We start from the raw sequence: 115343 nt of genomic DNA on the forward strand, positions 1-115343 counted from the left end.
CAAGGCGTTCGTGCTGCACGGCGAGAAAGACCAGAAGGATCGCAAACTGGCGATCGATCGACTGAAACAGGGCGGCGTAAAGATCCTCGTCGCGACTGACGTTGCGGCCCGCGGTCTGGACGTCGACGGTCTGGACCTGGTGATCAACTTCGACATGCCACGCAGCGGCGACGAGTACGTGCACCGCATCGGTCGTACCGGCCGCGCCGGCAACGATGGTCTGGCGATCTCGCTGATCTGCCACGGCGACTGGAACCTGATGTCGAGCATCGAGCGCTACCTGAAGCAAAGCTTCGAGCGCCGCACCATCAAGGAAGTCAAAGGCACCTACGGCGGGCCGAAAAAGGTCAAGGCCTCAGGCAAAGCCGTCGGCGTGAAAAAGAAAAAGACCGACGCCAAGGGCGACAAGAAGAAAACCGCCGCCAAGACGCCGACCAAGCGCAAGAGCGTCAACCGTCCAAAGCCGGATTCTCTGGTGAGCAGCGACGGCATGGCCCCGCTCAAGCGTCGCAAGCCAGCAGAACCTGCGGCTGAGTAAGCTTTAGAACGCGCATAAAAAAACCGGACAATGTCCGGTTTTTTTTTCGTCCTCAACTGTCGGCTTTTTTCTCCGCCGATCCCAGTTCCTTCAAACGCTGATCGATCAACTGGCACTTGTCCGGCAGATCGGCGCTGGCCGTGCCCAGATCCATTTTTTGCAGCTCGGCGTTAATCTCCTTGGCTTTTTCCGGATTCTGCTCGGTGAGCTTTGAGACTTCCTTGGCCAGTTGTTCGCGTTTGATCGTCGCCTCTTCCGGCGTGCAAGCCCAGACGGGCAGGGCGCAGGCGAGAGTGGCGGCGAGGGAGAGCTTGATCAGGATTTTCATGGGCAGGCCTCAGTTCCGGTTAAGGCGGGTTAACCGGTTGAGGGCTGAAGCGTGGCAAAAGTTCAGAAACTGTGGAGACACGGTTGCGCTCAATCGGCATGGCAGCAGCCTGACATCGTCGCACCGTCATACCGATCATGATGTCGCACCCATTCCATGATCTCGTCTTCATTCCTGCCCTTGGGCGTCAGATCAAGGTAGTGGTAAGCGCCGACCAGCATGTCCAGACCGCGTGCGTACGTTGAATAGGTGTGAAAAATCTCGCCTTCGTCATTGCGATAAAACACGCTCAGCCCCGGCATTTCTTCCTCGGCGCTGTCGGTTTTTTCGTAATTGTAGGTAGCCTTGCCCCCGGCGACGTCTTCAGCCCGGGCGCAGACGCCGAAGTCGTAATTGAAATCGCAACCTTCTGACGAAACCCAGTCGAACTTCCAGCCCATCCGCTTTTTGAAATCCTGAAACTCGTTGAACGGCGCATGGGAAACTGCAACCACCGCGACGTCGTGATGGGCCAGGTGCTGGTTGGCGCCATCAATGTGGTCACTGAGGAACGAGCAGCCCTGGCAGCCCTGCTCCCAGCCTTTGGCAAACATGAAATGGTAGATGATCAACTGGCTGTTGTTGCCAAACAGGTCGTTGAGCTTGAGCTCGCCGTTCGGCCCTTGAAAATGATAGTCCTTGTCGACTTTCACCCACGGCAGGGCGCGGCGCTCGGCGCTGAGGCGATCGCGTTCCCGGGTGAAGGCTTTTTCGTGGGCCAGATGCTGCTGGCGGGCAGCGAGCCATTCTTCGCGTGATACCACCGGATGGTTTGCAACGTTCATGACCATGTCTCCTGCGGGTTGAACCGGCTGTTTCAGACTAGTCGTTTAACCAGCGAGAGAATCGACAGACCGCCGGTCGGTCGCCGCGAAGATATGCGGCTGAACGGCTGCGCAGCGCTTGGGTCACAACCTTTGAAAGCGGCACAAATCACCCGCACCGGAGGTTGAACCAGGATGACAACTTATAACTGGGATTTGATTGAACGTTTGCTGCATGAAGTGCAGAACAGCGCTGGACAGAGCTTCGCTCCCCGCGCTTATGCCGAAGCCTACGCGGCCGAGAAAGCCAGCGCCGGCGAGCCGATCGAGAATCTCGACCATTTGAAAACGCTGGCCTGTGAGTATGAAAGTCTGCTGCTTGACCGTGGTTATATCGAGCCGCGTCCGGATCATGAAGGCAGTACCGGCAACAATTTCATTCTGACGCAGCGCGGCTCCAGCCTGCTGAGCCTGATCGACAGCAGCATCCCCGGCAACGACCACCCGCGTCAGGTGCTGGATGAGCAGGAGGATGCGCTGGATGAGGTGACATTTGATGAAGTCGCTTCAAAGGCTCAAATCGCCTGAGCCAGCGAAATCTCCCTGTGGGAGCGAGCCTGCTCGCGAATACGGTTTGTCAGTGACATTGAACTGTCTGATACACCGCTTTCGCGAGCAGGCTCGCTCCCACATTGGATTTCAGTAATCTCAAGGTTTCTGAGCGGCCTTCAGGCATTTCAGGTCATTGAAGTCCTTGCGCACTCTCTCGATTTTCTTCAACAAGCGCTCACGCTGTTGCGGTGTGCTCTGCGCCATCAGATCGACAAACAGCGAGCGTGCCTGGGCTTCAGTGTTGGCGTAGGCCTTGCGGTAATCTGCTGTCCATAAGCGCTCGCGGTTGACCAGAAGCGTCTCGATGCGTTGTGGGAATTCGGGGCTTTGGCGTTGCGCAACGGCGGCACTGAACTGTTGCTGCCAGTGCGCGCGGTTGGCGATCCATTGGGTGTTCTGGTCGCCCAAGGCATTGGTCCAGGCCACGACGCGTTGTTTCTGTGAATCACTGAGCGGTCCTAGCCAATCGTTCAGGCGTTTTTCCATGCGCTCGCCGCGTTCCTTGATCTGTTGGGCCAACGGCGGTTTCACGTATTCCTGCTGACGTTTGCGCAAATCCTTGGCAAACGCGTCGTTCATTTCTGCCACCTGTCTATCGTCCAGACCTTGTAGCAACTCGATGGCCGAAGGGGTGATTTCCCGGGCGGTTTCGGCAATGGCCTGCTTGGCTTCGGCGGTGCGCTCCTGCAGGGCGGCGTCGCTGACCTGATTGCTCTCGACCATGGCCTGCAATCGGTCCAGCCAGTCGAGGTAACCCGGTAACTGCGTGGTGCAGTGCCAGCTCAGGTGTTCTTTGAGCCGGTCGTTGAACCAGTCTTTCTGCTCGCCGTTCATGTCCACGTAGTCACTTAGCGACCATGGAATAATCACGTCGAGGTTGCGGTAGGCAAGGCCCACGCGGCTGCAAGCGCCGAGGGCGAGAGTGAAGATGAGCAGGGCGGCAATCTGTTTGAACCAGCGAGACATGGGCAAATCCTTGCGAGAGCCTGGCGTCGGAAATCTGATTCTTATGTGATGCAGGATGCGCGCGGCAGTTCAGCCGATCAATAGAACGTGCGTACAGCCTTGAGGGTGACGAGGCCGTCGCACTCGCTGTTGTGCCCGGAATAGGCCGAGCAATCGCTGCCGCTGAGGCTGGAATTGCTGTAGATCAGATCGAGATCGACACCCATGAATGGTCGCGACAGCTTCACCGACCAATCGCTGAAACTGCTGATGTAACCGCCGTCCACCGCCACCGGTGTGTTCAATTGGTGCATGGTGTATTTCATGCTCACGCCGATGCCGAACGGCTGATTGCCAGTGAGGTCGGCAAACAAGGTGTTGTTCTGTTTATCCGGGTCGTTGCTCAGGGCAATGCCGAAGCGACTGCCGAGCAGAGTCAGGCCACCAAACAGCTCCTGGCTGTCGAGGGTGTCCACGCGGGGATAGCTGTAATGGATCATCCCGACTTCATAGCCGAGCACCTGATCGAACGGCTGCTTGAAGCCGACGTAGGAATCGATCTCGAGGTTCTTGCCCGGGCTGATGCCCATGCTCGGCGCGTACTGACCGACATACACGCCGCTGTCGTGGCTCAGATCAAGGCCACCGTGGAACGAGCCGACCGCCGCCGGCTTGACCAGGCCCTGGGCCATGCTGCGGCTGGGCGTGGTGCCGAGCTTGAGATCGAAGTCGCCCAGTTCACCCTGAAAAACCTGCGCGTGCGCGGTCGCGCCGGACAGCAGGCTGACGAACAATAAACAGGAAAATGGGCGCATGCGTCACTCCATGAACCGCGAGCGCAGGGCGAAGGCCTGCTGAAACGCTTGATCTAGACGCGTGCAAGGATACCGGCGAATAACCGGCATTGATGGCCGTTCGTCGATTTTTGAGGATTATTGTTTAAAGCGAAGGGGTATTGCGCGGTGCCAGTCCAGGCGCTTCGAAGCTCAAAGCGCCTCTGGACGGGGTAAAACCGGTGTTACTTCTTGCCCAGGCTGATCTGCTTGGACGGGCCGAATGTCTGGCCACTGACGCCTTTGGCAATTTGCTGGATCTCGCCGCCGGACTTGAGGAATGCTGCGATCTGATCGTTGATCGATTCGCTGGTTTCAACGGCTGGAGCTGGCTTTGCTTTGCTGGTGGATGCTTTTACACGCATGGCGGCCATTAACCTTTAGAAAAGTAACTCGGCCAGGCATCGTACAGGAATAACTTGACAATAGCTTGGTAAATATCCCCCGGAATAACCAAGCCCAGCGCTGCATTATTGCCTGATCGACACTGTTAATTTTTAGCTAACTCCCTGTTTTAAATAAGAACATCGAATCGGCGTGAGGCAATTGTGCGCAGCCGTAAGCCGCCCGGCCGGACTGACGAGCGGCACCTCACCGGGCAGTGATCAAGCAAAATCAACAGGTTGACGCAGATTTTCCGCTGCGAGGATCTGTCGCCCGACGTTTGCGGCAAAAACGGGTAGAATGCCGCCCACGTATTGAGGGTTTCGGAAATGGCTTTAGTCGGGCGTTACAACAGTTTGCAAGTGGTTAAACACACTAACTTCGGTTTATATCTGGACGGCGGTGCCGACGGCGAAATTCTTTTGCCCAACCGTTATATCCCCAAAGATATTCCCAGCGAAGATGAAGACTGGCTCAACGTATTCATCTATCTGGACAGCGAAGACAAACTTCTCGCCACCACGGAAAAACCCAAAGTTCAGGTCGGCGAGTTTGCCAGCCTGAAAGTGGTTGAAGTCAACAGCATCGGCGTGTTCCTCGACTGGGGCTTGCCGAAGGATCTGTTGCTGCCGTACTCGGAAGAAAAGCGCCAGATGACCGCTGGCGAATACTGCGTGGTGCACGTCTACCTCGACAAACACACGCGCCGCATCACCGCCACCGCGCGCCTCGATCGTTACCTGGACAAGACCCCGGCCACCTACAGCCCGGGCCAGGAAGTTGATCTGTTGGTAGCCGAAGCCACCGACATGGGCTTCAAGGCGATCATCAACAACAAGCACTGGGGCCTGATCCACAAGAACGAGATCTTCAAGTTCATGCGTTCGGGCATGCGCGAGAAAGGCTTCATCAAGGAAGTGCGCGCCGACGGCAAGATCAGCCTGAGCCTGCAACCGGTTGGCCAGGAAGCGGCGAGCAGCCTGAGTTCGAAGATCCTCGGCAAGTTGCGCGAAAACGACGGCACCCTGGCGGTCAGTGACAAGAGTGATCCGGCGTTGATCAGCAGCCTGTTCGGCGTCAGCAAGGGCAACTTCAAGAAAGCCATCGGCTCGCTGTACAAGGAAGGCAAGATCGTCATTCACGCCGATCGCATTGAACTAACCTGACTCACCGCAGGCCCATGTAGAAGCTGCCGAAGGCTGCGATCTTTTGATCTTGATCTTGAAAGTCGGCGGCTCCCACATCTAAAGGGGTGAGCCAATGAAAAAGGCGCTGATCGCATACGTCTCGACGCTACTGACGTTTCTGCTGCTCGATGGCATCTGGCTCGGGCTGCTGATGGCGCCGACCTATCGCGAACTTCTCGGTTCGCTGATGCTGGATAAACCGCTGCTGTTGCCCGCAGCGGTTTTTTATTGCCTGTACGTTATTGGCTGCGTGGTATTCGTGGTCTTGCCGGCGCTGAGCTGGCAGCGAGCGGCGAAGCTGGGTGCGCTGTTGGGGCTGGTGGCGTACGGCACTTATGACCTGACCAATTGGGCGACATTGCGCGACTGGTCGGTGCAGGTGAGTTTGATGGACTGGGCGTGGGGGACAGTGGCGACGGCGGTTGCCTGCACGGTGGGTTATCTGGTGGCGAAGCGGTTTGCCTGAGTTGATCCGGCAGTTGTGTTGGCAATGCTGCCTCTTCGCGAGCAGGCTCGCTCCCACATGTTCACCGAACCCTCTGTGGGAGCGGGCTTGCCCGCGAATGACGGCGCAGCCGTCAACCATTCAGCGCTGACGCCACTGACCAAATAAAGGTCTTTTCCAGACGGCTTTTTCCGCGCATCTGATTGATAATCCCCGACACTGTTTTCTGACCATTGGATGGCCTGCCATGTTGTGTGTGTTCGAGGTGTTGCGGTGAGTGCCGAGCGGCGCAATGCCGACGGTTTTGCCCTGCAAGTGATGATCGGCCTGTGCCTGATCTGGGGTGTGCAGCAAGTCCTGATCAAATGGGCGGCGACTGACATCGCGCCGGTCATGCAAGCGGCAGGGCGTTCAGGAATCTCGGCTTTGTTGGTCGGTTTGCTGATCTGCTGGAAGGGCGGTTGGGATCAGGTCGGCAGCACCTGGCGCGGCGGTTTGCTGGCCGGTGCGCTGTTTGGTCTGGAATTCCTGTTCATCGCCGAAGGCCTGCAACTGACCACCGCCGCGCATATGTCGGTGTTCCTCTATACCGCGCCGATCTTCACCGCACTCGGCGTGCATTTCCTGCTGGCCAGCGAGCGTTTGCGCCCGTTGCAATGGCTGGGGATTCTGCTGGCGTTCATCGGCATCGCGATTGCCTTCGCCGGCGGTGTGTCGTGGGACAACCTTGATCGGCGCATGCTGCTGGGCGATGCCTTCGGCGTATTGGCCGGCGCCTGTTGGGGCGCGACCACCGTGGTGGTGCGCGCCTCGCGACTGTCGGAAGCGCCGGTGACATTGACCCTGTTTTATCAGCTGATGGTCGGTTTCATCGGTCTGCTGTTGATCGCGTTGTTCAGCGGCCAGATCACCCACGTCAGCCTGACTACCGTGGCGGTGGCCAGTGTGCTGTTCCAGGGCCTGGTGGTGTCGTTCTTCAGTTACCTGGTGTGGTTCTGGCTGTTGCGCCGTTATCTGGCGGCCAACCTTGCGGTGTTTTCGTTCATGACGCCGTTGTTCGGCGTGACCTTCGGCGTGCTGCTGCTCGGCGAACAGTTGAGCCTGAACTTCGTCATCGGCGCCGTGCTGGTGTTGCTCGGCATCACTTTCGTCAGCGCCGAGCAGTGGCTGCGTCGGCGTTTGCGCAAGGCGCTGGGCCAGTAGCCTTGGCCTGCATCGCCAGCGCGCCGGCCAGCAACAGGCCGGCACCGGCGATCAGCAGCGCCGGCTGCAAACCGCCGCTGAAATGGCTGCTCAGCGCCGCCAGCAGCGGGCCGCTCAGCTGGCCGACGGCGAAGCACGCCGTGAGCATCCCGGCGTTGCGCTGAGTGGCGTGGGGCGCCAGCTCTCGCGAGCGCTGCATGACCAATTGCATGCAGGCCAGAAACGGCGTGCCGCAGAGGATCACCCCCAACGCCAGGCCGAGGCCGCTGCCCAGCAGACAGGCGAACACTCCGGCCGCTTGCAGCCACAACGTCGCCATCAGCCAGTGCCGCGTGGTCTCGGGATCATGTCGGCGCAGACTCACTAACCACACACCGATTGCCGCGCCGAGGCCAAAGCACGGCCAGAACAGATCCGCCTGCCACTGGCCATGAAACTGCGCGTTGGCCATTTGCGCCAAAAACGTCGCCGGAATGATGTAGCCGATACCGTACAGCGCATACACCAGTGCCAGTCGGCCAATGCCTCGATTCGCTGTTTTCACATGCATTGTCGCTGGCCTCGCTGCCGCCGTGGGCTGCGGTAACAACCGCCAGACGCCGAGCATCATCAGCAGCGCAGCCGCCGCGTAAATCAGCCACAGGGTTGCCGATGTCTGCTGCAATCGATGTGAGACCAGCGCCAGCAAGCCTGTGAGAAAAATCCCCAGACCCGGCCCGGCAAAAACCAGAGCACCCCAGCGCGGGCGACCCGCTGCCGCCGCCAGCGGTTGACTGAGCGAAGTAATCATCACCAGCACCCAGGCACTCGCCACTCCGGTACCAAAGCGCAACAGCAAGTGCGACCAGAAACCGTTGGCCCAGAACGACGCCAGGGTCAGCAGCACGCACAGCCATAGCCCGCCATGCAGGCGACGCTGCACCTGCTGCGGCCGCTGGGCGAACATCGCATCCACGGCACCGAGCAGATAGCCGAAGTAGTTGGCCGCCGCGATCAGCCCGGCGGCGGTGAGGTCGATCTGCCCTTCGCTGAGCAGGTGCGGCATCTGAGGTGTCAGGGCGAAACGGCCAATGCCCATGGCCATCATCAGGGCAACGAAACAGGCGGATAAACGTATCAGCGGCGACATGGTCGGGCTTCCTTCAAGGCAGCAATGACCGTCAGGCTAGGATCGATTGACTTTCTTTAAAATTGAATAATAGTGAGTAACTTGTTCTGTTCAGGAGAAGATTGTGGAATTCAGCCAGCTGCGGATATTTCAGGCGGTCGCCGAGGAAGGCTCGATCACCCGCGCCGCCGAGCGCTTGCATCGTGTGCCGTCGAATCTGTCGACGCGCCTGAAACAGCTCGAGGAGCAGCTGGGTGTCGAATTGTTCGTGCGCGAACGGCAGCGTTTGCAGTTGTCGCCGGCGGGCAAGGTGCTGCTCGACTACACCGGCAAACTCTTCGCTCTGCGCGATCAGGCCAGTGCGGCGGTGATGGGCGGGCAACCGGCCGGGGATTTCGTGCTGGGCACCATGTACAGCACGGCGGCGATCCATCTGCCGGCGCTGCTGGCGCGTTATCACAAGCAATACCCGACGGTGAATTTGCAGGTGCAATCGGCGCCGACCGGCGAACTGCTCGAAGGTTTGCTCACCGGCCGCCTCGACGCGGCATTGGTCGACGGACCGCTGCAACTGGCCGGGCTCGATGGCGTGCCGCTGTGCGAGGAACGCCTGGTGCTGATCACCGAAATCGACCATCCACCGGTACGCACCGCGCGGGACGTGGAAGGGCGCTCGGTGTTCACTTTTCGCCAGGGTTGTTCATATCGCATGCGCCTGGAGGCATGGTTCTCTCACTACCATGCAGCAATGGGCCGGCCGATGGAGATCGAGTCGTATCAGGGCATGCTCGCCTGTGTGATTGCCGGCAGCGGTGTGGCGTTGATGGCCGAGTCGATGTTGGCCAGCCTGCCGGGTCGCGAAAGCGTCGCCGTGCATCCGTTGGCCGAGCCGTTCGCGGGTGCGACAACGTGGCTCATGTGGCGCAAGGGTATGGCCGGGGCCAACCTGAATGCCTGGATCGACGTGCAGCAAGCGGTCTATCCCGTGGCTTTGCATGAAGTGCGGGAAACCGCGTGAACCAATCGCAACAGATTCTGTTCAATTCAGTAACAGATCATTGCGGATTTGGCCGAGCATTGCGTAGGACTTCGGACTATTATCAGTGCGAAGCGGCCTCAGAATTCCGGCCGCTCAGCACCACCCTGAAGGGGGCATGACGATGAAAGAGAAAATCCAGAACTGGCTGCACGATTTGGGAGTTGCCCTCGGTTTGATCGAACCGCCTCTGCAACCGGTACCGATTCGCACGGACGACGAACAGCGTCGGCGCCAGCCACGTCGCCGTTAATACCTCCGATCAGAGATTTCAGGATCGCAGCCGTCGGCAGTTTCTACAAATGGTAGGAGCTGCCGAAGGCTGCGATCTTTTGCTTTTCGCCAAGCGAAAAAAACGGGTGTGGCTACCGACGCCACACCCGCTGAAGAAAACATCACCTCGTTACAGTCGATTCACACCGCAGTGGCCACGGTCGCCGGGCGCGGCGAGAACAGGCTCACCAGTACGAAGCTCACCAGGCTGACACCCAGGCTGTAATAGATCGGCGTGTTCGCGTCCATGCCGTCCTTGACCATGAACACCAGCGCAGTGACAAAGCCCAGCGTCATGGCGCTGATCGCCCCGGCAGTAGTCGCACGCTTCCAGAAAATCGCGCCCATCAGCGGAATCAGCATGCCACCGACCAAGAGGTTGTAAGCCAAGGTCAACGCGCTGATCACGTCATTGACGACCAGAGCAATGCCCAACACCGCGATCCCCGTCAGCAGAGTAAACAGACGGCTGACCGCGACATTGGACTGTTTGCCACCGCGCAGTTTCGGCAGCAGGTCTTCGGTCAGGGTGGTGGACGCGGCGAGCAGGCCGGCGCTGGCGGTGGACATCATCGCCGCCAGTGCGGCAGCGATCACCAGGCCACGGATGCCGTCGGGCAGCGAGACTTTGACGATGGCGGCGAACGCGTTGTTGACGTTGTCCAGATCCGGAATCAGCACATGCGCAGCCATGCCGATCAAGGCGCAGACCAGACCGTAAATGATGCAGTAGATCCCGGCCGAGGTGCCGGCGTACTTGGCGACCTTTTCGCTTTTGGCGGTGAACACCCGCTGCCAGATGTCCTGGCCGATCAGGATGCCGAAGAAGTAGATCATGAAGTAGGTAATGATCGTGTCCCAGCCGATGCTGGTGAAGTTGAAGCTGGCCGCCGGCAGTTGCGCGACCAGTTGATCCCAGCCGCCTACGCGGTACAGGCAGATCGGCAGCAGCAGGAACATCAGGCCCACCGTCTGGATGCCGAACTGGACGATGTCCGTCAAGGTCAGCGACCACATGCCGCCAATTGTTGAGTAAATCACCACGATACCGCCGCCCAGCAGTACGGAAATCCAGAAGGGCAGACCGAACAACACTTGCAGCACGGTGCCGATCGCCAGAATCGAGGTCACGCCGATCATCAGCGCGTAAGCGAGCATGATCGTCGCACTGGCGGTGCGCGCCATCGGGTTGTAGCGCTTCTCCAGGACCTGGGTGACGGTGAATACCTTGAGTTTCAGCAAGGGTTTGGCGAGGAACAGGTTCAGCGCGACGATGCCGCAGCCCAGTGCCGCGCACAGCCAGAAACCGGAAATGCCATGCACGTAGCCCAGACGGACCGTGCCGACGGTGGACGCGCCGCCGAGTACGGTTGCTGCCATGGTGCCCATGTACAGCGACGGCCCCAGGTTACGCCCGGCAACCAGATAGTCTTCGTGGGTCTTGGCCTTGCGCATGCCGTAGTAGCCGAGAATCAGCATCGCAGCGGCATAAATGAGTACGACGAATAAATCCAAAGCCATGATGGCGTGTCTCCGATTGTCTTTTTTATGGTCAAGCAAATGGGGTCTGCAAGGCTTCCTGTGGGAGCGAGCCTGCTCGCGAAGGCGGTCTGTCAGTCACACCAATGTTGGATGTGCCGAAGTCTTCGCGAGCAGGCTCGCTCCCACAGGGGATTCGTGTCAGGCGGCGTGACGTAGTTCGGGTTTTATGGCGGCTTCGCTGCGCACATCCTTTGGCCCAAACACTTCCCTAGGTTCGGGGAACAGGCGCAGCAGCGTCAGATACACCACCGACGCCAGGCCCAATGTCACCGGCAAACTGATGTCGATGCCACCGGCCAGTTCGCCCAGCGGGCCGACGAACTGCCCCGGCAGGTTGACGAAGCACAGGCCGACCAGCGCACTCGGAATCCACGCCCCCAGACCGCGCCAGTTCCAGCCGTGGTTGAACCAGTAGCGTCCGCCCTGTTCACCGCGGGTGAACACTTGCAGGTCATCCGGGCAGTAGAAGCCGCGCCGTACCAGCAGGCCGATGATCATGATCACCATCCATGGGGTGGTGCAGGTGATGATCAGCACGGCGAAGGTCGACACGCTTTGCACCAGGTTCGCCGCAAACCGGCCGATGAAGATGAAGGCGATCGACAGCACGCCGATCAGCAAGGTCGCCTTGACCCTGGAGAGCACGCGCGGGAACACGCTCGACATGTCCAGCCCGGTGCCATACAGCGACGTGGTGCCGGTGGACATGCCGCCAATCACCGCAATCAGGCACACCGGCAGGAAGAACCAGCTCGGCGACACGGCCAGCAAGCCGCCGACATAGTTGTTCGCGGCGATGTAGTCCGGCGCCTTGATCGCGACGATGGTGGCGGTGGCAAGGCCGAACAGGAATGGGATCAACGTCGCCAGTTGCGCGGCGATCACCGCCAGCATGATCCGGCCCTTCGGCGTCTCACGCGGGATGTAGCGCGACCAGTCGCCGAGGAACGCACCGAAGGAAATCGGGTTACTCATCGCCACCAGCGCCGCGCCGATGAATGCCGCCCAGAACCCGGCCTGACCCAGTGCCACGCTGCCGGCGTACTGGCTGTCGAAAGCAGGGGCGAAGGCGAAGATGCCGAGCAGGAACAACAGGCTCGCGGCCCACACCGCGATGCGGTTGACCCACAGCATGATGCGGAAACCGTAGATGCACACGGTCAGCACCAGCAGCGCGAACAGACCGTAGGCCAGGCCCAGGGTCAGGTCGGTTTCCGGCAAATCGACGAGGCGTTTGGCGCCGCCGACCAGCGCGTCACCTGAGCTCCACACTGACAGCGAGAAGAACGCGATTGCCGTCAGCAACGATAGGAATGACCCGACAATCCGCCCGTGCACGCCGAAGTGCGCACCGGAAGACACGGCGTTATTGGTACCGTTGAGCGGGCCGAACAGGCCCATCGGTGCGAGGATCAGCGCACCGACCACCACACCCAGGACAATCGCCCAGACACCCGCCTGAAACGACAGGCCGAAGAGCACCGGGAAACTGCCGAGCACAGCGGTGGCAAACGTATTGGCGCCGCCGAAGATCAAGCGAAACAGGTCGCTGGGTCGGGCGTCGCGCTCATGATCCGGGATCTGTTCGACCCCGTTTGTTTCGATGCTGCTAAGGCTTTTTTCGTTGTTGTTGTTATTCATGATCTGCTCCGATCATCAGGCGCGCTCATCGTGCGTGAGCGTCACCATTGGCTAAGGGGGTGGCAGCCCTTCCGGCATTGCGGACAAATGTTCGTGACAGGCCAGCCATAGGCCTTGTTGTTCTACGCTCGACGCTTGTCTTCTGAAAACAATCGTCTCGCGCTCCTGGCTGAAATGTTGCTCCCCTTGCATGCGCAGCTCGGTGGCCACGTCATGGATGAAAACCGCCACGTCACCCTGCAGGCTGACAAAGGCGTTGCTCGAGGTGCACGACAGCACCTCGAAACCATCCTCGGCACGCCAGCGGTCCCACAACGCCTGATAGGCATCGCGCGACAGCAATGGCTGGTCGAGGGTGTAGAAGACGAAGCTGGCATCGGCGCTGAACGCCCCGAAGTAAGCTTCGCGATCGTTACGCGCAAACGCGGCGACCAACTCGGCGGCCGCGTGCAAAACCTGATCACGTGCGTGCATGACCGACCCTCAGCGATGAACCACGCCAGGCAGTACGCAGAGCATTTCGTACAGCAGGTTGGCGGCCAGCAGCGAGGTGTTGCCGGTGGTGTCGTAAGCGGGCGAGACTTCTACCAGATCACAGCCAATCAGGTCGAGGCCCTGGCAGCCACGGACGATTTCAATCGCCTGAATGGTGGTCAGGCCGCCGATTTCCGGGGTGCCGGTGCCGGGCGCCCAGGCCGGGTCGATGCCGTCGATGTCGAAACTCAGATACACCGGACCGCCACCGACCTTCTCGCGCACTTCCGCCATCAACGGCGCCAGCGACTTGTGCCAGCACTCTTCGGCTTGAACGACGCGGAAGCCCTGATCGCGGCTCCAGTTGAAGTCGTCAGCGGTGTAACCCTGGGCACGCAAACCGATCTGCACCACGCGATCGCAATCGAGCAGACCTTCTTCGACGGCACGACGGAACGTGGTGCCATGGGCGATCTTCTCGCCGAACATGTGATCGTTGACGTCAGCGTGGGCATCGATGTGTACCAGGCCAACCTTGCCGTGCTTTTTATGAATCGCACGCAGGATCGGCAGGGTGATGGTGTGGTCGCCACCCAGGGTCATCGGGATGACGTTGTGCTCGAGGATGTTGTCGTAGGCTTCTTCGATGATGCGCACGGCGTCGAGCAGGTTGAAGGTGTTGATCGCCACGTCACCGATGTCGGCCACCGACAGCGAGTCGAATGGCGCGGCACCGGTGGCCATGTTGTACGGGCGGATCATCACCGATTCGGTGCGGATGTCGCGCGGCCCGAAGCGGGTGCCGGGGCGCAGCGAAGTGCCGATGTCCAGCGGCACGCCCACAAAGGCAGCGTCGAGGCCGGCAGCGGTCGGTACATGGGGAAGTCGGAGCATGGTGGCGATGCCGCCGAAGCGCGGCATTTCGTTGCCGCCCAGTGGTTGGTGAAGAATCTTGTCCACGGGTAGGGCCTCATCGTCTTTGTTTTATTTATGCCGGCGCGCCGTTGAGCACAGGTTCGGACGCCGCTGTGGGGCCGATCATGCGAAATGTAGTGACGGGGAAGAATCGCTACGGGCAAAAACTTAGTTCAGATTTTTCTAAACTAATGGGAGAGGTGGGATTAGACTTTGGTGGGTTCGAATGAAGTGTAGGGCTGAAGATTGTTGCCCTCACCCCATCCCTCTCCCAGAGGGAGAGGGGGCCGACCGAGTTGTTGGCGGAATCTGCATCGACCTGAAAAATCGAGTCGAACTCAGGATTTGAAAGCCATGGAGATCGGCTCCCTCTCCCTCGGGGAGAGGGCTGGGGTGAGGGGCTTTTCCCACATACACACAGTTGCAAAGCCCGGAGTAGACATGGCCAACGCTTTACCCGACCTGAAACTCCTGCGCATCTTCGTCAGCGTCGTGCGCCATCAGGGTTTTGCCAACGCGCAGCAGGAACTCAACCTGTCGACCTCGGCGATCAGCACTTATATGAGCCAGCTCGAAGCCGCGCTCGGTCTGGTGCTGTGCCATCGCGGGCGCGGTGGCTTCAGCCTGACCAGCAAGGGCGAGCTGTTCCATCAGGAAACCCTGCGCCTGCTCGCCGAGCTTGAAGGGTTCGAGCAATACGCCGCCGCGCTGAAGGGCGAACTGCGCGGCACGCTCAACCTTGGCGTGATCGATTCCACGGTCAGCGACAAGGCCCTGCCGTTTGCCGAAGCCATCGGCGCCTACAGTCAGGAACACCCGGCGGTGCATCTGCACCTGTCGGTGATGAGCCCTTACGAATTGCAGCTCGGCGTGCAGGACAATCGCCTCGATCTGGCCATCGGTGCGTTTTCCACGCGCATGAGCGGTCTGGTCTACATGCCGCTGTACCGCGAGCAGCACTGGCTGTATTGCAGCAGTCGTCACCCGTTGTTCAACGAGCGGCGCATCCCCGAGCAGGTCATCACCCAGCAACGGATGGTCGGGCGCGGTTACTGGAGTCAGGCGGAACTGGCCCGCCACGGTTTCAAACACAGTGCCGCGACCGTGGAAAGTATGGAAGCGCAGCTGATTCTGGTGCTCTCCGGCGCCTACATCGGTTATCTGCCGGAGCACTACGCGCAGGCCTGGGCCGACAAGGGTGATCTGCGCGTTCTGCTGCCAGCGACCTTCGGTTATCAGGCGCCGTTTTCGATGATCATGCGCAGGGGCCGCAGCCGCGAGCCGCTGATCCAGACCTTCCGCGATTTGCTCAAAGCGCAGCTCAATCAGGCTTGAGAAAAAAATGTCCCGACCACAATGCCCGCGCTGCCTGCGCCCCCAGACCCATTGCCTGTGCCCATTGATTCCGCACCTCGATAGCCGCACCCGGGTGTTGCTGCTGCAGCATCCGAGCGAGGTCAGTCACGCGCTCAATACCGCGCGGCTGGCGGCGCTGGGACTGAGCAATGCCGAGCTGATTGTCGGCGAGGTATTCGAAGATTTGCCGAAACTGTTGAACCAGCCGGGTTATCAGGCGCGCTTGCTGTTCCCGGCTGACGATGCGCAGTCGTTGCAGGTTTACGCGCCAAATGATCAGCCAATGTTGCTGGTCGTCCCGGACGGCACCTGGCGCAAAGCGCGCAAGATGCTGCACCTCAACCCGCTGCTGGCAGCACTGCCACGGGTGACCCTGGCCGAGGGCGGCGTGTCGCGCTATCGCCTGCGCAAGGCGCCGGGGCCGGGAGCGCTATCGACGATCGAGGCGATCGTCCAGGCGCTGGAAACCCTCGAAGCACCGACGACGTTTGCGCCGTTACTGAAACCGTTTGAAGCGCTGATCGAAGGGCAGATTGCGGCGATGGGGGAGGAGACCTTTCAGCGTAACCATGGCGACAGATGATCATTGTCTGTGCGGGCCTCTTCGCGAGCAGGCTCGCTCCCACAGGGGAATGCATTCCAATTGTGGGAGCGAGCCTGCTCGCGAAAGCGCCAGATCAATCACCGCAATTCAAAGATCACTAGCGCTCACGCATCGCCTCGGTCCGCGCTTTCAGCACCGGTTTGAGCAGGTAATCCAAAACGCTTTTCTCGCCGGTAATGATGTCCACCGTCGCCACCATCCCCGGGATGATCAGCAGCGGTTTCACGTCGCCGCCCAGGTGATTCTTGTCGGTGCGCACCTGAATCAGATAGAAGCTGTTGCCCTTATCATCGGTGATCGTATCGGCGCCGATCAGCTCGAGTTTGGCGCTCAGCCCGCCGTAAATCGTGTAGTCGTAGGCACTGAACTTGACCATGGCTTTCTGGCCCGGATGCAGGAACGCGACGTCTTGCGGGCGGACCTTGGCTTCGATCAGCAGGTTGTCTTCCAGCGGCACGATTTCGACCATGTCGCTGCCCGGCTGGACCACGCCGCCGATGGTGTTGACCTTCATCTGCTTGATCACGCCACGCACCGGCGACGTCACCGTGGTACGGCTGACGCGATCGTCAATGGCGATGCTCGAGGCGGTGATTTTCGACAGGTCGGTGCGTTTCTCATTCAGCTCTTTGGCGGCCTCGGAGCGGAAGGTCTGCTCGGATTCGTCGATCTTGCTGCGAATTTCGGCAATCGCCGATTCGGCGCGGGGAATCGCCAGCGTGGTGGCGTTCAGCGAACCACGGATCTCCACGGCGCTGCGCCTGAGCCGGAGGATTTCCACTGGTGACACGGCGCCGGTTTTCACCAGCGGTTCGGACATGTTCATCTCTTGCTGCAACAACGCCAGGCTCGAGCTGAACTGGCCTTGCTTGGAGCGAAACTCCGCCAGTTCCTGGGTTTTCTGCCGCAGTTGTTCACTGAGGGTGCGCTGTTCGCTGGCCAGGCGCCGTTGGCGTTGCTCGTACAGCGAGCGCTCGTCCTCGGCGACTTGCGGCGCCTTGGCGATGACTTCAGCGGAGAGTTTGAAGGGGCGTCCCTCGGCCTCCGCTGACAGCCGTTCAACCTGTGCGGTCAGCGCGTAACGGTCGGCCTCGCTTTCGCCCTTGTTCGAGCGAAAGCGCGTGTCATCCAGACGCAGCAGGGTGTCGCCCTTGCCGACCATCTGGCCCTCGCGAACGAATATCTCGGTGACGATGCCGCCCTCGAGATTCTGGATCACCTGGACCTTGCTCGACGGAATCGCTTTGCCTTCGCCCATGGTGACTTCTTCGAGCACGGCGAATTTGGCCCAGACCAGGGCGGCGATCAGCAGCGCTGCCGCCAGCCACACGGTGATCCGCGATTTGCGCGGCGAATCCTGCAACGCCGCGCCGGCGGTTTCCGGCATGAACTCGGCTTCGGCGCTTTTGCCGAAGCTGTCGAAGTAGCCGCGCTTGTTGCTATCGGAAGAAGCAGGCATGGCGTAACTCCTAGACCGCCGCCGAGCCGACACGGCCCTTGCGCAGCGCTTCGATGACCGCTTCTTTCGGGCCGTCAGCGACGACCCGGCCGTTGTCCAGCACCAGCAACCGGTCCACCAGGCTCAGCATTGAGGTGCGGTGGGTGACCAGCAGCAGGGTTTTGCCTTGCACCCAGCCATGCAGTTTCTGCCGCAGCGCATCTTCGCTGCTGTTGTCCATGGCGCTGGTGGGTTCGTCGAGCAGCATGATCGGCGGATCGAGCAGTAACGCACGCGCCAGCAACACCGCCTGGCGTTGGCCGCCAGATAGCAGTTGCCCGCGTTCGCCCACCGGTCGGTCGAAGCCTTGCGGGTGTTGCCGGGCCAGTTCGGTGACGCCAGTCAGTTCGGCGACTTCGAGCATGCGTGAATCGCTGATGTAGCGCGCGCCCAGGGTCAGGTTGTCGCGCAGGCTGCCAGCCAGCAGCGGCAGGTCGTGGGCGACATAACCTATCTGCTGGCGCAGGTCAGCCACGTCCAGTTGGCGCAGGTCGAGGCCGTCGAGCAGCAGTTGGCCTTGCTCCGCTTCATAAAAGCCCATGACCAGCCGCGCCAACGTGCTTTTGCCCGAACCGCTGCGGCCGATGATGCCGACCCGCTCGCCGGCTTTCAGGCTGAAGCTGACTTCGCTCAGCGCCGGCGCATTCTGGCCGTTGTACTGGAATGTCACGCCGCTGACGTCGAGGGCACCTTGCAGCTGCGTACGTTCCAGTGGTCGTTGTTTGCCGTCGCGCTCCTGCGGCAGGGCCATCAGCGCGTCGGTGCTTTTCATCGTCAGTTGCGCTTGCTGGTAGCGGGTGATCAGCCCGGCGATCTGGCCGAGCGGGGCGAGCACGCGGCTGCCGAGCATGTAAGTGGCAACCAGCGCGCCGACGCTGAGGTTGCCGGCAATGATGCTGTAGACCCCGGCAACAATCGTCGCCATCCCGGAAAACTGCTGGATGAACAGCGTGCCGTTGGTGGCCAGCGCCGACAGGTTGCGCGCATGACTGTCGAGGCGGGTGAGGGCGCCGTGGGTGCTTTCCCATTTGTGCTGACGCTCGCTTTCGGCGCCGCAGGCCTTGAGGGTTTCCAGGCCTCCGAGGGTTTCGATCAGCACCGCCTGACGCTCCGCGCCGAGGCTCAGGCTTTTTTGCACGGTGTCACGCAGGCGCACCTGAATCACCATGGCGAAAATGATCGTGATCGGAAACGCCAACAGTGGAATCACCACCAGCCAGCCGCCGAGCAGGCCGATCACCACCAGCATCAACACCACAAAGGGCAAGTCGATCAGGCTGGTCAGGGTCACGGCAGTGAGAAATTCACGCAGGCCCTGGAAATCGTGAATGCTCTGGGCAAAGCCGCCGATGGTCGCCGGCCGCGCTTTCATCGACATCCCGGTGATGCGCTCGAACAACGTCGCCGAGAGGATCACGTCGGTTTTCTTGCCGGCGGTGTCGAGCAGATGCGCACGGACCACGCGCAGCACCAGTTCAAAACCGGTGCCGATCAGCAAACCGATCGACAGCACCCACAGCGTCGAGGTCGCCTGATTGGGCACCACGCGATCGTAGGTCTGCATGACGAACAGCGGCACCATCAGGCCGAGCAAATTGATCAGGAAACTGGCGAGGATCGCATCGCTGTACAGCCATTTCGACAGCTTCAGTGTGTCGCGAAACCACGCATTTACCCGTGGCACCAGCGGCGCGCGCAGGTCTTCGAGTTCATGGCGCGGGCGGGCGAACAAGGCCTGGCCGCTGTAGTGCTCGTTGAGTTCTTCGCGGCTGACCCATTGCTCGCCGCCGTCGGCTTCGCTGGGCAGCAGCAGGGCTTTGCCATCCTCGCCAAACCGCCGCAGCACAGCGGTGCGGCCGTCGTTGAGCAGCAGCAGGATCGGCAGGTTCAGCGGTGAAATGTCTTTCAATTCACGGCGCAACAAGCGCGCCTGTAATCCGGCCCGTGCTGCTGCACGGGGCAGCAGATCGAGGCTCAGGCGTTGTTTGTTCAGGGGCAGCCCGGCACTCAGGCTGGCACGACTGACCGTGGCGCCATGCAATTTGCAGAGGATCAGCAGACCGTCGAGTAACGGATCGTCGAAGCTCAGGCGCGGATCGACCCCGGTGGCGCCGGGTTCCATGCTGGTCATAGTGATTGCCTCTGTTGAACGGGCTCGGTTATCGGATCGTTCCCACGCTCTGCGTGGGAATGCAGCCCGTGACGCTCCGCGTCACTGGACGCGGAGCGTCCCTTGAGGCATCCCCACGCAGAGCGTGGGAACGATCAGGGCAAAGTCAGTTCCTGCACCGTTTATTTCAGTTCCGGCAGGCGCGCCTGGTTTTTCACTTCGGTCGTGGCAATCGCATCAGCCGGCAGCACCACGCGTTGCTTGCTCAGCAACTGGCCCATGTTCGCCAGCACGCGGTACATCGAGTATTCCTCGGTGTAGCGGATTTCGGTGTAGCGACGGTTGGCGTTGTACAGCTCGTTTTCGCTGTCGAGCAGGTCGAGCAGGGTGCGTTGGCCGAGGCCGAACTGGTCCTGATAAGCGGCGCGCACGCGTTTGGTGGTTTCGGCGTATTCGCGGGCCGTCGGCGTCTGCTTCTTGGCGTTCTCCATGGCGTTCCAGGCCAGGCGAATGTTCTCGTTGAGCTGACGCAGGGCGTTGTTGCGGATGTCCATCGCCTGGTTGATGTCGTGGGCATTCGCGGCCAGACGTGCCTTGTCGCTGCCGCCACGGAACAGGTTGTAGTTCATCACCACACCGACACGCCATTCGTTGTCGTGGCCTTCGTCGCCCTGCACGTTGTTGTTCGCGCCCACTGCCGCTTCCGCGTCGAAGCGCGGGTAGAACGGCGACTTGGCCACTTCGTACTGGCTCTCGGCGGACTGCACGTCAGCCTGGGCCGATTTCAGGTACGGGTTGTTGTCGACCATGCTTTGCTGCGCTTCACGCAGGTCCGGTGGCATCTCACCGCGAGTCGAGGCCGGGGTTTCCAGCTCATCGGGCATGCGTCCGACCACGCTGTAGAAATTCGATTCGGCGTCAGCCAGATCGACTTCGGCGGTGTCGAGGTTGTTCTGCGCCAGTGCACGACGGGCAACCGATTGATCCGAGTCTGCAGTGCTGCCGATGCCGCGCTCGGTGCGCAGGCCGATCTGATCGTTGACGCGCAAGTGCGCCTGCAAATTGTTCTTGGCCAGCGTCACCAGTTCCCGACGCTTGAGCACTTCGAGGTAGACCTCGATGGTGCGCAGGGCCAGATCCTGCGCGGTGCCTTGCGCGTAGTAGGCGCGCGAGTTGGACACGCCCTTGGTGCGCTCGACCTCGTTGGCGGTGTTGAAGCCGTCGAAGATCATCTGCCGCAAGCGCAGCTCCGACTGGGTGTAATTGAGGATTTCGGTGTTGTGGTTACCGAAAGCGCGGGTATTGGTGTTGTCGCTGTAACCGCGACCGTAGGCAGCGTTCAGATCGACCGACGGATAAAACCCGCCCTTGGCCACTTTCACTTGTTCATCCGCTGACAGGCGGGCGTCCACGCGCGACGCCAGTTCCGGGTGAGTGGCGATGGTGCTTTGAATCGCCTCGGTGAGGTTCATCGCCTGGGCTTGGGAAGTGCAAGCCATGGCCAGCAAAACCGCGCTGCAGAGGGGGGTTAAAACGCGCATGGGTGCATCTCCCTGGATCTCAATGTTGTGTTACCGTCGCCAAATATTTGACGTAAATTTTGGGTATAAGCGTTTCACTCTTGTAACAACAGAGCTAAGAACATCCTAGAGCGTAGCTAAGAAAAAATTTTCATAAGGTTTATTCCAAAAAAAACTTATGCGGTTTTTCAAAAGCAGCACATTGTTCAGCTCGAAAGCCTTTGTTTTATGCGCTTTAGGGAGCTCGAAAAGGCTTGAGGAAAGTTCCATTCACTTTGCGAGACACTGCGAAGTACTGCTGAAGGGGAGGGACGCGTAACGGCGAATGAGCGACAGATTTTTGTCACTCGGGTGATTCACCACCGTTACGTAGCGCTAGTGGGTCGGCGGATTGAACAGGGTTGGCAAGTGCTTGATAGCGCTGACAATTCACCTCAAACCGGGCCTGCGAAACGAACTGTCGAGGGTGCGAGCGTCGCCCCCGGCAACCCGATTGAGCCATGGGCTGCTTCGCGAACCTGTGCCGACGGTGGTCGGCAGCGGAGGATTTCACATGGCAGCGCTCATCGGTACGGTCACAAAAGTCATTGGTCAGGTGTTCGCTCAAGCGAGCGACGGCATCAAGCGTCCGTTGTTCGAAGGCGATCGTTTGTACGCCGGCGATCAACTGATCACCGGCGCGGAAGGCGCGGTGGCAGTGAAACTGCAAAACGGCGAGGAATTGACCCTCGGTCGGGGCAGCAGCATCACCATGACCGGGCAATTGCTGGCCGACCAGGCTGTGCCGGTGAACGTCGACGAAGCGCAGACCCCGAGCCAGGCGCAACTGACCGATGTCGAGCAGATCCAGAAAGCCATTGCCGCCGGTGAAGACCCAAGCAAAACTGCCGAAGCCACTGCGGCCGGCCCCAACGCACCCACCGGCAATACCGGTGAACTGGGCGGCGGGCACAGTTTCGTTCTACTGACCGAAGTCGGCGGCCGGGTCGATCCGATCATCGGTTTCCCCACTGCCGGTTTCAATGGCATTCCCGAATTTCCCGAGTATCGTCGCGACGCGGACATCGACAATGGCGACGACACGCCAGCGCCGGTCGTGGTGCCACCGCCACCGGTGAACAACCCGGTCATCCTGAACGGCCTCGACGCGGCGGGCGGCGAGCTGAACCTCAATGAAGCCAATCTGCCTGACGGTACAGCGGCCAATCCAGGCGCGCTGACGCAAAGTGGCAACTTCACGGTCTCGGCAGCGGATGGTTTGAACAGCCTGAGCATCGGCGGCATCAACGTGATTGTTGGCGGCGTGCCGATTGGCTTTCCCCAGTCGATCACCACGCAACTGGGCAACACCCTGACCATTACCGGTTACAATGCGGCCACTGGCACAGTCAGCTACAGCTACACCCTCAACGGCAACGAGACCCACGCGGCCGGCGACGGCGTGAACAACCTCAGCGAACAGTTCACCGTGATCGCCACCGACAGCAATGGCGACAGCGCCACCGGCACGCTGGACGTGAATATCACCGACGACGTGCCCAAAGCGTTTGATGACGCCAACGGCGTTGCCTCGGAAACCTTGCTGACCCTGACCGGCAATGTCCTCACCAATGACATACAAGGCGCCGACCGCGTACCCACCGGTCCAGTCACGCCCGGTACATTCACCGGTACCTACGGCACCTTGGTTCTGAACGCCGACGGCACCTACACCTACACGCTCAATACCAGCGATGCCGATTTCAAAGCCTTGACCGGTGGCGGCAACGGCACAGAGACCTTCGCATACACCATCACTGATGCCGACGGCGATTCCAGCACTGCCAATCTGGTTCTGCAGATCCACAACAACGACGATCCAGTCACCATCGACGGCCTGAACGTCGCTGGCGGCGAGCTCACGGTTTACGAAAAAAACCTCAGCGACGGCAGCGCCCCGGACACTGGCGCGCTGACGCAAAACGGCACGTTCACCATCACCGCACTGGACGGCGTCACCACGCTGACCGTCGGCGGCATCGCCGTGGTGACCAACGGCGTCGCCGCAGGCTTCCCGCAATCGATCACCACACCACTGGGCAGCACGCTGACCATCACTGGTTTCAACGCTGCAACCGGCGTGGTCAGTTACAGCTATTCCCTGGCCGACAATGAAGCGCATCCGAACGCCAACGGCGCGAATAATCTGCCTGAGCAGTTCGCAGTCACGGTGGTCGATGACAACGGCACGACGGCCACCGGCACCCTCGACGTAAACATCGTCGACGACCTGCCGAAAGCCAACGACGACAGCAACGGTACCGCCTCGGAAAGCCAACTGACCCTGACCGGCAACGTCCTGACCAACGACGTGCAAGGTGCCGACCGCGTACCGACAGGCCCGGTTACGCCCGGCACGTTCACCGGTACTTACGGCACCTTGGTTCTGAACGCCGACGGCACTTACACCTACACCCTGAATACCAGCGATGCCGATTTCAAAGCCTTGACCGGTGGCGGCAACGGCACAGAGACCTTCGCCTACACCATCACTGATGCCGACGGCGATTCCAGCACTGCCAATCTGGTTCTGCAGATCCACAACAACGACGATCCAGTCACCATCGACGGCCTGAACGTCGCCGGTGGCGAGCTGACGATCTACGAAAAAAACCTCAGCGACGGCAGCGCCCCTGACGCTGGCGCACTGACGCAAAACGGCACGTTCACCATCACTGCACTGGACGGCGTCACCACGCTGACCGTCGGCGGCATCGCCGTGGTCACCAATGGCGTCGCCGCAGGCTTCCCGCAATCGATCACCACGCCACTGGGCAGCACGCTGACCATCACCGGTTTCAACGCTGCAACCGGCGTGGTCAGTTACAGCTACACCCTGGCTGACAATGAAGCGCATCCGAACGCCAACGGCGCGAATAATCTGCCTGAGCAGTTCGCAGTCACGGTGGTCGACGACAACGGCACGACGGCCACCGGCACCCTCGACGTCAACATCGTCGACGACCTGCCGAAAGCCAACGATGACAGCAATGGCACTGCCTCAGAAAGCCAACTGACGCTGACTGGCAATGTCCTCACCAACGACATACAAGGCGCCGATCGCGTACCGACCGGCCCAGTCACGCCGGGTACTTTCACCGGTACTTATGGCACGTTGATGCTGAACGCCGACGGCACCTACACCTACACGCTGAACACCAGCGACGCCGACTTCAAAGCCTTGACCGGCGGCGGTAACGGCACGGAAACCTTCGCCTACACCATCACCGATGCCGACGGCGATACCAGCACTGCCAACCTCGTTCTGCAGATTCACAACAACGATGATCCGGTGCTGCTCAATGGCCTCGACGTCAACGGTGGCGAACTCACCGTCTACGAAAAAAATCTCAGCGACGGCACCAGCCCCAACACCCCAGCGCTGACCCAGAACGGCACTTTCACCGTCAGTGCTCTCGATGGTCTGCAGACCCTCACGGTTGGCGGCATCGCGGTGATCACCAACGGCGTGGCCGCAGGTTTCCCGCAATCGGTGATCACACCCCTGGGCAGCACGTTGACTATCACCGGTTATGACCCGGCAACCGGTGTAGTCAGTTACAGCTACAGCCTGGCCGACAACGAAGCTCATCCAACCGCTAACGGCGCCAACAGCCTCACCGAGAACTTCGACGTGGTGGCGACTGACACCGATGGCAGTACCGCCAGCGGCCAGATCAACGTCAATATCGTCGATGATTTGCCGACCGCGCATGCGGACGCGGCTTCGGTGGCGGAGGGCGGCACCGTCAGCGGCAATGTGCTGGATAACGATGTCGGCGGCGCGGATGGCCCGGCGATTACCGGCGCAGTCGTCGGCGTGCGTGCCGGTGCCGACACCTCGACTTCGGCCATCGGCGGACTCAATTCGCAGATCAACGGCACCTACGGCTACCTCACGCTTGATGCCAACGGTAACGCCGTTTATCACAGCAATCCCAACGCGGTGAACGGTCCGGGTGCGGTGGATGTGTTCACCTACACCGTGCGCGATTCCGATGGTGATGAAAGCACCACGACGATCACCATCGACGTCTATAACAGCTGCCTGAAAGCGGTCAGCGACACTGACGTCACCGTCTACGAAAAATCCCTCGACCTGAACAAGGATGGCCAGGATCTGGCGGCGGGCAGTGTGGTCGGCAGCGATCCGAACAGCACTGGCGAAACCGCTTCCGGCACCCTGGTCGGCTCGGTCACTGGTGCGGTCGGCGCGATCAGCTATGCACTGATCGGCAGCGCCACCGGTAATTACGGGCAGATCGTCCTCAATGCCAATGGCACTTACACCTACACCCTGACTTCGCCAGCGACCACCACGCCGCATGCTGACGACGGCGCCAACAGCCTGAGCGAAACCTTCACCTATCAGGCCACCGATTCGCTGGGCAATGTCGTCACCAGCACGATCGTTGTGAGCATCGTCGATGACGTGCCGAAGGCGCTGAATGACAGCAATGCCGACAACGCGACCGAAGCCCAGGTGACCCTGACCGGCAACGTCCTCGACAACGATGTGCAAGGCGCCGACCGCGTCGCCAGCGGCCCGGTGACCGCCGGTACTTTCACCGGCACTTACGGCACCCTGGTGCTCAACGCCAACGGCACTTACACCTACACGCTGGACGCCAATGACGCCGACTTCAAAAACCTCCACGGCGGCGGCAACGGCACGGAAACCTTCGCCTACACCATCACCGATGCCGACGGCGACACCAGCACCGCCAACCTGGTGCTGAACATCCATAACAACGACGATCCGGTGTGCCTCGACGGCCTCGATGTGAAGGGCGGCGAAATCACTGTTTACGAGAAAAACCTCAGCGACGGCAGCAACCCCGACACCTCGGCGCTGACCCGGAGCGGCAGCTTCACCGTGACCGCCCTTGATGGCCTGCAAACCCTCACGGTCGGCGGCATTGCGGTGATCAGCAATGGCGTCGCCGCCGGTTTGCCGCAATCGGTGGTCTCGCCACTGGGCAGCACCTTCACCGTCACCGGTTATGATCCGGCCACCGGCGTGGTCAGTTACAGCTACACCCTGGTCGACAACGAAGCTCATCCGAACGCCAATGGCGCCAACAGCCTCAGCGAGAGCTTTGACGTGGTCGCCACTGATACCGATGGCAGTTCGGCTAGCGGTCAGATCAACGTCAATATCGTCGACGATTTGCCGACTGCCAACGCCGATACCGGCTCGGTGGCGGAGGGCGGCACGGTCAATGTCAGTGTGCTCGGCAATGACAGCAGCGGCGCCGATGGTGCCGCCACGGTGGTCGGCGTGCGCGCCGGCAGCAACACCGCGACATCAGCCAGCGGCGGGCTCAACAGCAACATCAACGGCAACTACGGCTACCTGACCCTCGACGCGGCGGGCAATGCGGTTTACCACAGCAACCCGAACTCGGTGAGCCCGCCGGGCGCGACCGACACGTTCACCTACACCATCCGTGACAGCGATGGCGATGAAAGCACCACGACGCTGACCATCAACGTCGCCGACAGCAAACTGGTCGCCTCGGTCGATCAGGATGTGACGGTCTATGAAAAAGCCCTCGACCTGAACAAGGATGGCCAGGATCTCGCCCCCGGCACAGTCACCGGCAGCGAACCGGGCAATACCGGTGAAACCGCCAGCGGCACGCTGGTCGGTTCGGTCAGTGGCGGCAGCGGCGCGATCACTTACACCCTGGTCGGCAACGCCACCGGTAGCTACGGGCAACTGCTGCTCAACGCTGACGGCACCTACACCTACACGCTGACCTCGGCGCCGAAAACCGCGCCGAACGCCAACGACGGGCCGAACACCCTCAGCGAAACGTTCACCTACAAAGCCACCGATGCACTGGGCAACAGCACCACCAGCACCCTCGTGGTCAACATCGTCGACGACATACCGAAAGCCGTTGCCTCGGATCGCTCGGTAACCGCAGTGGAGATCGATTCGAACATTCTCATCGTCCTCGACATCTCCGGCAGTATGGCTGATGCCTCCGGCGTGCCGGGCCTGTCGCGGCTGGCACTGGCCAAGCAGGCCATTGGTGCCTTGCTCGACAAGTACGATGATCTGGGCGATGTGAAAGTGCAGCTGGTGACGTTCAGCAGCAATGCCGCCGACCGCACCACCGTGTGGGTGGATGTCGCCACCGCCAAGATACTCCTCGCCGGTCTCAACGCTGGCGGCGGCACCAACTACGATGCTGCCGTAGCAGTGATGCAGACCGCGTTCAACACCTCCGGCAAACTCACCGGGGCACAGAACGTCGGCTACTTCTTCTCTGACGGCAAGCCCAACGAGGGCGACATCGGCACGGCTGACGAAGCCGCGCTGAAAAACTTCCTCGACGCCAACAACATCAAGAACTACGCCATTGGTCTGGGCAGTGGCGTGAGCAACGCCAACCTCGATCCGCTGGCCTACGATGGCATCAACCACACCAATACCAATGCGGTGGTGGTCACCGATCTCAATCAGCTCAACTCGGTATTGTCCGGCACCGTGCAGGGCGCGCCGGTCACCGGTTCGCTGCTGGGCGAGGGCGGTTCGTTCGGCGCCGATGGCGGTTTCATCAAGTCGATCGTGGTCGACGGCACCACCTACACCTACGATCCGAAAGCCCTCAGTGGCCAGGGTTCGTTGACCGCGAGCGGCGGCGCCAATCACGGCACCTTCAATACCGCCAACAACAGCGTCAGCATTGCCACCAACAACAGCGGCACGCTGGTGGTCAATCTTGATACCGGCGAATACAGCTACACCTCGCAGAAAACCACCGCCGTGGTGATCACCGAAAACATCGGCTTCACCGTCAGCGACAACGACGGCGATCTGGCCAGCTCCACCCTGACGGTGAAAGTGATCCCCAACGCGCCACCGATAGCGATGGACGACCACGTCATCACCAACGTGCTGTCAGGCAACATCGTGGTGCCGGGCGAGCTGTTGCTGGCCAATGACACCGATCCGAACGGCGACACCCTCAACGCCACACCCACCAGTTTCAATACCGGTTGGGTGTCGAAAGCGGCGGACTTCACCGGCAGCGGCCTGATCGGCTTCACTGGGCAGACCAATAACGCAGCCAACCAGAATCTGGCCAATGTGCGCAGCGCCTTCAGCGCCAATGCCGCGACCATGACCGCCGTGCTGGTGGTCAGCGGTTATCTGGGCATGGTGAGCAACAGCAATGCCAACGATGAAGACCGCATTACCGTCAATCTGCGTCAGGGCGAAACCCTCAATCTGGATCACAATCTGGGTGCCGGTAAGATCAGCATGGAGTATTCGCTCAATGGCGGTGCCTGGATGGCGCTGGCGGATGGCCAGACCCTCAGCGCCTCGGCGGACGGCGTCTACCAGATTCACATCACCAACATTGGTAATGGTGGCGGCAACCCGAATGCGGCGGAGAACTACCAGCTGACCATGACCCTCAACTACGCCGCGGCCCACGACATCACGCCGGACTACCACGGCACTTACGCCGCCAACGACAACCACGGCGGCAGCGACACGGCCAACGTCAGCATCAGCTATCAGGACGGCCACACCCTGACCGGCACTGCTGGCGACGATGTGTTGGTGGCGGGCAGCGGCAACAACGTGATCAATGCCGGCGACGGCAACGACGTACTCACGGCAGGCTCCGGCAATAACGAAATGCACGGCGACGCTGGCAACGACTTGCTCTACAGCGGCGCGGGCAACGATCTGCTCGACGGCGGCACTGGCAGCGACACCGCCAGCTACGCCCACGCCACGGCCGCCGTCACCGTCAATCTCGGCCTGCTCGGTGCGCAGAACACCCTCGGCGCCGGTACTGACACGTTGACCGGCATCGAAAACCTGCTCGGCTCGAACTTCAACGACAGCCTCACCGGCGACGGCAACAACAACGTGATCAACGGTGGCCTCGGCAACGACTTCCTCAATGGCGGCGCTGGCGATGACTTGCTGATCGGTGGCATGGGCAACAATACGCTGACGGGCGGGGCAGGGGCGGACACCTTCCAGTGGCTCAAGGGCAACAGCGGCCATGACCTGATTACCGATTTCACCCCCGGTACCGACAGGCTCGATCTGTCGCAACTGCTGCAAGGCGAAAACGCCAGTACCGCGTCGCTGGACGACTATCTGCACTTCACCGTCAGCGGCAGCGGCGCCTCGGTGATGACCAGCATCGACGTCAGCGCCATGGCCGGCGCCGCGCCGAGCCAGACCATCGACCTGGCCGGCGTCAACCTCGCTAGCCACTACGGCGTGACACCGGGCGCAGGCGGCATGATTGCCAACGGTCACGACACAGCGACGATCATCAGCGGCATGCTCAATGATCATTCGTTGAAGGTGGATACGGTTTGAGCTGAGGTCTGAAATGACAAAACCCGCCGCCCCGGTTGATTCGGGACGGTGGGTTTTGTCTGTCTGTAGAGACGTGTTGTCTTTAAGTCAGCCTTCGCGAGCAGGCTCGCTCCCACAGGGGAGAGCGGTGAAACTGTGGGAGCGAGCCTGCTCGCGAAGAGGCCGGTTTATCCGTAAATGGGATAGATACACCATGGAGCCCATCGGGCGTTCAGGTCCGAATGGCAATAAATTCCGCCGTTGGCATGTCCATATATCGCTCGCAGGTTGCCAGGACAACCGCTTTCATCACACATCCTGTAGATCCCTCCAGCGGCTATTGGCCAATAAGGATCGGGACCATATACAACTTGCATGGCGTGCAGTGCTCTGCTCATCGGTTCTGCGCCCGGAATGCTGTATCGCCAGTTGAGCGCCTCTTGGTGTGTCATGCCGTAGCCGCCGATAGCCAACTGATAAACATTCGTCACACTGACGTAATAAGAAAATGAGCTGAATCGGTCCTGTACGGTAATGTACGTATTGCCGTTACGTATGCCCGTGACTTTCCCGTTGCCGTCGACATAAGCCACGTTCGGATTACTGCTTCTGTAGGTGATCGGGTGGACGCCTGTAGACGGGACGGCGGCGCGGATTTGGGTATTGTTTGGAAAATCTGCACTGTGAGTGTGGCGCCATGCATAAACTCTCAGTCCTGACAGGGCCATGGCGCTGTTGTTGACTTGCAGCGCTTTGCGCAGCGTGAACGAGCGTAAAGGAGAGAGAAGACCGTCGCCATAGAGTGCTCGAATCTGCACGACTGTCAGTACATCGACAACGAGCCCCTTCAATAGCGTCGAAAACTTCCCGTCCTTGTCTGTGGTCAATGTCTCTATCGACTCGCCATTCACCAGAACTTCAACCTGCTGTTCTACGCTCGCAGTTCCCTCGATCGTGACATTCGGATCAACCGTCAGGTCGCTATGCGGAATCTCCCTGTTCTGCGAGTCCTTAATCAGTGTGATGACCGGCTGCAACTCAACCAGAGATTCGATCTGATAGGTCTGGTGGGGAAATTCCACTGGATTGCCGCGCAACCCCAGGCGCACGGAAAATATCAATGTCGCCGTACTGCCGCTTTTGAGATTTTTCAACACTTCCAGCGTCGGCGTTGACAGTTCCCGTATCAGCCCGGCGCTGGTGACGCTCGCCTCCGCGTTCATGATGACGTGGCGAACAGGGTTGTCTTTGCTGTCGATGCCGATCAGCACCAGCGTCATGCTCTGGCCCGGCCGTTGTCCGTGCCAGAGGTTGACCGCCAATTTGTCTGCGCTGGTCAGTTTTTTTACGTCCAGGATTGCGTTATCAATGCCAATGATTCGCGGTCTCGGAAACCTGGGATCCTGATCAGCGATCAGTTTGAAAGAAATCTCAGTTTCCGGAGAAGATCCGATTTTCTTGCCGTCCTGATTCAGGTTGAATTTGAATCGCACGGTTTCACCGTGAAGCGCCACAATGAGGCGCCTGTCGAACGTAAAGCGGGCTTGTTTGGCCGAATCCAGATCTACCAGCGGGAAGCGATCAAATCCCAAGGGCAGTGGTGTGCACACCAGGCGAACCTTCTCGGTCTTGGCATCGAGATATTCCACCAGCATGCTCGGCAGCGCTGCCAAGGGATCAAGCGGATTAGTGAAAGGCGATACCAGTGAGGGCGGCGTGAGGACAAGCTCCTTGGGATCGCCGATCTTCAACTGCGCGATATCGGAAAAGACTTCACTTTCGCCGGGATTGGTGATGGTGGCCTGCACGGCCAGTCTCGCGCTGGCGTAGGGCTTGATGTACTCGTTCTCGGCCTCGAAAACGATGGGCTTTGAAGGATCCGTTACAAGCTGTCCCCAAGTAAACCGTACCAACTTGCCGTTGATGTCTGTGGTCTGCCAATGCAGCTTGACCTCTGCCCCTTGTTTCAAGGGCCAGAAACTGGCGACATTTATAAAGGCTTTGGCAGTGTCGACTGCCAGCTCACCTTCCACCAGTGGGGTGACCTCCGGTGCTCCCAGTGGCAAGGATTTACCCGCAACGGTGACGTCAGCAGGTTTGGAAAGTTTGGACTGACCTGCTCTGGTCAGAATATAAGTTGCCCGTAAACTTCCACCTATCACATTTTGAATGCGGAAATTTTCCACGGGAAAGTTCAGTGTCTTGCTGTCTACGGTCACCGTTAAAGAATAGGTATGAGTGACTGGCACGTTGTTTCGGGTGAATCCTTCCAGTGTCAGGGCGATCACATCGTTGATCGCAAAACTGCCCGTCAGGAGAATGTTCGTCGGGCCGCCTGCAAGCCAGTCATGGTGTATTACGTCGTCGGCATCGGACTGCTCGAAAATCGGCGCGGTCAGCAGGGTTATTACGGGCTTGAACGGCAGAATGAGCGGTTCCGAAAAACCACTGGAGTTCTCGACAACGTCATAAACGCTCCAGCGCACCACCAGATTGCTGGTTTGTTGCAATTTGCCGAGCAAGTCAGGCGTCAGCTTGAAAACGATGTCGGCCGAGTCGTCGGTCACGACGAAGTCCAGCCGCAGCGAACCAAATGTCAGCACGACCGTATCGCCGATCTGCTGATTGAAGTAATGCTTGACCGTGACTTCCATGCCCTCTTTGATGACGTTCTGATCGACGATACTTTCCGATGCGATTGGCAGCTTGAGGCCCTGATTGGAAGGCTTGCCGCCGTCAATGTCCGCTTCGCCCGGAGCGGGATGTTTGAACCAGAGTTGTGAGTGTGGCGATTCCCCCGGGTTGCCGCTCAGTCTCGTGACTTTAATCCAGCAATCCAGCCTGACGTCGGTAAACGGCAGGAATTTCTCCTCGAGGGTTTCAGCTGTAATGTCAAAAAGTACGGTTTTAGGGGTCTTTCCATCGGCCTCAAAATCGTCCTCTGTAAGGGCGAAATCAATCACGGACGAAGGGGTGGTGACATCGGGTCTATCGAGGAAGACTTCGATACGGTCACCGAGGGCTTGAGACAGATATGCCGGGAGACTGAAGCCCAATCCGTTAATGTTCTGAGCAATCATGGCGATGTTGATACCGTAGCTCTGGTCAGTTTGCAGCTTGTACAGGAGTGGTTGCGGCGGATAGAGGGCCAGCACACCGATACCGGAACGCGGCGCAGGAGGGAATATCAGGTATTGTGAGCTGGTCATGAATTTTCGCCTTCCATACGGGGCGCTTACCTGGGCTGTCAGCGCCGATACGGAAGAATTAAGCATGCGACGTTAAAGCGCGCACCTGTCAACTCTGACAGGTGCGGACTGATATCGGATGAACGGTTGTGCCGCCGACGGTGGAGCAATCAGCGTTTTTTCAAGGTCTTCTGCCGCACAATATAAACCGTCACCAACACCGCACTGGTCAGCATGAACCCACGCGCCCAAACCAACGGCACCAGATAACACGAGAACAGAATGCTCACCCACATCAGGCCGATCGCGTAGACCTTGCCTTTGAGCGGGATGCCGTTGCCTTCGAGGTAGTCGCGAATCCATGGCCCCAGCCGTGGATGTTCGACCAGCCAGCGATAGAAGCGCGGAGAGCTGCGCGCGAAGCAGGCCGCGGCGAGCAGGAGGAAGGGGGTGGTGGGCAGGACCGGCAGGAAGATGCCGATCACCCCCAATGCGACGCTGAGCCAGCCGATGGCCAGCAGGACGTAGCGCAACATCAGGGGGCGGTTGCCTATGGGGTTGTCCATAGGCCGGGTCTTAGTGATGACGGGGCTTGAGGATCGCCGGTTTTTCTTCGGGGGCCTGGCACAGCAGGTACAGCGCGGTCAGGGCTTCCGGGATCTGAACGATCATGTCGTCCATCAGGTTGGCGTCCTTGGCGATGTCTTCGAACTCAGGCTGCTCGTCGAACAGGCCGGAACCGACCATGATCGGCAGGAGCATTTCGCTGACTTCCTCTTCGGAGGCTTCGAACCAGGCCGCTTCGCGCAGGAACACGCCTTCCATGAAACCGATGCACCAGCCGCGCAATTCGGAATCGTCCGGCTCTTCGCCCAGATCCAGTTCGCACGGCAATTCGAATTCTTCATCCGAGGCCAGTTGGCGAGCGATGTGTGCTTTGAGGCCGATCAGTGTGGCTTCGATTTCGGCACGCTGGGCTTCGTCGGCGTAATGCGGCTCTTCGGCGAACAGCGCGTCGATCCACTCGCGCTCCGGAACGTCTTCGGAGCAGATAGACAGCGCGGTCAGGTAACCGTGGGCGGCGACGTAATCCAGCGCCTCGTCGTGCAGCTCGTCGGCATCGAGGAAGACTTGCAGGCGGGTCAGTTGCTCAGCGAAGGACATTACGGGGCTACCTTGGGGAATAAACAATGCGGGAATTCTAGGCTTTCTTGCGCGCTCTAGCCAGCCGCTTGGCAGATTTGCCCGAATTACCGGCCTCACTGGAAAGATGAATAACCCTGTGGGAGCGAGCCTGCTCGCGAAGGCGGTGTATCAGGCACTTTTGCATCGACTGACAGGTCGCTTTCGCGAGCAGGCTCGCTCCCACAGGGTTTTGTGTGTGGCAGGTTTATCAGGTGTCTTCTCAGCGGCACCCTGTGCGGCGAAGGCCTCGGGTATACTGCCGCGTTTTGCGATCCCTGCTGGCGCTGCGCTGGTCATGCAATGTGTTCTTACGTTTTGTTTAAGCAGCCGAAGCTGCTCTGAACCAGCCTGAGCAGGGATGTATCGGTAGATTTTTGGAGTTTTTATGCTCGAACAGGCTCAACGCGTCCTCAAGGACATCTTCGGCTACGACAGTTTCCGTGGCCGTCAGGGTGCGATCATTGAGCGCGTGGCCAGCGGCGGTGATGCGCTGGTGCTGATGCCTACCGGTGGCGGCAAGTCGTTGTGCTTCCAGGTGCCGGCACTGTTGCGCGAGGGCCTGGCGGTGGTCGTTTCGCCGTTGATCGCGCTGATGGACGATCAGGTCGCCACCCTTGAAGAACTGGGCGTCGCCGCCGCTGCGCTGAACTCCACGCTGAGTGCCGAGCAGCAGCGTGATCTCGCCCTGCGGATCAAGCGCGGCGAAGTGAAAATGCTCTATCTCGCGCCCGAGCGTCTGGTGCAGCCACGCATGCTGGCGTTCCTGCAAAGCCTGGAAATCGCCCTGTTCGCCATCGACGAAGCGCATTGCGTGTCGCAATGGGGTCACGATTTCCGCCGCGAATACCTGCAACTGGGTCAATTGGCCGAGCTGTTCCCCAACGTTCCGCGCATTGCCCTCACCGCGACCGCCGACAAGCGCACCCGCGAAGAAATTGTCGATCGCCTGCACCTGCAGAACGCCGAGCGCTTTCTGTCGAGTTTCGACCGCCCGAACATCTTCTATCGCATCGTGCCCAAGGAGCAGCCGCGCAAACAGTTGCTGGCGTTCCTCGCCGAACGGCGCAGCGACGCCGGCATCGTTTACTGCCTGTCGCGCAAGAAGGTCGAAGAAGTTGCGGCGTTCCTCAGCGAGCAGGGCTTCCCGGCGCTGCCGTATCACGCCGGTCTGCCCAACGATCTGCGCGCCTATCACCAGAAGCGCTTCCTCAACGAGGAAGGCCTGATCATGGTCGCCACCGTGGCGTTCGGCATGGGCATCGACAAGCCCAACGTACGTTTTGTCGCGCACCTCGATCTGCCGAAATCCCTTGAGGCGTATTACCAGGAAACCGGACGCGGCGGCCGTGACGGGCTGCCAGCGGATGCGTGGATGGCCTACGGTCTGCAAGACGTGGTGATGCTCAAGCAGATGCTGCAGAACTCCGAAGGCGACGAGCGGCACAAGCGTCTGGAGCAGCACAAGCTCGACGCCATGCTCTCGCTGTGCGAAGAAACCCGCTGCCGCCGGCAGGCGTTGCTGGCCTATTTCGATGAAGACATGCCAGAACCGTGCGGGCACTGCGACAACTGTGTCGACGGCGTGCAGACCTGGGACGCCACCGAGCCTGCTCGTCAGGCCTTGTCGGCGATTTTCCGCACCGGCCAGCGCTATGGCGTCGGTCATCTGGTCGACGTGTTGCTGGGCAAGGACAACGAAAAGGTGCGCAGCTTCGGCCACCAGCATTTGTCGGTGTTTGGCGTTGGCAAAGCGTTGAGCGAGAGCGAGTGGCGCTCGCTGTTCCGCCAGTTGGTGGCGCGTGGGTTGGCCGATGTCGATCACGAGGGTTATGGCGGTCTGCGTCTTAATGACAGTTGCCGGCCGCTGCTCAAAGGCGAAGTGAAGCTGGAACTGCGCCGCGACCTGAAACCGCAAGTCACCGCGAAAACGGGCAGCAAGAGCCAGGCCAGCCAACTGGTGCGCGGCGAGGAACGCGAACAGTGGGAAGCCTTGCGCGCACTGCGGCGCAAATTGGCCGAAGAACACGGCGTGCCGCCGTACGTCATCTTCCCCGACTCGACGTTGTTGGAAATGCTCCGCAGCCAGCCGACCTCGCTGGCGGAAATGGCCCGGGTCAGCGGCGTCGGCGCACGCAAGCTGGAGCGTTATGGCGAAGCCTTCCTTGAAGTCCTCGGCGGCGAGGCGGAGGCGCCGAAGGTGGTCGCCGATGTCCGTCACGAGCTGATCACCCTGGCCCGCGCCGGCATGACCCCGCTGCAGATCGCCGGGCAGTTGCAGTGCTCGGAGAAGAACGTCTACGCCATGCTCGCCGAAGCCATCGGCAAGCAGCAGTTGTCGCTGGAGCAGGCGCTGGATTTGCCAGAAGAGCTGATGGGTGAAGTGCAGGACGCGTTTCTCGATGGCGAGGGCGAGTTGCCGTCCGTCGCCGAAGTCGCCGAATTGTTCGCCGGGCGTGTTCCTGAAGGCGTGCTTTATTGTGTGCGGGCGGCGTTGCAGTCTGAATTCGAGATGTGAAACGACGTATGCGCCAAGCCCCGTGCAGTTGTAACGATTCAGTACAGAGCCACTCTTGCCTATAACTGCCGCCCATGCTTAGCTGACTAATAATTAGATTTTCCGTATTTTCAGTCTAACCGTGAGTGTTTTATGCCGTTAACCGATCAACATCGCTTTGGTATGCAACTGGCCCAGATGTCCCGTGGCTGGCGTGCCGAACTGGATCGTCGCCTCGCCGGGCTGGGCCTGTCGCAGGCGCGCTGGCTGGTGCTGCTGCATCTGGCGCGTTTTGAAGAGGCGCCGACCCAACGCGAACTGGCGCAGAGTGTCGGCGTCGAAGGCCCGACCCTGGCGCGCTTGCTCGATAGTCTGGAGAACCAGGGACTGGTGCAACGCCAGTCCGTGATGGAAGACCGCCGGGCGAAAAAAATCGTGCTCTGCGCACCTGCCTTGCCCCTGATCGAACAAATCGAAACCATTGCCACGCAACTGCGTCACGAACTGTTCGAAGGTGTCGACGAGGCGGATCTGAAGGTGTGCATGCGCGTGCACGGGCACATTCTGGCCAACCTGGAAAAATCTTGAGGCACATCCCGGTGGCGATTTTTTGAGAGATCGCGCTGAGCCGACTATAAGAACTACTGGGCAATATCGTGTTCGTACCGGATGTGCGAACGCATAGAAACCGGTTTTGCTTATTTAAGGGATGCTCATGCTCGCAAGTCGGCAGGTGCTGCGCGGGGGCGCCAAATGGCTGCTGCTCGCTGGCGTATTCAGCTATTCGACCTGGTCGATGGCGTTGGGGTTGGGCGAAATCACTGTTCACTCAGCCCTCAATCAGCCGTTCAAGGCCGACATCGCGCTGGTCGATGTCGGTACGTTGACGCAAAACGATCTCTCGGCCAGCCTGGCTTCGGCGGATGAATTTGGCCGGGCCGGCGTCGAGCGGGTGTTCTTTCTCAACGATCTCAAGTTCACTCCGATCCTGCGCGGCAGCCGCCAGATGATCCGGGTGACGTCCGGCAAACCGGTCAACGAACCTTTCCTGAATTTCCTCGTGCAGCTGGATCAACCCAACGGCCGTCTGCTGCGCGAGTACACGGTGTTGATCGATCCACCGGGTTCGCCGGGCATCGTGCCCGCTACTGACGAACCGGATCCGCGCCCGCAATCCTCCGAATTTCCAGCTGTCGAACCGGTTACCGCGCCGCCCCAGGCGGCCCAAGGCAAACGCCCTGCGGCGCCTGTGCCGCCAACGCCGGCGCAGCCTGCCAACGATGCGCAGGCCGAGCAACTGGCCGCCAGCGTGCTGCTGACCCAGCAACTGCAAAAGACCCTCGACGAACAGAACCTCAGGCTGCAAGAGCAGCAAGTGCAAATAGCCGACGGCAAGAAGCAGATCGAGGAGTTGCAAACCCGCTTGGCCGAAGTGCAGAAAGCGCCGCCGCCACCCGTGGTCGCGCCGGCTCCGGCCGCTGTTTCAGCCCCGGTCGAGGCGGCAGACGATGGCGTGAACTGGCTTCTGCTTGGCGGACTTCTATTGCTGCTGGGCGTGCTGGCTGCGTTGCTCATACGTCGCCGTCAGCAACGTTTGACAGCAGATGGCACGCCGATGCCGCTATTGCCTGTTAGCGCCGAAGACGACGTTGATGAGCCCGAGCTTGAACAATCTGTCGGTGCGCACGCGGCCGCCGATCATCGCGACGAACCCGGTGCCGGCGACGTGCTGGAGGCGGTGGGCATCTATCTGGCCTACGGCCGCCTCAGCGAAGCGGCCGGGCTGCTGCGGGATGCCTTGCACAAGGAGCCAGAACGCACCGATCTCGGTTTGCAGTTGCTGGAGGTTCTTGGGCGCCAGGGTGACAGCGCCGCTTACGAACAGCAGGAAAACCGCCTGCGTGCGCTTGGCGTTGATGAGCGCGAACTGATTGAAACCCGCGCTCGCCATCCCAAACTGGCAGGCGCCGCACCGGCGGTATTTGCGGCAACGCCAATCGCGCCCGAACTGCCCGTGGCTACGGCAGCGGCTGCAGCCGCGCCGCTTGCATCGTCGCCCAGCGCTCTCGAGGATGATTTCGAATTGAATCTGGGCGAGCTATCGATGGATTCAAATTGGGATCTGGACGACAGTCGCACCGATTCCGCCGCACCGCCAATCGATGATCCGGAGCTGGGCACCAGCCTGTCGGTGCTGCCTGTCGATTTTGACCTGCCACAGGCTGCATCTGGCGAAGAGGCCGAACTTGAATGGATCCCCGAACCCGACGCTCAGCCGCTCGACGATGACTTTCTCAATGAGTTCGGCGATCCCGAGCCGTCGCTGGTGCTGGAACCTTTGGATCTGCAACCACCCGAGTCCACCGAGACCGACACCGAGGCCGCCGGCAAGCTCGAACAGGCACAAACCTGCATCGACGATGGCGACATCGACAGCGCGATCGCGCTGCTCAATGAATTGCTCAGGGAAGGGGATGAGCCGTTGAAGCAGACGGCAAGGACGTTGCTGGCGGGGATTCGCTGAGCGCCAACGGATTTTTGGGTTCACCCGAGACCGCCTTCGCGAGCAGGCTCGCTCCCACAGGATAGAGCGCATTCCATTGTGGGAGCGAGCCTGCTCGCGAAGGCGTCAGAACGTCTGCCCCAGATTCAGATAAACCGCCTGCTCATCCGCATCATTCAACCCATACGTGAAGTTCAACGGCCCCAGCGGCGTGTCGAAGCCGATAAACACACTCGCGGCGTTGATGTAGCCGCTGTCGAACTCATTGTCATTGTTCCACGCCCGACCGCGCTCTAGCGAGGCGCCGGCGTACAGCGGGAAGTCCAGCGGCAGGTACGAGCGCGGCGTCAGGCGGCGGTAGTACACGGCGCGCATCAGGCTGACATTCTGCCCGGACAGCGCATCCTCACGGAATCCTGACAACTGCCGCGCGCCGCCGAGCAGGAAGCTCGATGTCACCACATTGGCATCGTCCAGCGTCCGGCCGTAGCGCCCGCCGAGTATCAGCGTATCCGGCCCGTGGCTCATGGCCTTGTCGAAATTCAATTCCCACTGGCGATAGCGATTGTCTGAACCCAGGCCCGGTTCGAACTGGGCAAACGTCAGGCTGACGTCCTTGCCCTCGTGCGGAAAGTAGACGTTGTCCAGCGAGTCGTAGGAATACTTCACGGTATAGAAGCCTTCGTTGAAACTCTCGCTCGGCAGATCCTGATCGCCGATGCGTACGTCAGCCTTGCCCCAGGCCTGGCCGACGCCGAGTCGCACTTCACCGTTGTTGCCGATCTGCCGGCCGAGGTTGAGGCCGAAGCCGTAACGCTCGACCCGATACTGCGCGATCGGATCGTTATCCAGCACCGAGTCAACGTTCTGCGCCTCGAACGACCCGTAGGGCGCGACGAAGTAACGCGAGCCGACGTCCAGCGGCTGATAGAACTCGCTGTACAGCTCCTGCTTGTCGCCGATCTGCGCGCGGGTCAGCCATTCCGCACCGAGGCGGTTGATGCCGTTGACGCGATAACTGGCACCAAGGTTGAAAGCACTGTCGCCGCGCATGTCGTCCGACAGATTGAGGCCTACCCGCAAGTAATCGGTGCCGCTGCGCTTGCCGCTGGCACTGATGACCAAGGTGTGATCCTGGCCTTTGTGCACCACGCGGTAACGTACTTGATCGAAGTAATCGAGGCCGTACAGCGTGCCCATGTCCGAATGCAGGCGGCCCAGGTCCAGCGGCGCGCCGATCGGTTGGCGGATGTAATAGCGAATCACGTCATCGTCGACTTTCGAGTCATTTTCGACGCGGATCGCGGTAATGATCGGCGTGCGCTGTCCCGGCTGACGGGCGGCGTTCAGTTCCGCGTCCTGGGTTTGAGTCGGCTTGAGTTGCGCCAGCCGCGCATCGAGGATCCGCGTGGCGCGGTAACCGGCGTCGATCATCTCCTGAGCCTTGCCGAAATCGGTCACGCCGAACGCGGCCAGCGCAGGCTGGATCAACACGTCATTGGCATGCAGAGTCGCCAGTTGTTCCTCGGAATTGCGCCGGGTCATCAGAGTGATCGACTGATTGAGCACATCGACCACCGTGGTCAGTTGCTTGCGATTGCGCAGCGGCGTGCCGATGTCGACGACGATGGCGATGTCGACGCCCATTTCCCGCGCAACATCCAGCGGGATGTTGTCGGTCATGCCACCGTCCACCAGCAGGCGCCCATCGAGCTCGACCGGGGCGAACACCGCCGGGATCGACATGCTCGCGCGGATCACTTGCGGCAGGTGGCCTTTGCGAAACACCACTTTTTCGCCATTGGCGATGTCGGTGGTCACGGCCCGAAACGGGATCGGCAGTTTGTCGAAGTCGCGGGTGTCGCTGGTGTGCGCCAACAGGCTTTCCAGCAACAGTGCGAGGTTCTGGCCCTGAATTACCCCCAATGGCAGGCCGAGACTGCCGTCGTCGCGGAAGCTGAGTTTCTGCTTCACCAGAAAATCGCGGTCGTCCTGCTTGCGTCGAAATGGCACGTCCTCACGCGGCGGCGCGTCGGACAGCGCCGCTTGCCAGTCGATGCTCAGGGCGAGTTTTTCCAGCTCGTCGATCTTATAGCCCGAGGCGTACAGGCCGCCGACTACCGCGCCCATGCTGGTGCCAGCAATCGCGTCGATCCTGATGCCTTGTTCTTCCAGCGCCTTGAGCACGCCGATGTGCGCCAGCCCGCGCGCAGCGCCGCCGGACAGCACCAGGCCGACTTTCGGTCGTGGCGCTTCACTGGCGTGAACCAGCAGGGGAAGGAAACCAAGCAGCAGGCAGAACAGCAAACGGCGCATTGTGAGTCTCGGGGCAAGCGGTAAAGCCGGCTATTATAGCGGCGCCCTCTGTCTCAGGAGTTTCAGCGATCATGACCGTCGCCAAAGCCGAAGTTGTCATCACTTATTGCACTCAATGCCAGTGGCTGCTGCGCGCGGCGTGGCTGGCCCAGGAACTGCTCAGCACCTTCGCTGACGACCTGGGCAAAGTGTCGTTGGTGCCGGGCACCGGTGGGGTGTTTCACATCACTTGCGCGGGTGTGCAGATCTGGGAGCGCAAGACCGACGGTGGTTTCCCTGAGGCCAAGGTATTGAAGCAGCGAGTGCGCGATCAGATCGATCCTGACCGCGACCTCGGCCACAACGACCGCACTCAGTGAGAGGCGGCCTCGGCGGCGACGGTTGTCTTGTCGCTGCCGCCTGACATCCGCGCCGACACCACAATCGCGACGATGATCAACGCGCCACCGATGAGCATCCGCAGGGTCGGGGTTTCACTGAACAGCAGCCAGGCGAGGGTGATGCCGTAGACCGGTTCCATGGCGAACACCACCGCCGCCGTGCGCGCCTTGATCACCGCCAGACTGGCGACGAACAGGCTGTGGGCGACGCCGGTACAGAACACCCCGAGCAGGGCGATCCACAACCAGTCCAGCGCTTGAACCTGACTCAACTGCGGCGCTGCGACCGGCAACAGACACAAAGCCACGACGACGTTCTGGCACAACGCCGCCTGCACCGCCGGAATGCGCCCGGAGCTGGCGCGGTTGGTCAGCGACAGCAGGGAAAACAGCAGGCCGGACAACACTGCCCATAGCAAGCCGACGGTCGCGCCACTGCCCAGATCGAATGCGGGCGTCACCAGCACCAGACCGATGCTGACCAATACCACCAGGACGATTTCATTGGCACGGATGCGTTCGCGGAAGATCAGTCCTTCGAGAATTACCGTGAACGCCGGGAAACTGGCAAAGCCCAAGGTGGCGATGGCCACCCCGGCGATCTTCACCGATACGAAAAAACTCACCCAGTGGCCAGCCAGTAACACGCCGCTGAGGGCGAGGCGCCGCCAGTCCACGGCCTGAAGTTTCTGCCAACCATGCTGGCTGGCGAAACGGGCGAAAAATGCCAGGGCGAGCACGGCGAAAGCCGCACGTCCAAATACGATCACAGCAGGGGATGCGGCAGCGAGTTTGCCGAATACACCAGTCAGGCCAAACATCAAAGCGCCGATATGCAGGGCGCCGAGGGCGGTACGCGGAGTCATTGCATTCCTTTTTTCAGGTTCAACTTTATGGGGCCATTGAACCGCGTCTCGGCCTGCAAGTCTGTCGGCAGGCTATCGTCTTTTGTCGCAGGAATCGCGCCGAAGATGTCCGGGCGATGAGCCGAACTCTCGCAGGACTGCGGCTGAGAACGCACTTTGCGAGCTGTAACCGACGCGACTGGCTACTTCACCAATCGGCAATGCAGTGTCGCGCAGCAGTTGCACCGCGAGATGCAGGCGTCGACTGCGGATGTAATCCATCGGCGTCTGCCCGCATTCGGCCATGAACCGAGCGTGCAGGCGCGCAATGGACAACCCGGCCACGCGCGCCAGGTCGGCCACTTGCAGCGGATAGGCGGCGTATTGCTCGATGTGCGCATCCAGCGCGGCGTAGGGCAAGCGACGCGCGCGCAGTTCGGCAGGTTGCGCGTGATTGAGACTGGCCAGCAGCAACACTGCGCCTTGCTGCGCGATCAACGGATCGCTGACCGGACTGTTCGCCAGCCAGCTGACCAATTGGCTCTGCCCCGAGTCCAGCGACAGCCGCCCCGGATGATCGAGCAAGCGGCGACTGGCCTCGGCATGCGCGCCCAGCGAATCCTGCACCCATTGCCCTTCAGGGATGTCGAGCACCAGGCAGCTGCTGCCTTGGGGACTGTCGCAGGCATGATGAGCGCCGGACGGAACCACCACGACACTCTGCTGACGCACTTGGCTGCCACAGCCCTCGACCTCGAAATCCAGCGCACCGGACAGCCCGAACACCAACTGCGGGTGCTCGTGGCTGTGCACAATCAAGTCGTGGGTGTACTGACGCAAGGTGAGGATCGGTCGCATGGCAGGTTGTCTCCGAAGTGGCCCTCAGTCTACACCGCCGTACGCCGGATGCGTTGTCACACGACTGACTCACGCTTGTCACGGTCGATTAACCCGGCGCGCGCAAGCTGGCGAAAACATCGCAGAGGGTTGCCCATGACCAGCGCCGAGCTCGCCCGACCCAGTCGCAAACAACGGGTGCGAACCCTGTGGATCTCCGATGTGCACCTGGGCACCCGGGATTGCCAGGCCGAGCACTTGTCGCAATTTCTCAAGGGCTACCACGCCGACAAGGTCTATCTGGTCGGTGACATCATCGACGGCTGGAAACTGCGCAGCGGCATGTACTGGCCGCAAGCCCACACCAACGTCATCCGCCGCCTGCTGACCATGAGCAAGCGCGGCACCGAGGTGATCTATGTCACCGGCAACCATGACGAATTCCTGCGGCGCTATTCGAAACTGATTCTGGGCAATATCCAGTTGGTCGACGAAGTGGTGCATGTCACCGCCGATGGCCGGCATTTGCTGGTGATTCACGGCGATCAGTTCGACGTGATCACCCGCTATCACCGCTGGCTGGCGTTTCTCGGCGACTCCGCCTACGAATTCACCCTGACCCTCAACCGCTGGCTCAATCACTGGCGTGCCCGTTATGGCTACGGTTACTGGTCGCTGTCGGCGTACCTGAAACACAAGGTCAAGACAGCGGTGAGTTTCATCAGCGACTTTGAAGAAGCCATCGCCCACGAATGCGTGAAGCGCGAACTGCATGGCGTGGTTTGCGGGCATATTCACCATGCCGAGATTCGCAAGGTTGGCGGGGTGGACTATCTCAACTGCGGCGATTGGGTCGAGTCGTGCACGGCGCTGATCGAGCATTGGGACGGCACGATCGAGTTGTATCGGCTGGCGGATGCCCAGGCGCGGGAGGCGCAATTGAAAGCTGCCAAAGTTGCCGAGCTCGCCTGAGCGAAAGATCACCCTGTGGGAGCGAGCCTGCTCGCGAAGGCGTAGTGTCAGACAAAGCTTATGTGCCTGATACAGCGCTTTCGCGAGCAGGCTCGCTCCCACATGTGTTCTCAGGCCGGGCTGTGTTCTTGCATCGCAGCCTTGTAAATCGAGTTCTTCGGCTGCGCAAACAGCCTTTCCATCATTGGCTCGAAGAAACTCAGCGGCAGCGTGTCATACGCCGGATCAAACGCCGCCGCGTCGTATTTGGCGCAGAACTCGGCCGTGGCCTGGAACTGCGGATGGTCCTTGAACTGCTCGCGCAAGTGCCGGTCCATGCCCAGATGATGAAAGAAGTAATAGCCCTGAAAGATGCCGTGCTTCTCCACCATCCACAGATTTTCCGCACTCACGAACGGCTTGAGAATCGCTGCGGCGATGTCCGGATGGTTGTACGAACCGAGGGTGTCGCCAATGTCGTGCAACAGCGCGCAGACCACGTATTCTTCGTCACGCCCGTCGCGAAAGGCGCGGGTCGCGGTTTGCAACGAGTGGGTCAGGCGATCCACCGGGAAACCGCCGAAGTCGCCCTCAAGCAGCTTCAGATGCGCAAGAATCCGCGATGGCAGTTGCCTGGCATAGGCACTGAAGTCCGCGGCGATGATCGCCCAGTCTTCCTCGGTGCCGTCCTTCATATGGGTGAAGCGAGCATGGGCATTCATGGGCAGACCCTCATTCAGAACGCCACGCGACCGAGAATCATGTCGCGGTACATGACGAAATCGCCGAGCAGGCTGTACAGCGGATGCTGAAACGTCGCCGGACGGTTTTTCTCGAAAAAGAAATGGCCGATCCAGGCAAAGCTGTAACCGGCCACAGGCAATGCCAGCAACAACAACCAGGCGCTCTTGGCGATGCTCAGGGCGAGAATGAAGATGACCAGAGAAGTGCCGATGAAATGCAGACGACGGCAGGTGCTGTTGCTGTGCTCGGCGAGGTAAAAGGGGTAGAACTCGGCGAAGCTGTTGAACTGCTTGATGTTTTCCACGACCGCGCTCTCTGTGGTGATTGTTCTGGCGACAAGTTTTTCGGCGGGGAGCTTATTTGAGTCTAGAGTGATCATTGGCGTGGGCCAGTGACAATCGGCGCCACTTTAGTATCCTTCGCAAATAGGGCGGTTATCTGCAGCCCGTCATGTAAAAGAATAACAACCATGAGCGAACGAACGACTTCTGCAAGCTGGGCGATGGGGATTGTCAAAGCACTGGAGATGGACGGCCTGGATTGCCGGGTACTGTTCAGGCAGCTGGGGCTGGATTTCAGCGCCCTGGAAGATCCGGATGCGCGTTTCCCGCAGGACTCCATGACCCGGCTCTGGCAGCGCGCGGTCGAGGTGTCCGGCAACCCGGCGATCGGCCTGAACATGGGCAAAGTGGTGCGCCCGGCCTCGTTTCATGTCGCCGGCTACGCGCTGATGTCGAGCAACACGCTGGCCGAAGGTTTCCAGCGTCTGGTGCGCTATCAACGCATCATTGCCGAAAGCGCCGACTTGAGTTTTCGCCTGCTCGATGAAGGTTACGCGCTGATTCTCACCGTGCACGGCGATCATCTGCCGCCGACCCGGCAGAGCGCCGAAGCGTCACTCGCCTGTGCACTGGCGCTGTGCGGCTGGCTGACCGGGCGCCCGCTGCACCCGGTCAAAGTGTTGATTCAGGGCGATCAGCCGACAAACCTGCAACCTTATAAAGAAGCCTTTCACGCACCGCTGGTGTTCAACGCGCCATACGACGCGTTGATCTTCGAACGGGCCGATATGGAGGCGCCGCTGCCGACAGCCAACGAAGCCATGGCGCTGTTGCATGACCGTTTTGCCGGGGAATATCTGGCGCGGTTTTCCGAGAGTCGCGTGACGCACCGGGCACGCCAGGTGCTGTGTCGTTTGCTGCCCCAAGGCGAGCCCAAGCGCGACACCGTGGCGCAGACGCTGCACCTGTCGCAACGCACCTTGCAGCGGCGCTTGCAGGAGGAGGGCACCAGTTTTCAGCAGTTGCTCGACGACACCCGCCGTGAACTGGCCGAACAATATCTGGCGCAACCGAGCATGACCTTGCTGGAAATCGCCTATCTGCTGGGCTTTGCCGACCCGAGCAACTTCTTCCGCGCGTTTCGCCGCTGGTTCGACACCACGCCCGGCGAGTACCGCTTGCGCCTGACGCAGGTGCCTGACGCGGTCAATGACGCCAGAACGCCGGAATACACAGCACAAACACCGTAATGATCTCCAGTCGGCCGAGCAGCATGCCGAACGACAGAATCCACTTCGCAGCATCCGGCAGGGTCGCGAAGTTGCCGGCCGGACCGATGGTTTCGCCCAGACCCGGGCCGACGCCGGACACGGTGCTGGCGGCACCGGTCAGTGCGGTCATCCAGTCGACTCCGAGCAGCGACAGCAGCAGCGCGATCACGCAGATGGTGATGGCGAAGAAGAACGAGAAAGTCAGGATCGAACGGACAATTTCTTCGTCGAGGCGGTGACCGTTGTACTTCTGTTTGATCACCGCGCGCGGGTGGATCAGCTGATTAAGGTTGGCCTTGAGCAGGATGTAGGCGACCTGGAAACGGAAAATCTTGATCCCGCCCGCCGTTGAGCCGGAGCAACCGCCGACAAAGCCCAGATAGAAAAACAGCATCAGCGAGAAGTTGCCCCATAGGCTGTAGTCACCTAGGGCGAAACCGGTGGTGGTGACCACCGAGGTCACGTTCAGCGCCACATGCCGCAGCGCTTCCAGCCAATGCAGCTTGGTGGTCCACCAGTACCAGGTGCCGAGCACCAGCCAGGTCACCAGCAACATCGCCAGCAAACCCTGCACCTGTTGATCCCTGATCAACGCACGGCGGTTGCCGCGCAGCGTCGCCACGTAGAGGGTGAACGGCAGGCTGCCGAGGATCATGATGACAATCGCCACCCAATGAACTGCCGGTTGCGTCCACTTCGCCAGCGACTGGTCGGAAGTCGAGAAACCACCGGTGGAAATCGCCGACATCGCGTGGTTGATCGCATCGAACGGGCTCATCCCGGCCCACCAGAACGCCAGGCTGCCGAGAATGGTGATGCCGACGTAGGCCGCCACAATCAACCGCGCCACCATGTGCGAACGCGGCATGACCTTCTCCGAACGGTCGGAGGATTCGGTCTGGAACAGGCGCATGCCACCGATGCGCAGCAGCGGCAGAATCGCCACCGCCATGCCGATAAAGCCGATGCCGCCGATCCAGTGCAGCAGCGACCGCCACATCAGAATCCCCGGCGACATGTTGTCCAGGCCGTTGAGCACGGTGGAACCGGTGGCGGTGATGCCGGACATGCTTTCGAAGAACGAGTCGGTGTAGCTGATGTGCTGGGTCAGCAGAAACGGCAGCGCGGCGAAAATGCACACTACCAGCCAGCTGCTGACCGTCAGCAGATACATGTCGCGCGGGCGCAGGTGAATGTGTTCCGGTCTGCCGGGTATCACCAGAGCGAGGCCGGCGACAAAGGTGATCATGCTCGCCCAGAGGAACGACGGCAGATCGCTGGTGCGCTCGAAAATCACCAGCGTGGCCATCGGCACGACCATGGCCACAGCCAGGGTTATCAGGAAGATGCCGATGATAAAACCAATGATCCGTAAGGTCGGCAACGCCATGAAATCCGCTCGGGCTGATTGAACAAGGGCGCCATTCTACCTGCGGGGCAAGGCATGTAAACCGGCAGGCGCTGCGCAGTTGCAGCTAGAATAGCTGCACATTTTTCAAAGGAGGTGGCCGATGCAGGCTCTCGACGCGTTGCTCAACCGTGTTTCCGTTCCCCGCCTGGTCGAACCGGCCCCTACTGCCGAGCAGCGCGAAGCCCTGTTCGGCGCGGCCTTGCGTGCCCCGGATCACGGGCACTTGCAGCCGTACCGCTTTTTGACAGTCGAAGGCGCAGCGCGTGAGCAAATGGGCGAGTTGCTGGCCGAGGCGGCCCGCCAGCAGGGCGGTGAAGTCACCGACGCGATGATCGACAAGGCGCGCAACGGCCCACTGCGCGCGCCGCTGGTGGTTGTGGTCATCGCGAAATTGCAGGAACACGTGAAATACCCGAAGGCCGAGCAACTGCTCACGGCCGGCTGTGCGGCCCACGGGATTTTGCTCGCGGCGTATGCGCAGGGGATTGGCGCGGTGTGGCGCACCGGGGATCTGGCGTACTCCAAGCATGTGGCCGAAGGCCTGGGGCTGGTGGAAGGCGAGGAGGTGATCGCGTTCCTCTATCTCGGCACGCCGCAGAAAGAGCCGCGCGTGGCGGAGAAGGTTGATCTGGCTGAATTCGTCAGCGCCTGGCCAGGTAAGGTCTGAAGATCAAAAGCCCCTCACCCTAACCCTCTCCCAGAGGGAGAGGGGACTGATTGGGGGATGCTTTGGAATTACACCGACCTGAGCGTCCTTCGCTGAATCCAGCGTCGGGATACCGGACGTCTGGTTTCTGCGAATCCATAAGGTCGATGCACAACGGCAGACAACTCGGTCGGCCCCCTCTCCCTCCGGGAGAGGGTTGGGGTGAGGGGCTTTTTCAGGGCTGGACCACGACTCCCGGTACCAGCGGCAATTCCAGACTCGCCACAAAGCCGCCCTGCGGATGATTGGCCAGCGTCAGCGTGCCGCCATGCCGTTCTGCCGCGCGTTTGGCGATCGCCAGCCCCAGGCCATGCCCGGCAGCGGTCTGCCCCGGGGCCCGGTAGAACGGCTCGCCCAACTGACTCAGATGTTCGGTCTGCACCCCCGGCCCATGGTCGCGCACGCTGATGACAATCCGCTCTCCCTGCCGCGCAGCCTGCAATTCGATCGGCTGATCGCTCGGGTTGAAGCGCTGGGCGTTGCGCAGCAGATTATCCACGGCGCGCTCGATCATCGTCGGCCAGCCTTTGAGATTCAGTTGTGACTCAGCTTGCAGGCGCACGGTCTGCTCGGGGGAGCTGAGCTGCGCATCCTTTTGCAGCGTGGCGAGCAACGCATTCAGGTCCACTTCTTCAGCGCTGGCGTTGTCGGCATCGACTCGCGCCAGCACCAGAATTTCACTGATCAAGGCCTCCAGCCGATCGCATTCGCGGGTCAGGCGTGGCCACAGTTTTTCGCGCTCTTCAGGGTTGGCGCGCTCGGCCAAAGCCAACGCGATGCGCAGGCGCGCCAGTGGTGAGCGCAGTTCATGGGAGACATCGCGCAGCAACTGGCGCTGACTGCCGATCAGGCTTTGCAGGCGCGCGCCCATCCGGTTGAAATCGGTGGCCAGCACGCCGAATTCGTCGCGGCGGTTGGCGAGTTTCGCCAGACTGTTCTGCTGATAAGTCGTCTGCCCCAGATCATGCACCGCGCCGCGCAAGCGACTGAGCGGGCGGGTGATGGAGAAAGTCACGAGCAAACTGAACAGGGTCAGCACCACCAGCGCAATACCCAGCGCACTCAGTGGCCAGAGCAGACTTTCGCGGTGCCAGGCGTCGAGTTCCGGGTGCGGGATGCGGTAGATGAACAGGTAGGTGTCACCGGTTTTTTCGCTGGTGATTTCGTCGGTCAGGCGCCGCCACGGCAGGCGGCGATCGTCGTTGTTCTGCCGCGCCTCGAATGCTGCGGCGCGGCGCGGGAAGGTGCCACGCACCACCGGATCGCCGGTTTCGTTGAGCACCTGAACGTCGATGTGATACTGGCGTTTACGTTGTTCGAGGATGTCCTGGGCGGCTTCTTCGCCTTGGGTTTCGTAAGTCTGCGTCCATTCCGCCGCCAGCGTGTTGAGGCCGGGATGGCGGCTGAGAATCCATGCGTCCTGATTGAGCATGTGCCCGAGCAGAATCGACAGCCCGGCTACCAGAGCGATGGCCAGCCAGAAGCTCGCAAGAATCCGCCAGAACAGTGAACGCACAGAAAATCCTCAAAAAACACACCGTTCAAATGTGGGAGCGAGCCTGCTCGCGAAGGCGTAGTGTCAGTCAATCCATCGCTGGCTGATACACCGCCTTCGCGAGCAGGCTCGCTCCCACATTCGATTTGAATGGAACAGGCCCGACGAGGTTAGTCGTCGGGCCCAGGGTCAAGCCATTATTGCGCCTTTGGTGCCTGCTGCGCTTTCCAGGCCTTGAACTCGGCCCATTCGGCGCGGCGTTCGGCGCGTTTCTTCTGGATTTCGTCGAACTGCTTCTGTTGCTCGGGCTTAAGCAGTGCGCGGACATCGGACTCGGCTTTCTTGTGGTTGGCCGCGATCTCGTCCTTCATGGCTTTCTGGTCGGCCGGCGAGAGTTTTTCCAGGTACTTGTCGACCACCTGCTTACGCTCGTGCATCTGCTCGCCCATGATCTTGCGAATCTGCTCGCGTTGTTCGCGGGTCAGGTCGAGCTGGCTGTACGGACCTTTGCCGTGCATGCCGCCGTGCATCTGACCGCCGTGGCGCGGGCCATCCAGCGGACCACCCAGCGGACCGCCATCCTGCGGCATGGCCATGGCCACGGTTGGCAGAGCGGCAGCGAACATCAGAGCGATAAGAGTCTTGCGCATGGTGTATCTCCTTGTCTCGTTCCCGGTACGTTCCGGATGAGTGCAGATTACGCAGATCAAGGTCAACGGCGGTCAGCGCAGCGTAAAGCTTCGGTAAAGACGTTTCGTGCCCGGCCTTACACATATCCAGTGCAGGAGGTGCTGAAGGCTGCGATCTGATCGTTCCCACGCTCTGCGTAGGAATGCAGCCGAGGACGCTCTGCGTCCTGCAGCCTGAAGATCGCCGCCTTGGGCAGCTCGTACACGGAACAAGATGGTTTTACAGGCTGTAGTAGTAACCACGGCTACGCAGCGCGACGATGCGTGGGCGGCCGTCGGGGTGGGGGCCGATTTTTTTGCGCAGGTTGCTGACGTGCATGTCGAGGCTGCGGTCGTACAGGGTCAGCTTGCGGCCGAGGGCCAGTTGCGCCAGTTCCTGTTTGTCCAGCGGCTCGCCCGGCTGTTTGAGCAGGGCTTCGAGCAGGCGGCTTTCGGAGACGGTCAGGGTCAGTTCTTTTTCGTCGATGCTGACCACGCCGCGCACCGGGCTGAAACTCAGGTCGCCCAGCTCGAGCTGCGTCGAAACGGCTGCCGGGTGGCTGCGGCGCAACACGGCACGCAGGCGCGCGGTCAGTTCGCGGGGGTCGCAGGGTTTGGCCAGATAATCGTCGGCGCCCAGTTCGAGGCCGAGGATGCGGTCCAGCGGTTCGCCCCGCGCTGACAGCATCAGCACCGGCAGGTCGGCGTGGTCGTTGCGCAATTGCTTGAGCAGTTCCAGACCGCTGCCGTCGGGCAGCATCACGTCCAGCACCACCGCCGCCGGGGCGGTTTCGGCCAACGCCTTGCGGGCGCTCTGGCCGTCGTGGCAGGCGCGCACCTGGAAGCCTTCCTGGCTCAACCAGCTACTCAGGAGTTCGCACAACTCCTGGTCATCATCAATCAATAACAGCTCGCTCATGACTCACTCAATTTAGCCATTGCCGACGTTTTCGGCTTGCACCGCTGGCAAAGATACCGCAGAGCAGCGCCAATAGCGCTACTCCGGCGCCAGTGACGAACCACTGCTGTTGATCGGTCAGCAAACGCGGCAGCGGGCTGGCCTGGGCTTCCTTGAGCTGCAGCTTCAGACGCTGGTTCTCCTGGCGCAGCCGGGCGAGCTGGGCGCTTTCGCGGGTGTTGTCGGCATTTTGCAGTTGTTTGTTCAGTTCTTCGCGCTGCTGCTCACTGGCCTTGAGCCGCTGTTGCAGCTCGGTGATCTGGCTGCCGGCGCTCAATGACAATGGCGTGGAGCTGCCGCCTTCGGTGGTTTCCTCACCATGGGCGGGGGCCATGATCGACAACGTGAGCAACATCAGACACAACGGACCCTTGCGCATCGCGACACCTGTTTCCAAATGGATATTGGGCAGGTTGTCGGCAGGCAAACGAGAATAATGAGCGATTGAGAGCGCGATGAACCGAGAAGGTTCATCGCGTGGCAGGACTTAAGGCAGGACTTGCTTGAACGGCTTGACGATCACATTGGCGTAGACGCCGGCGGCAATGTACGGATCGGCATCGGCCCAGGCCTGTGCGGCGTTGAGGGAGTCGAACTCCGCGACGATCAGGCTGCCGGTGAAACCCGCTGCGCCCGGATCATTGCTGTCGACGGCCGGGTGCGGGCCGGCCAGCACGATGCGGCCTTCGCCCTTGAGCGCTTGCAGGCGTTCCAGATGCGCCGGGCGCGCGGACAGGCGAGCTTCGAGCGAGTTGGCAACGTCGGTGGCAATGATGGCGTAGAGCATGTCAGTCCTCGGTTTTTGGCGTTGTGGTATCGGTGTCATGCAGATGGCGCGACAGGTAGACGCCCTGTGCGACCAGGAACAGTACGGTCATGCCCAGGCTGCCGAACACCTTGAAGTCGACCCAGATGCTCTGAAAGGTGAAAGCGACGAACAGGTTGGCGGCGCCGCAGAACAGGAAGAACGCGATCCAGGCGATGTTCAGGCGGGTCCAGACCGGGTCGGGCAGGGTCAGCGCGTGACCCATGATGCGTTTGATCAGCAAGCGATCGCCGATGAAGTGACTACCGATGAACGCCGCAGCGAACAGCCAGTTGACCACCGGCGCTTTCCATTTCAGGAAGGTTTCGCTGTGGAAGGCCAGCGTCAGGCTGCCGAATACCAGACAGGCGATCAGCGTCAGCCACTGGCTCTTTTCCAGCTTGCGCTGCTTGATGAACAGCGCGCCGTACACCACCAGGGAACTGATGATCAGCATCGCCGTGGCGCTGTAGATACCGCCTACGGTCACTTGCTGGCCGGCAATGTCGACGACCCGTGGATCAAGTTTGTAGACGATGAAGAACAGCAGAAGCGGGATGAAATCGATGAATTGTTTCACAGTGAGAGCCAGAAGCTGGATGTGGCGGCATAATAACAAACATATGGGCGCGCGATAGCGCCAGCTGATTTGAGGTTACAACTCCCCGTGAATGTTGATTTGCACTGCCACAGCACGGCCTCCGACGGCGCCCTGGCGCCTGCGGTTCTGGTTGCGCGTGCGTTCGAAAACGGCGTGCGAGTCCTGGCGTTGACCGACCACGACACTCTTGAGGGGCTCGCCGAGGCGCGTGCTGCCGCCACCGAGTTGGGCATGCAACTGGTCAACGGCGTCGAATTGTCCTGCACCTGGGGCGGGGCGACCATTCACGTATTGGGCTACGGTTTCGACGTCAACGCCGCGCCGTTGGTTGAAGCGATCGCCAAATTGCACGATGGCCGCTGGCTGCGGTCGGAAGAAATAAGCCGCAAGCTCGCACTCAAGGGGATGCCCGGTGCCCTCGACGGCGCCCGGCAGATCCAGCAGGAACTGGGTGACAGCGGCAACGCGCCGGCCCGGCCGCATTTCGCCGACTGGATGGTGCGTGAAGGTTATGTAAAGGATCGCGCCGAGGCATTTCGCAAATGGCTCGGCGCCGGCAAACTCGGCGATGTCAAACTGCACTGGCCGACGCTGGAAGACACTGTCGGAACCCTGCGCGCCGCCGGTGCCTGGGTCAGCCTGGCGCATCCATGGCACTACGATTTCACCCGTAGCAAGCGCCGAAAGCTGATTGCCGACTATATTCAAGCAGGCGGGCATGCTATCGAGGTGGTCAATGGCCATCAGCCCGCAGAACAGGTGGGCAGCCTGGCGATCCTTGCCCGTGAGTTCGGTCTGCTGGTCAGCGCCGGCAGTGACTTCCATGGCCCTGGCGGCTGGTCCGAGATCGGCCAGTACCGGCCGGTTCCCGAGGACCTTCCACCCCTGTGGTGTCGGTTCAAACATGACACAGATATTGCCGCCGTCTGAACAGGTAGAGAATGTGAGTCAATTTTTCCAGATACATCCGGAAAACCCGCAAGCGCGCCTGATCAAACAGGCGGTCGAGATCATCCGCAAAGGCGGGGTGGTGATTTATCCCACGGACTCGTCCTACGCCATTGGTTGCCAGATCGGCGACAAGACCGCCATCGAGCGTGTGCGACGTCTGCGTCAGCTCGATGAAAAGCACAACTTCGCGCTGATCTGCAGCGACCTGTCGCAACTGGGCAATTACGCCAAGATCGACACCGGCACCTTCCGCATTCTCAAGGCGCATCTACCCGGCCCTTACACTTTCATTCTCAACGCCACCCGCGAAGTGCCGCGCCTGTTGCTGCATCCGAAGAAACGCACGATCGGCCTGCGCGTGCCGAGCCATCCGATTGCGCTGGCGCTGCTGGCCGAACTCGGCGAGCCGCTGATGAGCGTGACGCTGATCATGCCCGGCGATGAAGATCCACTCACCGATCCCTACGAAATGCGCCAGTTGCTCGAGCACCAGGTCGATCTGATCATCGACGGCGGCTTTGGCGGCATCAAAGCCTCGACGGTGATTGACCTGACCGGCGACGACCCGGAAGTGGTCCGCGTCGGTTGCGGCGATCCGACGCCGTTCATGGTCGAGGCCTGAATGTCCGCAGTGGAAACCGTGGTCGATCCCCAGGCCGGCGCCCAGCAGGAACTGCCGTTCGCGATGGTCTATGGTCAGGCGGTCATGGAAATGCCGCTGGACCTGTACATCCCGCCGGATGCGCTGGAAGTTTTTCTTGAAGCCTTCGAAGGCCCGCTCGACCTGCTGCTGTATCTGATCCGCAAACAGAACATCAACATCCTCGACATCCCGGTGGCGGAAATCACTCGCCAGTACATGGGCTACGTCGAGTTGATGCAGTCGGTGCGTCTGGAGCTGGCCGCCGAATATCTGGTGATGGCGGCGATGCTCGCCGAGATCAAATCGCGCATGCTTCTGCCGCGCGCCGAAACCGTCGAAGATGAAGAAGACGATCCACGCGCCGAACTGATCCGCCGCTTGCAGGAATACGAGCGTTTCAAGGCTGCTGCCGAAGGTATCGATGGGCTGAGTCGGGTCGGCCGCGATGTGATCGTGCCCAAGCTCGACGCCCCGGAAGCGCGGGCGCGCAAGCTGCTGCCGGATGTCGCGCTGGAAGAGATTCTGATGTGCATGGCCGAGGTGCTGCGCCGTGGCGACATGTTCGAAAGCCACCAGGTCAGCCGTGAAGCGCTGTCCACCCGCGAGCGCATGAGTGATGTGCTGGAACGGCTCAAGGGCGGCGGCTTCGTGCCGTTTGTCGAGCTGTTCACCGCTGAAGAGGGCCGCCTGGGTGTGGTGGTGACTTTTATGGCGATCCTTGAACTGGTCAAGGAATCCTTGGTCGAGCTGGTGCAGAATGAGCCGTTCGCCGCGATCCACGTGCGAGCCCGAGCCGAATAACGAGTCCCTGTATGAACCTGACTGAACCCCGCGAGCTGGCGTCCCTGCTTGAAGCCTTTCTGTTGGCCTCGGGAAAGCCGCAGTCCCTTGAGCGCCTGTATGAACTGTTTGAAGAAGGCGAGCGGCCGGAGCCGGCGGTCTTCAAGAAAGCCCTGACCCTGCTCGGCAAGTGCTGCGAGGGCCGCGCCTTTGAACTCAAGGAAGTCTCGTCGGGCTATCGCTTGCAGATCCGCGAGAAGTTTTCACCGTGGGTCGGCCGTCTCTGGGAAGAACGCCCGCAGCGCTATTCCCGTGCGTTGCTGGAGACCATCGCGCTGATCGCCTATCGCCAGCCGATCACCCGTGGCGAGATCGAAGACGTGCGTGGCGTGGCGGTCAACAGCAACATCGTCAAGACCTTGCTCGAGCGTGAGTGGATCCGCGTCGTCGGCTATCGCGACGTGCCGGGCAAACCGGCTATGTTCGCCACGACCAAGGCGTTTCTCGACCACTTCAACCTGAAAAACCTTGAAGATCTGCCGCCGCTGGCCGAGCTGCGCGAGATGGAAGCCGAACCGGTGCTCGACTTCGACGACGCGCCGGTGCCGCAGAGTCTGCAGGAACTGGCCGACGCCAGCGCCGAGCCGGAGGAGGAGAAGGAAGAAACCAGTTTCCATTCCCTGCTGCTGGAGCTGGACAGCATGGAAGAGGGCATCAAAACCGATTTCGACGATTTGCTGCGCGATGCGGTGGATGGCGAAGCGCCGGTGCCCGAGCCTGAGATCATCGAGCCGGTTGTTGAAGCTGAAGTTGAACTTGAAGCGGCGCCTGACGCCGAACCGGAAGAGGACGTCCTGGGCGTCGCCGAGGCCCGCGAGAAACTCCTGGCCGCCGTTGCCGCCCTCGAACAGCCTGAACCGGAACTCAGCGAAGAAGAAGCCGAAGCCCGCGCACTGGCCGAGGCGATCGAAGCCGAACGGCGCGAATTCGAAGACTGACGCCTATCGAGAAACCAGTGAAGACCCTGTGGGAGCGAGCCTGCTCGCGAAGGCGGTGTGTCAGATACATTAATGCTGAATGACACCGGGCCTTCGCGAGCAGGCTCGCTCCCACAGGGTGAAACGTCGTTTTGGAGAGGATGATGAGCTCAACCAAAGACCCCTGCATCAGCCTCTGCAAATTCTCCGACGACATCTGCCTGGGCTGTGGCCGCAGCAAGCGCGAGATCAAGGCCTGGAAGAAGCTCGACAAGGACGACAAACGCACGGTGCTGGCCGAAGCCGCGCTGCGCCTGATCAAACTCGGTGGTGCCGGTCGGCGGAAAAAGAAATAACCGGCAATCGATCAGCTAGTCTCTGATGCGCGACGGCGCACATCCGCGTATGATTCGCGACCCTTCGCCGATCCCTTCGGCCTGGACCCAGTTTTCAATACTTCAGGCGCCGCCTGAACAGACCACACCGGGAGGTGCCCAGATGAGTGACATCAATCAGAAAGACGACCAGGAAATCGGCCCAGCAGGCGAAAAGCTGCAGAAGGTCCTCGCCCGTATCGGCGTCGGCTCGCGCCGTGACGTGGAATCCTGGATCAGCCAGGGCCGGATCAAGGTCAATGGCAAAGACGCTACCCTCGGCCTGCGCGTCGACATGCATGACGCCATTACCATCGATGGCAAGGTGATCAAACGCGAAGAGGCCGCCGAATCGGTGCGCCGCGTGATCATGTACAACAAGCCCGACGGCGAAATCTGCACCCGTGACGACCCGGAAGGCCGTCCGACCGTGTTCGACAAGCTGCCGCGTCCGAAAGAAGGCCGCTGGATCAACATCGGCCGTCTCGACATCAACACCACCGGTCTGCTGATGTTCACCACTGACGGTGAGCTGGCCAACCGTCTGATGCACCCGTCCTACGAGATGGACCGCGAGTACGCCGTGCGTGTACGCGGTGAAGTCGATGACGAGATGATCGAACGCCTCAAGGCCGGTGTGGTGCTGGAAGACGGTCCGGCGCGTTTTACCGACATTCAACAGGCGCCGGGCGGTGAAGGCTTCAACCATTGGTACCACTGCGTGGTCATGGAAGGGCGCAACCGTGAAGTGCGTCGTCTGTGGGAATCCCAAGGTCTGGTGGTCAGCCGTCTGAAGCGCGTGCGTTTCGGTCCGGTGTTCCTCAACTCCGACCTGCCGATGGGTCGCTGGCGTGAAATGAGCCAGTACGAAGTCGACGTGCTCAGCGCCGAAGTCGGCCTGACGCCGGTGGCAATGCCGCAGCTGAACGCCAAGAGCAAGGACAAACTCGAACGCATGCAGCGCAAATCGTCGCGGCCGATGGCCAAGACCGAGCGCGTACGCACCCTGCGTCCAGCCGCCGGCGCACCGACCGCGCCGCGCCCGAGCCGTGAGCCGCAGATCGAAGGCGAGCGCCCAGGTCGCAAGCCGGTTGCCCGTGATGGCGAGCGCGCACCGCGTCCGGCCAATGGCCGTACTGAGCGTGGCGAACGCGGCGCTCCTGCCGGTCGCGGTACGCCAGTGGCGGATCGTCCAGCCGACACCACCAACAAGCGCCCGGCCAAACCGGCGCCGAAGCGTCCGGGGATCAAACTGGTCGACGGCGACAAGCCCTCGGGCAAGCGTCGCGGCGCACCGGCCGGTTCCGGTCAGCGCCCGGGTTTCGGTCGCAAAAAGCCGGAATAAGGCAGCTGTGAGTTACTAGCTGCAAGCTGCAAGTTGAAGCAAAAACGCCAACCTTAGGGTTGGCGTTTTTTTTCGTCTGGCGAAACTCATGTAGCGTCTGATTGGGCCTCTTCGCGAGCAGGCTCGCTCCCACATTGGAGTTGCGTCGAACATAAATCCCTGTGGGAGCGAGCCTGCTCGCGAAGGCGTCAGTCGCCTAAAACACAAATCGGCCATCGAAAACCGGCTTGTCATCCAGCGCCAACACCCCGCCCGAAAAGATCAGATCCAGGTGATGACTGCCCTTGGCGCCACCGCCTAATCCAAGATGCAACCCACAATGCCGCTCCTCAAACCCGGCATTGCGCGCATACAGATCCTTCACGCCTTCGTTGGTGCCAATCCCCAACTCCTCAATCCGCCGGTTCGACGGGTTGGCATCCAGGTACTTGTTGAAATCCTGCTCCAGCCCCGGCACGTCGGTGGCGATGCGGCTGATGGTCGAGTTCTCGATCCACAGCTCCAGCGGCGATTCCAGCACGCCGTACTTGCGCGCGAAGGGGATGGTGCTGAGGAAGGTGCCCTTGAACTTCACGTGGCCATTGATGGCTTCGCTATGGGTGGCGATTTCGCCGGGGGCGAGGTCAAAGTTGCCGACGCCGTTGATGTCGGTCCACTTCTTGATGCTGCTCATCGGCGTTTCGAACCATGAACCGTGGTCATCCTTGAAACTCAGCGTGGTCGCTTGGGACATGCGCTGGATCAGGTGACTGTTGAGCCCGGCGATGCGTTGCGGGGTGATACTGAAGGTGTCGTAGAAATAGTCGCCGTAATCCTTGAACAGCAGCGACTTCTTCCAGTTTTCCGCCATCACCGCTTGCAGCGCACGAACGAATTCCGGGCCGTCGGGGCGTGGGTTGGGCAGGGTGGAAGAGTCGTAGAAGAAAATGTACAGATCGCTGTCGGCAATTGCCTCGGACAGCGCTGTGGTGCTTTCCAGGTCCAGACGCCGGGCGCTGAACTCAAAGCGCGGATGCTCGCCGGCCTGTTCGGCAATGGCGCCGGTCAGGGCTTCGTAATCGGCGGTGTGGCCCAGCATGACCTTCGCCGAGTCGAGGCCGGCGAGGGCAGGGTGATGTTCGAGGTAGTAAAGGAAATGCGAGATGGCGCGGGGCTTGTCCATGAATCCTCCCTGACTGACCGGGGAATGAAGCGGCAGGCACGACCGGCCGGACCGTGCCTGCCCGGGAGGTCTTACAGAGGCCACATCGCCGTGCCGAATGGAACCACCGCGTCGGCTTGCATCATTTCCACAGCGGCCTCATGGGTTGGCGCTTCAAACCATTCGTCCAGTTGCAGTTCGGTATCCAAGTCTTTTTCCAGTGCTTGCATGGTCGATCTCCTAGAGAATTTCACGGTTTATGACTGACCGGTCGACGTGGCCGGTGAGACGTGAAAAACCTAGTTGAGGCTTTTTGCGAATGCAAAATTTTATCCATTTAATTTTTAAATAGACTTTTTGTTCTGTTTTTCAGGATCGGTTTTCTTATTTGAAAACAAAAAACTAGGCAGGCGAAATTGATAGCAAGCTAGCTACCGTCAATATGCAGACATCCTTCGGAAATTTCTGATTCGGAAAATATTCGTTACGCGTTGTAAACAAAACGTGACGAAAAGACCCCGCGGGAGCGGTGATTTCCCGCCTCCGCATCGGTTGTAAGGAAAAGCTTCCGTAAGCCGGGAGAACAGCTGCCGCGCAGGGCTCTGGCGCGCTTGTTTCCAGCCTTCAGGCAGGGTGTGATGCGCCCCATGCCTGTCGTGCAGGCGAATAACAAGCAGGAGGCGCAATGAACGCCGCGACTGATTTCCACTTCTCCCCGTGGGACGGTTTTTTCCTCGTCCCCGTCGATGGCCTGCAAAGGCCTGACTCATATTTTGCAGCCGCTCGGCACTGTCGAGGCGGACACGTGCAATCCCGGCAACCGACACGCTGATCAGGCGGGTCTGGCAGCAGGGGGTTAGCGGTGTACAATGCGCCGCGTTTTAACTGTGACCCTCTGCGTAATCGCAAAAATCTCGAGGCTATCCGCCTTGTTCACTCCGCCGCGCCACAAGCGTGCCGGGTTCGATTTCGTCACAGATAAAAACAAACAGGTGACGCATGACCGTTGTAAATGAGCTGAACTCCTGGTGCCTGCGCTGGGGTTTGATCGGGGCTGCCTGAAATCGCAACCTTGCAGCAACGTCTACTGAACATCATCAAACCTTGCGTGAGACCTTTTCATGAGTGGACAACCCTCGCAATCAGGCGAGCTTAAGCGCGGCCTGAAAAATCGCCATATTCAACTGATCGCCCTCGGTGGCGCGATCGGTACCGGATTGTTCCTCGGTTCTGCCGGGGTACTGAAATCCGCCGGCCCGTCGATGATCCTCGGCTACGCCATTTGCGGCTTCATCGCCTTCATGATCATGCGCCAGCTCGGCGAAATGATCGTCGAAGAGCCGGTGGCCGGCTCCTTCAGCCATTTCGCGCACAAATACTGGGGCGGTTTCGCCGGTTTCCTTTCGGGCTGGAACTGCTGGATTCTGTACATTCTGGTGGGCATGTCGGAGCTGACAGCGGTCGGCAAGTACATCCATTACTGGGCGCCGGACATCCCGACCTGGGTCTCCGCTGCTGCATTCTTCGTGCTGATCAACGCGATCAACCTGGCCAACGTCAAAGTCTTCGGTGAAGCCGAATTCTGGTTTGCGATCATCAAGGTTGTGGCCATCGTTGGCATGATCGCACTGGGCAGCTACCTGTTGGTCAGCGGCCATGGCGGCCCGCAAGCCTCGGTGAGCAACCTGTGGTCCCACGGCGGTTTCTTCCCCAATGGTGTGAGCGGTCTGGTGATGGCCATGGCGATCATCATGTTCTCCTTCGGCGGTCTGGAAATGCTCGGTTTCACCGCCGCTGAAGCCGACAAGCCAAAAACCGTGATCCCGAAAGCGATCAATCAGGTGATCTACCGCATCCTGATTTTCTACATCGGTGCACTGGTGATCCTGCTGTCGCTGACTCCTTGGGACAGCCTGCTGGAAACCCTCAATGCGTCGGGCGATTCGTACAGCGGCAGTCCGTTCGTGCAGGTGTTCTCGATGCTCGGCAGCAACACCGCCGCGCACATCCTCAACTTCGTCGTGCTGACCGCCGCGCTGTCGGTGTACAACAGCGGCACCTACTGCAATAGCCGTATGCTGCTGGGGATGGCCGAGCAGGGTGACGCGCCGAAAGCTCTGGCGAAGATCGACAAGCGCGGCGTGCCGGTGCGTTCGATTCTGGCGTCGGCGGCAGTGACGCTGGTCGCCGTGTTGCTCAACTACCTGATCCCGCAGCACGCGCTGGAACTGCTGATGTCGCTGGTGGTTGCGACGCTGGTGATCAACTGGGCGATGATCAGCTACTCGCACTTCAAGTTCCGCCAGCACATGAATCAGACCAAACAGACGCCACTGTTCAAGGCGCTGTGGTACCCGTACGGCAACTTCGTCTGCCTGGCGTTCGTGGTGTTCATCCTCGGCGTGATGCTGCTGATCCCGGGGATTCAGATCTCGGTGTACGCGATTCCGGTGTGGGTGGTATTCATGTGGGTCTGCTACCTGATCAAGAACAAGCGCAGTGCCCAGCAGGCGCTGCCAGTGATCGCCAAGTAACCGCTCAAGCAGAAACAGCAAACCCGGCCAAGTGCCGGGTTTGTTGTTTTGAAATGGAAAAATCTGACATCACACCGAACCCTGTGGGAGCGAGCCTGCTCGCGAAAGCGGTCCATCAGAAACATCTGCATCGACTGACACACCGCCTTCGCGAGCAGGCTCGCTCCCACAGAGGTTGAGTGAATCGGGTTATCCTGCACGCTCTGATTACGGACGCTTTTCCATGCTGGTGATTTCCAACAATGTGCATCTGCCGGATGCCGAGATCGAATTGACCGCCATCCGCGCGCAAGGCGCCGGTGGGCAGAATGTCAACAAGGTCTCCAGCGCCATGCACTTGCGCTTCGACATTCCCAACTCGTCATTGCCGGAGTTCTACAAGGAACGCCTGCTGGCACTGCGTGACAGCCGTATCACCAGCGATGGCGTGCTGATCATCAAGGCGCAGCAATACCGAACCCAGGAAGCCAACCGCGCCGATGCGCTGGAGCGGCTGGTCGAGCTGATTCTCAGCGCCACCAAAGTGGAAAAGAAACGCCGCCCGACCAAGCCGACCCTTGGCTCGAAGAAGCGTCGGCTGGAGTCGAAAACCAAGCGCGGCAGTATCAAGGCCGGGCGCGGCAAGGTGGACTTCTAAACCTCGCGATACTTCGCCGTGTGCTTGTACAGATAGACACTCAAGCCAAGGCCGCTCAACGCTGCAAATGCGGCGAACAGGAAGATCGAAGCAAAACCGAATCCTGCTGCGATCGCCCCGGCCAGCGGCCCGGTGATCCCCAGCGACAAATCAATGAACAGTGAATAGGCACCGACCGCCGCGCCACGGCTCGAGGCCGGCACCAGATTCACCGCCTCCACGCCCAGCGCCGGGAACACCAGCGAGAAGCCGAAACCGCTCAGCGCCGCACCGGCCAGTGCCCAATGCGCATCCGGAGCAATCCACAGCAACAACAGCCCCAACGTTTCCACCGACAGGCAGGCAATCGCCACGCGAAATCCGCCGAGGCGGTTGATCAGGTTGCCGAACAGCAGCCGCGCGCCGATGAAGCTGGCGCCGAACAGGCTCAGGCACAGCACGGCGTTGTCCCAGTGCTGGGTCGCGTAATACAGGGTGATGAAAGTGGCGATGGTGCCAAAACCGATCGAACCCAGCGCGAGCCCGCAGCCGTGGGGGAAGACTTTGCCCAGCACATGCATGAACGGCAGGCGTTCGCCGGCGACGATCGGCGCGGCGGTCTTCGGCCATGCCAGCGCCAGACCGAGCAGGGCGAGGAGGATGATGCTCACGCCCATGCTCCACAGCCCCAACCTGCTTACCAGCCACACACCGAACGGCGCGCCGATCGCCAGGGCGCCGTAACTGGCGATGCCGTTCCAGGAAATCACTTTCGCCGTATTCGCCGCGCCGACCCGGCCGATGCCCCAGCCAATCGAACCGGAACCGACCAGGCTTTCCGCGCTGCCCAGCACCAGACGGCCAATTAAGAGGCTGATCAGACTGAGCAGCGGCAGGTTCGGCGTCCACGCGGAAATCAGCATGAACACACCGCTCAAGCCGCAACCAGCGAGGCCAATCATCACTGCGCGTTTACTGCCCTGGTTGTCGATGATCTTGCCGGCATATGGACGGCTGAGCAGGGTGGCGAGGTATTGCACGCTGATCACCAGCCCGGCGATCACGGCGCCGAAACCAAGGTCACTGTGGACATAGCCCGGCAACACGGCGAGCGGGATGCCGATGTTCAGGTAACCGATGAAGGTGAAGAGGACGATGGAGACTACTTGCAGCGTAACCGCCAGCGGACGCTGGGGCTCGGATATAGACGACATGGGTAACGATCCACGGGAGCAGCAGATTAGATAGGCTGCTCATGATACCGGCGTGAACCGTTCAAGGGCGGGGAAAAGTAAAACTATTTGCCGGGCGGCGCTTTCAGGATTTCGCCGGGGCGACCAGTTGCGTGGTGACGAGGGCGGCGAGGGCGTTTTCTTCGCTGCCGAAACGTTCGAGCAGGGCAGCTTGCTTCTCGGGCGAGAGGCGATTCCAGATCTCGATCATCTTCTCGGTGGCGCCGATCAGCACGGCAGCTTGGCTTTCGGAGAATTCGTCGGTCATGGCGGGCTCGGGTTTCAGGCAGTGTGGAAAGCGCATGTTAGCGCTTTCCACACGGTCTGTACGGCGGGTCTTACTCTTCGCTGTCGGCTTTGCGGCTGTCAGCGGCTTCTTGCGGCTCGGGCTTTTCAGCGCCGGCGTGTTGCGGGGTCGTCTGCTCAGGTACGTGCAGGCTTGGGAAGGGGAGATTGGGAATCTCGTGCATGGGTGCGCTCCTCGCTAAGTCTGTTGATAGATCAGGTGCTCCGCGCTTTACAAAGCCTGCGCAGGATACAGCAGGAAAAATGACAATCAGACTTTTAATTCAAATTAATGCGACAGATGGCCGCAGGGGAGGAAGCCAGAAGGTCACCGCAGAAACAAATGTAGGAGCTGCCGAAGGCTGCGATCTTTTGATCTTCGATCGTTCCCACGCTCCGCGTGGGAATGCAGCCGGGGACGCTCTGCGTCCCAAAGCGGACGCAGAGCGTCCGAAGAGGCATTCCCACGCAGAGCGTGGGAACGATCAGTCGGGCGGGGGGGCTATTTGCAGGCGTCGGCGATGGCGTCGGCGAGCGATGCGAGGCGGGTGGCGTCGATGCCGGCGACGTTCGCGCGGCCGGAGCGGACCATGTACACGCTGTGCCGCTCGCGCAGGGTTTTCACCTGTTCCGGCGACAGGCCGGTGTAGGAGAACATCCCGCGTTGCACACCGATGTGTGCGAAACGCTCGCGCAAACCGTGGGGTTCCAGCGCTTCGACCAGACCGCTGCGCAGCTGGGCGATCCGCAGACGCATCGCTTCCACTTCATCGGCCCAGCGCGCTTTCAGCTCTGGATCGGCGAGGATGGTCGCGACCACCGCCGCGCCGTGATCCGGCGGCGTCGACCACAGATTGCGGGCGATGTTGGCCAGTTGGCTGCGGATGTCGATGAGCTTGTCGGCGCTGGTCGCGCAGACGATCAGTGCCCCGGTGCGGTCGCGATACAGGCCGAAGTTCTTCGAGCAGGAACTGGTGATCAGCAGCTCCGGCACTTGCGCCGCGAACAACCGGGTCGACCACGCGTCCTGCTCCAGGCCATCGCCAAAACCCTGATAAGCAAAGTCGATCAGCGGCAGCAGATCGCGGCTGCGCACCACTTCAAGCACGCGCTTCCAGTCGTCATGGCTCAGGTCGAAACCGGTCGGGTTGTGGCAGCACGCATGCAGCAGCACCACGTCGCCCTTCGGCACTTCCTTGAGCACGGCGAGCATCGCTTCGACGTCGAGGCGGTTGTCACTACCCACGTACGGGTAGTGGCTGACCTTGACCTTGGCGGCGGCGAAAATGGTTTCGTGGATCGGCCAGGTCGGGTTGCTCAACCACACGCCTTTGCCCGGCAGGCATTGCGCGATGAAGTCGGCCGCCAGACGCAGGGCACCGGTGCCTCCCGGGGTCTGGGTGGCGCCGGCGCGTTGTTCGGCGATCAATGCCGAGTCGCTACCGAGCACAAGCTCATTGATGACCTTGCCGAACAGCGGATTGCCGTGGCCACCGATGTAGGTCTTGGTGTCCTGGCTTTCGACCAGTCGCGCCTCGGCGATTTTCACCGCTTCCGGGATCGGCGTCAGGCCCTGGGCATCCTTGTAGACGCCAACGCCGAGGTCGAACTTGCGCGGATTGGCATCCTGCGCATAGGCCTCCATCAAACCGAGAATCGGGTCGCCGGGGACCCGGCCGATGGCGTCGAAGTGCATTACTTGCGTCCTTCTGCGGTCTTGGCCACTTCGTCAGTGCGCGCAGCCATGATGAAGTCGTTGCGGTGCAGGCCTTTGATCGAATGGCTCCACCAGGTCACGGTGACTTTGCCCCACTCGGTCAGCAGGCCCGGGTGGTGACCTTCGGCCTCGGAGATCTCGCCCACGGCGTTGGTGAAGGCCAGCGCATGCTTGAAGTTCTTGAACAGGAAAACTTTCTCCAGCTGCATGATGCCGTCGCGTACTTCGATGTTCCAGTCAGGGATCTGCTTGATCAGGATCGGCAGTTCTTCGTCGCTGACTTGTGGCGCATCGGCGCGGCAGGCTTCGCAGTGGGCTTGGTTCAAAGTCGACATGGTGTATTCCTGAAAACGAGTGTGTTTTTTATTAAAGCGCGTGTGCCGCCAATGCCGTCACGCTAAAGCAAAGTGGCGGCGACGGACAGACGCAATTGTCAGCAAAAGTCGCGGTTCAGGCGGCTTTGGGTTTCGGCGGAAATTTCGGCGCGTGCAAGCCCAGCTGCATGCCCTGACGGACCATGGCCATGATGTCTTCATGGGCCACATCGAACAGGCGCTTGAGATTGGGCAGGACGAAGTACAGTGGTTGCAGGATGTCGATGCGATACGGCGTGCGCATGGCTTCCAGCGGATCGAAAATCTGATGCTCGGGCTCGTCCGACAGGCAATAAACGGTTTCTTTCGGCGAGGACAGAATCCCGCCGCCGTAGATGCGCTTGCCGTGCGGGGTGTCGACCAGACCGAATTCGATGGTCATCCAGTACAACCGGGCCAGATACACGCGCTCTTCCTTGGTCGCCTGCAGGCCGAGCTTGCCGTAGGTGTGGGTGAACTCAGCGAAGTAGGGGTTGGTCAGTAGCGGGCAGTGGCCGAAGATCTCGTGAAAGATGTCGGGCTCTTGCAGATAGTCGAGTTCTTCGCGGGTACGTATGAAGGTGGCGACGGGGAATTGCTTGCTGGCAAGCAACTCGAAAAACGTCTGGAAAGGAATCAGCGCCGGCACCCGGGCAACCTGCCAGCCGGTGGTCTCGCCGAGGACTTTGTTGATCTCGGCCAGTTGCGGGATGCGGTCGTGGGGCAGACCGAGTTTTTCGATACCGTCCAGATATTCCTGGCACGCACGACCTTCAATCACCTTCAACTGGCGAGTGATCAGCGTGTTCCACACCGCATGTTCTTCGGCGGGGTAGTCGATAAAACCTTGCGCATCGGGCTCGCGAGCCACGTATTGCGTCTGCTTCATGCTGCTCTCCTGCTAGGAAATTCGTTTTTGTTATGTCCAGCGATGGCTAAAGGAATACCCGAGAGTGACAGGGCGTGCAGCATGTTGACCGGTGTGTGCGTAGGAAAATTCTGCTTGTTTCGTAAAGTTATCGTTACGCTTTGTCGGGTGATGCGCATTTACGGTGATTGGCGGGTTTGAAAAGGGTCGTGGCTGTCACATAATCTTGACAACTATCTGCGTGCCTCGACAGAAACATCTGCCCCGGGCGCGCCACAGAACCCTGTGGGAGCGAGCCTGCTCGCGAAAGCGGTCTGTCTGACACATCGATACTGGATGTGCTGGCGCCTTCGCGAGCAGGCTCGCTCCCACAAGGACATGTGTTTATCTTTCAAACCTGTCGGGCCTTTTTCTATGCGCATCAAAGTCCACTGCCAGAACCGCATCGGCATCCTGCGTGACATCCTCAATCTGCTGGTGGCGTACGGGATCAACGTCGCCCGCGGTGAAGTTGGCGGTGAGCATGGCAATGCGATCTACCTGCACTGCCCGAACCTGATCAACATCCAGTTCCAGGCGTTGCGCCCCAAGTTCGAGGCAATCGGTGGGGTGTTCGGGGTCAAGCGCGTCGGGCTGATGCCCAGCGAGCGCCGACACATGGAACTGAATGCGTTGCTCGGCGCGCTGGAATTTCCGGTGCTGTCGATCGACATGGGCGGTTCGATCGTTGCGGCCAATCGCGCGGCGGCGCAGTTGCTCGGGGTGCGTGTCGATGAAGTGCCGGGGATTCCGCTATCACGTTATGCCGAGGATTTCGATCTGCCGGAATTGGTGCGCGCCAACAAATCGCGGATCAACGGCATGCGGGTCAAGGTCAAGGGCGACATCTTTCTCGCCGACATCGCGCCGCTGCAATCGGAACACGACGACAGCGAGGCCATGGCCGGCGCCGTACTGACGCTGCACCGCGCCGACCGCGTCGGCGAGCGCATCTACAACGTGCGCAAGCAAGAGCTGCGCGGTTTCGACAGTATTTTCCAGAGTTCGAAAGTCATGGCCGCTGTGGTCCGCGAGGCGCGACGCATGGCGCCGCTGGATGCGCCGCTATTAATAGAAGGCGAAACCGGCACTGGCAAGGAATTGCTGGCGCGTGCCTGCCACCTCGCCAGCCCTCGGGGACAGTCGCCGTTGATGGCGCTCAACTGCGCCGGGTTGCCGGAGTCGATGGCCGAGACCGAACTGTTCGGCTACGGCCCCGGTGCCTTCGAAGGCGCGCGGGCCGAAGGCAAGCTTGGCCTGCTCGAATTGACCGCTGGCGGCACGCTGTTTCTCGATGGCGTCGGCGAGATGAGCCCGCGTTTGCAGGTCAAATTGCTGCGCTTTCTTCAGGACGGTTGCTTCCGTCGCGTCGGCAGTGATGAAGAGGTGTATCTGGACGTGCGGGTGATCTGCGCGACGCAGGTGGACTTGTCCGAATTGTGCGCGCGCGGCGAGTTTCGCCAGGATCTCTATCACCGCTTGAACGTGCTGTCGCTGCACATCCCGCCGCTGCGCGAGTGCCTCGACGGCCTGACGCCGCTGGTTGAACACTTTCTCGACCAGGCCAGTCGGCAGATCGGCTGTCCGCTGCCGAAACTGGCCCCGGCGGCGATGGATCGCCTCAGCCATTACCACTGGCCGGGCAATGTGCGGCAACTGGAGAACGTGCTGTTCCAGGCGGTTTCCCTGTGCGACGGCGGCACGGTCAAGGCCGAACATATTCGCCTGCCGGATTACGGCGTGCGTCAGCCGCTTGGCGATTTTTCCCTCGACGGCAGTCTGGACGAGATCGTCGGGCGCTTCGAGAAAGCGGTGCTGGAACGGCTGTATTCCGAGCATCCAAGCAGTCGGCAGTTGGGCAAGCGACTCGGTGTTTCGCACACCACCATTGCCAACAAGCTGCGTGAGTATGAGGTTGGCAAAACCTCCGAAAGCTAAATAGAGCCTTTGTGGCGAGGGGATTTATCCCCGATGGGCGGCGAAGCCGCCCCGCTTTTTCTTCCCAGCGACCTCATTTGCAGGCTTGGCGACTGCTGCGCAGCCGAACGGGGATAAATCCCCTCGCCACAGGATCTCCATCCCCCGCCGAACTCAGGATTGCCACTAACCGGCATGACACCGCCGGTTTTTCGTCTTCGACCCATTTCAGATTCCCCCTCCGATCCCCTCAAGTCCCCTGTTTACCGGGCCTTCGCCCGCCAATAAAAAGTTGGTCTGCAAATTGCTTATGGCTGAGCAGTACAGCGGTGGGCGGCAAACGTCCGGCATGCAGAGGAAACACTGTGGACAAGTACCTTTATGTGGCAATGACCGGCGCCAGCCAGAACGCACTGGCGCAGCGGGCGCATGCCAACAACCTGGCGAACATTTCCACCAACGGCTTTCAGCGCGACCTCGAGCAGGCGCGTTCGATGCCGGTATTCGGCGACAGCTTTCCGGCGCGCGCGTTTGCCATGAGCGAACGTCCCGCCACCGACTTCACGCCGGGCTCACTGGTGCAGACCGGACGTGAACTCGACGTCGCGGTATCCGGCAACGGTTTCATCGCCGTGCAAAACCCCAGCGGCGGCGAAAGCTACGTGCGTACCGGCAGCCTCAACATCGACGCCCTCGGCGTACTGCGCGCCGGCAACGGCATGCCGGTGATCGGTAACGGCGGCCCGATCGCCGTGCCGCCCGAGCAGCAGGTGGAAGTCGGCGAAGACGGCACCATCAGCATTCGCGCAATGGGCGAAGGCCCCCGCGTCATGGCCGAAGTCGACCGGATCAAGCTGGTCAACCCGGACATCAAGAACATGAACAAAGGTCTCGACGGTTCGATTTACACCAAGGACGGCCAGCCGGCGCAAGCCGACGCCAACGTCAAACTGGTCTCGGGTTTCCTTGAGTCGAGCAACGTCAATGCCGTGGAAGAAATGACTTCGGTGCTGGCCCTGGCCAAGCAATTCGAGTTGCACGTCAAGATGATGAACACCGCCAAAGACGACGACCAGGCCATGGCTCGGGTCTTGCAGATCAGCTAATTATCAGAACGTCGCGCCGTAAAACAGGCGCACGAGGAGAATCGAATGCTTCCGGCTCTATGGGTTGCCAAAACCGGTCTGTCCGCCCAGGACACCAACCTGACCACCATTTCCAACAACCTGGCGAACGTTTCGACCACGGGTTTCAAGCGTGACCGTGCCGAGTTCCAGGACTTGCTCTATCAGATCAAGCGTCAGCCAGGCGCCCAGTCGACCCAGGACAGCGAACTGCCGTCGGGTCTGCAAGTGGGTACCGGTGTGCGCATTGTCGGTACCCAGAAAAACTTCACCGCCGGCAGCCTGCAAACCACCGAGCAGCCGCTGGACATGGCCATCGACGGTCGCGGTTTCTTCCAGATCCTGCAACCGGACGGCACCACGTCCTACACCCGTGACGGTACTTTCCACCTCGACTCCAATGGCCAGATCGTCAACGCCAGCGGTTTCGCGCTGGAACCGGCGATCATCATCCCGAACGATGCGCAGACCTTCACTGTCGGCCGTGACGGCACCGTGTCGATCACCATCGCCGGCAACCCGGCCTCGCAAGTGATCGGCAACCTGCAGACCGCCGACTTCATCAACCCGGCCGGTCTGCAAGCAGTGGGCAACAACCTGTTCCTGGAAACCGCTGCTTCCGGCGCGCCGCAGATCGGCACCCCGGGCCTGAACGGTTTCGGTACCACGCTGCAGAACACCCTGGAAACCTCGAACGTCAGCACCGTTGAAGAGATGGTCAACATGATCACCACTCAACGCGCCTACGAGATGAACTCCAAGGTGATCTCCACCGCCGACCAGATGCTCTCGTTCGTAACGCAGAATCTGTAATCCAGTCTTTGGGGCGGCCTGAGGTCGCCAGCAACACCGTGAGGTAGGGTCATGAAGCGCTTTGTATCTGTTCTGGCATTGAGTGGGGTCGTCTCGCTCGCGGGCTGCGTCGCCCCGACGCCCAAGCCCAATGACCCTTACTACGCCCCGGTGTTGCCGCGCACACCGTTGCCGGCGGCTGCCAATAACGGCTCGATCTATCAGGCCGGCTTCGAGCAGAACCTGTACAGCGACCGCAAGGCGTTCCGGGTCGGTGACATCATCACCATCACCCTGAACGAGCGCACCCAGGCGAGCAAGAACGCCAACTCGCAGATGGACAAGAACAGCGATAACTCGATTGGTCTGACCTCGTTGTTCGGTTCCAGCCTGACCACCAACAACCCGATTGGTGGCGGTGACCTGAGCCTGAACGCTGGCTACAGCGCCGACCGTTCGACCAAGGGCGACGCCAAGTCCGGGCAGAGCAACAGCCTGACCGGTTCGATCACCGTGACCGTGGCCGACGTGCTGCCCAACGGCATCATCGCCGTGCGTGGCGAGAAGTGGCTGACGCTCAACACCGGTGACGAACTGGTGCGCATCGCCGGTATGGTCCGCGCCGATGACATCGCGACCGACAACACCGTGTCGTCGACCCGTGTCGCCGATGCGCGCATCACCTACTCGGGTACCGGCGCGTTTGCCGATACGAGTCAGCCAGGCTGGTTCGACCGTTTCTTCCTCAGCCCGCTGTTCCCTTTCTAGGTGGCGACTTTGAATTTCAAGAGCCTTATGGTGGCCGCGTTGTTGATGTCTGCGGCGTTCACCGCACACGCCGAGCGGCTGAAAGACATCGCCAGCATTTCCGGTGTGCGCTCCAACCAGTTGATCGGTTACGGCCTGGTGGTCGGGCTTAACGGCACCGGTGACCAGACGACGCAGACTCCGTTCACCCTGCAGACCTTCAACAACATGCTCTCGCAGTTCGGCATCAAGGTACCGCCGGGATCGGGCAACGTGCAGTTGAAGAACGTCGCGGCGGTGTCGGTGAGTGCCGATCTGCCAGCGTTTGCCAAACCGGGTCAGCAGGTCGACATCACCGTGTCCTCGATCGGTAACTCCAAGAGCCTGCGTGGCGGCACCTTGCTGTTGACGCCGCTCAAGGGTATCGACGGCAACGTCTATGCGATCGCTCAGGGCAATCTCGTGGTTGGCGGTTTCGACGCTGAAGGCCGCGATGGTTCGAAGATTACCGTCAACGTTCCGTCGGCCGGTCGCATCCCTGGCGGCGCGTCGGTGGAGCGTGCGGTGCCGAGCGGTTTCAACCAGGGCAACAGCCTGACGCTGAACCTCAACCGCTCCGACTTCACCACCGCCAAGCGCATCGTCGACAAGGTCAACGACATGCTCGGCCCTGGCGTCGCCCAAGCCATCGACGGCGGATCGGTGCGGGTCACTGCGCCACTGGATCCGAGCCAGCGCGTCGACTACCTGTCGATCCTGGAAAACCTCGAAATCGATCCTGGGCAGGCGGTGGCAAAAGTCATCATCAACTCGCGCACCGGCACCATCGTCATCGGCCAGAACGTGAAAGTGTCGCCAGCCGCCGTGACCCACGGCAGCCTGACCGTGACCATCACCGAAGACCCGATCGTCAGCCAGCCTGGCCCGCTGTCCAACGGCCAGACTGCCGTCGTGCCGCGCTCGCGGGTGAATGCCGAACAGGAAGCCAAACCGATGTTCAAGTTCGGCCCGGGCACCACCCTCGACGAGATCGTCCGTGCGGTGAACCAGGTCGGCGCAGCACCGGGTGACCTGATGGCAATTCTCGAAGCTCTGAAGCAGGCCGGCGCATTGCAAGCCGACCTGATCGTGATCTGAGGCCGGCCACCATGGATATGCGCAAAAGCGGTCTGGTCAGCAGCAGCGATTCGGGTTCCTACTCCGACCTCAATCGTCTGAACCAGCTGAAGGTCGGCGACAAGAACAGCGACGAAAACATGCGCAAGGTTGCGCAGGAATTCGAGTCTCTGTTCCTCGGCGAAATGCTCAAGTCGATGCGCTCGGCCACCGAAGCGCTTGGTCAGGACAACCCGCTGAACACGCCGGCGGCCAAGCAGTATCAGGAAATGTACGACCAGCAACTGGCGGTTTCCATGTCCCGCGAGGGCGGGGGTATCGGCCTGGCCGACGTGCTGATCCGGCAGATGTCGAAGAACAAACCGATGGCGCCGGGCGAGGCTGCAGCCGCGTCCGCCGCCAAGCAGCAGGAAGCGCTGGCCAAGGCCGCCGCCGTGCCGACGCCGATTGCCGCCGGCACCGTCGCCACCGGTCCGCTGTCCCGCGTCAACGGCGAGCGTCCGTTGTGGGCATCGCGCTCGGTGCATGCTCCGAACAACACCGATATTTCCCATCGCAACGACATGGCGCTGATCAACCAGCGGCGTCTGGCGCTGCCGCCGAAACTGGCCGATCGCTTGCTCGCCGGTCTGGTGCCGTCGGCACCGAGCGCGGCCACTGCCAGCACTGCGGCGGCAGCGACCAACGCCTTGCCGCAACGGGCTGCGACTACCGCCGTCACAGGCTCCGGCGCGTTGTACAACGGTGACTGGCTGGCCCGTGCCGAAGAGCAGAAAGCTGCAGGCGGGCAGATGCAGGTTTACGGCCGCGCCATGGCGCAGATTCCGCTGGCACCAGCGAAGAAGGCCTTCAGTTCCGCCGACGAATTCGTCAACACCATGTTGCCGATGGCCAAGGAAGCCGCTGACCGCATCGGCGTCGATCCGCGTTATCTGGTGGCGCAAGCGGCACTGGAAACCGGTTGGGGCAAATCGGTCATGCGCGCTCAGGATGGCAGCAGCAGCCACAACCTGTTCGGCATCAAGGCGAGCAGTAACTGGAAGGGCGATTCGGCCCGCGCGATCACCAGCGAGTTCCGCAATGGCGCGATGGTCAAGGAGACGGCCGAGTTCCGTTCCTACGCCTCGTACAAGGACAGCTTCCACGATCTGGTGACGTTGCTGCAGAGCAACAATCGCTATCAAGAAGTGCTGAAGTCGGCCGATAACCCAGAACAGTTTGTACGCGAGTTGCAGAAGGCCGGTTACGCCACCGACCCGAACTACGCGACGAAGATTTCGCAAATTGCCAAGCAGATGAACAGTTTTGAAAACTACGCTGCGGCGGGTGTCTCCACCACGCCTTTATAAGGCACCAGGTAATAAGGTCTGAACCATGAGTTTGCTCAATATCGGGATGTCGGGACTGTCGGCCAGCCAGTCCTCTCTGGCTACGACAGGCAACAACATTGCCAACGTCGACACCGCCGGTTATTCACGTCAGCAAACCGTGCAGGGCACCAAGTCCTCGCAGCAGTACGGCAGCGTTTTCATCGGCACGGGCACGACCCTGGCCGACGTGCGCCGGGTGTACAACTCGTATCTGGAATCGCAGCTGCACACCGCGACGTCGCTGGACAGCGAATCGGCTGCCTTCCTCAAGCAGGCGACGCCGCTGGACGCGATGCTGTCGGACACCAACACTGGCCTGACCGGTGTACTGCAGAAATTCTTCACCTCGATGCAGGGCGTATCGACGTCGGCCACCGATGACACTTCGCGTCAGTCGGTGCTGACCGGCGCGCAGGCGCTGACCAGCCGTTTCAATACCCTGGCCAAGCAGCTCAACGATCAGAACACCACGATCAACGGCAGCCTCGGCGACATGACTGCCCAGGTGAACAAGCTCGCCACGGCGATCGCCAATCTCAATCAGAAGATCGGCGAAATCTCCACCAGCGGCGGGGCGCCGAACGACCTGCTCGACAGCCGTAACGAAGCCGTGCGTCAGCTCTCCGAGCTGACCGGTGCCCAGGTCGTCGAGCGCGGCACCAGCTTCGACATCTATGTCGGCAGCGGCCAGCCGCTGGTCATCGGCAACACCACCAACAGCCTGAGCATGGTCGCGAGCAAGACCGACCCGTCGCGCATGTCGATCCAGATGGATCGCGGTTCGAGCACCATCGACATCACTTCGGTGATCAGCGGCGGCGAAATCGGCGGTCTGCTGACCTATCGCAAGGAAGTCCTCGACCCATCGCTCAACGAGCTCGGTCGCGTGGCCCTGGTGATTGCCGATCAGATCAACAGCCAGCAAGCACAAGGCATCGACAAGAACGGTGACTTCGGCGCGGCGATTTTCAACAACATCAACAGTGCCGCCCTGATCAGTCAGCGCAGCATTGCGAAGGATGGCAACAGCGCCGGTTCGGGCAACCTCGATGTGACCATCAAGGACACCGGCAAGCTGACCACCAGCGACTATCAGGTGACCTTCACCAGCGCTACCGATTACACCGTCAAACGTTCCGACGGCACCGATCTGGGTGCATTCAGCACCACGACCAATCCGCCGCCAGTGATCGACGGCTTCACCCTGGCCTTGAACGGCGGCGCGCTGAGCGCGGGTGACTCGTTCAAAATCACGCCGACCCGCAACGCGGCGGCGAGCATTCAGACCGTGCTCAGTGATCCGAAGAAAATCGCTGCGGCAGGTCCGCTGACCGGCGTCGCCAGCGCCAACGGTCTGGGCACGTACACCCAGCCGACGCTCAGCAATAAGATCGACATCTACAACCCGACCGCCCAGGCTGACATGCAGGCGGCGCTGAAGAATTCAACGCCGGTCAAACTGGTATTCGGTGCAGCCAGCGGTGGCAGCCAGTCGTACAACCTGGTCGACGCCAAGGGCGCGACCATCGGCACCGGCACCATCGTGCCTGGCCAGTCGAACACGCTGAATTTGAAAGTCGGTATCGTCGATGCCAGCGGCAACCCGGTGATGGACACTACCGTCACGCCGAACGTACAGAAGACCTTCACCGTGCAGACCACCGTGGGCGGCACGCCGAAAACCGGCGAGACTTTCACCATGAACCTGACCGGTGCGGCGTCTTCGGACAACCGCAACGCCCAGGCACTGGTCGCATTGCAAACCAAACAGACCGTGGACACCGGTTCGGCGAGCAAGGGCATCAGCCTGACCGACGCCTACAACACCCTGGTGACCAACGTCGGTACCAAGACCGCCCAAGGCAAGTCCGACAGCGCCGCAACCACGGCGATTCTGGAGAATGCCAAGGGTGCCCGCGATTCGTTGTCCGGGGTCAACCTGGACGAAGAAACCGGCAACCTGGTCAAGTACCAGCAGTACTACACAGCGTCTTCGCAGATCATCAAAGCTGCGCAGGAAACTTTCGCCACGCTGATCAACAGCCTTTAAGGAGTCGTAATTCATGCGCATTTCCACCGCCCAGTATTACGGAACGCAAGCTTCGGATTATCAGCGTAACTTCAACAAGGCTGTCGCCACCGCGAGCGAGGCGAGCAGCCTGCAACGCATCAACACCGCCGCCGATGATCCGATCGGTGCCGGGCGCTTGCTGCAATTGGGCCAGCAGGCGGCGATGCTCGATCAGTACAAGACCAACGTCAACACCACCAAAAGCGCCTTGACCGTGCAGGAGTCCACTCTGGATTCGATCACCACGGCGTTGGCGCGAGCCAAAGAGCTGGCCCTGGCCGCGAACAACGGCACCATCACCGACAAGGATCGCCAGGCGTACGCCTCGGAACTGGGTGAGATCCAGCAGCAAGTGCTGGGCCTGATGAACGCCAAGGATGCCAACGGCAACTACCTGTTCTCCGGTTCGAAAACCGATACCGCGCCGTATTCGAAGAATTCTGACGGCACGTTCAGCTACAACGGCGACCAGACCACCATCGATCTGGGCATCGGCGACGGCATGACCGTGGGTACCAACACCACCGGTTGGGACGCGTTCCAGCAGACCATCAACACCGGCCGCACCAACACCAAAATGACTGCGCCAGCTGTGGATGACGGCCGTGTCGTGCTGTCCAACGGCACCGTCGGCACTGCCGCCACCTACGACGCCAAGTTCACCGCCGGGCAGCCGTATACCATCGATTTCGTCAGCAGCACCCAGCTGAAAATCACCGATGCCTTGGGTAACGATGTGACTGCCGAGGCCAGCCAGAATGGCCTGATCAGCAACAGCACCGGCGCCAACCAGACTGTCAGCTTCCGTGGCGTCGACCTCAAGCTGAACGTCAACCTGAAGGCCGGCGATACCAATCCGGACGCCGTTATCGCAGGGCACAGTTTTCAGCTGTCGGCCTCGCCGGACTCGTTCACCACCACGCGTAATCCGGGTAACCCGTCGACCAGCGTGATCACCGGTTCGACCATCACCGATCAGGCAGCCTACACCGCAGCGTTCCCGCAGGGCGGCGCAGTGCTCAAGTTCACCAGCGCCACCGATTTCGATCTGTATGCCGCGCCGGTGACGGCCGACAGCAAGCCGGTTTCCTCGGGCACGGTTGCCGGCGGTAACGCCACCGCTGCCGGTGTGACTTTCGCCCTGGGCAGCGCGCCGGCCGCTGGTGATCAGTTCTCGATCCAGCCGAACAATCATCAGACCCAGAACGTGCTCGACACCCTGGGCCAGATGATCACCGCGCTGAATACGCCAGTCGACGGTGACCCGGTTGCCAAGCAGAAATTGCAGGGCGCGATGGAGGCAGGCCTCGGCAACATCGATGCCGCTTCCAACCAGATCGGCACGGCGGTGACCACCATTGGTGCCCGCGGCCAGGCGCTGGACATGCAGACCATCACCAACGACAGCCTGACCACGGCGAACAGCACGACCCAGGGTTCGATTCGTGATTCCGATCCGGCTGAAGTCATGACCCGTCTGACGCTGCAACAGACCATGCTGCAAGCCGCGCAACTGGCGTTCAGCAAGATCAGTCAGTTGGGTCTGTTCAACAAGATCTGATGGTTAGCGGGCGCGTGCGCGCCCGCCAACGTCGTCCCTCTGTTAATGATTTTTTGCGGTATCAAGGGCTCGTTTTTGCGAGCGGGCTCGTACCGCCTGTGAGCCCACCGTGAATTCACTCCCCCTCGTCAGCATTGCCATCCCTGCGTTCAATCCGCGCTTTTTCGAGCGGGCATTGAACAGCGCCGTCAGCCAGACATATGCGCCTCTTGAGATCATTGTCTGCGACGACAGTCGTGGTCATGAGATCGAAGGGATTGTCAGCGCTGTGGCCGAGCGCTCGGGTGTTGCCGTGCGCTATGTGCGCAACCCGCGCACATTGGGCATGGTCGGCAATCTCAAGGCGTGCCTTGATCAGGCGCAGGGTGAATTCGTCAAGTTCATGTGTGACGACGACCATCTCTATGCCGCCTGCATCGAGCAGCAGGCGCACGAGATGTTGCGTGAGGAAGTCAGCCTGGTGCTGGCTCAGCGGCTGTTCTGGGACGCCGACGACATCATTCTGCCGGCGCGCCTGGAAAACACTTCGTTGTCACCGGCCAGCGGTCTGTTCAAGGGTGACGACCTGCTGGGCATCTTCGAAAAATTTCCGGTCAATGTGCTGGGCGGTTTCTCCAGCGCCTTGTTCCGTCGTTCGGACCTCGTCGACTTGTTGCCGGCGCTGACTCAGGACGGCCACTGCTTTGTCGCCACCCTGGATTTCGCCTTGTACGTATGCCTGCTGCGGCGCGGCAATCTGGCGATGTCGAACACCGTGCTCAGTGCCGAGCGGCTGTATCCGGAGCGCTTGAGTGCTCAGCAGCCGATGAAAGACGCGGTCGAGGTTGAGCGCGAGTGGATTCTGCAAATGCTCAAGGCGCGCAGCGGCGAGTCGGCGCCAGCGCCGGGTTGGGTGCGCTATGTCCCGCTGACCAAGGCTGACGTAATGCCGCGCGTCTGGGAAGAGCTGCCCCTGAGCCGTACGCTGGGTACCAAGCAGAGTCGCCAGGAGTGGTGCGTCGGCATCGATAGCTGGAGCTTCGCCGAACTCTACGCGCACTGGCTGCAGTGCCGCAGTCTCACTGAAGGGCAGCGCAAGTTACTGCCGGAAACTCTGGCCGCCTGGCCACAACAGCCGCGAATAGTGCCGATCGTCATTGATGCCCAGGGCAGTCGCGATGGAGTTGAGCGCACGCTTGAGGCGCTTGCTCGGCAGGACTATGCGCCTGAACTGATTCTGGTGCTGTCCGCTTCCTGTAACGAGGCGACGCTGGATGGGCGCGTGTTCCACATGCCACTGGAAGGTGACGGGCTGGGTCAGATCAACGCTCTGTTGCCCCAACTGGAGGGCGCCGACTGGTTCTACCTGTTGCAGGCCGGTGACCGGCTGATGGTGCCGGCCTTGCTGGTCATGGCTGACCGGATTGCGCACTCGCCGTCGCTCGGTTGCGTGTACAGCGATGAAGGCGGTCTGCGCGACGGTGAGTCCGTGGAACCCGCCTTCAAACCCGATTTCAACCTTGATCTGATGCGCAGCTACCCGTATGTCGGGCGCGCCTTGGCGTTCAAGCGCGAACGCTTTCTGGCGCTGGGTGGTTTTGACACGACGTTCACCGAACTGGCTCCTCACGACATGCTGTGGCGCATGGTCGAAAGCGACGGCACCCAGGTGATCGGGCATGTCGCCGAAGTTCTGCTGGAGTCGCCATTCGATCTGTCGCGGTGGTTGGCCGAGCCAGGCGTCATCGAACAGAACCCTCGTGTGCTCGAAGCGCATCTGCAACGCATTGGCGTTGCCCATGAAATCCGCCGTGGCAGTTGCCAATTGCTCAATCGTGTCGACTATCGGCACGCGCGCCGTCCGCTTGTGTCGATCATCATCGTCACCCGGGATCAGACCGCTGCCTTGCAGCGGTGTGTCGAGACCGTGCTGGAAAAAACCGCCTACGCCGAATACGAACTGCTGCTGGTCGACAACGGCAGCGAAACTGCTGAGGCCAGAGCATGGCTGGACGGCATCGCGCAATTGGGTGGTGACCGAATCCGCGTGCTGACGTACCCGCAGCCGGACAACATGGCTGCCCTGCACAATTTTGCCGTGACCAAGGCTCGTGGCGAATATGTGCTGCTGCTCAATACCTTTGCGGTGATTACCCACGCCGACTGGCTGGACGAACTGCTCAATCATGCGCAGCGCCCGGAAGTCGGCGTGGTCGGCGCCAAGTTGTTCAACCCGGATGGCTATGTGCTGCATGCCGGCATGATTCTGGGGATGCAGGGCGCGGTCGGGTTGCCATTTTATGGACAGTCGCTGCAGTCGGACGGTTATATGTTCCGGCTGCAGGCCGCCCACGATCTGAGTGCAGTCGGCGGTGATTGCCTGATGGTGCGCAAGGCGGTTTTCGAGGCGGTGGCAGGGCTTGATGAAGAGGATTTGAAGCAGGCGCTGAACGTGGTGGATCTGTGCCTGCGCATCGGCCAGGAAGGCTACCTGGTAGTGTGGACGCCTTATGCCTTGCTGGCTCAGGGCGTGCGCCCGACTGTCGAGTCGACAGCTGAGCAAGGCCAGCAACATTTGCACGAGCAGGAGATCTTCTACAAGCGCTGGCTGCCGCGCATTGCTCGCGATCCGGCCTTCAATGTCAACCTGTCCTTGCAGGGCGTCGGCGCGACGAGTTTCAGCCTTGAGCCGGGCCTGCGTACTGGGTGGACTGCTTTTTCCAGGCCGCAATTGCCCAACGTACTCGCTGTGCCGATCAATGCCTCAGCCATTGGCCATTACCGCATGAGTCAGCCGCTGATAGAGCTGGAAGCGGCGAACCGGGCCGAAGGGTGTATTCGTTACGGTTTGCCGTCGATCATTGAAATCGAGCGTCAGTCGCCGGATGTCATCGTCCTGCAAGGGCGCTATTCCCAGGGCGCGATCGATGAAATCCCGCCGCTGAAAAAGTTCTGCCATGCCCGGCGCATCTTCGAGCTGGATGACTATGTGATTGATGTTCCGCATCGCAATGCGCATATCCGCAACATGCCCAGCAAGCAGGAAATGGAACGGATGGTGCGCCAGGCGATCAGCCTGTGCGACCGCGTGGTGGTGTCGACTCAACCACTGGCCAATGCGCTGTCGGAGATGCACCACGACATTCGCGTAGTCCCCAACATGCTCGCGCAAAACCTCTGGACCGGTTTGCGGGGTCAGCGCCGCACCTCGAAAAAACCTCGCGTGGGTTGGGGCGGAGGCACCAGCCACCATGGCGATCTGGCGGTGATTGCCGATGTCGTGCGTGAGCTGGCCAACGAAGTCGACTGGGTATTCTTTGGCATGTGCCCGGATGACCTGCGTCCGTACATGCACGAGTTCCACGGTGTGATTCCTCTGGACGTCTATCCGGCCAAGCTGGCCAGTCTGAACCTCGACCTGGCCCTGGCACCGCTGGAGTTTCACATTTTCAATGACTGCAAGAGCAATCTGCGTTTGCTGGAATACGGCGCCTGCGGTTACCCGGTCATCTGCACTGATACCGAAGCCTATCAGGGCTATCTGCCGTGCACGCGGGTGAAGACCAACAGCACTGATGAGTGGCTGCAGGCGATTCGCATGCATCTGGCCGACCCTGACGCCAGTTATCGCATGGGTGACGAGCTGCACGAGGTGGTCATGCGCGATTATGTGTTGCGTGGTGACAATCTGCGGTATTGGGAGAATGGCTGGCTGGCGGATTGATCGTTTATATAGGTGGCTTTTTGGGGTTGCCTTTTCTTTGGGGCCTTGGCGGCCTTTGGGCCGACCAGGCTGTTGGGGTTTTTGGGTGTAGATCCGTTTCTGCGGGTGTTGCTGATTACGGTTCCGCCCTTACGGCGGGTCACCTTTTTCAAACGCCAAAAAGGTAACCCAAAAGGCTTGCTCCTACGTTCGGCCCTCGCAGGCTCGGGTTCCTTCGCTGCGGGACTGATCCGGGCGCAGCGGCTCCGGTTTGCTTCGCTGCACCTCCTTCCGCTGTGTCTGGCTGCGCCAGACGGTCGCTGCGCTCCCACGCCCGGATCAATCCCTCCACTCAGCCTTCCGACGTCGCCGGTGGATCAAGATCACTCGAGCTTGCGCTCATTGTTGAGTGGGGCGGCTTCGCCGCGGGCAGCTGCGCTGCTTTGATTTGATTTGCTTTGCTTTGCTTTTGCACTTGCTTTTGCACTTGCTTTTGTGGGAGCGAGCCTGCTCGCGAAGGCGGCCTGACCGCCGACCCATTTCTTGCTGGACGCACGCGATCCAACTGTTGGAATTGGCGAAGGCTCGGGCTGCGATCGGACGATCTTTTGCTTTGGCTTTTGATCTCTTGCCCCTCCACGCCCTCAGCCCGTCCGTCATTCTGTTGCCACTTCCACCGACGCCTCTATCAGCCATCTCCGAAAACCCGAGTCTGAGCTGGCGCGTTTCCTGCAAGTGCCCCGCAAATCGCCATAAAACGAGCGCTCGCGGTCTTTCCTCCTGCGCCCGTAGCGGCAGAAGGTTTAGCCAGAAGGCCTGCGACGCTCAAAAAAGCAGTGCGCAGCCCGGTGACGTACGAGAGGGGAGACGATGAAGGCAGTAATTTTGGCGGGTGGCCTCGGCACGCGCATCAGTGAAGAGTCGCACCTCAAGCCCAAGCCGATGATCGAGATTGGCGGCAAGCCAATTCTCTGGCACATCATGAAGCAGTATTCCGCCCACGGGATCCACGACTTCGTCATTTGCCTGGGCTACAAGGGCTACGCGATCAAGGACTTCTTCGCCAACTACTTCCTGCATACATCCGACGTCACTTTCGACATGCGCAACAACCGCATGGACGTCCATCAGAACTACAGCGAGCCGTGGAGTGTGACCCTCATCGATACCGGCGAGGAAACCATGACCGGTGGCCGCCTGTTGCGTGCCGCGCGTTATCTCAAGGATGAAGAGGCGTTCTGCTTCACCTATGGCGATGGCGTTTCCGACATCAATATTGCTGAGCTGGTCGACTATCACAAGGCTCACGGCCGCCTGGCGACCGTCACTGCGGTGCAGCCGCCAGGTCGTTACGGCGCGCTTGAACGGCAAGGTGACCAGGTGCTGGGTTTCACTGAAAAACCTCGTGGTGACGGTGGCTGGATCAATGGCGGTTTCTTCGTGCTGTCGCCAAAAGTGCTGCCCTACATCAGCGATGACAGCACCACCTGGGAAGCCGAGCCGTTGGCCCGTCTGGCTCAGGACGAACAACTGAAAGCCTTCGAGCACGAAGGTTTCTGGCATCCGATGGACACCCTGCGCGACAAGAATCATCTCGAAGCGCTGTGGCAGAGCGGGGAGGCCCCATGGAAGCAATGGGCCTGAGTGCGGAGTTCTGGCGTGGCAAGCGCGTCTTGGTCACCGGACACACTGGATTCAAAGGCAGTTGGCTGACACTTTGGCTGCAAAGCCTCGGCGCGCAGGTCAGCGGTTTTTCGCTGGATCCGTCGACCGAGCCGAGCCTGTTCGAACTGGCGCGCGTGCACGAAGGCATCAATGATCAACGCGGCGATCTGCGTGACCTCGGCGCCTTGCTGGAAATCATCGCCGAGACCGAACCGGAGATCGTCCTGCATCTGGCGGCGCAGCCCTTGGTGCGCGAGGGCTATCGCGATCCGCTCGGCACCTATTCAAGCAATGTCATGGGCACGCTGAACCTGCTCGAAGCGATTCGTCAGGTCGGCGGCGTGCGCGCCTGTGTGCTGGTGACTACCGACAAGGTCTACGCCAACAAGGAATGGCTGTGGCCGTACCGCGAAGACGAAGCCCTCGGTGGCCACGATCCTTACAGCAGCAGCAAGGCCTGCTGCGAGTTGCTCGCGCAGTCGTACGCCGCGTCGTTCTTCCCGGCGGAAAAACATGCCGAACATGGTTTGGCCCTGGCGACCGCACGCGCCGGCAATGTGCTGGGCGGCGGTGACTTTGCCCCGGAGCGACTGATTCCCGACGTGCTCAAAGCCTGGAGTGCCGACGAGCCGGTGACCCTGCGTTACCCGCAAGCGGTGCGCCCGTGGCAGCACGCGCTGGAGCCGCTGGCCGGTTATCTGCAATTGGCTGCTGCGCTCTACGAATACGGCCCGGAATATGCCGGCGCGTGGAACTTCGGCCCGGGTGAGGCAGACATGTGCAGCGTCGGCGAAGTGGTCGAGCTGCTCGCCAGCCGCTGGCCGCAGGCACCTGGTTTGCGTATCGAAAAAAGCGAACTGCATGAAGCCGGCCTGCTGCGCCTGGACAGCAGCCGTGCGCGGCAATTGCTGGGTTGGCAAGCGCGCTGGACCTTGCAGCAATGCCTGGCCCAGACCCTCGACTGGCATCTGGCCTGGCAGAACGGCGATGACATGCGCGCCGTAACTCTGGGTCAATTGAATCTGTACCGAGGCGCGCTGTGAGCGAGTTTTCCCTGAAAGCGTTGCCATTGGCCGGTCTGTTCAGCGTTCAGCACAAACGTTTCGAAGATCAGCGCGGGCACTTCGCCCGGTTGTTCTGCGAGGGCAGCCTGAGTGCGTTCGGCAATGAATTTCATATCCGCCAGATCAACCACTCCTGCACCCGCGAGAAGGGCAGTGTGCGTGGCCTGCATTATCAAAATGCCAACGCACCGGAAGCCAAACTGATCACGTGCCTGCGCGGTGAGGTCTGGGATGTGGCGGTGGATCTGCGGCCGGACTCGGAGACGTTTTTGCACTGGCACGCCGAGCACTTGAAGGCGGGCGATGGCCGCAGCCTGTTGATTCCGGCCGGTTTCGCTCATGGCTTTCAGACGCTTACCGCAGACGCCGAATTGCTCTATCTGCACAGCGCCGATTACGCGCCGGAGCACGAGGGCGGCTTGTCGGTGAACGATCCTCGGCTGGCGATTGCCTGGCCGTTGCCTGTCAATAATTTGTCAGCGCGCGATTCCAGCCATCCTGCGCTCGATCAACACTTTGCTGGAGTGCGTCTATGAATTGCCGTGGGTGCGCCGCACCGCTGAATTTGCCGCTGATCGACCTCGGCACTTCGCCGCCGTCCAACGCCTACGTGCACGCCGATCGCCTGGAGCAGGCCGAGCAATGGGTGCCGCTCAAAGTCGCGGTGTGCCAGCAATGCTGGCTGGTGCAGACCGAGGATTACACCAGTGCCGACAGCCTGTTCGATGCCGAGTACGCCTACTTCAGTTCGTTCTCCAGCACTTGGCTCAATCACGCCGAGCGCTATGTCGCCGAGATGAGTGAGCGCTTCGGGCTTAACGCCGACAGTCGTGTCGTCGAGATCGCCGCCAATGACGGTTACCTGCTGCAATACGTCGCCGCGCGCGGGATCCCATGCCTGGGCGTCGAGCCGACTCGCAGCACCGCACAGGCTGCACGCGAGAAAGGCCTGGAAATTCGCGAGCTGTTCTTCGGCCGCGACACCGCCACGCAATTGCGCAACGAAGGCTGGAACGCCGACCTGATGGCGGCCAACAACGTGCTCGCGCATGTGCCGGACATCAACGATTTCCTCGCCGGCTTCGCGACGTTGCTCAAGCCGACCGGCGTCGCCACTTTCGAGTTTCCGCAACTGCTGACGCTGATGGCTGGCGCGCAGTTCGACACGCTGTATCACGAACATTATTCCTACCTGTCGCTGACCGCCGTGCAGACCCTGTGCGAGCGCAATGGCCTGGAAGTGTTCGACGTCAGCCAGTTGAGCACTCACGGCGGCTCGCTGCGCGTATTCGTGCAGCGCAAGGACGGCCAGCGCCGCGCTGTTCTCCCGGCAGTTCAGCAACAACTGCAGGCCGAACTCGCTGCCGGGATAAAAACCCCTGATTACTACGCGACCCTCGCGCCTGCTGCCGAACGCATCAAACATGACCTGCTGCGCTTCTTGTTGCAGGCCAAAGCCGACGGCAAACGTGTGGTCGGTTACGGCGCGGCGGCCAAGGGCAATACCTTGCTCAACTACGCCGGAGTCAAAGCGGATCTGCTGTCCTGGGTGGCCGATGCCAACCCGCACAAACAGGGCAAGTTCTTGCCGGGCAGTCGCATCCCGATTGTTGCGCCAGCGCAGATCGACATTGAGCAACCGGACTACGTGCTGGTGCTGCCCTGGAACCTGCTGCACGAAGTCAGTCAGCAACTGGCGCAGGTGCGTCAGTGGGACGGGCGCTTCGTCATCGCCGTGCCTGAGTTGAAAGTGCTGTGAAAGTTCTGGTCACTGGCGCCACAGGCTTTGTCGGTCGGCATCTGGTTGCTGCATTGCTTGAGCGCGGCTGCGAAGTCCGCGCGGTGGCGCGCAACGCAGAAACCGCGCAGGGCATGCCATGGATCAACCACGTCGAATTCGTCGCGGCAGACATTCACGCTGCCGACCTGAATGTCGTCGCGCTGACCGAAGGCATCGACGCGCTGGCGCATCTGGCCTGGCCGGGGTTGCCGAACTATCGGGCGCTGTTTCATTTCGAGCACAACCTGATGGCCGATTACCGCTTTATCAAAAACGCGATAGAGGCGGGCGTGTCGCAGGTGCTGGTGACCGGCACCTGCTTCGAATACGGCATGCAGAGCGGTCCGCTCAGCGAGTCAACCGAGCCACGGCCGAGCAATCCCTACGGTCTGGCCAAACATACGCTGCACCTGTTTCTGCAGAATCTGCAGCAGGAGCAACCGTTCACCCTGCAATGGGCGCGCTTGTTCTATCTGCACGGCGAAGGGCAGAACCCCAACAGCCTGTTGGCCGCGCTGGACCGGGCAATCGATAGCGGCGAGGCGTCGTTCAACATGTCGGCCGGTGAGCAGTTGCGCGATTTCCTCGCGATTGAAACCGCCGCGAGTCATCTCGCCGCGATCCTCCATCAGCGCGACTTTGGTGGCGTGGTCAACTGCGCCAGCGGTCAACCGGTGTCGGTGCGTGCGCTGGTCGAACAGCGCTTGCGTGAGCGTGGCGCAACCCTGGCTCTGAACCTCGGCCATTACCCGTATCCGACCCACGAACCGCTGGCGTTCTGGGCCGTCACCGAGCGTTTGCAACAGTTATTGGGAGAGTCGCCATGAGGCACGAGTTGTACCGGGCCACCGGCCTGCCGGTATTGCAGAACCGCACTTTCGCCGATGCCGAATCGGCGCGGGCCTCGGCCAGCGCCGACATGGTCCTGGTTCAGGACGAGCGCAGCGGTCTGGTCTTCAACGCCGCGTTCGATGCCGACAAGCTCAGTTATGACGCCGACTATCAGAACGAGCAGGCGCACTCCGGTCAGTTCCAGAAGCATTTAAGTGACGTCGAAGGCATCATCGGCAAGCACTTCAAGGGCCAGGAGCTGATCGAGGTCGGCTGCGGCAAGGGCTACTTTCTCGAGCTGCTCAAAAGCCTTGGCTATTCGATTACCGGCATCGACCCGGCTTATGAAGGCGAAAACCCCGAGGTGATCAAGGCGCCGTTTACGCGCGGCCTCGGCCTGGCGGCAGATGCCATTGTGCTGCGTCATGTGCTGGAGCACATCGAAGACCCGGTGAGCTTTCTGGCCGTGATCGCCGAGGCCAATCAGGGCGGGCAGATCTATATCGAAGTGCCGTGCCTGGACTGGATCCTCGAGCACAAGGCCTGGTTCGACCTGTTCTACGAACACGTCAATTATTTCCGCCTCGATGACCTGCGCCGGATGTTCGGCACGGTGCACGAGGCCGGGCATCTGTTCGGCGGCCAATATCTGTACATCGTCGCTGATCTGTCGACGTTGCGCCTGATACCCGTACAACCGGTGCCGCGCCTGACACTGCCTGAAGATTTCAGCGCCAGTCTCGACCGCGCTGTGCAGATCATCCGCTCGGCGCCTGCGCAGGGTTCAGCGATCTGGGGTGCCTCGTCCAAAGGCGTGATCTATTCGCTGTACCTGCAACGCGCCGGCGTTGCGGTCGATCGCGTAGTCGATATCAACCCGGCCAAGCAGGGGCGTTATCTGCCGCTGAGCGGCGCGCGCGTGTCCTCGCCGCAAGAGGCCATGGATGCGCTGCCGGAAGGCGCGCACCTGTTTGTGATGAATTCCAATTACCTCGAAGAGATCAAGCGGATGACCGGTGGACGCTACGTCTATCACGCCGTCGACAGCGCTTCGTTTCAGTGACCCTTGAGATGACCAACATGACCGACAACAGCATCAACCAAGCCTTCGAAGCCGAGTGCCGCGAGCAGATCGCCCAGCAAGGTGACGACCCGAAACTGACCGGCCTGGCCCGCGATTTCTTCAACGAATCGGCCAAGCACAAATACAGCTACCACTTCTCGTGGATGGGCCGCCCGATCATCCAGCTGCCGCAAGACATGATGGCCATGCAGGAGATCATCTGGCAGGTCAAGCCGGACCTGGTTATCGAGTGCGGCATTGCCCACGGCGGTTCGATCATCTACTACGCCTCGCTGCTCGAGCTGCAAGGCCACGGCGAAGTGCTCGGCATCGACCTCGACATTCGTCCGCACAACCGTGAAGCCATCGAAAGCCACCCGATGGCCAAGCGCATCAAGATGATCGAAGGCTCAAGCATCGACCCGGCCATTGCCGCTCAGGTGCAGGCCGCCGCCAAAGGCAAGAAAGTCATTCTGGTCCTCGACTCCAATCACACCCACGATCACGTGCTCGAAGAGCTGCGCCTCTACGCGCCGCTGGTGTCGGTCGACAGCTATTGCGTGGTCATGGACACCGTGGTTGAAGACATGCCGGCCGATTTCTTCCCGGATCGTCCATGGGGCCCGGGCGACAACCCGAAAACCGCCGTGTGGAAGTACCTGGAAGAGAACCAGGACTTCGAAATCGACCAGCAATTGCAGAACAAACTGCTGATCACCGTGGCGCCGGACGGCTACCTGCGTCGCGTTCGTTAATTCGCAACATTTACCCAGAGTTGTTTCGGCGAGTCGCCGGTTGTGGAGAGAAGTTATGCAAGGCAAGTACAGTTCTGAACTGACGCTACCGCTCGATGAGCTGTTGACGGTGGTGCTCATTACCCACAACCGACCGGCGTTCCTGCGTCGGGCTGTGAAGTATTACAGCGACTTGCCCTGCAAGATCATGGTGCTCGACTCCTCGCCGGAACGTCCGGAAGGCGATTTTTCCGCCGTCGATTACCATCATGTGCCGCAATTCGCGTACTGGGGGATGCAGGCCAAACTGGCCTATGGTGTCGAGCAACTGACCACGCCGTACATGGTGCTGGCGGCCGATGACGACTTCATCCTGCATGATTCATTGGCCGAATCCGTGGGTTTCCTGCAGGCCAATCCGGATTACGGCATGTGCCACGGCTACTGCCTGATGTACCTGACGCTGGCCGGTGGCGTCAGCTACTACCGCCGCGACAAAAAGGTCCAGGAAGACTACTGCTCTGAACAGGCTCAGGAGCGGGTCATCGATTACATGAGCCAGTACATCCCGCCGTTCTATGCGGTGACCCGTACTGATCTGATGAAGACCTGGCACTCGGCATTGCCACCCGGCACCAGCTTCCAGTGGCAGGAAATCGGCCATGTCTATTTCCTGCTGGCCAGTGCCAAAGCACGGATTCTGCCGATCCCTTATGTGGTTCGGGAGATCAACTACGGTGCCTCCGAACACAGCACCGAGGTGTATCACTCGCTGACCTACGTCGATGCCAAATCGGTGGCCGAGCGTGAAGCCTTTGCCGAGTTCCTTGCCGCGCTGCCAACCCAGATCAAAGGGCTGGACGCCGAGCAGGGCAAAGCGCTTGCCCTGCAAAGCTTCGAGGCAATGGTCGACAGCCTGCAATCGAATCGAGCGCTGACCGCGGAGCTGATCATCCAGTCCACCTGGAATCAGGAGCTCAAGTACCCGGATCGTCGTTTCGGGCCTTTGCAGTACGTGGAAATGCCGTTCTACAACGAGGCATTTTTCGACCGCCTGGCGCAGTTCGAATTCATGCTGCACGCCATGCCGGCGGGGCGCATCCAACTTGAAGGCCTGGAGGGCGTCTGGACCCGTCAGGCGCACTTGCTGCAAGCACGCAACAACGACACGCCGGAAAGCGTTCTCGACCGTTTGTGGCAGGCTCACGATCTCAATGCGTTCAATCGCACCGTGGTCAAGCGGCTGGCGGCTCAACTGACTTCGATGGGCCAGGCCGAAGAGGCGCAAGCGATGCAGGCCTGGATCGAGCGTCTCGAAGCGTTGACCGTCGATGACCATCATGCGGTCATGGACAAGATGCAGTCCGGTCGCCTGCTCAACTGGCTGGCCGCACGTGCGCCCGGCGCTCACCTCGAGGCAATCGGCCAACATCTGGCGGTGAATGGCGGCGGGCCGCAGTTCGGCATTTTTCTGCTGGATCTGGACGACGACATCGACAAGCTTCAGGTGTCTCTCGACAGCTTGCTGGAAGGGCAGTGCAAGGCCTTCCGCATTGTCGTGTTCACCACCGGCGAAGCGCCCGCCGCGACCACGGCACAGAACACCCTGCATTTTGTCCGAGTGACCGCGGGCAATCTGATCGACAAGCTCAATCAAAGCGCTCGTCAATCGCCGTGTGACTGGCTGCTGTTGGCTGAAGCCGGTGATGAGTTCACTGCCAGCGGATTGTTGCGCGCCAGCCTGGAGTTGATGAACGCCGGCGATTGCCGCGCGGTATCCACCGACGAAATCCAGCGTCAGGAAAACGGTGCCCTGACCGACGTGTTCCGGCCGGGCTTCAACCTTGATCTGCTGCTGAGCCTGCCAACGCTGATGGCGCGGCACTGGCTGGTACGGCGCGATGCGCTGGTCGAAATCGGCGGCTATCGCGCCGATTTCAGTCAGGCACTGGAACTTGATGTGCTGCTGCGTCTTATCGAAGAACACGGCCTCAACAGCCTGGCTCACCTCGACGAGCCGCTATTGATCAGCCAGGCACCAGAGCTGGTCGAGAATGCTGACGAGCGCCTGGCGCTGCTGCGCCATTTGGGCAATCGCGGTTACAAGGGCAAAGTGACGTCAGCGATCCCGGGGGTTTACCAGATCGACTACCACCACAGTGATCGTCCGCTGGTGTCGATCATTATTCCGGCGGGCAGCGATCTGGCGGTGCTGCAACGTTGCCTTGAAGGTGTGTTGCTGCGTACCCGTTACCATCACTATGAAGTGCTGATCGCCGCCACTGCGGATCAGACGGCTGAGATCAATGACTGGCTCGGGACTTACAAGCACTCCAGAGTGCAGGTGCTGCGTACTGATCGGACGTTGAGCGCAGCAGGATTATTCAACGCAGGCAGTCGTCAGGCGCGTGGCGAGTACCTGGTGCTGCTCGCCGCCGATGCGGAAGTGGTCAATCCGAACTGGCTCGACTCTTTGCTCAACCATGCTCTGCGTCCGGAGGTCGGCGTGGTCGGGCCAAAACTGATCGACCGTGATCGCAAGATCAGCCAGGCGGGATTGATCCTGGGCATGAATGGCGGGGTCGATTCGCCCTTCGTCGGTGAAGATCACGATGCCGACGGTTACCTGCACCGCTTGGCGGTGGAACAGAACTACTCGGCGGTATCGAGCGTGTGCCTGATGGTCCGCAAAGAGTTGTACGAGGCGCTCGGCGGTCTGGACGAAAGCACATTTGCCGAGGGCTTCAGCGATGTCGATCTGTGCCTGAGCGCCGGGCAGGCCGGTTATCTGACGGTATGGACTCCGGCGGTGCAAGTCATCCATCAGGGCGGTATGCCTGACGCCCCGCAAGCGCTGCTGGCCCTGCGCGAAAAATGGCCGGCGGCATTCGTTCAGGATCAGGCCTACAACGCGAACCTGAGCCTGAAGGGCAAAGGCTTCGTGCTCGATGACAATGCTTCACTGGACTGGGCACAGTTGCTCGCTTAAGCCTGGCGACAGGGACGGAATTGAAAAAATGTTCAATGGTAAATCGATCTTCATCTCCGGCGGCACCGGCTCGTTCGGGCGCAACTTCATCCGTCGCTTGCTGGAGCAATACCAGCCCAAGCGTGTGGTGGTGTTCTCCCGCGACGAGCTGAAACAGTACGAGATGCAGCAGACCTTCAATGCGCCGTGCATGCGTTATTTCATCGGTGACGTGCGTGACGCCGACCGCTTGCGTCAGGCCATGCGCGGCATCGATTACGTGGTGCATGCCGCCGCGCTAAAGCAGGTGCCGGCGGCGGAATACAACCCGACCGAATGCATCCGCACCAACGTCAACGGCGCGGAAAACATCATCGCCGCTGCGATCGATAACGGCGTAAAGAAAGTCGTCGCGCTGTCCACCGACAAGGCGGCCAGCCCGATCAATCTGTACGGCGCGACCAAGTTGCTTTCGGACAAATTGTTCGTCGCCGCCAACAACATTGCCGGCGAGCAGCAGACCCGATTCGCGGTAGTGCGCTACGGCAATGTCGCCGGTTCGCGCGGCTCGGTAGTGCCGTTTTTCAGCAAGCTGATCGCTGACGGCGCGCAGGAGTTGCCGATCACCGACGAGCGCATGACGCGGTTCTGGATCACCCTCGACCACGGCGTGCAGTTCGTGCTCGACAGCTTTGCGCGGATGCACGGCGGCGAAGTGTTCGTGCCGAAGATCCCGTCGATCCGCATCGTCGATCTGGCGCGCGGCATGGCTGAACATCTGCCGCACAAGAACGTCGGCATCCGTCCCGGCGAGAAGCTGCATGAGTTGATGGTGCCGCTGGACGATGCGCGCATGACCCTGGAGTTCGAGGATCACTACACGATTCAGCCGTCGATTCGTTTTACCAGCGTCGACGTCGATTTCGCCGTCGATAAACTCGGTGAACGTGGCCGTGCGGTGGGCGAGGATTTCGAGTATCGCTCGGACACCAACCCGCATTTCCTTTCAGTGGGGCAGATCGCCGATCTGCACGCGAAGCTGTCGGTATGATTCCTTACGGTCGGCAGAGCCTTGATCAGGCGGACATCGATGCGGTGGTCGAGGTACTGCAATCGGACTGGCTGACCCAGGGGCCGACCATCGAACGCTTCGAACAGGCCATGGCCGCGCGCTGTCAGGCGGATTTCGCCGTGGCGGTGTGCAATGCCACGGCGGCGCTGCACATTGCTTGTCTGGCCGCTGACCTGGGGCCGGGCGATCGCTTGTGGACTTCGCCCAATACGTTTCTGGCTTCGGCCAATTGCGGGCGCTATTGCGGCGCCGAGATTGATTTCGTCGACATCGATCCGCTGACCTGGAACCTCGATGCCTTTGCCCTTGAAGCCAAGCTCGAACAGGCCGAACGCGACGGCACGCTGCCCAAAGTCCTGGTCGCCGTCGCGTTCTCCGGGCAGAGCTGCGATATGCGCAAGATTGCCGACCTGGCGGTGCGCTACAACTTCACCGTGATCGAAGACGCCTCGCACGCGGTGGGCGCCAGCTACGCCGGGCGTCCAGTCGGTTGTGGCGACTTCGCGGCGATGACGGTGTTCAGTTTTCACCCGGTGAAAATCATCACCAGCGCCGAGGGCGGCATGGTCCTGACCAATCGCCCGGCGCTGGCCGAGCGCCTGCAACGCCTGCGCAGCCACGGCATGACCCGCGATCCCGAGCACATGACCGAGCCGAGCCACGGGCCGTGGTATTACCAGCAGATCGAGCTGGGTTTCAATTATCGGATCACCGATCTGCAGGCGGCGCTGGGTCTGTCGCAGCTGCGCAAGCTGGATGAGTTTGTCGCACGTCGGCGCGAACTGGCCGCACGGTACGATCAGTTGCTTGCTTACCTGCCGCTGACCTTGCCGAGCGCGCAGCCGGAAGCCGATTCGGCGTGGCACCTGTATGTGGTGCGCGTGCAGACCGAGCGCTGCAACCTCAGTCATCGTCAGGTGTTCGAAGGTTTGCGCAACGCTGGCATTGGCGTCAATCTGCACTACATTCCCGTGCACTTGCAGCCTTACTATCGTGAGCTGGGCTTTGCCGAGGGCGATTTCCCCGAGGCCGAGCGCTATTACGCCGAAGCGATCAGTTTGCCGCTGTTCCCTTTGCTCAGTGAGGCACAACAGGATCAGGTGGTCGAGCAACTGCGTCGGCTGCTGCTTGAGGAGTAAGGCACCGTGAGCTGCGTCGCGATCATCCCCGCCCGTGGTGGCAGCAAGCGCATACCGCGCAAGAATCTCAAACCGTTCGACGGCGTACCGATGATCGTCCGCTCGATTCGCACGGCGCTGGAGTCAGGGCTGTTCGAGAGCGTTGTGGTCAGCACCGACGATGACGAAATCGCCGACTTCGCACGAGCACATGGCGCTGAAGTGCCGTTCATGCGACCGGCCGATCTGGCCGATGATTTCACCGGTACCGCTGCGGTGATCGTGCATGCCTTGCAGCAATTGCCGACGTTCGATTACGCCTGCTGCGTGTACGCGACCGCGCCGTTGTTGCAGGCGCGTTATCTGCGTCAGGGTCTGGATTTGCTCAAGCAGCATCCGCACAAGTCGTTTGCCTTTTCGGTGTGCGGTTTCGGTTTCCCGGTGCAGCGCGCACTGACCCTCGACGAGGAGGGCGCTTTGATGTCCATGTACCCCGAATTTCGTACCACCCGTTCGCAGGATCTGCCCGAAGCGTTTCAGGATGCCGGGCAATTTTACTGGGGGCGCAGCGAAGCGTGGCTGCGTGGCGAGACGCTGTTCTCGCCAGCGAGCCTGCCGGTGATCCTGCCGCGTCATTTGGTCCAGGACATCGACACCCCCGAAGACTGGCAACGCGCCGAATATCTGTACGCCGCACTCAGAGCCGGCGGGGAACTGCAATGAGAGTGCTGATCCGCGCCGACGCCTCGCCAACCATCGGCAGCGGCCACATTGCCCGCTGCCTGACCTTGGCGCGGGTGCTGCGCGGGCAGGGCAGTCATGTCGCATTCGCCTGTCGGCGTTTGCCCGGGCATCGACTCGAAGCCTTGAATGCCGAGGGCTTCGAGACCTTCGCGCTGCCCGAGCGCTATCGTGACGAAGACCCGCTGCAGGCTATCGAATCGATGTTGCCGTGGCAGTTCGATATTGATGCACTGGGCCTGCTGCTGGACGGGCAGGCACCGTTCGACTGGATCATCACCGACCATTACGGCCTCGATCATCACTGGCAAACCGCCGCCCGGCGCTGGGCGCATCGAATCGCCGCCGTGGATGATCTGGCCACGCGGCGCTACAGCGTCGATCTGCTGCTCAATCAGAACCTGTCCGGTCTTAGCGAAAACTACGCGCCGCTGCTCCCCCCAGGCTGTCGCACCTTGCTCGGCCCGCGCTACGCCATGCTGCGCGAAGAATTCAACTGCGATGCCATCGAGATCAAACCGAAGGCCCGGCGTGTGCTGGTGAATTTCGGCGGTTTCGACGCGGCGAGGCAGACTCATCATGCGATGCTGGCGCTGGCTGATTTCACTGAGTTGCAGGTGGACTTCGTCGCTGGCGCCGACAACCCGGCGTGGACGCAGATGCAAGCGTTGGCCGAGACGCGACCGAACTGGCGCCTGCACAGTTTCGTCAGCGATTTCCATCAGCGCATGACTGAGGCCGATCTGTTTATCGGCGCCGGCGGTGGCACCAGTTGGGAGCGCGCGGCGTTGGGTTTGCCGACGATCTGCATCGCCGTGGCGAATAATCAGCAGGCCAACGGCGAAGTCATGGCCGCTGCCGGTGCGCATGTGTTCATGGGCGCCCGCGAGCAGGTCAGCGTCGAGCAGTTGCGTGATGCGGTTGGCTTCGTCGTGAACAATCATTTTCTACGCCGCAGCCTCGCCGAGCGCTCGCGGCAACTGGTCGACGGGCGCGGTGCCGAGCGTGTGGCGGCGGCGCTGGCCGGGGCAGTGCTTAAACTGCGCCCGGCAACCCTGGACGATGCGCAGTTGCTGTTCGATGGACGCAATGCCGAAGCAGTGCGGCGCTGGTCGCTGGAAACCGGCGTTATCGATTGGGCGCAGCATCTGCACTGGCTGACGGCGAGTCTGCGCAATCCGCAGCGGCTGCTGCTGATTGCCGAGGCGGACGACGGCCCGGTCGGGGTGCTGCGTTACGACTTGCGCGGGTTTGAAGCCGAAGTCTCGATTTATCTGCTGGAGGGGCGCTTCGGCCTCGGTTGGGGCAGGGCAGTGCTCAGCCGTGGCGAAGCGTTTGTCGCTGCGCACTGGCCGCAATTGACACGCATCACTGCGCGGGTCATGCCGGCCAATCAGTCCTCATTGAAAGTTTTTCGCGACGCCGGGTTCATCCAGGAAACCTGTGCGTTCAGCCGTGTTTTGAAGGATCACCCGCATGTCTAGTTTCAAGATTGGCCACCACACCATCGGTGCCGATGCGCCGCCGTTCATCATTGCCGAGATGAGCGGCAACCATAACCAGTCTCTCGACGTCGCTTTGCAAATCGTCGAGGCGGCAGCCAAGGCCGGGGCGCATGCCTTGAAGCTGCAAACCTACACCGCCGAAACCATGACCCTGGATTTGGCTGAAGGCGAATTCTTCATCAAGGATCCGGGCAGTCTGTGGGCCGGCACGTCGCTCTACGATCTCTACGAAAAAGCCCATACACCGTGGGAGTGGCACGCGCCGATTTTTGCTCGGGCCAAAGAGTTGGGAATGCTCGCGTTCTCGACGCCGTTCGATGACAGCGCGGTGGATTTTCTCGAAGGCCTCGAGGTGCCAGCGTACAAGATTGCCAGTTTTGAAAACACCGATCTGCCGTTGATCCGTCGAGTGGCAGCGACCGGCAAACCGCTGATCATCTCCACCGGCATGGCCAGCATCGCCGAACTGGATGAAACCGTGCGTGCCGCGCGGGAGGCCGGCTGCAAGGATCTGGTGTTGCTCAAGTGCACCAGCACCTATCCGGCCACGCCGCTCAACAGCAATGTGCGCACGATCCCGCATCTGCGTGAGTTGTTTGGATGCGAGGTCGGACTGTCGGACCACTCGATGGGCGTTGGCGTGTCGGTGGCGGCGGTGGCGCTGGGAGCGACGGTGGTGGAAAAACACTTCACCCTTGATCGTTCGGCCGGTGGCGTGGACGCGAGTTTCTCCCTGGAGCCTGCGGAGCTGGCCAGTCTGGTGGTCGAGACCGAACGAGCCTGGCAGGCCATGGGCCAGGTGCATTACGGCGTCACCGAGGCCGAGCGCAAGTCGCTGGTCTATCGCCGTTCGCTGTATGTCACCGCTGACATGGCTGCCGGTGAAGCCTTTACCGGGGACAATCTGCGCGCCATTCGTCCCGGTCTCGGTCTGCCGCCCAAGCACACCGAAGCCGTCCTCGGACGCCGCGCGCGCACCGCGATCAAGCGCGGTACGCCGCTGGACTGGTCGCTGGTCGAATAGGCCAATCTGCCATCGATTCGGCAAAATAGCGTGACCTGCGAGTCATAACGCGCATCTTCACTGTATTGTATTGACCGGGGAGATGGCGCCTGGCCCGTTTTGCGGTTCCAGTGATAGCCCTTTGCGCTTCCCGTGGCTGCCCGTTGTGGCGGCCGTTTTCTGTTTGTCGGCGCCCCTCGAATCCTTGCGAGCGGTGGTTTTGGGCTGTTTTTTATTGGGAAGCCGTAATGATTGGCATAAAAAGCATTGCGAGCTACGTTCCTGTAGCCGGCGTGGACAATTACGCACAAGGTGCAAAATTCGAGAAGGATGAAGAATTCATCCTGGGCAAGATCGGTTCGGCGTTCCTGCCGCGCAAAGACGCTGAGCAGGAAACTTCTGACCTGTGCGTGGAAGCGGCCAATGCGCTGTTTGCCAGCAACCCTGAACTGAAGCGTGAATCGATCGACGCGTTGATTGTCGTCACCCAGAACGGTGATGAAGAAGGCCTGCCGCACACAGCGGCAATCGTCCAGGACAAGCTCGGCCTGCCGACCAATGTCGCAGCGTTCGATATCTCGTTGGGCTGCTCCGGTTATGTATACGGCATCTACGCGATCAAGGGCTTCATGGAAGCCGCCGGTCTGAAGAACGGCCTGCTGATCACCGCTGACCCGTATTCGAAAATCGTTGACCCGGAAGACCGCAACACCACCATGCTGTTTGGCGATGCCGCCACCGCCACCTGGATGGGCGAAAACCCGACCTGGGCGCTGGGCAAGGCCAAGTTCGGCACCGACGGTTCCGGCGCACCGCATTTGAAAGTCAGCAACGGCGTGTTCTTCATGAATGGTCGTCAGGTGTTCAACTTCGCTCTGCTGAAAGTGCCGGCGCACTTGCACGAGTTGCTCGACGATTCCAATCTCAAGGCTGATGACATCGACGCATTCTGCATTCACCAGGGCAGCGCGGCGATTGTCGACGCCGTGGCGCGACGCTTTGAAGGCGAACCGGAGAAGTTCATCAAGGACATGGTCGAAACCGGCAACACCGTGTCGTCGAGCATTCCGCTACTGCTGGAAAAACACGTGCTCGATTCCGACTGGCAGCGCGTTGCGCTGAGCGGTTTTGGTGTCGGTCTGTCGTGGGGCTCGGCGATCATCTATCGTCCGTAAACTGCAGAAAAACCACTGATACAAAAATAGCGTTCAAGGGTAACCTTGAACGCTATTTTTTTGCCCGAGAAGGAGCGCGAGGCGCCATGAGCGAGTTTTTCCAAGCCAATGCCGAGGTGTTGCAACGGCGCTGGCCGGCGCTGTTTGAGCGATTGATGGCTGAAGACAGCGCGTCCGTGCAGGCCGAACTCGTGCAAGGACTGGGCTCGACGCTGAGCGTCGATGGCATTCAGCTCACCAGTCGCCATGATCGTCTGCATGAGGCGCAAATCCAGGCGGCGAGCCTGCCGGAAAAACCGCATGTTCACGTCTATGGCACTGGCCTCGGCGATTTGCCCGGTGTGCTGCTTGAGCGCGCAGGGCTGGAGCGTCTGTACGTGCACATTCTCAACGGCGCGCTGTTCGCGCTGGTACTGCAACTGCTCGATCAGCGCCAGTGGCTGCAGGATCCCCGGGTCGAACTGTTTTACGCGGGTGATCACCCGGACTTTTTCACCCCGTTCTTTGCCCTGCCGGCCGAGATGTTATTGGCCGATGACTTCAACGCGAAGATCCGCGACCGGCTGATCAATGAAGTACACCTGACATTCAACAATCGCGATTTCGATCCGCAGTCGCCAGAAATCCAGCAACGCTTGCAGGAATGTCTGCCGGTGCTGCTTGGCGATAACGATGTCGCGCAGCTGTTCGGCAGTTGCGCTGGACGTGAAATCTACGTGATCGCCACCGGGCCGACACTGGAGCAGCATTTCGAACGTCTGGCGGCGATCCGTCAGCTTGCTGAGCGGCCGTTGTTCATCTGCGTTGATACGGCCTATCGGCCATTGCGTGAGCACGGCATCGAGCCTGATCTGGTGGTGAGCATCGATCAGCGCATCGGCTTTCGGCATCTGCCGTGCGAGGCGTCCGAGAACATTGCGCTGGTGTACTTGCCGATGAGCGATCCGCATGTATTGAAGGCATGGAAGGGCAAGCGTTATGGCGGCTATTCGGCCAGCCCGATCTACAGCGACCTGCGAGAACAGTATCCACGTGGTGAGCTGCACGTGGGCGGTAGCGTGATCCATCCGGCGGTGGATCTCGCGGTAAAAATGGGCGCGAGCCGAATCACTCTGTTTGGCGCCGACTTCGCCTTCCCGATGAACAAGACCCACGCCGGTTGGGACGACGGCGATCTGGGCCCGCCGCTGGCCCAGGCGCGGCACTGGGTGCGCGATGGTCATGGTCAGCGCGTCAGCACTCAGCTGAATTTTCGCGGCTATCTATGTGTGCTTGAGCGTTATATCGCTGCGCATCCGCAGGTCGAGTTTCTCAACAGCAGCCGCGCCGGTGCATCGATTGCCGGGACCGCTTTCAATCCGGAGTTCGTGCAATGAGTGCGCTGAACCAGAGTCAGCATCAGTGCCGCCAGTGCGCGGCTTTGTTTCGCCTGGGGCGTGATGTCGAGGCGGCGTTGACGATGGTCGATGTATTCGAACAGGCTCAACTATGCCTGGCGTCTGCCTCGGAGAAGGTGCAGCAGGACTGGGCACAGGTGCTCACGCAAATGCTCGACTGTCAGGAGCGCCAGGACTGGTTGGGCCTGGCTGACTATATGGAATACGAACTGGTCGAATTGCTGGAAAGTGCCAGGCGCTGAACCGCTGCGCTGCGCTGGCCCGCGGCTTTGCGTTACAGGCGGTTTTATGACGTCATTTTTTCGCGCTGGATGTGCTGCTAAGTCTTTGTTTTCTCGGGGGTGGCGTGGTGATGGCAAAATTTTTTCAAAAAGCCCTCAAGCAACCTGCAAACCCGACGATAACTATTACGAAGGTTCTCTAGGCCATACCCGGCGGTTGCCAGGGCCGGAAGCCGCAGTACCCAACCAACGAGGAATTCGTCATGGCTTTAACAGTAAACACCAACACCACATCGTTGAACGTTCAGAAAAACCTGAACCGCGCTTCCGACGCTCTGTCCACCTCGATGCAGCGCCTGTCTTCCGGCCTGAAAATCAACAGCGCCAAAGACGACGCCGCTGGCCTGCAGATCTCCAACCGTATGTCCTCGCAGATCCGCGGTAACACCCAGGCCATCCAGAACGCCAACGACGGTATCTCCGTTGCCCAGACCGCTGAAGGCGCTCTGCAAGCTTCGACCGACATCCTGCAGCGTATGCGTGAACTGGCTGTTAAAGCTCGTAACGGTACCAACGGCACCGCTGACCAGACCGCTACCAACGCTGAATTCGCTCAGATGTCTGACGAAATCACCCGTATCTCGGCTGCTACCAACCTGAACGGCAAAAACCTGCTGGACGGTTCGGCTGGTACTGTGACCCTGCAAGTTGGCGCAAACACCGGTTCGGCTAACCACATCGACCTGGTACTGAGCTCCAAGTTCGACGCCGTCAGCCTGTCGGTAGGTAGCGGTACTGTAGTTCTGACCGGTACTTCGGGTACTGGTGCTGGTTCTGCTTCGCAGAACATCGACAACGCGATCACTGCAATCGACGCCGCTATCGCTGCAATCGGTGCAACCCGTGCCAGCCTGGGTGCTTCGCAAAACCGTCTGACCAGCACCATCTCCAACCTGCAGAACATCACTGAAAACACCACCGCTGCTCAGGGTCGTGTACAGGACACCGACTTCGCCGCAGAAACTGCTAACCTGACCAAGCAGCAGACTCTGCAGCAAGCTTCGACCTCCGTACTGGCTCAAGCCAACCAACTGCCTTCCGCTGTACTGAAGCTGCTTCAGTAATCCGGAACAAGTTTAAGCGGGGGAGTGCGCTTGTCGTGCTCTCTCGCTTTTTTACGTTAAGAGGTGATGGGCATGGACATGAGCGTAAAGCTTAACGTGTCTTATCCGGCTCCCAAGCCAGTGACACCGGTTGCTGACAAACCGTCAGAGCTGCCTAAAGTCCAAAAGACTGAAGCACCGGTCGCTGCCAAGGATCAGGATTCGGACGGCGCCAAGTTGAAGCTGGCGGTGCAAGAGATCGAAAAGTTCGTCCAGTCGATCAAGCGTAATCTGGAGTTCTCGATTGACGAGCATTCCGGCAAGGTCATCGTCAAGGTGATCGCGAGCGAGACGGGTGAAGTCGTTCGACAGATTCCTTCCGCCGAAGCCCTCAAACTGGCCGACAGCCTCGCCAATGCAAGTCATGTATTGTTCGACGCCAAGGTCTGATAAATGGCATGAATAGTGTTTGTTCGTTCTCAGGACGCGTGTAACGGTCAAAAGAATGGCAGCAATCTGAAGGGAGATGCACATGGCAAGTCCAATTCTACCGGGTTCCGGACTGGGTTCCGGCCTGGACATCGGCGCGATCGTGACCGCGCTGGTCAACGCCGACAAGTCTGCCAAGCAGACGCAGATCGATACCGCGACCAAAAGCAACAGCCTGAAGATTTCCGGCGTTGGTTCGCTGAAAAGTGCATTGGCGGCCTATCAGAAAGCGATGGGTGATCTGAACAAGGCAACAAGCCCGGCGTTTGCCGGTTTTACTGCAACCTCGGATGCGCCAACTGTCGTCGGTGCCACTTCGGATAAAACCGCCGTGCCGGGTACTTACAGCGTAGTCGTGAAAAACCTGGCCACCGGCTCCAAAGTTGCCAGTGCCGCCTTTGCCGGCGGGGCCGCCAGTGCCATTCCGAGTGGTACTCTGAAAATCAGTCAGAATGGCATTGATTACAATGTCGCGATTCCGGCCAATGCCACCTTGCAGTCCACGCGCGATGCGATCAACACCGCGCAGTCCAGCAATGGCATTTCCGCGAACATCGTGACTGACAGTACCGGCGCCTCGCGTCTGGTACTGAGCTCCAACAAGACGGGCGCCGGCATGGACCTGCAGGTCAGCGGTATCGCCGGTCTCGAGATCGATGGCACCCAGAAGATGGGTGACAGTCCTGCGGCAGGGGCATCCGGTGCGGTCGGTGATGTGGCCAAGGACGCGAGCCTGACCATCGACGGACTGGCCGTTACCAGCAAGACCAACACCGTTACCGGTGCGATCAGCGGCATGACGCTGAATCTGGTCACTGCGAGTCCCGTCGTGGGCGGCGTGCCAACGCCGGCTACTGTATCGGTTGCGACCAATACCGCCGGCATCCAGACATCGCTGCAATCGTTCATCGATTCCTATAACACCCTGAAGAAAACCATCGACACCTTGTCCAAGGCAACGCCGGATGCCGATGGCAATCTGACCGTTTCGGCGGCGTTCACTGGTGACGCTCTGCCGCGTTCGTTGATGGCGGACGTGCGCGCTCAGTTGACAGATCCAGGGGCGGGCGGAGCAGGCCAATTGTCCGTGCTTTCACAGATGGGTGTGTTGACTGACAGTAAAACCGGTTTGCTGACGCTCGATACTGCAGTGTTCAACAAGCGTATGGAAATCCCAGGCATGGCTGGCCAGGTTCAGCAGCTCTTCAGCGGCACCGATGCCAAGAATGGTCTGTTGGCGCGTATGACTGCGGCGGTTGATCCGTACGTCAAGACCGGTGGGCTGCTGGATCAGCGCAGCTCCAACCTGGCGAGTCTGACGAGCGGCTTGCAGAAGCAGCAGGCGGCGCTGGATCTGCGGGTTGCCAACCTGACGTCGACATTGACCGCCAAGTACAACGCCATGGACTTGCTGGTAGGGCAGATGAAGGCAACGGCGAGCAACATCACGTCGTTCTTCAGCTCGCTGAACGCTCAGCAGTCGGCGAAGTAACAGTCAGTAACGACAAAAACCCGGCTACGCTTTATCGGCGTGCGCCGGGTTTTTGTCTTTTGATCTAAAGTTTTCGGACCGGTTGGCGATACACTGGTTATACGAGTCAGCGTGGCAATGAGGTAGAACATGAACCCGATGTTAGCCCTTCGGCAGTACCAGAAAGTCGGCGCCCATGCGCAGACGTCCGAAGCGAGCCCGCACCGCCTGGTGCAAATGTTGATGGAAGGTGGCCTGGCCCGGATTGCGCAGGCCAAGGGCGCCATTGAGCGCAAGGATATTCCCGGCAAGTGCACGGCGATCAGCAAGGCCATCGGCATTGTCAGTGGCCTGCGTGAAGGTCTCGACCTTGAAAACAATGCAGAGGCACTGGCCGATCTGGATGGCCTGTACATCTACATGATGAAGCGCCTCGCCGAGGCGAACATCAGCAGCGATCCCCGTGTACTCGACGAAGTCGCCGGCCTGCTGACCACGGTCAAAGAAGGTTGGGACGCCATCGCGCCCGTGCCGGCTCCGCAGTTCTGAAGGAGATCACCATGAGTCTTGTATTGCAGCGAATTGCCGATACCCGTGAAGCGTTGGTCGGAGCATTGGCCGAACGAAACTGGGAAGCCATCGGCGAGCTGGATCTGGCTTGCCGTTCCTGCATGGAAGACGTCATGGCGGAAGCTTCGCTGGACGAAGTTGCGTTGCGCGATAACCTTGAAGAGCTGCTATTCGTCTACAAAGAGCTTCTCGAGGTGGCAATGGGCGAGCGGCAGGCGATAGCCAACGAGATGTCGCAGATCACCCAAGCGCAAAAGGCTGCAAAGGTTTACCATCTGTTTGGTTGATTAACCGTCAGTTGAACCAGAGATGTGCGCCATAAATTTGACTGTGCACGGTTTTTTGACTTAACTAGTGGCTATTATCAGATTTAGGGCGTCTACAGGCACATGGTGTCCTGCAAGCGTCTCGCTTGCCTTATTTTTCGGGCATTGAGTTGACTAGGGAAGTTGCTATTGCATGTGGCGTGAAACCAAAATTCTGCTGATCGATGACGATAGCGTCCGCCGCCGCGACCTGGCGGTGATTCTAAATTTTCTTGGCGAAGAAAATTTACCCTGCGGCAGCCATGACTGGCAGCAGGCAGTCGGCTCTTTGTCGTCTAGTCGTGAAGTCATTTGCGTACTGATCGGGACCGTTAATGCTCCTGGCGCGCTTTTGGGCTTGCTAAAGACACTCGCAACCTGGGATGAGTTCCTTCCGGTTTTGTTAATGGGCGATAATTCTTCCGTTGACCTGCCTGAAGACCAGCGTCGCCGCGTGCTGTCGACCCTGGAAATGCCGCCCAGCTACAGCAAATTGCTCGATTCGCTGCATCGCGCCCAGGTCTATCGCGAAATGTACGACCAAGCCCGCGAACGCGGCCGTCATCGCGAACCCAATCTTTTCCGCAGTCTTGTCGGCACCAGCCGTGCGATTCAGCACGTCCGGCAGATGATGCAGCAAGTGGCCGACACCGACGCCAGCGTGCTGATCCTCGGCGAGTCCGGCACCGGCAAGGAAGTGGTCGCGCGCAACCTGCACTATCACTCCAAACGCCGCGACGCGCCATTCGTACCAGTCAACTGCGGCGCTATTCCGGCGGAACTGCTGGAAAGCGAACTGTTCGGCCACGAGAAGGGCGCCTTCACTGGCGCGATCACCAGCCGTGCCGGGCGCTTTGAGCTGGCCAACGGCGGCACGCTGTTTCTCGACGAAATCGGCGACATGCCGCTGCCAATGCAGGTCAAGCTGCTGCGCGTATTGCAAGAGCGCACCTTCGAACGCGTGGGTAGCAACAAGACCCAGAGCGTCGACGTGCGCATCATTGCCGCAACGCACAAGAATCTCGAAAGCATGATCGAGATCGGCTCGTTCCGTGAAGACCTCTACTATCGCCTGAACGTGTTCCCGATCGAGATGGCGCCACTGCGTGAGCGCGTCGAAGACATCCCGCTGCTGATGAACGAACTGATCTCGCGCATGGAGCACGAGAAGCGCGGTTCGATCCGTTTCAACTCGGCGGCGATCATGTCGCTGTGCCGTCACGGCTGGCCGGGCAACGTCCGCGAGCTGGCCAACCTGGTCGAGCGCATGGCGATCATGCACCCGTACGGGGTGATTGGCGTGGTCGAGTTGCCGAAGAAATTCCGCTACGTCGACGACGAAGACGAGCAGATGGTCGACAGCCTGCGCAGCGATCTGGAAGAACGCGTGGCCATCAACGGCCATACGCCGGACTTCAGCGCCAATGCACTGCTGCCGCCTGAAGGTCTGGACCTCAAGGATTACCTCGGGGGCCTGGAGCAGGGCCTGATTCAGCAAGCGCTGGACGACGCCAATGGCATTGTTGCACGCGCCGCTGAGCGTCTGCGCATCCGTCGCACAACCTTGGTCGAGAAGATGCGCAAGTACGGCATGAGCCGGGCCGGAGGAGATGAACAGGCGGATGATTGACGCCTGTTTTTCAAGCGCTTCATTTATAAGCGGTTTTTTTTAGGCACGGGTATTGCTACAGCCCTCGCAACGTTCCGTTTCACTGACGGTCAGCCAAGCGAGAGAGCCCAATGCCCCAAGCCTCCCAGATCTCTTCTGCCTCCAATATCGTGGGGCAACCCTCGTCCGTAGAGCAGGCAAGTCGTCAGGGACTTGAGCAGGCCTTCCAGCTGTTCAACCAGATGTCGAGCCAGCTGACCGACTCCTACAGCCTGCTCGAAGCGCGGGTCACCGAACTCAAGGGTGAGCTGGCCGTGGTCAGCGCCCAGCGCATGCAGGAACTGGCGGAAAAAGAACGCCTGGCCAATCGCCTGCAAAACCTCCTCGACCTGTTGCCCGGCGGCGTCATCGTCATCGACGGCCACGGTCTGGTGCGCGAAGCCAATCCGGCCGCGATCGATCTGCTCGGCTCGCCACTCGAGGGCGAACTCTGGCGCCATGTGATCGCGCGCTGCTTCGCTCCCCGTGAAGACGACGGTCATGAAATCTCCTTGAAAAACGGTCGACGCCTGTCGATTTCCACCCGCTCGCTGGATGCCGAGCCGGGGCAGTTGGTGCTGCTCAACGACTTGACAGAAACCCGGCACTTGCAGGATCAACTGGCACGGCACGAGCGTTTGTCCTCGCTGGGTCGGATGGTCGCGTCCTTGGCCCACCAGATTCGCACACCGCTGTCCGCCGCTTTGCTCTACGCCAGTCATTTGACTGAACAGCAACTGCCAGTGGAAACCCAACAACGCTTTGCCGGCCGCCTGAAAGAGCGTCTGCACGAGCTCGAACATCAAGTGCGCGACATGCTGGTGTTCGCTCGCGGTGAATTGCCGCTGACCGACCGCCTCACGCCCGGTGCCTTGATGCAGTCGCTGCAGGCTGCGGCGCTGACCCATGTGCAGGACCTGCCGATCCGCTGGCAGTGCGACAGCCATGCCGGTGAGTTGCTGTGCAACCGCGACACACTGGTCGGCGCATTACTGAATCTGATTGAAAACGCCATTCAGGCCAGCGCTGGCGAAGCGCGCCTGAAAGTGCATTGCTACACCAGAGGCAACACCCTGCGTCTGTGTGTCAGCGACAGCGGCAGCGGCATTGAGCCGACAGTTTTGGCGCGCCTCGGCGAGCCTTTTTTTACTACCAAGGTCACCGGCACCGGCCTCGGCCTGACCGTGGTCAAAGCGGTGGCCCGTGCGCATCAGGGAGAATTGACCCTGCGTTCGCGAGTCGGGCGCGGCACTTGCGCGCAGGTCAGTCTGCCGCTGTTTTCCGCTGCACAAGGAGTTGAATAAACGTCATGGGCATCAAGGTGTTGCTGGTCGAGGATGACCGTTCGTTGCGCGAGGCGCTGGCCGATACGCTGCTGCTCGCCGGCCACGACTATCACGCCGTCGGCAGCGCCGAAGAAGCGCTGACGGCCGTCGCGCAGCAAGCTTTCAGCCTGGTGGTCAGCGACGTCAACATGCCGGGCATGGACGGTCATCAATTGCTTGCGTTGCTGCGCGCACGCCAGCCGCAATTGCCGGTGCTATTGATGACCGCCCACGGCGCCGTCGAGCGTGCGGTCGATGCGATGCGCCAAGGCGCGGCGGATTATCTGGTCAAGCCGTTTGAGCCCAAGGCATTGCTCGATCTGGTGGCGCGGCATGCGCTGGGCTGCATTGATGCTGGCGAAGCGGAAGGCCCTGTCGCCGTTGAACCGGCCAGTGCGCAGTTGCTTGAGTTGGCGGCGCGGGTTGCGCGCAGTGATTCGACTGTCCTCATCTCCGGCGAGTCCGGCACCGGTAAAGAAGTGCTGGCGCGCTATATCCACCAGCAATCGCGGCGGGCGAGCCAGCCATTTATCGCAATCAACTGCGCGGCGATCCCTGACAACATGCTCGAAGCGACACTGTTCGGTCATGAGAAAGGTTCGTTCACTGGCGCTATAGCCTCGCAGGCTGGCAAGTTCGAGCAAGCGGACGGCGGCACCATTCTGCTCGATGAAATTTCCGAAATGCCCCTGGGCCTGCAAGCCAAGTTGCTGCGCGTCCTGCAAGAGCGGGAAGTGGAGCGAGTGGGCGCGCGCAAGCCAATCACTCTGGACATTCGCGTGGTCGCCACGACCAACCGTGATCTGGCCGGCGAAGTGGCGGCGGGGCGTTTTCGCGAAGACCTGTTTTACCGCTTGTCGGTTTTCCCTCTGGCTTGGCGTCCACTTCGCGAACGCACTGCCGATATCCTGCCGCTGGCGGAAAAGTTGCTGGCCAAACACGTCAATAAAATGAAGCACGCAGCAGCGAAGCTGTCCGCCGAAGCTCAAGCTTGCCTGACCGCGTATCCGTGGCCAGGCAATGTACGTGAACTGGACAACGCCATTCAGCGCGCGTTGATTCTGCAGCAGGGCGGTTTGATTCAGCCGCAGGATTTTTGCCTGAGCGGTGCGGTGACATTTGCGCCGTTGCCGGTCGCGGCACCAGTGATCCGCGAGGTGGAAATCGAGGCGGATTCTTCCGGCGCGCTGGGCGATGACCTGCGCCGCCGGGAGTTTCAGATGATCATCGACACCCTGCGCGCCGAGCGTGGCCGCCGTAAGGAAGCTGCCGAAAAGCTCGGCATCAGCCCGCGCACCCTGCGCTACAAACTGGCGCAAATGCGCGATGCCGGGATGGATGTCGAAGGTTATCTGTTCGCCACCTGATCGATGCTGCAAAACATTCCAGATGCTTTTCTCAGGAGGGTGCCCACTAGCTGGCACCCTTGTTGCTAATACCTGTGTACCCGCCGAGTGAGTGTCAAAAAATTGCGGGCCGCCCAAGAGAGTAGACCATGAGCCAAGGTATTGAATTTAATCGGTTGATGATGGACATGCAGGCCATGAAAGTGGATGCCATGTCTGCGCGTAAATCGACTGCCGCTGTCCCTGAAATCGCGGGCAGCAGCTTTTCCGACATGCTCGGTCAGGCGATCAATAAAGTCAGCGATACCCAGCAGGCGTCGACTCAACTGGCCAACGCGTTCGAGATCGGCAAGAGCGGTGTCGACCTGACTGACGTCATGATTGCGTCGCAAAAAGCCAGCGTGTCGTTCCAGGCTCTGACCCAGGTGCGCAACAAGCTGGTCCAGGCTTACCAAGACATCATGCAGATGCCGGTTTAAGGGCGAAATAAGTCATGGCAGAAGCAGTCGCTGATAACGTTCCGGCCAAGGCCACCCCGATCGACGGCAAACCGCCGCTGTTCGGCCTGTCCTTTCTGGAAAACCTTTCCCAGATGACCGTGCTGCGTCAGGTCGGCCTGTTGGTCGGTCTGGCGGCGAGCGTGGCGATTGGCTTTGCCGTGGTGCTGTGGTCGCAGCAGCCGGATTACCGTCCACTGTACGGCAGCCTTGCCGGCATGGACGCCAAGCAGGTCATGGAAACCCTGGCCGCCGCTGACATTCCCTACAACGTAGAACCCAATTCCGGCGCCTTGCTGGTCAAGGCCGACGACCTGTCCCGTGCGCGGATGAAACTCGCTGCCGCTGGTGTCACTCCCAGCGACGGCAACATCGGTTTCGAAATCCTCGACAAGGAACAGGGTCTGGGTACCAGCCAGTTCATGGAAGCGACCCGTTATCGTCGCGGCCTCGAAGGCGAACTGGCGCGGACCATTTCCAGTTTGAACAACGTAAAGGGTGCTCGCGTGCACCTGGCCATTCCGAAGAGTTCGGTGTTCGTCCGTGACGAGCGCAAGCCGAGCGCTTCGGTACTGGTCGAGCTGTACAGCGGGCGTTCGCTGGAGCCGGGTCAGGTGGTGGCGATCATCAACCTGGTGGCGACTTCCGTGCCCGAGTTGAGCAAATCGCAGATCACCGTCGTCGATCAGAAGGGCAACCTGCTCTCCGATCAGGCGGAGAACTCGGAAATGACCATGGCCGGCAAGCAGTTCGATTACAGCCGCCGCATGGAAAGCATGCTCACCCAGCGCGTGCACAACATTCTGCAACCGGTACTGGGCAACGATCGTTACAAGGCTGAAGTCTCCGCCGACGTCGATTTCAGTGCCGTCGAATCGACCGCCGAGCAGTTCAACCCGGACCAACCGGCGTTGCGCAGCGAGCAGTCGGTCAACGAACAACGTACCGCCAGCAATGGCCCGCAAGGTGTGCCGGGTGCCCTGAGCAACCAGCCGCCGTCGCCTGCCTCGGCGCCGCAGACCACCGGTGGCACCGCCGCACCGGCCGGGATGATTCAGCCAGGTCAGCCATTGGTTGATGCCAACGGCCAGCAGATCATGGACCCGGCCACCGGCCAGCCGATGCTCGCGCCGTACCCGGCGGACAAGCGTCAACAATCGACCAAGAACTTCGAACTCGACCGTTCGATCAGCCACACCAAGCAGCAGCAGGGCCGTCTCAATCGCCTGTCGGTGTCGGTGGTGGTCGACGATCAGGTCAAGATCAACCCGGCCAACGGTGAAACCAGCCGTGCGCCGTGGAGCGCCGACGAATTGGCGCGCTTTACCCGCCTGGTGCAGGACGCGGTCGGTTTCGACGCCAGCCGTGGCGACAGCGTCAGCGTGATCAACATGCCGTTCTCCGCCGAGCGCGGCGAAGTGATTGCCGATATTCCGTTCTACTCCCAGCCATGGTTCTGGGACATCGTCAAACAAGTGCTGGGTGTGCTGTTCATCCTCGTACTGGTGTTTGGTGTGCTGCGTCCGGTGCTCAACAACATCACCGGCGGTGGCAAAGGCAAGGAGCTGGCCGGTCTGGGCAGCGACGTGGAACTCGGTGGCATGGGCGGCCTGGACGGCGAACTGGCCAACGACCGCGTGAGCCTCGGTGGTCCGCAGAGCATTCTGTTGCCGAGCCCGAGCGAGGGTTATGACGCGCAGCTGAATGCAATCAAGAGTCTGGTAGCTGAAGACCCGGGTCGCGTGGCTCAGGTCGTGAAAGAGTGGATTAACGCAGATGAGTGATAACCGAGCCGCCACCGTCAAACTGACCAAGGTCGACAAAGCCGCGATTCTGCTGCTGTCCCTGGGTTCGACCGATGCTGCGCAAGTGTTGCGCCACATGGGGCCCAAAGAGGTTCAGCGCGTCGGGGTGGCCATGGCGCAGATGGGCAACGTCCATCGCGAACAGGTCGAGCAGGTGATGAGCGAGTTCGTCGACATCGTCGGCGATCAGACCAGTCTCGGCGTCGGATCCGACGACTACGTACGCAAGATGCTCACCCAGGCCCTGGGCGAAGACAAGGCCAACGGCCTGATCGACCGCATCCTGCTCGGCGGCAACACCAGCGGCCTCGACAGCCTGAAATGGATGGAGCCGCGCGCAGTCGCTGACGTCATCCGTTACGAACACCCGCAGATCCAGGCAATCGTGGTCGCGTACCTCGACCCGGATCAGGCCGGTGAAGTGCTCGGCAACTTCGACCATAAAGTGCGTCTGGACATCATCCTGCGCGTCTCGTCGTTGAACACCGTGCAACCGGCCGCCTTGAAAGAACTCAACCAGATTCTCGAGAAACAGTTCTCCGGCAACTCGAACGCCTCGCGCACCACCCTGGGTGGCATCAAGCGTGCGGCCGACATCATGAACTTCCTGGACAGCTCGATCGAAGGCCAGCTCATGGACTCGATCCGCGAAGTCGACGAAGACCTGTCCGGTCAGATCGAAGACCTCATGTTCGTGTTCAACAACCTTGCCGACGTCGACGACCGTGGCATTCAGGCGCTGTTGCGCGAAGTCTCTTCCGATGTGCTGGTGCTGGCCCTCAAAGGCTCGGACGAGGGCGTCAAGGAAAAAATCTTCAAGAACATGTCCAAGCGTGCCGCCGAACTGTTGCGCGACGACCTCGAGGCGAAAGGCCCGGTGCGCGTCAGCGACGTCGAAACCGCGCAGAAGGAGATCCTCACTATTGCCCGTCGTATGGCCGAAGCCGGCGAGATCGTGCTCGGTGGCAAGGGCGGCGAGGAAATGATCTAAGCCCATGGATAAGCCTGACGAGTCTGTGACGGATCTGATCCGCGCCCGTGATGTTCGCGGCTTCGAATCCTGGGCGCTGCCCAGCTTCGACCCGCCGAAACCGGAACCCGAGCCGGAGCCGGAACCCGAACCGCCGGAAATGGAAGAAGTGCCGCTGGAAGAAGTCCAGCCACTGACCCTGGAAGAACTCGAAAGCATCCGTCAGGAGGCTTACAACGAGGGCTTCGCCATTGGTGAAAAGGAAGGTTTTCACAGCACCACGCTGAAGGTGCGTCAGGAGGCTGAAACAGCGCTGGCGGCGAAAATCGCCAGCCTTGAGCTGCTGATGGCCAACCTGTTCGAACCGATCGCCGAGCAAGACACCCAGATTGAAAAGTCGCTGGTCGACCTCGTGCAGCACATCACCAAACAAGTGATCAAGCGCGAACTGGCCATCGACTCGACACAGATCGAACACGTCATGCGCGATGCCCTCAAGCTGTTGCCGCTGGGCGTGGAAAACGTGCGCCTGTACGTTAATCCGCAGGATTTCGCCCAGGTCAAAGCCCTGCGCGAACGCCACGAAGAAACCTGGCGCATCGTCGAGGACGAGTCGCTGTTGCCGGGCGGTTGCCGGGTTGAAACCGAGCACAGCCGAATCGACGCCAGCGTCGAGTCACGGGTGACCCAGGTCATGGCCAAGCTGTTCGACCAATTGCATGAGCAGGCTCTGCATCCGGCAGCGCCTGACTTGAGTCTGGACATTCCTGAAGACACCCCAGCGGCTGTCGACTCTGACGAGCCGCGCGCGGACGCCAGCGATGCGCCTTGAACGCACCAGCTTCGCCAAGCGCCTGAGCACCTACGCCGAGGCCACCGAGATTGCCGGCGCGCCGATCCTTGAAGGTCGGCTGCTGCGCATGGTTGGCCTGACCCTCGAAGCCGAAGGCCTGCGCGCCGCCATGGGCACCCGCTGCATGGTGATCAATGACGACAGCTACCATCCGTCTCAGGTGGAAGCGGAAGTCATGGGTTTTTCCGGCAGCAAAGTCTTTCTGATGCCGGTCGGCAGCGTCGCCGGCATTGCCCCGGGCGCTCGTGTGGTGCCGCTGGCCGACACCGGTCGTTTGCCGATGGGCATGAGCATGCTCGGCCGTGTTCTTGACGGTGCCGGCCGCGCGCTGGACGGCAAGGGTGGCATGAAGGCCGAAGACTGGGTGCCGATGGACGGCCCGACCATCAACCCGCTCAACCGTGATCCGATCAGCGTACCGCTGGATGTCGGCATCCGTTGCATCAACGGTTTGCTGACGGTCGGCCGTGGCCAGCGTCTGGGTCTGTTCGCCGGTACCGGTGTCGGTAAATCGGTGCTGTTGGGCATGATGACCCGCTTCACCGAAGCCGACATCATCGTCGTCGGCCTGATCGGTGAGCGTGGCCGCGAAGTTAAGGAATTCATCGAGCACATCCTCGGTGAAGAGGGCCTCAAACGCTCGGTAGTGGTTGCCTCGCCAGCAGACGATGCACCGCTGATGCGTATGCGCGCGGCGATGTATTGCACGCGCATCGCCGAGTATTTCCGCGACAAGGGCAAGAACGTGCTGCTGCTGATGGACTCGCTGACCCGTTTCGCCCAGGCCCAGCGCGAAATCGCGCTGGCCATCGGCGAACCGCCAGCAACCAAGGGCTATCCGCCCTCGGTGTTCGCCAAGCTGCCGAAACTGGTGGAGCGCGCCGGTAACGCGGAGAAGGGCGGTGGCTCGATCACGGCGTTCTACACCGTACTGTCCGAAGGCGACGACCAGCAGGACCCGATTGCCGACTCGGCGCGTGGCGTGCTCGACGGCCACATCGTCCTGTCGCGGCGCCTGGCCGAGGAAGGCCACTATCCGGCGATCGACATCGAAGCGTCGATCAGCCGGGTGATGCCGGCGGTGGTTTCGCCGGATCACATGCAGCGCGCGCAGTATTTCAAGCAGCTTTGGTCGCGCTATCAGCAGAGCCGTGATTTGATCAGCGTCGGTGCCTATGTGGCCGGTGGTGATCGCGAGACCGATCTGGCGATTTCCCTGCAGCCGCAATTGGTCAGGTATCAGCGCCAGGGCCTCAACGACAAAATCAATCTGGGTGAAAGCCAGGCCTATCTGGAAACCCTGTTCGCCCCTGCGGCGGGCGGGTAACCGGCCATGGCCGTCAGCCGCGCTGCGCGCCTGGCACCGGTGGTGGACATGGCCGAGAAGGCCGAGAAAGCCGCCGTGCAGCGCCTCGCCTACTTTCAGGGCCAGGTCAAAGTTGCCGAAAGCAAACTGGCCGACCTCAATGCCTTTCGTCTGGATTACTCGCAGCAGTGGATCGTCCGTGGCAGCACCGGCGTCACCGGGCAATGGCTGCTGGGTTTTCAGGGTTTCCTGGCGCAACTCGATACTGCCGTCGACCAGCAACGGCAGAGCCTGGTCTGGCACCAGAACAAGCTCGACAAGGCTCGTGAAGAGTGGCAGCAGGCGTTTGCCCGCGTCGAGGGTTTGCGCAAACTGGTGCAGCGCTATCGTGATGAAGCGCAACGCCTGGAAGACAAGCGCGAGCAGAAGCTGCTCGATGAACTGTCGCAGCGGTTGCCAAGGCGTGATGCCTTCTAAACCTCACCGCCAAACCCTGTGGGAGCGAGCCTGCTCGCGAAAGCGCCGTGTCAGTCAATCCTGTAGTCAACTGACAGAATGCCTTCGCGAGCAGGCTCGCTCCCACACTTGTTCCACTGTTGCGCCTTGCCCCAAGCCTATCCAGGTGCTAAACCTTGTACAGGTTCGTCAATGACAAGGAAGCCAGTCAATGTCAGTCGTTACAGAAGTCTCTCCAGACCAGAAAAAGCTCACGATCGCCGTCAAAGGCCGGTTCGATTTCGGTCGCCATCAGGAATTTCGCGAGTCGTATGAACGGCTCCCACACAAACCCGAATCCATCGTGGTCGATCTCAAAGAGGCCACTTACCTCGACAGCTCCGCGCTGGGCATGTTGCTTCTGCTGCGTGATCACGCCGGTGGCGACAATTCGGATATCCGCGTCGTCAACAGCAGCTCCGATGTGAAGAAAATCCTCGCGATTTCCAACTTCGACAAACTCTTCGACATCAGTTGACGCCCATGCAGGCGCAAGAGCCGCTGACCATTCTTATCGCCGAAGACAGCGCCGCCGACCGGCTGCTGCTGTCGACCATTGTCCGCCGTCAAGGTCATCAGGTGCTGACGGCGGCCAATGGTGCGGAGGCGGTCGAATGCTTCCAGCAGCAACAACCCGATCTGGTGTTGATGGACGCGCTGATGCCGGTGATGGACGGCTTCGAAGCGGCGCGGCAGATCAAGGCGCTGGCGGGTGAAGCGTTGGTGCCGATCATCTTCCTCACCTCGCTGACCGAGAGTGAAGCGCTGGCCCGTTGTCTGGAGGCTGGCGGTGACGATTTTCTGGCGAAGCCGTACAACCAGGTGATCCTTGCCGCCAAAATCAAGGCGATGGATCGCTTGCGTCGCCTTCAGGCCACGGTCCTGCAGCAGCGCGATCTGATCGCGAAACATCATGACTATCTGCTCAACGAACAACGCGTGGCCAAAGCGGTGTTCGACAAGGTCGCGCATTCAGGGTGCCTGAGTGCGCCGAACATCCGTTACCTGCAATCGCCTTACGCCCTGTTCAATGGCGATCTGTTGCTCGCTGCGTATACGCCGGCCGGTGACATGCACGTCATGCTCGGCGATTTCACCGGGCATGGCTTGCCGGCAGCGGTGGGGGCGATGCCGCTGGCCGAAGTGTTTTATGGGATGACCGCCAAGGGCTATGGCCTGGCCGAAACCCTGCGCGAGATGAACGCCAAGCTCAA

General features: G+C 60.6%; 102 protein-coding genes (2 of these 102 running past the window's edge). 66 read left to right on the forward strand and 36 right to left on the reverse strand.

Translation table 11 applies throughout. From position 1 onward, the window contains the following. Positions 1-538: the 3' end of a DEAD/DEAH box helicase gene (locus tag J2Y39_RS02365; protein ID WP_024012040.1), read on the forward strand. Its footprint begins 803 nt before the window's first position; 538 of the gene's 1341 nt are visible here — the last part of the coding sequence; the start codon falls outside the window, past its left edge; it ends in the stop codon at positions 536-538. A 52-nt stretch (positions 539-590) separates the two neighbouring features. Here J2Y39_RS02365 and J2Y39_RS02370 read toward each other — a convergent pair whose 3' ends face one another. Both J2Y39_RS02370 and J2Y39_RS02375 read right to left on the reverse strand, forming a co-directional pair. Next, on the reverse strand, positions 591-866 hold the full coding sequence (locus J2Y39_RS02370; protein ID WP_041478956.1) for a hypothetical protein: 276 nt from the start codon (positions 864-866) through the stop codon (positions 591-593). An 89-nt stretch (positions 867-955) separates the two neighbouring features. Beyond that, positions 956-1690 carry a thioredoxin family protein gene (locus J2Y39_RS02375; RefSeq protein WP_310214852.1) on the reverse strand — a complete coding sequence of 245 codons (735 nt, stop codon included), beginning with the start codon at positions 1688-1690 and terminating at the stop codon, positions 956-958. Positions 1691-1864: 174 nt separating this feature from the next. Here J2Y39_RS02375 and J2Y39_RS02380 point away from each other — a divergent pair, with 174 nt between their 5' ends. After that, a complete protein-coding gene (locus J2Y39_RS02380) occupies positions 1865-2257 on the forward strand; it encodes a transcriptional regulator (protein WP_095180673.1) in 393 nt (130 codons plus the stop codon). Between the two features lie 120 nt (positions 2258-2377). On the opposite strand, the gene J2Y39_RS02385 is transcribed toward J2Y39_RS02380, so the two are convergent. The 3 genes from J2Y39_RS02385 to J2Y39_RS02395 form a co-directional block, all read right to left on the reverse strand. Further along, positions 2378-3247 carry a DUF6279 family lipoprotein gene (locus J2Y39_RS02385; protein ID WP_252868975.1) on the reverse strand — a complete coding sequence of 290 codons (870 nt, stop codon included), beginning with the start codon at positions 3245-3247 and terminating at the stop codon, positions 2378-2380. Between the two features lie 77 nt (positions 3248-3324). After that, positions 3325-4041 (reverse strand): TorF family putative porin, encoded by a 717-nt coding sequence (locus J2Y39_RS02390; protein ID WP_310214855.1) that lies wholly within the window; start codon positions 4039-4041, stop codon positions 3325-3327. 203 nt (positions 4042-4244) lie between these two features. Then, positions 4245-4433 carry a hypothetical protein gene (locus J2Y39_RS02395; RefSeq protein ID WP_016985943.1) on the reverse strand — a complete coding sequence of 63 codons (189 nt, stop codon included), beginning with the start codon at positions 4431-4433 and terminating at the stop codon, positions 4245-4247. A gap of 339 nt (positions 4434-4772) precedes the next feature. Between J2Y39_RS02395 and J2Y39_RS02400 the strand changes: the two genes are divergently transcribed. From J2Y39_RS02400 to J2Y39_RS02410, 3 genes are all read left to right on the forward strand, one after another. Then, positions 4773-5609, forward strand: coding sequence for a S1 RNA-binding domain-containing protein (locus J2Y39_RS02400; protein ID WP_016771157.1), 837 nt, complete (start codon positions 4773-4775; stop codon positions 5607-5609). Positions 5610-5703: 94 nt separating this feature from the next. Then, positions 5704-6096 (forward strand): DUF2177 family protein, encoded by a 393-nt coding sequence (locus J2Y39_RS02405; RefSeq protein WP_150636587.1) that lies wholly within the window; start codon positions 5704-5706, stop codon positions 6094-6096. A 252-nt stretch (positions 6097-6348) separates the two neighbouring features. After that, the gene (locus J2Y39_RS02410; RefSeq protein WP_016771155.1) at positions 6349-7278 is read left to right on the forward strand and encodes a DMT family transporter; all 930 of its coding nucleotides are present in this window, start codon (positions 6349-6351) and stop codon (positions 7276-7278) included. Here J2Y39_RS02410 and J2Y39_RS02415 read toward each other — a convergent pair. Further along, complete coding sequence (locus J2Y39_RS02415; RefSeq protein WP_073472869.1) at positions 7226-8407, reverse strand: MFS transporter; 1182 nt, start codon at positions 8405-8407, stop codon at positions 7226-7228. The two genes, J2Y39_RS02410 and J2Y39_RS02415, sit on opposite strands and share 53 nt — an antisense overlap. 103 nt (positions 8408-8510) lie before the next feature. Here J2Y39_RS02415 and ptrR point away from each other — a divergent pair, with 103 nt between their 5' ends. Next, complete coding sequence (gene ptrR, locus J2Y39_RS02420) at positions 8511-9404, forward strand: putrescine utilization regulator PtrR (protein WP_056783676.1); 894 nt, start codon at positions 8511-8513, stop codon at positions 9402-9404. Between the two features lie 142 nt (positions 9405-9546). Next, a complete protein-coding gene (locus J2Y39_RS02425; RefSeq protein WP_003184145.1) occupies positions 9547-9675 on the forward strand; it encodes a PA1414 family protein in 129 nt (42 codons plus the stop codon). 161 nt (positions 9676-9836) lie between these two features. On the opposite strand, the gene J2Y39_RS02430 is transcribed toward J2Y39_RS02425, so the two are convergent. The 4 genes from J2Y39_RS02430 to speB form a co-directional block, all read right to left on the reverse strand. After that, entirely contained in the window at positions 9837-11216 is a 1380-nt protein-coding gene (locus J2Y39_RS02430) for a sodium:solute symporter (protein WP_056783679.1), read from the reverse strand. 159 nt (positions 11217-11375) lie between these two features. Continuing rightward, positions 11376-12878 (reverse strand): cytosine permease, encoded by a 1503-nt coding sequence (locus J2Y39_RS02435; protein WP_310214862.1) that lies wholly within the window; start codon positions 12876-12878, stop codon positions 11376-11378. 51 nt (positions 12879-12929) lie between these two features. Then, positions 12930-13352, reverse strand: coding sequence for a nuclear transport factor 2 family protein (locus J2Y39_RS02440; RefSeq protein ID WP_095180680.1), 423 nt, complete (start codon positions 13350-13352; stop codon positions 12930-12932). Positions 13353-13361: 9 nt separating this feature from the next. Continuing rightward, the gene (gene speB / locus J2Y39_RS02445) at positions 13362-14312 is read right to left on the reverse strand and encodes an agmatinase (protein ID WP_003222717.1); all 951 of its coding nucleotides are present in this window, start codon (positions 14310-14312) and stop codon (positions 13362-13364) included. A 396-nt stretch (positions 14313-14708) separates the two neighbouring features. Here speB and J2Y39_RS02450 point away from each other — a divergent pair, with 396 nt between their 5' ends. Next, a complete protein-coding gene (locus tag J2Y39_RS02450; protein WP_007956593.1) occupies positions 14709-15602 on the forward strand; it encodes a LysR family transcriptional regulator in 894 nt (297 codons plus the stop codon). Positions 15603-15609: 7 nt separating this feature from the next. Beyond that, the gene (locus J2Y39_RS02455) at positions 15610-16206 is read left to right on the forward strand and encodes a tRNA-uridine aminocarboxypropyltransferase (protein WP_252868978.1); all 597 of its coding nucleotides are present in this window, start codon (positions 15610-15612) and stop codon (positions 16204-16206) included. A 118-nt stretch (positions 16207-16324) separates the two neighbouring features. On the opposite strand, the gene J2Y39_RS02460 is transcribed toward J2Y39_RS02455, so the two are convergent. From J2Y39_RS02460 to J2Y39_RS02470, 3 genes are all read right to left on the reverse strand, one after another. Beyond that, positions 16325-17686 (reverse strand): HlyD family type I secretion periplasmic adaptor subunit, encoded by a 1362-nt coding sequence (locus J2Y39_RS02460; RefSeq protein ID WP_039761043.1) that lies wholly within the window; start codon positions 17684-17686, stop codon positions 16325-16327. Between the two features lie 10 nt (positions 17687-17696). Continuing rightward, positions 17697-19856: a type I secretion system permease/ATPase gene (locus tag J2Y39_RS02465; RefSeq protein WP_310214872.1), complete on the reverse strand. Its 2160-nt coding sequence runs from the start codon at positions 19854-19856 to the stop codon at positions 17697-17699. 161 nt (positions 19857-20017) lie between these two features. Beyond that, a complete protein-coding gene (locus tag J2Y39_RS02470; protein ID WP_016771146.1) occupies positions 20018-21376 on the reverse strand; it encodes a TolC family outer membrane protein in 1359 nt (452 codons plus the stop codon). Positions 21377-21908: 532 nt separating this feature from the next. Here J2Y39_RS02470 and J2Y39_RS02475 point away from each other — a divergent pair. Further along, positions 21909-29756: a retention module-containing protein gene (locus tag J2Y39_RS02475; RefSeq protein ID WP_310214875.1), complete on the forward strand. Its 7848-nt coding sequence runs from the start codon at positions 21909-21911 to the stop codon at positions 29754-29756. Positions 29757-29923: 167 nt separating this feature from the next. On the opposite strand, the gene J2Y39_RS02480 is transcribed toward J2Y39_RS02475, so the two are convergent. The 3 genes from J2Y39_RS02480 to J2Y39_RS02490 all read right to left on the reverse strand — a co-directional run bounded on the left by J2Y39_RS02480 (position 29924) and on the right by J2Y39_RS02490 (position 34087). After that, the gene (locus J2Y39_RS02480; protein ID WP_310214879.1) at positions 29924-32944 is read right to left on the reverse strand and encodes an Ig-like domain-containing protein; all 3021 of its coding nucleotides are present in this window, start codon (positions 32942-32944) and stop codon (positions 29924-29926) included. Positions 32945-33093: 149 nt separating this feature from the next. After that, positions 33094-33489, reverse strand: coding sequence for a YbaN family protein (locus J2Y39_RS02485; RefSeq protein ID WP_056783699.1), 396 nt, complete (start codon positions 33487-33489; stop codon positions 33094-33096). Positions 33490-33499: 10 nt separating this feature from the next. Beyond that, on the reverse strand, positions 33500-34087 hold the full coding sequence (locus tag J2Y39_RS02490) for a YecA family protein (protein WP_310214883.1): 588 nt from the start codon (positions 34085-34087) through the stop codon (positions 33500-33502). A gap of 406 nt (positions 34088-34493) precedes the next feature. Here J2Y39_RS02490 and recQ point away from each other — a divergent pair, with 406 nt between their 5' ends. The 3 genes from recQ to J2Y39_RS02505 all read left to right on the forward strand — a co-directional run bounded on the left by recQ (position 34494) and on the right by J2Y39_RS02505 (position 39126). Next, positions 34494-36623 carry a DNA helicase RecQ gene (gene recQ, locus J2Y39_RS02495; RefSeq protein WP_024012058.1) on the forward strand — a complete coding sequence of 710 codons (2130 nt, stop codon included), beginning with the start codon at positions 34494-34496 and terminating at the stop codon, positions 36621-36623. A gap of 132 nt (positions 36624-36755) precedes the next feature. Next, the gene (locus tag J2Y39_RS02500) at positions 36756-37190 is read left to right on the forward strand and encodes a MarR family transcriptional regulator (RefSeq protein WP_016771142.1); all 435 of its coding nucleotides are present in this window, start codon (positions 36756-36758) and stop codon (positions 37188-37190) included. Between the two features lie 127 nt (positions 37191-37317). Then, on the forward strand, positions 37318-39126 hold the full coding sequence (locus J2Y39_RS02505) for a FimV/HubP family polar landmark protein (RefSeq protein WP_310214886.1): 1809 nt from the start codon (positions 37318-37320) through the stop codon (positions 39124-39126). Between the two features lie 105 nt (positions 39127-39231). Here J2Y39_RS02505 and J2Y39_RS02510 read toward each other — a convergent pair whose 3' ends face one another. Beyond that, the gene (locus tag J2Y39_RS02510; protein ID WP_310214889.1) at positions 39232-41421 is read right to left on the reverse strand and encodes a patatin-like phospholipase family protein; all 2190 of its coding nucleotides are present in this window, start codon (positions 41419-41421) and stop codon (positions 39232-39234) included. 71 nt (positions 41422-41492) lie between these two features. Here J2Y39_RS02510 and J2Y39_RS02515 point away from each other — a divergent pair, with 71 nt between their 5' ends. Then, positions 41493-41780, forward strand: coding sequence for a SelT/SelW/SelH family protein (locus tag J2Y39_RS02515; protein WP_076566525.1), 288 nt, complete (start codon positions 41493-41495; stop codon positions 41778-41780). Here the strand turns inward: J2Y39_RS02515 and J2Y39_RS02520 are convergent. Next, positions 41774-42667 carry a DMT family transporter gene (locus J2Y39_RS02520; RefSeq protein WP_076566527.1) on the reverse strand — a complete coding sequence of 298 codons (894 nt, stop codon included), beginning with the start codon at positions 42665-42667 and terminating at the stop codon, positions 41774-41776. The genes J2Y39_RS02515 and J2Y39_RS02520 overlap by 7 nt on opposite strands. 72 nt (positions 42668-42739) lie before the next feature. Beyond that, the gene (locus tag J2Y39_RS02525) at positions 42740-43504 is read right to left on the reverse strand and encodes an AraC family transcriptional regulator (protein WP_310214892.1); all 765 of its coding nucleotides are present in this window, start codon (positions 43502-43504) and stop codon (positions 42740-42742) included. 135 nt (positions 43505-43639) lie between these two features. Here J2Y39_RS02525 and J2Y39_RS02530 point away from each other — a divergent pair, with 135 nt between their 5' ends. Next, positions 43640-44455, forward strand: a complete 816-nt coding sequence (locus tag J2Y39_RS02530; protein ID WP_252887486.1) for a UDP-2,3-diacylglucosamine diphosphatase — start codon at positions 43640-43642, stop codon at positions 44453-44455. Positions 44456-44565: 110 nt separating this feature from the next. Here the strand turns inward: J2Y39_RS02530 and J2Y39_RS02535 are convergent, their stop codons facing one another. Together J2Y39_RS02535 and J2Y39_RS02540 are read right to left on the reverse strand one after the other, a co-directional pair. Continuing rightward, positions 44566-45156: an HD domain-containing protein gene (locus J2Y39_RS02535; protein WP_016771136.1), complete on the reverse strand. Its 591-nt coding sequence runs from the start codon at positions 45154-45156 to the stop codon at positions 44566-44568. A gap of 14 nt (positions 45157-45170) precedes the next feature. Continuing rightward, the gene (locus J2Y39_RS02540) at positions 45171-45482 is read right to left on the reverse strand and encodes a DUF962 domain-containing protein (RefSeq protein ID WP_310214896.1); all 312 of its coding nucleotides are present in this window, start codon (positions 45480-45482) and stop codon (positions 45171-45173) included. A gap of 165 nt (positions 45483-45647) precedes the next feature. On the opposite strand from J2Y39_RS02540, the gene J2Y39_RS02545 reads away from it, so the two are divergent. Next, a complete protein-coding gene (locus tag J2Y39_RS02545; protein ID WP_218192299.1) occupies positions 45648-46709 on the forward strand; it encodes an AraC family transcriptional regulator in 1062 nt (353 codons plus the stop codon). On the opposite strand, the gene J2Y39_RS02550 is transcribed toward J2Y39_RS02545, so the two are convergent. Beyond that, on the reverse strand, positions 46666-48120 hold the full coding sequence (locus tag J2Y39_RS02550; protein ID WP_024012066.1) for a TrkH family potassium uptake protein: 1455 nt from the start codon (positions 48118-48120) through the stop codon (positions 46666-46668). The two genes, J2Y39_RS02545 and J2Y39_RS02550, sit on opposite strands and share 44 nt — an antisense overlap. Before the next feature lie 121 nt (positions 48121-48241). Here J2Y39_RS02550 and J2Y39_RS02555 point away from each other — a divergent pair, with 121 nt between their 5' ends. Continuing rightward, on the forward strand, positions 48242-48808 hold the full coding sequence (locus J2Y39_RS02555) for a nitroreductase family protein (protein WP_056783730.1): 567 nt from the start codon (positions 48242-48244) through the stop codon (positions 48806-48808). Between the two features lie 214 nt (positions 48809-49022). On the opposite strand, the gene J2Y39_RS02560 is transcribed toward J2Y39_RS02555, so the two are convergent. From J2Y39_RS02560 to J2Y39_RS02585, 6 genes are all read right to left on the reverse strand, one after another. Beyond that, positions 49023-50363, reverse strand: coding sequence for a HAMP domain-containing sensor histidine kinase (locus J2Y39_RS02560; RefSeq protein ID WP_150742441.1), 1341 nt, complete (start codon positions 50361-50363; stop codon positions 49023-49025). Between the two features lie 176 nt (positions 50364-50539). Beyond that, positions 50540-50992 carry a Spy/CpxP family protein refolding chaperone gene (locus tag J2Y39_RS02565; RefSeq protein WP_310214903.1) on the reverse strand — a complete coding sequence of 151 codons (453 nt, stop codon included), beginning with the start codon at positions 50990-50992 and terminating at the stop codon, positions 50540-50542. Positions 50993-51251: 259 nt separating this feature from the next. Further along, positions 51252-51929, reverse strand: coding sequence for a response regulator transcription factor (locus J2Y39_RS02570; protein WP_016771129.1), 678 nt, complete (start codon positions 51927-51929; stop codon positions 51252-51254). A gap of 7 nt (positions 51930-51936) precedes the next feature. Then, positions 51937-52347 carry a translation initiation factor 2 gene (locus J2Y39_RS02575; RefSeq protein ID WP_039761083.1) on the reverse strand — a complete coding sequence of 137 codons (411 nt, stop codon included), beginning with the start codon at positions 52345-52347 and terminating at the stop codon, positions 51937-51939. A gap of 108 nt (positions 52348-52455) precedes the next feature. Beyond that, complete coding sequence (locus J2Y39_RS02580; protein ID WP_310214906.1) at positions 52456-52755, reverse strand: YciI family protein; 300 nt, start codon at positions 52753-52755, stop codon at positions 52456-52458. Between the two features lies 1 nt (position 52756). Beyond that, positions 52757-53353: a septation protein A gene (locus J2Y39_RS02585; protein WP_024012071.1), complete on the reverse strand. Its 597-nt coding sequence runs from the start codon at positions 53351-53353 to the stop codon at positions 52757-52759. 87 nt (positions 53354-53440) lie between these two features. On the opposite strand from J2Y39_RS02585, the gene J2Y39_RS02590 reads away from it, so the two are divergent. The 6 genes from J2Y39_RS02590 to rluB all read left to right on the forward strand — a co-directional run bounded on the left by J2Y39_RS02590 (position 53441) and on the right by rluB (position 58444). Then, a complete protein-coding gene (locus J2Y39_RS02590) occupies positions 53441-54304 on the forward strand; it encodes a PHP domain-containing protein (RefSeq protein ID WP_252868989.1) in 864 nt (287 codons plus the stop codon). A gap of 13 nt (positions 54305-54317) precedes the next feature. After that, entirely contained in the window at positions 54318-54947 is a 630-nt protein-coding gene (locus J2Y39_RS02595) for an L-threonylcarbamoyladenylate synthase (protein WP_041478985.1), read from the forward strand. A 123-nt stretch (positions 54948-55070) separates the two neighbouring features. Further along, complete coding sequence (locus J2Y39_RS02600; RefSeq protein WP_172828192.1) at positions 55071-55769, forward strand: ScpA family protein; 699 nt, start codon at positions 55071-55073, stop codon at positions 55767-55769. Between the two features lie 11 nt (positions 55770-55780). Further along, a complete protein-coding gene (gene scpB / locus J2Y39_RS02605; protein WP_310214913.1) occupies positions 55781-56746 on the forward strand; it encodes an SMC-Scp complex subunit ScpB in 966 nt (321 codons plus the stop codon). A 143-nt stretch (positions 56747-56889) separates the two neighbouring features. Beyond that, positions 56890-57081, forward strand: a complete 192-nt coding sequence (locus tag J2Y39_RS02610) for a DUF1289 domain-containing protein (protein WP_016771121.1) — start codon at positions 56890-56892, stop codon at positions 57079-57081. Positions 57082-57223: 142 nt separating this feature from the next. Next, entirely contained in the window at positions 57224-58444 is a 1221-nt protein-coding gene (rluB, locus tag J2Y39_RS02615) for a 23S rRNA pseudouridine(2605) synthase RluB (RefSeq protein ID WP_041478987.1), read from the forward strand. A 196-nt stretch (positions 58445-58640) separates the two neighbouring features. Here the strand turns inward: rluB and J2Y39_RS02620 are convergent, their stop codons facing one another. Continuing rightward, positions 58641-59606, reverse strand: coding sequence for a leucyl aminopeptidase (locus tag J2Y39_RS02620; protein ID WP_310214916.1), 966 nt, complete (start codon positions 59604-59606; stop codon positions 58641-58643). Positions 59607-59677: 71 nt separating this feature from the next. Next, on the reverse strand, positions 59678-59815 hold the full coding sequence (locus J2Y39_RS02625) for a hypothetical protein (RefSeq protein WP_003222780.1): 138 nt from the start codon (positions 59813-59815) through the stop codon (positions 59678-59680). Positions 59816-60706: 891 nt separating this feature from the next. On the opposite strand from J2Y39_RS02625, the gene J2Y39_RS02630 reads away from it, so the two are divergent. Both J2Y39_RS02630 and arfB read left to right on the forward strand, forming a co-directional pair. Next, positions 60707-62119, forward strand: coding sequence for an amino acid permease (locus J2Y39_RS02630; protein WP_122505909.1), 1413 nt, complete (start codon positions 60707-60709; stop codon positions 62117-62119). Between the two features lie 223 nt (positions 62120-62342). Continuing rightward, positions 62343-62756: an alternative ribosome rescue aminoacyl-tRNA hydrolase ArfB gene (gene arfB / locus J2Y39_RS02635; protein ID WP_016771119.1), complete on the forward strand. Its 414-nt coding sequence runs from the start codon at positions 62343-62345 to the stop codon at positions 62754-62756. Here the strand turns inward: arfB and J2Y39_RS02640 are convergent. From J2Y39_RS02640 to phhA, 6 genes are all read right to left on the reverse strand, one after another. Beyond that, positions 62753-63940 (reverse strand): MFS transporter, encoded by a 1188-nt coding sequence (locus tag J2Y39_RS02640; RefSeq protein ID WP_041479047.1) that lies wholly within the window; start codon positions 63938-63940, stop codon positions 62753-62755. The two genes, arfB and J2Y39_RS02640, sit on opposite strands and share 4 nt — an antisense overlap. A gap of 112 nt (positions 63941-64052) precedes the next feature. Then, complete coding sequence (locus J2Y39_RS02645) at positions 64053-64235, reverse strand: hypothetical protein (RefSeq protein WP_039761215.1); 183 nt, start codon at positions 64233-64235, stop codon at positions 64053-64055. 70 nt (positions 64236-64305) lie between these two features. Next, positions 64306-64437 carry a hypothetical protein gene (locus J2Y39_RS02650; RefSeq protein WP_016771117.1) on the reverse strand — a complete coding sequence of 44 codons (132 nt, stop codon included), beginning with the start codon at positions 64435-64437 and terminating at the stop codon, positions 64306-64308. Between the two features lie 317 nt (positions 64438-64754). Beyond that, positions 64755-65948 (reverse strand): amino acid aminotransferase, encoded by a 1194-nt coding sequence (locus J2Y39_RS02655; RefSeq protein WP_310214923.1) that lies wholly within the window; start codon positions 65946-65948, stop codon positions 64755-64757. Further along, positions 65948-66304 (reverse strand): 4a-hydroxytetrahydrobiopterin dehydratase, encoded by a 357-nt coding sequence (locus J2Y39_RS02660; protein ID WP_016771115.1) that lies wholly within the window; start codon positions 66302-66304, stop codon positions 65948-65950. The genes J2Y39_RS02655 and J2Y39_RS02660 overlap by 1 nt, the downstream gene beginning before the upstream one ends. A 115-nt stretch (positions 66305-66419) precedes the next feature. After that, complete coding sequence (phhA, locus tag J2Y39_RS02665) at positions 66420-67211, reverse strand: phenylalanine 4-monooxygenase (RefSeq protein ID WP_252887493.1); 792 nt, start codon at positions 67209-67211, stop codon at positions 66420-66422. Between the two features lie 393 nt (positions 67212-67604). Between phhA and J2Y39_RS02670 the strand changes: the two genes are divergently transcribed. The 41 genes from J2Y39_RS02670 to J2Y39_RS02870 all read left to right on the forward strand — a co-directional run. Beyond that, positions 67605-69167: a sigma-54-dependent phenylalanine hydroxylase transcriptional regulator PhhR gene (locus J2Y39_RS02670; RefSeq protein ID WP_016771113.1), complete on the forward strand. Its 1563-nt coding sequence runs from the start codon at positions 67605-67607 to the stop codon at positions 69165-69167. 344 nt (positions 69168-69511) lie between these two features. Next, positions 69512-70252, forward strand: a complete 741-nt coding sequence (locus J2Y39_RS02675; protein WP_016771112.1) for a flagellar basal body rod protein FlgF — start codon at positions 69512-69514, stop codon at positions 70250-70252. 45 nt (positions 70253-70297) lie between these two features. Beyond that, entirely contained in the window at positions 70298-71083 is a 786-nt protein-coding gene (gene flgG / locus J2Y39_RS02680) for a flagellar basal-body rod protein FlgG (protein ID WP_016771111.1), read from the forward strand. Positions 71084-71134: 51 nt separating this feature from the next. Then, positions 71135-71830 carry a flagellar basal body L-ring protein FlgH gene (gene flgH, locus J2Y39_RS02685; protein WP_016771110.1) on the forward strand — a complete coding sequence of 232 codons (696 nt, stop codon included), beginning with the start codon at positions 71135-71137 and terminating at the stop codon, positions 71828-71830. Between the two features lie 27 nt (positions 71831-71857). After that, a complete protein-coding gene (locus J2Y39_RS02690; protein WP_024012083.1) occupies positions 71858-72946 on the forward strand; it encodes a flagellar basal body P-ring protein FlgI in 1089 nt (362 codons plus the stop codon). An 11-nt stretch (positions 72947-72957) separates the two neighbouring features. Further along, on the forward strand, positions 72958-74274 hold the full coding sequence (gene flgJ, locus J2Y39_RS02695; RefSeq protein WP_056783752.1) for a flagellar assembly peptidoglycan hydrolase FlgJ: 1317 nt from the start codon (positions 72958-72960) through the stop codon (positions 74272-74274). Between the two features lie 25 nt (positions 74275-74299). After that, the gene (flgK, locus tag J2Y39_RS02700; protein ID WP_041478993.1) at positions 74300-76345 is read left to right on the forward strand and encodes a flagellar hook-associated protein FlgK; all 2046 of its coding nucleotides are present in this window, start codon (positions 74300-74302) and stop codon (positions 76343-76345) included. A gap of 13 nt (positions 76346-76358) precedes the next feature. Further along, the gene (locus J2Y39_RS02705; protein ID WP_150636629.1) at positions 76359-77927 is read left to right on the forward strand and encodes a flagellar hook-associated protein 3; all 1569 of its coding nucleotides are present in this window, start codon (positions 76359-76361) and stop codon (positions 77925-77927) included. A gap of 109 nt (positions 77928-78036) precedes the next feature. Continuing rightward, the gene (locus J2Y39_RS02710) at positions 78037-81630 is read left to right on the forward strand and encodes a glycosyltransferase (protein WP_310214928.1); all 3594 of its coding nucleotides are present in this window, start codon (positions 78037-78039) and stop codon (positions 81628-81630) included. 849 nt (positions 81631-82479) lie between these two features. After that, positions 82480-83253, forward strand: a complete 774-nt coding sequence (gene rfbF / locus J2Y39_RS02715; protein WP_041478997.1) for a glucose-1-phosphate cytidylyltransferase — start codon at positions 82480-82482, stop codon at positions 83251-83253. After that, positions 83235-84317 carry a CDP-glucose 4,6-dehydratase gene (rfbG, locus tag J2Y39_RS02720; protein WP_310214931.1) on the forward strand — a complete coding sequence of 361 codons (1083 nt, stop codon included), beginning with the start codon at positions 83235-83237 and terminating at the stop codon, positions 84315-84317. The genes rfbF and rfbG overlap by 19 nt, the downstream gene beginning before the upstream one ends. After that, entirely contained in the window at positions 84314-84874 is a 561-nt protein-coding gene (locus tag J2Y39_RS02725; RefSeq protein WP_310214933.1) for a dTDP-4-dehydrorhamnose 3,5-epimerase, read from the forward strand. Before rfbG ends, J2Y39_RS02725 begins: the two co-directional genes overlap by 4 nt. Further along, positions 84871-86097 carry a class I SAM-dependent methyltransferase gene (locus J2Y39_RS02730; RefSeq protein WP_310214936.1) on the forward strand — a complete coding sequence of 409 codons (1227 nt, stop codon included), beginning with the start codon at positions 84871-84873 and terminating at the stop codon, positions 86095-86097. Before J2Y39_RS02725 ends, J2Y39_RS02730 begins: the two co-directional genes overlap by 4 nt. Next, positions 86094-86945, forward strand: coding sequence for an NAD(P)-dependent oxidoreductase (locus J2Y39_RS02735; protein ID WP_150636639.1), 852 nt, complete (start codon positions 86094-86096; stop codon positions 86943-86945). The genes J2Y39_RS02730 and J2Y39_RS02735 overlap by 4 nt, the downstream gene beginning before the upstream one ends. Continuing rightward, positions 86942-88012: a class I SAM-dependent methyltransferase gene (locus tag J2Y39_RS02740; protein ID WP_310214940.1), complete on the forward strand. Its 1071-nt coding sequence runs from the start codon at positions 86942-86944 to the stop codon at positions 88010-88012. Before J2Y39_RS02735 ends, J2Y39_RS02740 begins: the two co-directional genes overlap by 4 nt. 17 nt (positions 88013-88029) lie before the next feature. Continuing rightward, the gene (locus J2Y39_RS02745) at positions 88030-88767 is read left to right on the forward strand and encodes a cephalosporin hydroxylase family protein (protein ID WP_038860482.1); all 738 of its coding nucleotides are present in this window, start codon (positions 88030-88032) and stop codon (positions 88765-88767) included. Between the two features lie 55 nt (positions 88768-88822). Beyond that, positions 88823-91735 carry a TIGR00180 family glycosyltransferase gene (locus J2Y39_RS02750; protein WP_310214943.1) on the forward strand — a complete coding sequence of 971 codons (2913 nt, stop codon included), beginning with the start codon at positions 88823-88825 and terminating at the stop codon, positions 91733-91735. Positions 91736-91763: 28 nt separating this feature from the next. After that, the gene (gene pseB, locus J2Y39_RS02755; RefSeq protein WP_041479004.1) at positions 91764-92765 is read left to right on the forward strand and encodes a UDP-N-acetylglucosamine 4,6-dehydratase (inverting); all 1002 of its coding nucleotides are present in this window, start codon (positions 91764-91766) and stop codon (positions 92763-92765) included. Continuing rightward, a complete protein-coding gene (gene pseC, locus J2Y39_RS02760; RefSeq protein ID WP_310214946.1) occupies positions 92762-93925 on the forward strand; it encodes a UDP-4-amino-4,6-dideoxy-N-acetyl-beta-L-altrosamine transaminase in 1164 nt (387 codons plus the stop codon). Before pseB ends, pseC begins: the two co-directional genes overlap by 4 nt. Positions 93926-93931: 6 nt before the next feature. Continuing rightward, the gene (pseF, locus tag J2Y39_RS02765) at positions 93932-94627 is read left to right on the forward strand and encodes a pseudaminic acid cytidylyltransferase (RefSeq protein ID WP_056783782.1); all 696 of its coding nucleotides are present in this window, start codon (positions 93932-93934) and stop codon (positions 94625-94627) included. Further along, positions 94624-96129, forward strand: coding sequence for a UDP-2,4-diacetamido-2,4,6-trideoxy-beta-L-altropyranose hydrolase (pseG, locus tag J2Y39_RS02770; protein WP_310214949.1), 1506 nt, complete (start codon positions 94624-94626; stop codon positions 96127-96129). The genes pseF and pseG overlap by 4 nt, the downstream gene beginning before the upstream one ends. Beyond that, positions 96122-97174 (forward strand): pseudaminic acid synthase, encoded by a 1053-nt coding sequence (pseI, locus tag J2Y39_RS02775; RefSeq protein ID WP_056783787.1) that lies wholly within the window; start codon positions 96122-96124, stop codon positions 97172-97174. Before pseG ends, pseI begins: the two co-directional genes overlap by 8 nt. A 227-nt stretch (positions 97175-97401) precedes the next feature. After that, positions 97402-98328 carry a ketoacyl-ACP synthase III gene (locus J2Y39_RS02780; protein WP_016771093.1) on the forward strand — a complete coding sequence of 309 codons (927 nt, stop codon included), beginning with the start codon at positions 97402-97404 and terminating at the stop codon, positions 98326-98328. Between the two features lie 86 nt (positions 98329-98414). Further along, positions 98415-99704: a 6-hydroxymethylpterin diphosphokinase MptE-like protein gene (locus J2Y39_RS02785; RefSeq protein WP_310214951.1), complete on the forward strand. Its 1290-nt coding sequence runs from the start codon at positions 98415-98417 to the stop codon at positions 99702-99704. Beyond that, positions 99701-99967: a hypothetical protein gene (locus tag J2Y39_RS02790; RefSeq protein WP_252877687.1), complete on the forward strand. Its 267-nt coding sequence runs from the start codon at positions 99701-99703 to the stop codon at positions 99965-99967. The genes J2Y39_RS02785 and J2Y39_RS02790 overlap by 4 nt, the downstream gene beginning before the upstream one ends. A 242-nt stretch (positions 99968-100209) precedes the next feature. Next, a complete protein-coding gene (locus J2Y39_RS02795) occupies positions 100210-101070 on the forward strand; it encodes a flagellin domain-containing protein (RefSeq protein WP_016771090.1) in 861 nt (286 codons plus the stop codon). Between the two features lie 72 nt (positions 101071-101142). Next, a complete protein-coding gene (locus J2Y39_RS02800) occupies positions 101143-101499 on the forward strand; it encodes a flagellar protein FlaG (protein ID WP_041479011.1) in 357 nt (118 codons plus the stop codon). Positions 101500-101581: 82 nt separating this feature from the next. Then, positions 101582-103030 (forward strand): flagellar filament capping protein FliD, encoded by a 1449-nt coding sequence (gene fliD / locus J2Y39_RS02805; protein WP_041479012.1) that lies wholly within the window; start codon positions 101582-101584, stop codon positions 103028-103030. A 129-nt stretch (positions 103031-103159) separates the two neighbouring features. Further along, positions 103160-103558 (forward strand): flagellar export chaperone FliS, encoded by a 399-nt coding sequence (gene fliS / locus J2Y39_RS02810; protein ID WP_041479013.1) that lies wholly within the window; start codon positions 103160-103162, stop codon positions 103556-103558. An 11-nt stretch (positions 103559-103569) separates the two neighbouring features. Beyond that, positions 103570-103866, forward strand: coding sequence for a hypothetical protein (locus J2Y39_RS02815; RefSeq protein ID WP_016771085.1), 297 nt, complete (start codon positions 103570-103572; stop codon positions 103864-103866). Between the two features lie 172 nt (positions 103867-104038). Continuing rightward, positions 104039-105514 carry a sigma-54 dependent transcriptional regulator gene (locus J2Y39_RS02820; RefSeq protein ID WP_041479014.1) on the forward strand — a complete coding sequence of 492 codons (1476 nt, stop codon included), beginning with the start codon at positions 104039-104041 and terminating at the stop codon, positions 105512-105514. 110 nt (positions 105515-105624) lie between these two features. Continuing rightward, complete coding sequence (locus J2Y39_RS02825; protein WP_252887504.1) at positions 105625-106836, forward strand: PAS domain-containing sensor histidine kinase; 1212 nt, start codon at positions 105625-105627, stop codon at positions 106834-106836. A 5-nt stretch (positions 106837-106841) separates the two neighbouring features. After that, positions 106842-108224: a sigma-54 dependent transcriptional regulator gene (locus J2Y39_RS02830; protein WP_310214957.1), complete on the forward strand. Its 1383-nt coding sequence runs from the start codon at positions 106842-106844 to the stop codon at positions 108222-108224. A gap of 128 nt (positions 108225-108352) precedes the next feature. Continuing rightward, positions 108353-108682, forward strand: a complete 330-nt coding sequence (fliE, locus tag J2Y39_RS02835; RefSeq protein ID WP_016771081.1) for a flagellar hook-basal body complex protein FliE — start codon at positions 108353-108355, stop codon at positions 108680-108682. A 14-nt stretch (positions 108683-108696) separates the two neighbouring features. After that, a complete protein-coding gene (fliF, locus tag J2Y39_RS02840; RefSeq protein WP_041479017.1) occupies positions 108697-110484 on the forward strand; it encodes a flagellar basal-body MS-ring/collar protein FliF in 1788 nt (595 codons plus the stop codon). Next, on the forward strand, positions 110477-111496 hold the full coding sequence (gene fliG, locus J2Y39_RS02845; RefSeq protein ID WP_016771079.1) for a flagellar motor switch protein FliG: 1020 nt from the start codon (positions 110477-110479) through the stop codon (positions 111494-111496). The genes fliF and fliG overlap by 8 nt, the downstream gene beginning before the upstream one ends. A gap of 4 nt (positions 111497-111500) precedes the next feature. Then, positions 111501-112307, forward strand: coding sequence for a flagellar assembly protein FliH (gene fliH, locus J2Y39_RS02850; RefSeq protein WP_041479018.1), 807 nt, complete (start codon positions 111501-111503; stop codon positions 112305-112307). Next, entirely contained in the window at positions 112297-113655 is a 1359-nt protein-coding gene (gene fliI / locus J2Y39_RS02855; RefSeq protein WP_016771077.1) for a flagellar protein export ATPase FliI, read from the forward strand. The genes fliH and fliI overlap by 11 nt, the downstream gene beginning before the upstream one ends. A 6-nt stretch (positions 113656-113661) precedes the next feature. After that, positions 113662-114111, forward strand: a complete 450-nt coding sequence (gene fliJ / locus J2Y39_RS02860) for a flagellar export protein FliJ (RefSeq protein ID WP_016771076.1) — start codon at positions 113662-113664, stop codon at positions 114109-114111. A 190-nt stretch (positions 114112-114301) separates the two neighbouring features. Continuing rightward, positions 114302-114607 carry an STAS domain-containing protein gene (locus tag J2Y39_RS02865; protein ID WP_056783805.1) on the forward strand — a complete coding sequence of 102 codons (306 nt, stop codon included), beginning with the start codon at positions 114302-114304 and terminating at the stop codon, positions 114605-114607. A 5-nt stretch (positions 114608-114612) separates the two neighbouring features. Next, on the forward strand, positions 114613-115343 hold the 5' end (the start) of the coding sequence (locus J2Y39_RS02870; protein ID WP_150636660.1) for a fused response regulator/phosphatase. The gene runs 973 nt beyond the window's last position; only the first 731 of its 1704 coding nucleotides appear in the window; the start codon lies at positions 114613-114615; its stop codon lies beyond the right edge, outside the window.

This window comes from Pseudomonas sp. 2957 (assembly GCF_031456345.1).
Lineage (GTDB): Bacteria > Pseudomonadota > Gammaproteobacteria > Pseudomonadales > Pseudomonadaceae > Aquipseudomonas > Aquipseudomonas siliginis.

Bases quoted from the DNA above. Each gene is read 5' to 3' on its own strand.
- J2Y39_RS02370 (WP_041478956.1), bottom strand. From the start codon at position 866: ATGAAAATCCTGATCAAGCTCTCCCTCGCCGCCACTCTCGCCTGCGCC.
- J2Y39_RS02375 (WP_310214852.1), bottom strand. From the start codon at position 1,690: ATGAACGTTGCAAACCATCCGGTGGTATCACGCGAAGAATGGCTCGCT.
- J2Y39_RS02380 (WP_095180673.1), top strand. From the start codon at position 1,865: ATGACAACTTATAACTGGGATTTGATTGAACGTTTGCTGCATGAAGTG.
- J2Y39_RS02385 (WP_252868975.1), bottom strand. From the start codon at position 3,247: ATGTCTCGCTGGTTCAAACAGATTGCCGCCCTGCTCATCTTCACTCTC.
- J2Y39_RS02390 (WP_310214855.1), bottom strand. From the start codon at position 4,041: ATGCGCCCATTTTCCTGTTTATTGTTCGTCAGCCTGCTGTCCGGCGCG.
- J2Y39_RS02395 (WP_016985943.1), bottom strand. From the start codon at position 4,433: ATGGCCGCCATGCGTGTAAAAGCATCCACCAGCAAAGCAAAGCCAGCT.
- J2Y39_RS02400 (WP_016771157.1), top strand. From the start codon at position 4,773: ATGGCTTTAGTCGGGCGTTACAACAGTTTGCAAGTGGTTAAACACACT.
- J2Y39_RS02405 (WP_150636587.1), top strand. From the start codon at position 5,704: ATGAAAAAGGCGCTGATCGCATACGTCTCGACGCTACTGACGTTTCTG.
- J2Y39_RS02415 (WP_073472869.1), bottom strand. From the start codon at position 8,407: ATGTCGCCGCTGATACGTTTATCCGCCTGTTTCGTTGCCCTGATGATG.
- J2Y39_RS02425 (WP_003184145.1), top strand. From the start codon at position 9,547: ATGAAAGAGAAAATCCAGAACTGGCTGCACGATTTGGGAGTTGCCCTC.
- J2Y39_RS02430 (WP_056783679.1), bottom strand. From the start codon at position 11,216: ATGGCTTTGGATTTATTCGTCGTACTCATTTATGCCGCTGCGATGCTG.
- J2Y39_RS02435 (WP_310214862.1), bottom strand. From the start codon at position 12,878: ATGAATAACAACAACAACGAAAAAAGCCTTAGCAGCATCGAAACAAAC.
- J2Y39_RS02440 (WP_095180680.1), bottom strand. From the start codon at position 13,352: ATGCACGCACGTGATCAGGTTTTGCACGCGGCCGCCGAGTTGGTCGCC.
- J2Y39_RS02450 (WP_007956593.1), top strand. From the start codon at position 14,709: ATGGCCAACGCTTTACCCGACCTGAAACTCCTGCGCATCTTCGTCAGC.
- J2Y39_RS02455 (WP_252868978.1), top strand. From the start codon at position 15,610: ATGTCCCGACCACAATGCCCGCGCTGCCTGCGCCCCCAGACCCATTGC.
- J2Y39_RS02460 (WP_039761043.1), bottom strand. From the start codon at position 17,686: ATGCCTGCTTCTTCCGATAGCAACAAGCGCGGCTACTTCGACAGCTTC.
- J2Y39_RS02465 (WP_310214872.1), bottom strand. From the start codon at position 19,856: ATGACCAGCATGGAACCCGGCGCCACCGGGGTCGATCCGCGCCTGAGC.
- J2Y39_RS02470 (WP_016771146.1), bottom strand. From the start codon at position 21,376: ATGCGCGTTTTAACCCCCCTCTGCAGCGCGGTTTTGCTGGCCATGGCT.
- J2Y39_RS02475 (WP_310214875.1), top strand. From the start codon at position 21,909: ATGGCAGCGCTCATCGGTACGGTCACAAAAGTCATTGGTCAGGTGTTC.
- J2Y39_RS02480 (WP_310214879.1), bottom strand. From the start codon at position 32,944: ATGACCAGCTCACAATACCTGATATTCCCTCCTGCGCCGCGTTCCGGT.
- J2Y39_RS02485 (WP_056783699.1), bottom strand. From the start codon at position 33,489: ATGGACAACCCCATAGGCAACCGCCCCCTGATGTTGCGCTACGTCCTG.
- J2Y39_RS02490 (WP_310214883.1), bottom strand. From the start codon at position 34,087: ATGTCCTTCGCTGAGCAACTGACCCGCCTGCAAGTCTTCCTCGATGCC.
- recQ (WP_024012058.1), top strand. From the start codon at position 34,494: ATGCTCGAACAGGCTCAACGCGTCCTCAAGGACATCTTCGGCTACGAC.
- J2Y39_RS02500 (WP_016771142.1), top strand. From the start codon at position 36,756: ATGCCGTTAACCGATCAACATCGCTTTGGTATGCAACTGGCCCAGATG.
- J2Y39_RS02505 (WP_310214886.1), top strand. From the start codon at position 37,318: ATGCTCGCAAGTCGGCAGGTGCTGCGCGGGGGCGCCAAATGGCTGCTG.
- J2Y39_RS02510 (WP_310214889.1), bottom strand. From the start codon at position 41,421: ATGCGCCGTTTGCTGTTCTGCCTGCTGCTTGGTTTCCTTCCCCTGCTG.
- J2Y39_RS02515 (WP_076566525.1), top strand. From the start codon at position 41,493: ATGACCGTCGCCAAAGCCGAAGTTGTCATCACTTATTGCACTCAATGC.
- J2Y39_RS02520 (WP_076566527.1), bottom strand. From the start codon at position 42,667: ATGACTCCGCGTACCGCCCTCGGCGCCCTGCATATCGGCGCTTTGATG.
- J2Y39_RS02525 (WP_310214892.1), bottom strand. From the start codon at position 43,504: ATGCGACCGATCCTCACCTTGCGTCAGTACACCCACGACTTGATTGTG.
- J2Y39_RS02530 (WP_252887486.1), top strand. From the start codon at position 43,640: ATGACCAGCGCCGAGCTCGCCCGACCCAGTCGCAAACAACGGGTGCGA.
- J2Y39_RS02535 (WP_016771136.1), bottom strand. From the start codon at position 45,156: ATGAATGCCCATGCTCGCTTCACCCATATGAAGGACGGCACCGAGGAA.
- J2Y39_RS02545 (WP_218192299.1), top strand. From the start codon at position 45,648: ATGAGCGAACGAACGACTTCTGCAAGCTGGGCGATGGGGATTGTCAAA.
- J2Y39_RS02550 (WP_024012066.1), bottom strand. From the start codon at position 48,120: ATGGCGTTGCCGACCTTACGGATCATTGGTTTTATCATCGGCATCTTC.
- J2Y39_RS02555 (WP_056783730.1), top strand. From the start codon at position 48,242: ATGCAGGCTCTCGACGCGTTGCTCAACCGTGTTTCCGTTCCCCGCCTG.
- J2Y39_RS02565 (WP_310214903.1), bottom strand. From the start codon at position 50,992: ATGCGCAAGACTCTTATCGCTCTGATGTTCGCTGCCGCTCTGCCAACC.
- J2Y39_RS02570 (WP_016771129.1), bottom strand. From the start codon at position 51,929: ATGAGCGAGCTGTTATTGATTGATGATGACCAGGAGTTGTGCGAACTC.
- J2Y39_RS02575 (WP_039761083.1), bottom strand. From the start codon at position 52,347: ATGCGCAAGGGTCCGTTGTGTCTGATGTTGCTCACGTTGTCGATCATG.
- J2Y39_RS02580 (WP_310214906.1), bottom strand. From the start codon at position 52,755: ATGCTCTACGCCATCATTGCCACCGACGTTGCCAACTCGCTCGAAGCT.
- scpB (WP_310214913.1), top strand. From the start codon at position 55,781: ATGAACCTGACTGAACCCCGCGAGCTGGCGTCCCTGCTTGAAGCCTTT.
- J2Y39_RS02610 (WP_016771121.1), top strand. From the start codon at position 56,890: ATGAGCTCAACCAAAGACCCCTGCATCAGCCTCTGCAAATTCTCCGAC.
- rluB (WP_041478987.1), top strand. From the start codon at position 57,224: ATGAGTGACATCAATCAGAAAGACGACCAGGAAATCGGCCCAGCAGGC.
- J2Y39_RS02620 (WP_310214916.1), bottom strand. From the start codon at position 59,606: ATGGACAAGCCCCGCGCCATCTCGCATTTCCTTTACTACCTCGAACAT.
- J2Y39_RS02625 (WP_003222780.1), bottom strand. From the start codon at position 59,815: ATGCAAGCACTGGAAAAAGACTTGGATACCGAACTGCAACTGGACGAA.
- J2Y39_RS02630 (WP_122505909.1), top strand. From the start codon at position 60,707: ATGAGTGGACAACCCTCGCAATCAGGCGAGCTTAAGCGCGGCCTGAAA.
- arfB (WP_016771119.1), top strand. From the start codon at position 62,343: ATGCTGGTGATTTCCAACAATGTGCATCTGCCGGATGCCGAGATCGAA.
- J2Y39_RS02645 (WP_039761215.1), bottom strand. From the start codon at position 64,235: ATGACCGACGAATTCTCCGAAAGCCAAGCTGCCGTGCTGATCGGCGCC.
- J2Y39_RS02650 (WP_016771117.1), bottom strand. From the start codon at position 64,437: ATGCACGAGATTCCCAATCTCCCCTTCCCAAGCCTGCACGTACCTGAG.
- J2Y39_RS02655 (WP_310214923.1), bottom strand. From the start codon at position 65,948: ATGCACTTCGACGCCATCGGCCGGGTCCCCGGCGACCCGATTCTCGGT.
- J2Y39_RS02660 (WP_016771115.1), bottom strand. From the start codon at position 66,304: ATGTCGACTTTGAACCAAGCCCACTGCGAAGCCTGCCGCGCCGATGCG.
- phhA (WP_252887493.1), bottom strand. From the start codon at position 67,211: ATGAAGCAGACGCAATACGTGGCTCGCGAGCCCGATGCGCAAGGTTTT.
- J2Y39_RS02670 (WP_016771113.1), top strand. From the start codon at position 67,605: ATGCGCATCAAAGTCCACTGCCAGAACCGCATCGGCATCCTGCGTGAC.
- flgG (WP_016771111.1), top strand. From the start codon at position 70,298: ATGCTTCCGGCTCTATGGGTTGCCAAAACCGGTCTGTCCGCCCAGGAC.
- flgH (WP_016771110.1), top strand. From the start codon at position 71,135: ATGAAGCGCTTTGTATCTGTTCTGGCATTGAGTGGGGTCGTCTCGCTC.
- J2Y39_RS02690 (WP_024012083.1), top strand. From the start codon at position 71,858: ATGGTGGCCGCGTTGTTGATGTCTGCGGCGTTCACCGCACACGCCGAG.
- flgJ (WP_056783752.1), top strand. From the start codon at position 72,958: ATGGATATGCGCAAAAGCGGTCTGGTCAGCAGCAGCGATTCGGGTTCC.
- flgK (WP_041478993.1), top strand. From the start codon at position 74,300: ATGAGTTTGCTCAATATCGGGATGTCGGGACTGTCGGCCAGCCAGTCC.
- J2Y39_RS02705 (WP_150636629.1), top strand. From the start codon at position 76,359: ATGCGCATTTCCACCGCCCAGTATTACGGAACGCAAGCTTCGGATTAT.
- rfbF (WP_041478997.1), top strand. From the start codon at position 82,480: ATGAAGGCAGTAATTTTGGCGGGTGGCCTCGGCACGCGCATCAGTGAA.
- rfbG (WP_310214931.1), top strand. From the start codon at position 83,235: ATGGAAGCAATGGGCCTGAGTGCGGAGTTCTGGCGTGGCAAGCGCGTC.
- J2Y39_RS02730 (WP_310214936.1), top strand. From the start codon at position 84,871: ATGAATTGCCGTGGGTGCGCCGCACCGCTGAATTTGCCGCTGATCGAC.
- J2Y39_RS02740 (WP_310214940.1), top strand. From the start codon at position 86,942: ATGAGGCACGAGTTGTACCGGGCCACCGGCCTGCCGGTATTGCAGAAC.
- J2Y39_RS02745 (WP_038860482.1), top strand. From the start codon at position 88,030: ATGACCGACAACAGCATCAACCAAGCCTTCGAAGCCGAGTGCCGCGAG.
- J2Y39_RS02750 (WP_310214943.1), top strand. From the start codon at position 88,823: ATGCAAGGCAAGTACAGTTCTGAACTGACGCTACCGCTCGATGAGCTG.
- pseB (WP_041479004.1), top strand. From the start codon at position 91,764: ATGTTCAATGGTAAATCGATCTTCATCTCCGGCGGCACCGGCTCGTTC.
- pseC (WP_310214946.1), top strand. From the start codon at position 92,762: ATGATTCCTTACGGTCGGCAGAGCCTTGATCAGGCGGACATCGATGCG.
- pseG (WP_310214949.1), top strand. From the start codon at position 94,624: ATGAGAGTGCTGATCCGCGCCGACGCCTCGCCAACCATCGGCAGCGGC.
- pseI (WP_056783787.1), top strand. From the start codon at position 96,122: ATGTCTAGTTTCAAGATTGGCCACCACACCATCGGTGCCGATGCGCCG.
- J2Y39_RS02780 (WP_016771093.1), top strand. From the start codon at position 97,402: ATGATTGGCATAAAAAGCATTGCGAGCTACGTTCCTGTAGCCGGCGTG.
- J2Y39_RS02785 (WP_310214951.1), top strand. From the start codon at position 98,415: ATGAGCGAGTTTTTCCAAGCCAATGCCGAGGTGTTGCAACGGCGCTGG.
- J2Y39_RS02790 (WP_252877687.1), top strand. From the start codon at position 99,701: ATGAGTGCGCTGAACCAGAGTCAGCATCAGTGCCGCCAGTGCGCGGCT.
- J2Y39_RS02795 (WP_016771090.1), top strand. From the start codon at position 100,210: ATGGCTTTAACAGTAAACACCAACACCACATCGTTGAACGTTCAGAAA.
- J2Y39_RS02800 (WP_041479011.1), top strand. From the start codon at position 101,143: ATGGACATGAGCGTAAAGCTTAACGTGTCTTATCCGGCTCCCAAGCCA.
- fliD (WP_041479012.1), top strand. From the start codon at position 101,582: ATGGCAAGTCCAATTCTACCGGGTTCCGGACTGGGTTCCGGCCTGGAC.
- fliS (WP_041479013.1), top strand. From the start codon at position 103,160: ATGAACCCGATGTTAGCCCTTCGGCAGTACCAGAAAGTCGGCGCCCAT.
- J2Y39_RS02815 (WP_016771085.1), top strand. From the start codon at position 103,570: ATGAGTCTTGTATTGCAGCGAATTGCCGATACCCGTGAAGCGTTGGTC.
- J2Y39_RS02820 (WP_041479014.1), top strand. From the start codon at position 104,039: ATGTGGCGTGAAACCAAAATTCTGCTGATCGATGACGATAGCGTCCGC.
- J2Y39_RS02825 (WP_252887504.1), top strand. From the start codon at position 105,625: ATGCCCCAAGCCTCCCAGATCTCTTCTGCCTCCAATATCGTGGGGCAA.
- J2Y39_RS02830 (WP_310214957.1), top strand. From the start codon at position 106,842: ATGGGCATCAAGGTGTTGCTGGTCGAGGATGACCGTTCGTTGCGCGAG.
- fliE (WP_016771081.1), top strand. From the start codon at position 108,353: ATGAGCCAAGGTATTGAATTTAATCGGTTGATGATGGACATGCAGGCC.
- fliF (WP_041479017.1), top strand. From the start codon at position 108,697: ATGGCAGAAGCAGTCGCTGATAACGTTCCGGCCAAGGCCACCCCGATC.
- fliG (WP_016771079.1), top strand. From the start codon at position 110,477: ATGAGTGATAACCGAGCCGCCACCGTCAAACTGACCAAGGTCGACAAA.
- fliH (WP_041479018.1), top strand. From the start codon at position 111,501: ATGGATAAGCCTGACGAGTCTGTGACGGATCTGATCCGCGCCCGTGAT.
- fliI (WP_016771077.1), top strand. From the start codon at position 112,297: ATGCGCCTTGAACGCACCAGCTTCGCCAAGCGCCTGAGCACCTACGCC.
- fliJ (WP_016771076.1), top strand. From the start codon at position 113,662: ATGGCCGTCAGCCGCGCTGCGCGCCTGGCACCGGTGGTGGACATGGCC.
- J2Y39_RS02865 (WP_056783805.1), top strand. From the start codon at position 114,302: ATGTCAGTCGTTACAGAAGTCTCTCCAGACCAGAAAAAGCTCACGATC.